Source organism: Nocardia sp. NBC_00416 (assembly GCF_036032445.1).
GTDB lineage: Bacteria > Actinomycetota > Actinomycetes > Mycobacteriales > Mycobacteriaceae > Nocardia.
Genome location: NZ_CP107932.1, coordinates 4550243 through 4665585, shown reverse-complemented (window position 1 = coordinate 4665585; position 115343 = coordinate 4550243). Strand labels below are relative to the sequence as shown.

The window sequence follows — 115343 nt, the reverse complement described above, 5'->3', positions numbered from 1 at the left end:
ACCGGGATCGACCCGGACCGCCGCATCGGGTACGCCTGTCTCGTCTTCGTTCATTTGTCCCCCAGGGATTCCCGCCCGTTGTACTGCGGCCGAGCCTAACAAACGGGTGCGTTTCCCGAGGTGGGCTCGGACCTGGAGTGATCGGCGGCCGCGGTGCGTTGTCCGGGTTGTCGACGGCTCGTCCGGTGCCCGGCGGGGGATGGACTTCGGTCGGTCGCTCCCATTAAGTTGAGGGGGACGAGTGGATTGGTACATATGAACCGGTGCGTCTCTATACTCGCCGGTGGACGAAGAGAGAGGTCGGCATATGCGCGCAGCTCAGGTCAGCAAACTCGACGGACCGGAAGCCATCGAGATCGTCGATATCCCGGAACCCCGACCGTTGCCGGGCGGGGTCGTGATCGATGTGCACGCGGCCGGGGTGGCCTTCCCGGACGTGTTGATGACGCGTGGGCTGTACCAGATGAAACCCGAGATGCCGTTCGTGGTCGGCGGCGAGATCGCGGGCGTCGTGCGTGAAGCCCCCGAGGGCGCATCCGTGCGGCCGGGCGATCGGGTGTGTGCGCTGACCATGCTCGGCAATGCGATGGCCGAAGTGGCGACGACCTCCGCCGAGATGGTGTTCGGACTACCGGACAACATCTCGTTCGAAGCCGGCGCCGGGATCCTCTTCAACGATCTCACCGTGCACTTCTGCCTGCGCAACCGCGGCCGACTGGCCCCGGGGGAGACCGTGCTGGTGCACGGCGCCGCCGGCGGTATCGGAACCTCGACCCTGCGGATGGCGCGGGCACTGGGCGCCGGCCGGGTGATCGCCGTGGTCAGCACGGAGGAGAAGGCCGAGACCGCTCGCGCTCACGGCGCCGACGATGTGGTGCTCACCGACGGCTGGCTGGGCCGGGTCAAGGAACTCACCGATAACCGCGGCGTGGACATCGTGCTCGACCCGGTGGGCGGCGACCGGTTCACCGACAGCATTCGCTCGCTCGCCCGCGGGGGCCGTCTCCTGGTGGTGGGTTTCACCGGCGGCGATATCCCGACTGTGAAGGTGAACCGGTTGCTGTTGAAGAACGTCGAGGTGGTCGGCGCGGGCTGGGGTGAATGGATGCTGTCGAATCCCGGCTATCTGAGCGAACAGTGGGCCGAGGTGGCGCCGTTGCTGGAGAGCGGTGCGATCGCCGCCCCGCAACCGGTGTTGTTCGAACTGGAGCAGGCCGCGGCCGCCGTGGCGTCACTGGAGAACCGGGCCGCCGCGGGCAAGGTCGTAGTGAAAATTCGCTGAAGCCGACCACCCACGACCCGCGGTACGGGTCGTGGGCGGTCGGGGTGTTGTGACAGGCCGTTTCAGCCGGCCCGGAAGAAGAACCGCGTGATCACTCGAGCCGCAAAGTGGTCGGACCGTTCATATTGTGCTGATCATGCGGGTAGCACGCGTAATCACCACGCACGTCCGGTGCTGATTCCAGCTGTTAATTGCCTCTCCGGCATCGTGATTCATCGACTGCCCGCGCCTCTTCGCGCCTGGTTTCCCGGACGGTGGGCTCCGGGGGAGCAATCCCCTCGAATGGGCCTCGGCAGCACGCTGTCCGCGCGCGGCGGTACACCCCGCCGCCGAGACCGTCACCACGACAATGTCGCGACGCATCCGGGCGCGGTGATCGGCTGTCGTTCGGGTTCCCGCCAGTGATTCCCTCCCCGGAGCGGACGCCACCCGCGCGCTGAACACTCGTCGACGACAAAACCCCAAATAAGTTGGACGCAAAGATGTTCGGGTGCGAATCGCCCGGTGGTGCAGGCCGATGAAGGCCCGCAACCGATGCGGTTCGGTGCGCCGCGGTGCCCGGCGGCGGGTCTCCTCGCTGCGTGCGGATGGGCGGGGTGCGTCGTCGCGGTGCGCGTAGTGCCCGCGATCCGCGGGGTGCTGGTGACCGGTCCTGTCGGTAGAGTTCGCCGTATGCGGATGAAGTCGGCCATGGTCGCGGGCGGGTTGGCGCTGACCATGCTCATGGGCTGCTCGTCTTCCGACTCCGGCGACTCCGATTCCCCCAAGGGGGCCCCGCCGAAGGTCGCTGCTCTGGGGCCGTTCGTCGGCGAGTGCGGTCACGTCACCGACAAGGAGGTTTCCGAGATCCTCGGCGGTGCGGTGTGGATGACCTATAAGAACTCCACCGGCTGCCGTTGGGAGGGCAGTGGAAGCATGACCTTCGCGAGCTACCGGGGCAGTCCGATCGGGCGGGAGCGGGCGTGGGTGTCGACCGCGGGGCGCGCACCGGAATCGATCGAGGTCGGGGGCCGTCCGGGATTTCAAGGGAGCTGGGGGACGATCTGTGATCTGGCGGTGCAGCTGGACGACGACTTCTTCGAATGGTCCCACCAGGCCGGCACCCTGGAGCCGCCCTGCGAGGCTTCGCGCAAGCTGGCCGAGCTGACCCTGCAGCGGTTGAAGTGAGTCGCGCGATGGGGAGCGCGCGGCGGGCACTGACGAGCCTGTCGGTCCTGTTCGGCTGTGTACTGGTGCTGATGTCGACCGGCTGCGGCAGCACGATCGACGGGTCGGCGGTTCCGGCGGGCGGCTCCGAACAGTTGGACGTGAACTTCGACAAGTTGCTGCGCGAATGCGAGGTCGTGGACCGGGTCACCATCGGTGAGGCGGTCGGCGGCCAGATCGCGTCCGGCGAATTCAACGGCGCCGTGTGCATGTGGCTGGTTCCCGACGCGCCGGGCGGCAACGCGATGGTTACGCTGAACTGGTACGAGAACGGCACCCTGAGCAACGAGAAGACCACCTACGGCGAACTCGGGTACACCTCCCAGATCATCGAGGTGGAGAGCTCCCAGGGTTTGGCGATCCGGCGGCCGGGTGATCCCGATTCGTGCGGGATCACCGCGAGTGCCCCGGACGCCGGGGTGGTCGGGTGGTGGGTGAACTACCATCAGGGTTCGGCACATCAGGATCCGTGTGAGCCGGTGAAGAAGCTCATGACGTTGACATTGAACCGAGCGCGGTGAGATCCGCCGGTTCCCCGCGCCGCGGCCGGTCGGTGTCCGACTGGAGTCGGCTCTGGTGATCGTGCGCTGAACGGGCCCTGTTTTGACCCTGTCAGCTACGCCCGAGTACAGTGGACGGCTGTGCCCGGAAGGATGCGGGCAAGTTCGAGCGCAGACGTAGGCCAGCGAGAGCGGCTGACGATTCCAGCGTGCCTCTGAATCGGGCCCTGAACTGCGCGCGACACGCCCGACCTCGGGACGCGAGAAACGTGGTTGGACGTGCGGGTGAAAGCTCGATGAACAGACCTGACACCGCCATAACCGATAAAAGGAAAGCCGGTCTATGCCAACCATCAACCAGCTGGTCCGTAAGGGTCGCCGAGACAAGGTCGCCAAGACCAAGACCGCGGCCCTCAAGGGGAGCCCGCAGCGGCGTGGTGTGTGCACCCGCGTGTACACCACCACCCCGAAGAAGCCGAACTCCGCGCTGCGGAAGGTCGCGCGTGTGAAGCTGACCAGCGCGGTCGAGGTCACGGCCTACATCCCCGGCGAAGGCCACAACCTGCAGGAGCACTCGATGGTGCTCGTGCGCGGCGGTCGTGTGAAGGACCTCCCCGGTGTGCGTTACAAGATCATCCGCGGCTCGCTCGACACCCAGGGTGTGAAGAACCGCAAGCAGGCCCGCAGCCGTTACGGCGCCAAGAAGGAGAAGAGCTGATATGCCTCGCAAGGGCCCCGCTCCCAAGCGTCCGCTGATCAACGACCCGGTCTACGGGTCGCCGCTGGTGACGCAACTGGTCAACAAGATCCTTCTCGACGGCAAGAAGTCCACTGCCGAGCGCATCGTGTACGGCGCGCTGGAGCAGGCGCGCGATAAGACCGGCACCGATCCGGTCGTCACCCTCAAGCGCGCGCTGGACAACGTCAAGCCGGCCCTCGAGGTCAAGCCGCGCCGCGTCGGTGGCGCCACCTACCAGGTTCCGGTCGAGGTCCGTCCCGGCCGCTCCAACACTCTCGCGCTGCGCTGGCTGGTCAACTACTCGCGGGCACGCCGCGAGAAGACCATGATCGAGCGTCTGGCCAACGAACTGCTCGACGCCAGCAACGGCCTCGGTGCTTCGGTCAAGCGTCGCGAGGACACCCACAAGATGGCCGAGTCGAACCGGGCCTTCGCGCACTACCGCTGGTGATGTCTGCCCGGCCCATCGCTCCTGGGCCGGGAGGCTTACGGAAGCGCCGCTTCCGCTTTGACAGATATGACGGCCACACGGTCGTCGGCGAAAATCCCAACTAGCTACGAGCGGGGAAGATTTCCGTGGCACAGGACGTGCTCACCGACCTGAACAAGGTCCGCAACATCGGCATCATGGCCCACATCGATGCGGGCAAGACCACTACGACCGAACGCATCCTCTTCTACACCGGTGTGAACTACAAGATCGGCGAAACCCATGACGGGGCGTCGACCACCGACTGGATGGAGCAGGAGCAGGAGCGCGGCATCACCATCACCTCCGCGGCGGTGACCTGCTTCTGGAACCAGAACCAGATCAACATCATCGACACCCCCGGCCACGTCGACTTCACCGTCGAGGTGGAGCGCAGCCTGCGTGTGCTCGATGGCGCTGTCGCCGTCTTCGACGGCAAAGAGGGCGTGGAGCCGCAGTCCGAGCAGGTGTGGCGGCAGGCCGACAAGTACGACGTGCCCCGGATCTGCTTCGTCAACAAGATGGACAAGCTCGGTGCGGATTTCTACTTCACCGTGCAGACCATCAAGGACCGTCTCGGCGCCAAGCCGCTGGTCGTCCAGTTGCCGATCGGTGCCGAGGATTCCTTCGAGGGCATCGTCGACCTGGTCGAGATGAAGGCCAAGGTCTGGACGGGCGAGACCAAGCTCGGCGAGAAGTACGAGGTCCAGGACATCCCTGCCGACCTGGTCGAGAAGGCCGAGCAGTACCGGCAGGAACTGCTGGAGACCGTCGCCGAGTCCGACGAGGCGCTGCTGGACAAGTTCTTCGGCGGCGGCGAGCTCTCGATCGACGAGATCAAGGGCGCCATCCGCAAGATGACGGTCAACTCCGAGCTCTACCCGGTGCTGTGCGGTTCGGCGTTCAAGAACAAGGGCGTGCAGCCCATGCTCGACGCCGTGATCGACTACCTGCCCTCGCCGCTGGACGTCGAGTCCGTGCAGGGTCACGCGCCGAACAAAGAGGACGAGGTTCTCACCCGTAAGCCGAGCGCCGACGAGCCGTTCGCGGCGCTGGCGTTCAAGATCGCGGTGCACCCGTTCTTCGGCAAGCTGACCTACGTCCGCGTCTACTCGGGCAAGGTCGACTCCGGTGCTCAGGTCATCAACGCGACCAAGGGCAAGAAGGAGCGCCTGGGCAAGCTGTTCCAGATGCACTCCAACAAGGAGAACCCGGTCCCCTCGGCCAGCGTCGGCCATATCTACGCGGTCATCGGCCTGAAGGACACCACCACCGGCGACACCCTGTGCGATCCGAACAACCAGATCGTGCTGGAGTCCATGACCTTCCCGGACCCGGTCATCGAGGTCTCCATCGAGCCCAAGACCAAGTCCGACCAGGAGAAGCTGGGCACCGCGATCCAGAAGCTCGCCGAGGAGGATCCGACCTTCACGGTGAAGCTGGACCAGGAGACCGGCCAGACCGTCATCGGCGGTATGGGCGAGCTCCACCTGGACATCCTGGTCGACCGGATGAAGCGCGAATTCAAGGTCGAGGCGAACGTCGGCAAGCCGCAGGTGGCCTACCGCGAGACCATCACCAAGAAGGTCGAGAAGCTCGAGTACACCCATAAGAAGCAGACGGGTGGTTCGGGTCAGTTCGCCAAGGTCATCATCGCGCTCGAGCCGTTCGTCGGCGAAGACGGCGCCACCTACGAGTTCGAGAACAAGGTCACCGGTGGCCGTGTGCCGAGGGAATACATCCCTTCGGTCGACGCGGGCGCACAGGACGCCATGCAGTACGGTGTGCTCGCCGGTTACCCGCTGGTCAACCTGAAGGTATCCCTGCTCGACGGTGCGTACCACGACGTCGACTCCTCGGAGATGGCGTTCAAGATCGCCGGCGTGCAGGCCCTCAAGGAAGCGGCCCGTAAGGCCGGTCCGGTGATCCTCGAACCGCTGATGGCGGTCGAGGTCACCACGCCCGAGGACTACATGGGCGATGTGATCGGCGACCTCAACTCCCGCCGTGGCCAGATCCAGGCCATGGAGGAACGCAGTGGTGCCCGTGTCGTCAAGGCGCTGGTTCCGCTCTCGGAGATGTTCGGCTATATCGGTGATCTGCGGTCGAGGACCCAGGGCCGGGCCAACTACTCCATGGTGTTCGACTCGTACGCGGAGGTTCCGGCCAACGTGTCGAAGGAGATCATCGCCAAGGCGACCGGCGAGTAAGTACCCCTCCGGGGCGGGTAGCTCGCCTGCCCCGGATCTCCCGGGAGTTTGTACAACCGTTATTTTCCCCGCGTAAGTGGGGATGACCCCCGCACTGCTGCAACTGCAAGCACCAACAAGTCCAGGAGGACCACACAGTGGCGAAGGCGAAGTTCGAGCGGACAAAGCCGCACGTCAACATCGGCACCATCGGTCACGTCGACCACGGCAAGACCACGCTTACCGCAGCGATCACCAAGGTGCTGGCGGAGAAGTTTCCGGATCTGAACGAGAGCTTTGCCTTCGATCAGATCGACAAGGCGCCGGAGGAGAAGGCTCGTGGTATCACGATCAACATCTCCCACGTCGAATACCAGACCGAGAAGCGCCACTACGCCCACGTAGACGCCCCCGGTCACGCCGACTACATCAAGAACATGATCACCGGTGCGGCGCAGATGGACGGCGCCATCCTGGTGGTCGCGGCCACCGACGGCCCGATGCCGCAGACCCGTGAGCACGTGCTGCTCGCCCGTCAGGTCGGCGTGCCCTACATCCTGGTCGCGCTGAACAAGTCGGACATGGTCGACGACGAGGAAATCCTCGAGCTCGTCGAGATGGAGGTCCGCGAGCTGCTGGCTTCGCAGGAGTTCGACGAGGATGCCCCCGTCGTGCGCGTCTCCGGCCTGAAGGCGCTCGAGGGCGACGCCAAGTGGAGCGAATCCATCATCGAGCTGATGAACGCGGTCGACGAGTCGATCCCGGACCCGGTCCGCGAGACCGAGCTGCCGTTCCTGATGCCGATCGAGGACGTCTTCACCATCACCGGTCGTGGCACCGTCGTCACCGGCCGTGTCGAGCGTGGCGTGATCAACCTCAACGCCGAGGTCGAGATCGTCGGCATCCGTCCGGAGAAGACCAAGACCACCATCACCGGTATCGAGATGTTCCGGAAGATGCTGGACTCCGCGCAGGCGGGCGACAACGCGGGTCTGCTGATCCGTGGCATCAAGCGCGAGGACGTGGAGCGCGGCCAGGTCGTGGTCAAGCCGGGCACCACCACCCCGCACACCGAGTTCGAGGGTCAGGCCTACATCCTGTCGAAGGACGAGGGCGGCCGCCACACCCCGTTCTTCAACAACTACCGTCCGCAGTTCTACTTCCGTACGACTGACGTGACGGGCGTTGTGACCCTGCCCGAGGGCACCGAAATGGTTATGCCCGGCGACAACACCGAGATGCTGGTCAAGCTGATCCAGCCGGTCGCCATGGACGAGGGCCTGCGTTTCGCGATCCGTGAAGGTGGCCGCACCGTCGGCGCCGGTCGGGTCACGAAGATCATCAACTGATTCTCTGAATCGCTGGAAACGGCGCCGCTCCTCAGGGGGCGGCGCCGTTTGCATTTCGGCTGCCGGCTTCAACACCGCGATCGTAGGCATCCCTGCCTTGTGTACACACTTGGGTTCACTATTGATATGTTGATCGAAACCCTGTCGGTACGTGAGGCGCGAGCAGCTATCCGGAGTGCTGGAGCGGTTTCGTCGCGGCGATCGCACCCCGGTAGGCGTCGGTTCACACCGCAGAACTGAAGCAGTTGTAGTGCCCGTCGAAGTATTCGAAGAACTGACGGCCGAACGTGCTCAATCGATACGTCGAGCAGCGGCTTCGATACGGGCCGAGGGCCTTTCGCCCAGTTCGGATGCCGACGCGATTCTTCGACAGTGGGCTCAGAGTGAGATCGGCACGGTCGAGATCCGCGAGCGTGTCCAGCGCTTGCACGGGTTGCTGTGACTGCGGATCCCTACCTGGACGCCCGCTCCGGCGTGCTGCGCAACCGTCTTGGAATTCTCGATACGGAGGTGCTGCGTCAGGTCGAATCGGACCTGAGCCTTGCCGCCCTGGCGGACCTCGGAACCCGGATTGTGCCGGGACCCTACGATCTCGCTCATCTACGGGCCTTCCACCGGGAGATCTTCGCCGATCTATACCCAAGGGCAGGTGAGGTCCGGATGGTGGGAGTCGCATAGTCCGATCCGTTTTGCCTCCCCCAGCACATCGAGCCGTATTCGGCAGATGTATTCGGCGGACTTGCGAAGGAACGGTATCTACGAGGATCGGCGCGTGCTGAGTTCATCGAACGGCTGATCCACTACTTCGCGGAAGTAAATGCCATACATCCTTTTCGAGAGGGCAACGGGCGTACACAGCGAGCTTTCTTCCGGCAGCTTTGCCATGAGGCACGGTGGGATATCGACTGGACCACACTCGATCGCGACGAAAATATGCGAGCCTCTAGCGCTTCGCTGCGTGGTGACAACACTCGCGCTCTGCGACCTTCTCGACACATTGATCGCACCAGCCTGAGCGAGAGCGATTGTCTCCGGGACATGGGTGAGCAGGCGATGTTCCGCAAGATGCTGGACTCCGCTCAGGCCGGTGACTACGCGGGTCTGCTGATCCGTGGCATCGAACGCGATGCCCTCCCAGTAACCGCGTCGATCGTTGGCGATGATCAAGCCTCGCGCTTGCAATCGCGCGATGGTTCGATGCGTCCGCCATCTGGTGAATCCGGTGTGCCGCCGGAGCTGAGCGGCGGTGAGAGGCCCGCCAGGACCACGCTCTCCCAGGCCGTCATACCCGCGTGTCGCTACGGTGCCCCCTGGGATTGGCATTCGCGGGCCGCTACTTCGGTGGACTGCGAAAGAGTGTTACCTAAGAGGACTTTCGCGGGATGAGCCCGTTGAGCGGCTGCCCGGTACTTCGCGGAAGTGAACGCCATCCATCTCCGGCGGCCACCGGGGCAGGTCGGTGAACTGAGCAACTCATGCGCCCCCGCGGGCTCGGCCTCGGCGTCATGAGCAGATGAGGTTCTCAGGTGCTGTCATCGAGGCATCGAGGTCGTCGACAGCTGCGGCCGTCGAGACCGCGGCCGGGGAGTGCAGCAGCCCGTAGCGTGACAGCGGGCAGTGAAATCGTGCGTGCCAGGTGCTTGTTCCGACTCCCCACGACGGTGACCTGCTGTTCGTGCGCCAGGGTGGCGAGTGTTGTTGCGGAACAATCTTCGCCGGTAGGAAACCGTTCGAGGCTGGGGTGCGTCAGTAGGTGTGTCGGCGCAGTTCGGACGTGATCGCCTCACTCCTCCTGGTAGGGAGGGGCCGGCAACGGCGATCACTCGGGGTTGCTTGTGATCAGAAGGGGTTTTGTTGCGATGTTCATAGAAGGCATAGGCGGTGGCGGGGAGATTCTGGCGACACGGCACGATCGGAGATCGCTGTGCGAATCGAACTGATTCTAGGGTTCCTCACCCAAGGCGGTGGCAGCTCGTAGAGGGGATTCTTACGATTTTTATGATCAACCCGATTCGGGCTGATATGGATGACAAAGAAACGGGTACGAACATGAACAAGGTCAAACTAATTATTGCTGCATCCGGCATTTTGAGTGCATCTTTTCTACCAATTCTGACTGCAACACCAGCGGCCACCGCCGACCCGGTTCCCACGCCGCTCAGCTGCAAAGGAAACCCCACCGGAGCGAAGTCCATGGAGGTGCGTTGTTTCAACTTGAGTGCGACGAATCACTATCGAGTTAGGGTTTCGATCGATTGCGGGTTCTGGCCCGATCCCGATACTACCTTCTATATTCCTCCGAACGACGATCGGCGAGAGACGCTGGAATGCGGCCCAACTGGCGATGCGCGGGGGACCTTCAAATGGGAGGTAATTCAATGATTGCTCCTAGATTTTCCGCCGGAAAGCGGATGTGAATGATGCGCAGATTATTTTCATTGATTACCCTGCTGTTCGTGGCAATTCTGATCCCCGCACTTTTCGGTGGGTATTCCAGTGCTGCACCGGCTGCGGAAAGTCCTCGATTCGAGCAGGTTGACGGATACTATCCGATTGGGCTCGGGTATTATCGTGGAGGTCCCAGCCTGGAACCCAGGCCGAATGAAGTAAAGATACGAGATGGGCTGGTCCAGACAACTCACGGGGTCTCTGTGCACCGGAATGCGGCGAAGGTAGAGCGCTTCGGAGGGGCTTATGCAATAATGAGCATTCCTGAAAGCCTGAAGGTCATCCAGCGGGGCAACGATCAAGCGCACTTCGAGATCGTCCCAGCACAACCCATGCCCATGGATGCCTATGCAACCGCGCTCCAGCAGGTGGATCTCAGACTTGCCCAGAGAGTAGAATGAATGCACATGGAATATAATGTTCGATTTCCTGAAGGCTACAGTGAACGGGAAGAATGGGAAGCCTCCGTCAAAGGCTGGGTCCAGGTGGTCGTTACCCTTTCCGATGGTCGAGGATTCCAGTTGTCGTTCTACGATCCCGTCCGACTGTCGCAGACCCTCGACGATGAGATGGCTGCTGGTAGGCCCTACGTCACTGAGCCCAATCTCGTTGTTCTAGAGGAAGTCAGCACCGCGAACATACACTCGGCGATTGCGGACATGGTCGAGCAGCAATTTTTCGAATCAGCGCTGCCGGGATGTTCCTTTTCCTGACCCGTGTGCATCGCAGCCCCGGCACGATTTGTGCCGGGGCTGCGCCCGTACCTGGATAATCGCTACCTGATGCCTGTACTGGTATCGGCCGCCTGCTGTGGGATGTCCGAGATGATCACTGTGCCAATCTCTGCCAAATAGCTCCCCGTGTCTGTGGCCCCCGGCCCAACCACGCAGTCGATCCGACAACAAGTGCGGCTATCGAGATGATCCATTGGGGCAGTGGCGTAGTGAAGCCGCGCATGTCTGTCCACGTTCCCGGAATCGAGGTGAACCACCAAGGGAGGGTCTGGATCGACCACGACACAAGTAGGCAGGTTGCCAGGGCCGCCATCCTGGGCAGGTAAGCGCCGAGCAGGAGTGCGATTCCAAAGAAGAGCCCGCAGTCACAGCCAACGCGGATCAGCCCGCCGAGCGGTACTCCTGCCACCGACATCGCGGCCGTGATCGCGACAGCGACGCATACCGCAAGGGCAACAAGCTGAGCCCTTTCACTCGCCGGTCTTCTGGAAAGCATTGCTTCTTCGTACGTTTCGCCCAGGCGTGAGCCTGTCGCCGCGATCAGGGCACAGGCCAGGAGAACAGGCACCAGACGGGCCGGGCTGATCCCCACACCTGATTCGAGCCCGTACAACCTTGGGATCTGCTGTTTTGCCAGTAGGGCCAGGGGAATGCAGACCGCTACGAACGGGATGGCATCCACGGCCGTACGCATGCGCAGGTACTGGACGGCCGCCCTCAACGAGCGCCGACCTTCGCTAGGAGGGCCGACACGGGCTCGTCGGTGCACTCGGTGACCGTGCGATATACCTGGGACATATACGAGAACTGAGCCTCGGGGGCCCATTCCGACACGGTTTCGACCGCCCGCAGTTCGGTGGTGGGAGAGCCGTCGCTCTCTGTCATACGGATACTCTCCTTGCCGAGTGCGTAGTTCCCGAGCCAGCTCATATAGACCTGCGTGAGACTCAAAAAATCCGTTCGTAACTCGGCGTCGCCGACGCAGGCGACAGGCCGATCCGATTGATGGCAGGACGGGCTGCCGACAGGCGCCCTGCCGAGGATGTTGAGGACACCGTCTTCAGGTGCGCGGAACGGGCAGATCACGCTTTCCGCAGGCGTGGTCGACGTGGAAACACTGAGCCTGCCTGGTACCGGGTAACCGGTGTTGCGCATGGCTTCGGCCAGCCGTGGCAGAACGGGCGCGAGCATGGCCAGCCGCTGTTCGTCCTCCGGCCAGGAACACACTTGCAACTGCTCCCCGCGGGTGCATACGGGTGCGGCGGCCGCGGCCCGTGGTTCGAGCCATGGCGCTCCGCCGGAAACCGCCGAGGCGAGAACGGGAACCAGCGCTGTCAGGGCGACCAGGGTAGTAGTCACTGGCCGGGTGCGCCGCATCGTGACTACCGCGATGGTCGCGGTGACCAGCAAGAGTGTGGTGACGATGCCGACAGCCAGGATTGCAGCATTCGGTGACAGTTCGACCGCATACGAACGCAACGCGGGAAGCTGTCGGGCGGCGAGCAATGGAAACAGTCGGTGGCCGTCATTCGCCATGACCGAGGCCGCCGAGAGCAGAAGTGCCGCGGCCGCGGCCGCGAAGACCGCCGCTGCTCGCCGCAGCAGAGACCCGATGGCCCAGCCCACCGTAACGGCAAACAGAAGCCACACCAGGGAGTTCACGAGGACGGCGTATTTGGGGTGCCCCGCGCCACGGTCGGCATAGCGGTAGCCGACCACTATCAGAAGGTCGATGATGAAGACGGCAAGCACTACCGAGTACATGCGAGTCACATCGCGGACGGCGATCGCCCATCCGCTTCGTGACGAAACACTCGTGCGAAGCCTTACCGGCCAGCGCTGCGAAACCCAGGCCGATATGGCTGATGCCCCTCCCCCCAGCAGCAAAGTGCAGGTCGCAACGAACACATCGACACCGGGCCAGTAGCCGCTGATCTGGCCTTTCAAATCGGAGAGCTGCAGATACGCCAACGAGAACAAGAACAGCACGGCAACGGCAGATTTGGGAAGCGGCGGACCCGCGCTCAGATAAGCGATGACGTTCTTCATGCCGAGGTGGCTTCCGCGGGCTCATCATCGACCAGATCGACATACGCTTGCGAGATCGAACCGAACTCGACTTGCAGCCGTTCCGGGGAATCATTCGCAACCAACTGGCCGTTGCTGATGATCCCGATTCTGTCGGCTGATTCGGCGTCCTCCGAGATATGCGTAGCCAATACAACGGTGACGTCGTCCGCGCCTAGTTCCTTGATCAGGGTGTTCAGTGAACGTCGCTGCCGGGGATCGAGCCCAACGGTCGGCTCATCCAAAACGAGCAGCGATGGGGAGTGCACAATTCCGGCGGCAATCAGCGCCCGCCGCTGCATCCCGCCCGACAATGTACGAATGCGATCTCGTTGGCGTGAAGTGAGGCCGACCCGCTCGAGCGCCACGTGTGCGGCCGTGCCGGCATCGCGAGTCGACAGTCCACGTAGCCAGCCACTGTACGAGACGAAATCGTGGACACGCATCGCTCTATCGACGTCTATCGACTGCGGCACCCAGCCGATACTGCGACGTATCGCCCGTAAATCGCTTGGGGCGGTCCAGGAAAGCCCGCCCATGGTGATGCTTCCGCCGGTCAACCCGAGCTGGGTGGCAATCAGGCCCAGGAGTGTCGATTTCCCGGATCCGTTGGGACCCAGCAGTACCGTGACTCCCTGACCTAATTCCCATGTGATGCCCCGCAATACCGGCCGTGCTGCATAGGAGAAGCTGACATTACTGACCATCAGGCTCACGACATCACGTCCGCTCTCTGAATCCCCGCCGTCTATCAGTTGCAGGCTAGCCGACGTACCGCACCTGCTGCTCCGCCCTGTGCATGATCTCCGTGATCAGCCCGCCGTCGACGAGTCATCGTATGGGCGTGTGCTGGACAATGCTCGACCCGCGCCACGGTTGTGGATTGCCAGTATGGGTCGCGGTCGAGGCGTCGGACCAGTTCTGATGCCGACGCGATTCTTCGACAGTGGGCTCAGGGTGAGATCGGCACGGTCGAGATCCGCGAGCGTGTCCAGCGCTTGCACGGGTTGCTGTGACTGCGGATCCCTACCTGGATGCCCGCTCCGGCGTGCTGTGCAATCGTCTGGGAGTTGCCTGATCGACGTGGAATGGTCGACCGACTCCGAGCAGCGGCTTCGACCAGCGCAGCGGGTTGACGATCCTCACCATGACTTCGGGGTGCTGATCACGTCGTTCGGCGAGGGAACCCGACCCGATAGCCGTCGTATCCGAGCTGGACGGCACTAGAAGCTCGTGCGTTGGGTGGTGCATGGCGAGGGAAGATCAATGGAGTATCAATTCTGCTCTCCGAGTTCGATGTGCGTCGAGGCGGGATGGTTACTGTGACAGGTCAGGTGACGAGTGCGATCGAATCTCGGTTGTACAGCGTCGAACTGTCACCGCCGAGATGGTATGCCGGACAACCGGATACGCGGTTTCGCGGCGGGCCGCGTAGCCGGACCGGGCCCATTGCGGTTCCAGCGTCGGCGGTCCGGGTCCGAAGAAGGCAGGACGAGATAGATGACGAACCCGCAACATCCCGATGCCGGCAATCAGCCCGGCGGATTTCCGCCCCAACCTCCCGGGGTGCCGCCTTCGCAGCCGCTCGGTGCGCAACCGCAGCCCGGGCCGTACGGGCCTGGGCAGCAGCAACCGTATGCCCCGGGCCCGCAGCATATGCAGCCTGCGTACGGGCAGCCGCCGTACGCACCGCAGCCCGGGGAACCGTACCCGCCGCAGCCCGGGGGGCCGTACGTATCGCAACCCGGGGGGCCGTACCCGCCGCAGCCCGGGGGGCCGTACCCGCCGCGATCCGGCAAGAGTCGCGGGACCGCGGTCATTGTGACGCTCGTGGTGGTCGTGCTGGTCATCGGCTTCGGTGTCGGAGGGTATTTCCTGCTGTCCGGTGGCGGCGGAACTGGTGATCCGCGCGCTGTCGCCCAGCAATTCGTGGACGGCGGAGGCGAGAACGAGGAGCTGATCTGCGCATCGGATCTCGCGAAGATCGAAGAAGCCGGAACGTCGGCGCCCCTGCCCACCGAACCCGTGACGATGCCGGACGACACCGCCGCGACGAGCGAGCTGGTCAGTGTCGATGTGCCCGAGGGCAGCGATCGAGGGACCTTCACCGTCAAGACAGACGTGACAATCGGTACGCAGAGCCACAGTCGGACCGTGGAGTACGACCTCGTCGAAGAAGACGGCGACTGGAAGGTCTGCGGCATTCTGGAGGCATCGGATCCCGGGAGCAGCGACTCCGAGGAACCGGGGAGCACCACCGACACCGACAGCAACAGCACCGGCGGCAGCGACTCCGGCGCCGCGCGTGCTGTCGCCCAGCAGTTCGTGGACAGCGACGGCACCGACAAAGCCCTGATCTGCAAAGCGGATGTGACGACGCTCGAACTGGCCGAGAAGTCGGGGTCCGGACCGGTCGAACTGCCGGATTCCCAGTATGGGACAAGGAAGATCACGAACGTCGAGGTGCCCGAAGGCAGCGATGAAGGGAGCTTCACCCTCGAACTGTTCGTGAAGGGGGGCACCTCGACGCCCTTCAAATCCCTCGACTACGACCTCGTCGAGGAAAACGGCGCCTGGAAAGTGTGCGGCGTCCTGAAGGCGTGGCTCGGTTGATGTGATCGTCCGGCGCCAACGCTGGTTGCGCACCACGCATCGGGACCGACGTGGCAGGCGGCGGTGTCCCCGATCTGTCCCTGACGGGTGTTGAGCCCCTGGCCGAGGTCACCCAGCTGTCTCGTCGAGGTCGGTGAAGCCGGCGCCCGCTCGTTCCATGGCGAGGAGCATCGCCCTCTTCAGGTCGGGGGAGGCGTGATCGGGGGTCGATGTGATCCGGTGCACCGCGGTTGCGCCGACCGCGCCGCAGGTCGCGCCCAGATGAGAGGCGACGAGCTCGGATCCCGCCGCTTCGGGAAACCGGCTGTACAGCGCGTCGAGAAGTCGTTTCTGCAGAGCCGCGAGGCGAGCGGCGAGTGACGCGGGCAGTCCGCGACTGTCCCGCATCAACTGCACCCGCAGCGGCGCGAGTGTGTCGACCCCACCTCCTGGAGCGTCGTACAGCTCGATCATTGCCCGTACCGCATCGTTGACTCCCTCCCGCGGTGTCGCATCGGGGCTGAGCTGGGCGATCGCTTCGACAGCGGCGTCACCGTAGCGTTCCAGGTAGTGGAAAAGTACGTCCTCCTTGGAGGCGAAGTGCAGGAAAAAGGTGCGCGGTGCCGCATCAGCTGCCGCCGCGATATCCGCGATCGTCGTCCGGGCGAGGCCGTCGCGAAGGAAGAGCTGGGTCGCCGCTGCGATGAGCGCTTGTCGCGTGGCCTGCTTCTTTCGTTCGCGCAGACCGCCGGCCGATGCGAGGTTTTCAGTATGCTGCATTTATGCATTATTGCAGTAATGCACTTAGTCTCATCGCATCAGGAGTGTCATGCATCTTCACGACAGGCGCACGTACGTCGTCACCGGGGCCGATAGTGGAATCGGCGCTCTGACTGCCGACCTTCTGCAACGTCGCGGCGCCCGGGTGATCCGGTGCGGCCTGGCCGACGACGCCGACGTCCGAGCCGATCTCGGGGACCGCGCGGGACGTACGGCGCTTGTGCAGGAGGTGGCTCGGCTGGCGCCCAGCGGTATCGATGGGCTCGCCCTCGTCGCCGGCATCGGCGCACCTGCCACGGCCACGGTGCGGGTCAACTATTTCGGAACCTTGGCTGTGCTGACCGGCCTGCGCCCGCTGCTACTGAGGTCCGATGCGCCGCGAGCGACGCTGATCTCCTCGGCGTCGTCACTGTCGGCGGGAGATGCCGATATCGTGACGGCCGCGCTACGCGGCGACGAGAACTCGGCGATCGCGGCCGCGGAACGCGCGATCGCGCGCGGTCGGGGCGGGGTGATCTACCGGTCGACGAAGATCGCCCTGAATCGATGGGTGCGCCGCCATGCTGGAGGTGCGGAGTGGGCGGGCAGCGGCATCCCGCTCAATGTCATCGCGCCCGGCATCGTCGACACCGAAACAGTGCGCGAGACGATGCTCGCGGAATCGGCGCAGGCCAAGATCCTCGCCGAGGCCCTGCCGCAGCCGCTCGGATTCCCGGGTCCGGTCGAGGCCGTCGCAGAGGCCGTCACCTGGACGCTTGCGCCTGCCAACTCGTTCATGGCCGGACAGATCATCTTCGTCGATGGCGGTGCCGACACCATCCTCCGCGCCGACCAGCCTTACGCAACGGGCGTGCGCTACGGGCCGCTTGCGATGGCCCGCATGATCTACTGGACCCTGCGCGCCCGCGCGCGAGCCCGGAGGGTGTCGAAGGTGACCGGCGGAGCGAGGGGACAGTAGCGACCGCCGCGGTGACTCTGCCTGAGGGCATCGAATAGTGGTGCCCGGCGAGAACACCGAGATACCGGTCGAGCTGATCCAGTCGGCCGCCATGGGCGAGGGTTCGCGCGCCGCGAGGTTGCCACACCGTTCGGGACCGGTATCGTCCGGGCAACCGGCTCAGCAAGGGCGGAAGGGGGGAGTCGGTGACGAGTCCGTTGCAGGTCGATATCGATGTATTGACGAAAACCGTTACTGCACTGAGGAATTCGCAGCAGGTTCTCGAGGACGCGCTGAAGGCGATGGCTGATGTGGGAGCCGCCAGCATCGGCACCCAGACACTCGATGACGCAGCCGACAGTTTTCAGCGGCGCGCGTGGGTCGGGCTGAAGGGAGTGGACGATCTCGGCCGAATGGGGGAATGCTGCACACCTGGACGGTCAGCGCACACGACCCGGGCCTGGTAGCCGATCTCGCGAGCAAGCAGCTCGATTCGGCACTCGGCGCCGTGGCGGCGAGCGGACCGGTCACCAAGATCGTCGGAGCGGGGACGGAAATCGCGGGATTGGTATCCGGCACAACCAATGTCGTCTCCAGCACCACTCATCGAATACTGCAGGCGGCCGATCTGTCCGGCACCCACGGTGTTCCCAGCTCCGCGCCGGCCATCGCGATCCTGACCAGGGCCAGTTCGTCTGTGCAGAAGCTGGCCGGTCTCGGGGCGGAGGACTAGCGAGCGAAATGCCGGACGACAAGCTACGCCCCGCGCCGACCCTCGGTATCGATATTCCGCCCGGATACAACGAAATCCCGCTCGGCGACCTCGACACTCTCCTGGAGTCCGCCCGAGTAATGCTCGCCGACGCCGTTCCCGCCGCTATGCGTGACGATGTGCCGAATGTGCTCGGCGCGCTGCATTTCATGCCAGCCTCGCTGGCCGCGAACAATGCTCTGTACTGCGGTTTCGGTACGCACCTCACTGCGGATGCCGAGCGGGTCGCCGTCTCGTGGCTGACTGTCTCCTCGTTCGAGTACGGCGAGGAACGGAACCCGAGGCTGGTACTCGGTGACCTCGTTACTGCCAAAGCCGACCGGAAAGCGCAGGGGTATCTGACGATTGTGGAGACACCGGCTGTTCCGGTCCTCTATTTCGAGTGGAGCGAAAAGCATCCGGTACCGGATATCGCGAGCTATCCGGTACCGGGGCCTCGTCGGAGGTATTCCAGATCGAAGTGACAATACCTTCCGGGGACGGTACTTCGATCGCCGTGGTGGAACTGTCTACTGCCGATCCCGAAGCCGGGCCGCAGTACCGCGGGATGGTTTTCGATATGGCGGCATCGGTGGTGTTCGCGCCGCCGCCACCGGATAGGGAGAGTTCGAGTCTTGCGCTCTGACGAACGTGCGGCGATCGATGCCATCCTCCAACACTGGCCCTTGCGCTCGTACAAGTACAAGTACGGCCATTGGGTGTACGAAGAGCGAATACCGTTGTGGTACTGGTCGGTAGCTCTGCTCACCGATATCGCGGTGACGCGGAAATCGTGGAAGCGCTCCTATACGACCGTTGCGATTTGCGATCCGGCGACCGGCGCCCCGCTCGGAGTATTGGACTGGCGGTTGTCCGCCGGTCCGGGCCGACGGCTCTTGGCGGCACATGACGGGGAGGTCGAATTCGCCGGGGACCCGTACCGCTTCAAGCACGGAGCCTGGGTCCGGCGGCCCCGCCGACGGCCGTCCCGGCGAAGCGGCGAACACTACGAATGGGTGACTTCGTATGACACTCCGCTCCACTTGAGCAGCAGGTACGGCGATATCGCTGGTGAAGTGGCGACGCCGCTCGACCACTCGTTCACCGGATGGGTTCTGTTCGCGGGCGACCCCCGCCTCATCGGTGTCTGCCGTGACCCCCGGGACAAGAAGCACCGCGTATGGTTCACCCACTCCACAGATCTCACCAGGGAAGACGCGGTTCGCCTCGGGCTCTCGCTCACCGCGAGCTCGCCGCTCCCCAGCTCTCCGGAACCGCACTCCAGCGCAACACGTTGGATCGCCGACTATACGGCGGAGGACAACTCCGTCGACTGGCAGTCGACACGTTCACGGCGTGCCCTGGGCAAGATCAACGCGGCCATGGCCGCACGGGTCCCCGACCATACCCACGTGCAATGGTGGGACCGGTCCCGCCGCCGGACGAGGGTCTGGGATCTGGTGGGAAACAACAGCGGATCTTCCTGAACAGGCCACGCGCGACTCGCGGGCGGCCTGCGGCAAGGCGTTCGCGAACTTCACCATCTCGGCCGGTCCGCTCACTGGTCAGAGGCGGATGTTCTCCAGGTCATGGAGAAGGCTGGGGTGTTGGGGTTTCCAGCCGAGCGACTGCTGGGTGTGGGTGCTGGATGCGGGTTGGTCGGTGGCGAAGATGGGGCCGAGGGGGCCATAGGTTTCTTCCGGTACCGACTCGACCGGTACGCCCAGTCGGCGGCCGATGACCTCTGCGATGTCGCGCACCCTGTCTCCCTCGTCGGCTACGGCGTGCCAGGAGGTGCCGGGTTCGGCCTGTTCCAGGGCGAGCCGGAAGAGGACGGCCGCGTCGAGGGCGTGGACGGCCGGCCAGCGCTGGGTGCCGTCGCCCGGATAGCCGGATACGCCGGTTCGGCGGGCGATACCGGTCAACATGCCGGCGAAACCGCCGTCGCCGTGGTTGTGGACGGTGCGTGGCATGCGGACGGCGGTGCTCCGGACCCCGCGCGAGGCCAGGCCCAGGATTGCCGTAACCGCCCGACTACGGCCGCCGACCGGTCCGTCGGTCGGTATCGGGTCGGCCTCGGTGGAGGCTCGGCCCTCCACACGGGGGGTGCCCGCGACGGTGACCAAGGGGCGGTCGCTGCCGACGAGTGCCTCGCCGAGCGCCGCGAGGGCGGCGCTTTCCTCGGCGACCGCCGCCGCCAGGGCGTCGGGGCTGCTGAAATCGTTGCCGAAGGCCAGGTGGATGACCCCGTCGGCGCGGGCGGCGCCGGTGCGGAGGGCGTCCAGATCGGCGAGCGAGCCGCGCAGCGGTTCGGCGCCGGCGGCCTCGGCAGCCTGTGCCGAGGTGGCGGAGCGGGTGAGCGCGAGGACGGTGTGACCTCTGCCGAGCAGTTCGGCGACGACTGCGGATCCGATGAGGCCGGTGCCGCCGGTGACGAATACGTGCATGGACCTTCCCTTCAATGTGATGGGACTTCTATCCCATCACTGTAGCGCCGTGACGGGACAATGGTGCCGTCACCTAGTATGGACCCATGGCTCGATGGCAACCCGGAGCGCGCGAACGGCTTGTCGTGGCGGCCGTCGACCTGTTCATCGGGCAGGGATACGACGCTACGACGGTCGCGCAGATCGCCGAGCGCGCCGGGGTCACCAAAAGCACCTTCTTCCGGCACTTCCCCGATAAGCGTGAGCTGCTGGTAGCGGGCCAGGAAACGTTGAGCCGGTTGTTGGCCGAGGGGATCGCCGCGGCGCCCGGTGCCGCCAGTCCACTCGAGGCGGTCGCCGCCGGTCTCGAACGCGCCTCGACTGCGATGGGACCCGGGAGCCGCGAACTCGCCCCGCGCCTGCGGGCGGCTGTCGCCGCCAGCACGGAGCTGCAGGAGCGGGAGGCCCTCAAGAGCGTCGGTCTCGCGGCTGCCATGACCACCGCCCTGGTCGCCCGCGGTGTCCCCGATCCGACCGCGGCCCTCGGGAGTGAGCTGGGCGTTCTCGCTTTCAAGCGCGGGTACGCCCAATGGTCCGAGGACGATGATGATGCGGAAGACGGGCTCGCCGGACACATCCTGCGGGCCCTGGACGAGTTACGTGCGGCGAGCGCCTCTCTGGGCTGACCGGTGGCCCCGGGGGACTCTCGTGCGAAACCTGTTCCCACCGCGCCGGCCGTTGCCATTGCCCTGGGCGAAGAGTCCTTTCGGCGTCGCCCGGAAAATCGGTCGACGGGGGCTCTGCCGGTGGGGTAGACATACCGGCATGGTTCTGGAGCATCCGCAGCGGCGGTAGGTGGCGTGGGAGAGCGCAGGCCTGTCGCCTGACGCTCGTGCCGGACGCGGAACGCATCGATGGCGAGTGTCGCCCTGTTGGCGAATCACATTGATGAAAAGAGAAAGTCATGCGAAAGCGCGACGAGCCGGCCCGGGTCCGCAATATCGGAATCATGGCGCACATCGATGCCGGTAAGACCACCGTCACCGAGCGAATACTTTTTTACACGGGCGTCACCCATAAACTCGGCGAAGTACACGATGGCAGTGCGGTGATGGATTCGACGGCGCAGGAGCGGGAACGCGGTATCACCATTTCCGCCGCGGCCACCACCTGCACCTGGAACGAGCATCGCATCACGATTCTGGATACGCCGGGCCATGTCGATTTCACCGCCGAGGTGGAGCGGTCGCTGCGGATACTGGACGGGGCGATAGCGGTTTTCGACGCCAAAGAGGGCGTGGAACCGCAGTCGGAACAGGTATGGCGGCAGGCCGACCGGTACGGTGTCCCGCGAATCTGTTTCGTCAACAAGATGGACAAGGTCGGCGCCGATTTCGAAGCCACCGTGCGCAGTATCGGCGAACGCCTCGGAGCGAGGGCGCCGGTACTGCAACTGCCGATCGGAAGCGAGGGCGGGTTCACGGGCGTCGTGGATCTCGTCGGCATGCGGGCGATGATCTGGAGCGACGCCGATACGCACGGTGCGACCTACGCCGAACGCGATATTCCGGCCGGCCTGACGGATATCGCAGCCCGCTATCGGCGCGAGCTTCTGGAGACCATTGCCGAATCCGACGAGTTTCTGCTGGAGAAATTCGTTGCGGGAGAGGAATTCACCGTGCCCGAGATCAAGGACGCGGTGCGGCGAATGACACTGCGCGGGGAGTTCTGTCCCGTGCTGTGTGGTTCCGCACTCGGGAACATCGGGGTGCAACCGCTGCTGGACGCTGTGGTCGACTACCTGCCGTCACCGGCCGACGCCGAAGCAGTGACCGGCTGGTCACCCGACGCCGGTGGGCAATCGGTGCGGCGATACGCCGACAGCGCCGAGCCGTTCTCCGCCTTGGCCTTCAAGGTCTCCGCGCATCCGTTCTTCGGCAAGCTGACCTACATCCGGGTGTATTCCGGTTGCCTGGAAACCGGCGTGGTGGTGCTCAACTCGACCAGCGGGAGAAAGGAGCGGGTGAACAAGCTGTTCCGGATGCACGCCGATGCCGAGCAGCCACTGGACCGAGCCGGTGCCGGCGAAATCTGCGCGGTGATCGGCCTGAAGGACACCACCACCGGTGACACCCTGTGCGATCCGAACAACCGGATCGTGCTGGGCTCGATCGTGTTTCCCGAACCCGTCGTGGCGGTCGCGGTGCAGGCGCAGACCCGGCAGGACCAGCAGCGGCTGAGTGCAGCAGTGCAGACACTGGGCGCCGAGGACCCGAGCCTTACCGTGCGGATCGATCCGGAGACGGGGCAGACCGTGCTCGGCGGTATGGGTGAGTTGCACCTCGAAGTCGTGGCGCAGCGATTGCGGACCGAGTTCGGGCTCGCGGTGGCACTGGGCGAACCGCGTGTCGCATACCGCGAAACCATCTCTCGCGGCTGCCGGGTGGAACACACCCACCGGAAGCAGAACGGCGGGTCGGGGCAGTACGCCAAGGTGGTGTTGGCGGTGGAGCCGCTGATGGCGGGCGCGGACGTGACCTACGAATTCGAATCCCGGGTGATCGGCGGCCGGGTGCCGAAGGAGTACCTGCCGGCGGTCGATGCCGGCGCCCAGGACGCGCTCGACTGCGGTGTGGTGGCCGGATACCCGGTGCAGGGCGTGCGGGTGGTGTTGCTCGACGGTGCCGTCCACAGTCGGGATTCGTCCGATCTCGCCTTCCGCATCGCGGCCGCCGACGCGGTCCGTCAGGCGTTGACGCAGGCGGAACCGATGCTGCTGGAACCGGTGATGCGCGCCGAGGTCAGTACGCCCGCCGAGTACCTGGGCGCGGTACTTGCCGACCTGAACTCGCGGCGGGGCCGGATTCGGTCGACGGCCGAACGGAGCGGTTCGACGGTGGTCGAAGCGCTGATCCCGCTGGCGGAGACGTTCGGCTATATCGGTGTGCTGCGGTCGAAGACCAAGGGGCGGGCGAGTTTCGCCATGGTCTTCGACCGCTATGAGCCGGTTCCGAAGTCCGTGATGGATCGGCGGCCGGGTATCGGTTGATCGAGTGCGGTAGCGCCGTCGTCGTCTGTGGCGGCGCTACCGCTCACGGGAGACCAGCCGACCCCGCGGTGAACGGCCGCGCCATCATCGCGCGCCGGACCCGCAGGGGTTCCGCGCCGGCGCGCGGCTCGGTATCAGGACTCGCGGGCGGCCTGCAGCAGGGCGTTCGCGAACTTCACCATCTGGGCCGGTCCGCCGTACCAGGCGGAAACCGCTGAGAGTACGGCGGCCCGGGCATCACGTGCCGCGCGCGCGACCTCGGCGGCCGATACCTCGCCCGCTTCGGCTTGGCCGGCCAGGACCTCGAGATCGTCACTCGCGGTCAGCAAACGCATGATGAGGTGGATGTCTATATCGGCGCCTTCCTCGGTGCGGCTGTGCCGGGACGCGGTGTCGGGCGCGGGAGCCGGGGGCCTGGCCCCGGTCAGTTCCGCCGGGGCCGCTGTGGTCGCGGCGGCCTCGGGCAGTTCCGGTTCCGGCCGGTCCGGCAGTGGGGTCTGCGCGGCCTCGGCGGCCTCCCGTGCGCGCCGGGAGCGGCGCGTTTCCAGCGGCGGACGGGAATCGCCCTCGTGCTCGTCGGACGCGATCTCGGTGGTCTCGTCCGGTACCAGTGCGAGTGGCGCCACCTCCGCCGGCCGGTACGTCGCGGGAGACTCGACGGCCGCCTCCGGCTCGGCCGGATCGGCCGGTTCTTCGGATCCGGCATGCCGGGACGGACCGGATTCCTGCTCGGATTCCAGGATCCGGGTGAGTATCTCGGCCACCGGAGCGGTACCGGATTCGTCGCCGGGATCGATACCGTGCGCGGGTTCGGGATCGAGCAGCCGGTCGAGTATCGGAGTGCTGTCCGCCGGTGGCGCCAGGCGCGGCGGCGCGAGGGTCTCCGCGTCCACGGCCGGTGCGGCCTCGTCCAGCGGGCCGACTATTCGCAACGACGCGGCTTCGTGGGATCGACCACCGGAACCGGAGGTCTCGTCGTCGGTGGTGTAGCGGGCGACGGACCGAGGCAACCGGCGCGGAGCCGCGAGCTCGTGATCTCCCTCCGAACCATCCGGACCGGCGGCGGTTTCGATCGGGTAGGCCGGTTCCGGTTCCACGGGAGCGCTCCGGGTCAGCGGATCGTGGGCGGTCGCGGGCCCCGGATCCGGCTCGTCGGCTGGGGCGGGGGCGTGCCGGGCCGCGGACCGGGGCAGGCGGCGGGCGGTGCCCGGGGCAGCCGCCGGTTCATCCTCGGTGCCCGGCGCGGAAGTACCGCGCGCACGTGGACTGCGGGTGGGCAGCCCACGTGACGGCAACTCCGGGCGTGGAGCGGGATCGGCTTCGAAGGAGTCGGCCGCATGACCGCTCGGAATTCGCGGCAGCTCATGGGAGTCGGTCGTCTCGGACGCGGAACTCTGCTCGTATCCGGGAGTGTGCTGATCCTCGAACGGGTTGAATGCTTCGGCGGGCTCGGCGGATTCGGTCAGATCGAGTTTGCGGCGACGGCCCCCGGTTTCCAGCTGCTGCGGTACCGGTTCCTCGCCGATCGAACTGAGCCAGCTCGGCAGCGAACCGGTGTCCGGGGACGACCCGTTGAACGAATCGGCCTCCGGCGCCGCCGCGTGATAGGACGGTGAACTCCCGGTTTCGGGCGCGGGCGGGTAGCCGTACGCCGCCGCTTCCGGTGTGCCGGCCGCCGGCAGCTGGGTCGTCGCGACGCCGGACAGTGAATCGGGTGCCGGTAGACCGTGTCCGCCCGACGGAACCGTCGGGTCGGTGGCGGGCAGCGGTTCCGCGGAGTGCGCCGCGCCCGGTTGCGAGATACGCGGCATCGCCGCGGAATCGGCCTGTCCGTGGGCTCCGCTCGGGGAGCCGTGCCGGGTGGACAGGGCGGCCGTATCGAGGCCGTTGGGGTCGTCGGGAGGTGCGGGGAAGGGGGACGGGTCCGACGGCGAGGTGCTGAAACGGGAATCCGGGTCCTGACTGTCCGACGTCATGACCTGGACGGCGGCGTCACCGATGACACCGGAGGTGTTCCAGGCGGCGAACGGGTCCATTGCCGCCGATCCGCCTGTGCTGTGCTGGTTCTGTGTCGGGGTGGACGGCGGTGCGGGGGTCCACGTGTAACCGTGATCCGGGATGGAATCGGAGCGGTGCGTGGCGCCGTTCGAGCCATTCGCCGCTTCGAATCCGTTCGATCCGAAGCCGGCGAAGCCCCTCGACTCGGAGTTCACTTGCGCGCGACCGTACTCCTCCGGGCGGCCGCGACGTTCGTCTCCGAGGCTGGCATTTTCGGCATCCATGGGCCCATTCTTACCCGCCGGGGTGGTTTTCGTTCTAGTGTGCGAAGCTCTCCACCGCTGCCCGAGCCGCCCGGGGTGACCAGTATTACACCTGCCCCGAAGCCTTCGGATGCGCGTATCCGGGTCCGGGCCATCCGTATTCGGACCGTTGACGTGCCCGGACGGTGAGATGTGCGGAAATCGGCACAGATCGGCTCACTGGGCCGTCCGCTGCCGGGGGGCCTGTCGGGTCCCCTCGAAATTTTCCCGGTGGTGTCGATGGCGCAAATGCGTCCCCCCGCCGGCTTTCGCCGGCGGGTCGGGGTCCGGCTCCGTCAGTGGTGCGGCGCGGCGCGATGCATCCGGCCGGCGACCGCGGGCAGTGCCGCCACCGCGAGTACGACGGTGACGAGACCGACCACCCATGAGGTCCACGACGCGCCGTTGTAGGCGGTGTAGTCCATAGCCCAGGGCGCGATGAACAGCAGCGCGCCGAACAGGGCCATGGCGTAGTCGGCCGCCGCCATGGCGGGACGGTACATCTGGGTGAGTCCGGTGAGCGCGATGAGCGCCCCGAGCACGATCATCGTCCATACTGCCCGGTCGTTGGTCGCCACCCAGATGGGTGAGAGGGCGGTGAAGACGCCGAGTACCACGGCCAGGAAATCCTGGGTCCGGCTTTCGGTGAACATAGTGCCTCCTGAGACTGGAAACAGGTCCGTACACAGGGCCTGACCTCGGTATAGCGTCCCGGGGGCGGGTGGGTCGATATCGCGATGGACACGATTGCGCGGCGAAACGATGCGCAACGGACGCGCTTCCGCCGCGTGGCCGCGCAAGTTAGGGTGGGCTACACCATATTTCTATAACCTGTTCCAGGCGCGGTGCCAGCTGCCGCGGGGAGGGAGTTCGGATGACCGCGCCGATCGTGATCGCAGGTGCCGGCCTGGCCGGGCTGCGTACCGCCGAGGAGTTGCGCCGTGCCGGGTACGAGGGCGAACTGGTGATGCTGGGCGACGAGGTGCACGCGCCCTACGATCGCCCCCCGCTGTCCAAACAGTTCGTACGCGGCGAAACCACCGCGACCCCGCTGCGCCCGGACGACTTCTACCGCGAGAAGAAGATCGATCTGCGGCTGAACAACGCCGCGGTCGCGGTGGATACCTCCGCCGGACAGGTACGGCTCGCCGACGGTTCCGCGGTGGACTACGAGCAGCTCGTCATCGCCACCGGATTGCGGCCCCGCCTCCTGCCCGGCGCCGAGGAGTTCACCGGGGTGCACGTACTGCGCAGCCACGACGACGCGGTCGCGATTCGGGACGGACTGCGCGGCGCCACCCGGGCCCTGGTGATCGGCGCCGGTTTCATCGGCTGTGAGCTGGCCGCGAGTCTGCGGGCAAAGAACGTGCCCGTGGTGCTGGTGGAGCCGCAGACCGCTCCACTGGCCGGCGTGCTCGGCGCGGAACTGGGCGAGTTGGTGGCGCGGCTGCACCGGGCCGAAGGTGTCGATCTGCGCTGCGGAATCGGCGTCGGCACGCTGCTCGCCGACCCGGCGGGCCGGGTGCGGGGCGCGCTGCTCGCCGACGGTTCGGAGGTGGACGCGGACCTGGTGGTCTCCGGGATCGGCTCCCGGCCGGTGACCGATTGGCTGGTGGGGTCGGGGATCGAATTGGCCGAACCGGCGGCCGGCGGCGGCGTTTTCGCCGACGAGGCCGGGCGGACCAGTGCCCCCGGGGTCTGGGCGGTCGGCGATGTGGCGGCCTGGCGGACCCCGACCGGTGAACATCGCCGGATCGAGCACTGGACCAATGCCGGCGAACAGGCCAAGCTCCTGACCTGCGCGCTGCTGGGAGTCGAGGCGCCGAGTATCCCGCAGGTGCCCTATTTCTGGAGCGACCAGTACGACCTGAAACTCCAGGCGCTCGGCACCCCCCGCGCGACCGACGATATCCGGATCCTCGCCGACGACGGCCGCAAGTTCCTCGCGTATTACTTCCGTGAGGGCAAGCTGACCGGGGTGGTGGGCGCCGGGATGACCGGCCAGGTGATGAAGATGCGCGCCAAGATCGCCGCGGCCGCCCCGGTGGAGGAGTTGCTCGGCGCGACTCAATAACCTGTGGGGTGTGATCGTCGCGCTCATCGATTCGGGTTTCGGGCTGTTGCCGACCGCGGCGTGGCTGCGCAAGCTGCGTCCCGATGTGGATCTGCTGCTCCAGTTGGATCCCGAGGGCGCGCCGTGGGGTCCCAAACCGCAGGACTGGATGGTCGACCGAGTGGTTTCGGCCGGCCGTGCCGCCCGTGATCTGGGTGCCGAAGTGGTCGTCCTGCCCTGCAACACCGCCAGCGTGACCGCGCTCGAGCACGTGCGCGCCGAACTGGGCGCCGGGGTACCCGTGGTGGGCACGGTGCCGGCGATCAAACCGGCGGCGGCGGTGTGCCGGTCGGTCGCGGTCTGGGCGACCGCGGCGACCACGGCCAGCCCCTACCAGGCGGATCTGATCGCGCGGTTCGGCGGGGACGCGAAGGTGACCGGTATCGCCTGCCACGGTTTGGCCGAGGCGGTGGATCGCGGCGATCTGGCGGCGGTTCGCGCGGCGGTGGCGGACGCCGCGGCCAGTACCCCGGCCGATGTCGAGGGCGTGGTGCTGGGCTGTACCCACTACCCGCTGATCGTGGACACGATCGTCGCCGCGCTCCCCGATGGGGTCCGGTTGTTCGACAGTGCGCAGGCCGTCGCCGCGCAGACGGTGCGGCGGATGGACGGTCTGGATGGTCCGGCCACCGGCGACGGGACCGTGCGGGTCTATCTGAGCGGCCGCCTCGGAGAACTGCCGCCCGGCGCCGCCGCCTATGAGCCCGGACGCATTCTGGGCGCCGGTCGATCCGACGTCCGGGAGAGTTGACGCGGTAACCCGGGTCCGCGCAGACCCGGCCGCGACCTGGTGCCCCACTTCCATCAGCTGCTCCAGCGGAGATGCTGCAACTGGTCGCCGACGCCGCCGAGTCCGGCCCATGGCGACTGTCGCCACCGGCGAGCACTGGCTACCGGGGGATTCACCACTCGGCCGCGCTCGTCCACCAGTGCGCGGGATCGAACGTGATTCCAGGGATCAGTCGATGCCGAAGGCGGCCACGATGGCGTCCGTGACCGCGGTGACGGTGCCGCGGGCGACGGCCTGCCGCGCGATCCAGGTCTGCATGGTGATCGGTGGATCGACCAGGCGCCGCCATTCCCATCCGGGCAGCAGCCGTCCCGCGGTGGTGCGGCTGAGGATGGCCCCTTCCGCGCCGGTGGCGCGCAGACAGGCTCGGGCGTTCTCGGTGTAGTTGGCGAAATGCCATCGCGGCCTGATACCGGCGACATGCGCCGCGGAAACGAGCCGGTCGTGTCCGATGGGGACCTGATCGCGGGCGTGCGCGAGGATGTCCATTCCGTCGAGGTTGCGCAGCGGGCAGGTGGTGCCGGTGAATTCGGCCGCCGACCTCGGATCCACGACTAGTCCCAACGGCTCCTCCAGCACCCGATGGCGGACCAGATCCGCCGCCGGAGATTCATGCACAAACGCTATATCCAACCGGCCGGCGCGCAGGTCCTGGAGCTGGACGGTGCTTATCGCGTCGTTCAGCGAAAGGTATGCCTGCGGTACGGCCGCGCGTACGGTGTCGATCAGCTGCTCGAGCCAGGTGGGCGGCAGGCCGGGCGCCAGGCCGACCTGTACGATCTCGCGCACCGGGCCCGCGTCGCGGGCGGCGTCCTTGGCGGTGTCCGCATAGCGGAGTAGGCCGAGTACGTGCTGGTAGAAGGCGGTTCCGGCGGAGGTGGGTACAACGCCGGCCGGTACTCGCTCGAAGAGCGGAACACCGCATTCGCGTTCGAGCTGCTGAATCTGGCGGGTCAGGGCCGGTTGGGAGACCAGCAGCGCCTTCGCCGCCGAGGACAGTGAGCCGCGATCGAAGACCTCGACGAAATAGCGCAGCTGTCGCAGCTCCACGAAAGCCCTCGATCCTTCATGCCCACCGGTCTGCCATAACTTCAGAACATACCCGGGCCATCCAAGCGGCATTGGATCATGGACCGCTCGCGCGGTTGCATTGTGGTGGGCACCACAGTCACCGCGCACTGCGGGCGCCGGCGCCCCAGCTTCGCTCGAAAGGACCTTCGGTGACCGAGACATCCACCCCGACACCCGACACCCGATATCGCTGGGTGGTGCTGCTGCTGTGCTGGGCCGCCTTCACGATGACCTCGGTGGACCGGGCCACCTGGGGTCCGGCGGCGGGTTCGGTCGGTGCGGACCTCGGGGTGGCGGTCGCCGGCCTCGGTATCTTCGCCACCACCTACTACATCGGGTACGTCGTCTCCAACGCGATCGGCGGTTTCATCGCCGACTGGATCGGCGCCCGGATGACGGTCGGAGTGAGCATCCTGCTCTCCGGCGGTTTCATGCTCGCGTTCGGTGAGGTCGACAGCCACGCGATGGGGCTGCTCTTCCAGGCGTGTATCGGATTGTGCGCGGGCGCCGAGGTGGGCGGCGGCGTCAAACTCATCACCAGCTGGTTCACCCCGCAACGGCGTGGTTTCGCGATGGGCGTCTTCATGACCGCGACCTCGCTCGGCCTGGTCGTCGCGAACGCCGTCGTTCCGCGACTGATCGAATCGCACAGCTGGCGCGCCTCCTACCACCTGTTCGGGTTCACTTCGATCGTGGTCGGCGCCCTCTGCCTGATCCTGCTGCGCCCCGGACCGCTCGTCGTACCTTCCGCGGACAGCGGCGGTCGGCCGAATCCGCGACCGCTGCTGGCCAACCGCGGCCTCCTGCTGCTCGCGCTCGCCGGGTTCGGCGCGCTGTGGGGCACCTACGGATTCATCACCTGGTCGAATCTGCTGATGGTCAAGGGCATCGGCATCGACCCGGTGCGGGCCGGCACCGTCGTCGTCATCTTCGGCGCCGTCGCGGTGTTCTCCAAACCGCTGATCGGCCTGATCGGCGATGCACTCGGACTGAGCCGCCGGCGCCTGACCATCGCGATCCTGGCGGCCTTCGCGACCTGCCTGATCGCGTTCAGTTTCGCCACCACCGCGACCCAGTTCCTCTGGATCGCCCCGGTCCTCGGCATCACCGCCTACATCTACAGCCCGGTGATGATGGCGATGATCCCCACCTTGTCCGGTGCCGAACTCGCCGGGACGGCCACCGGCGGTGTGAACGCCTTCTGGCAGCTGGGCAGCACCATCGTGCCGGCGGTCGTCGGGCTGGTGTTCGCCGCGACCGGATCGTTCCAGCTCGTCTTCCTCGTCCTGGCCGCGGGCCCCTGTCTGGCGATCGTCCCCATGTACTTCATCAGGCACGCCGACGACCGCGAATCCCGCTCCGACGCCGTCACCGGGCGGCACCACGACACCTCGCTGATCCTCGCCACCAACGGAAAGGGCTGATCCCCGCATGACCCCGAGCAGCACCCACTACGACGTCATCGTCGCGGGCGGCGGATCAGCCGGTATCGCGGCGGCCGTCGGCGCCGCCCGGACAGGCGCCCGCACTCTGCTGATCGAACGCGGCCCGTGCCTGGGCGGCGCGGCGACCCTGCGCAACGTCGTCACCTACTGCGGCCTGTACACCCGCGAGGACCAGCGACAGGTCGTCTTCGGAATCGCCGACGAGGTCGTATCCGAGCTGAAGGCCCGCGGCGCGGTGAGCGAGCCGCGCCGGTTCAACGCCGTCACCGTGGTCTTCGATCCGGAGAGCGTGAAAATCGTCCTCGACGGGCTCTGCCGCGACGCGGGCGTCGATATCCGCCTGCACAGCCTGCTCATCGGCGCGCGCACCGAGGGAGACCGCATCACCGCTGTCGAGGTGGCCGATCACGAGGGAGTGCACCGGTTCACCGCCGCGGCGTTCGTCGACGCCACCGGCGACGCCGATCTCGCGCACCACGCGGCCGCCGAAGTCCGCTACGGCACCGACGGATGGGTGCAGAACGGCAGCCTCGGTGTCCGCTTCGGCGGTATCGAACCCGGTGCCGACGTCACCGTGCGCACCGTCGGGGAGGCCGTCCGCAGCGCCAAAGCGGCGGGTGTGGACGGGCTGCTGGCCGAAACGGGGCTGGTCGCGCGGATGCCGGTTTCCGGCGATGTCATCGCCTACCTGGTGGATCAGGGTTACGACGCCCGATCCGCCGCCGATACCAGCCGCGCCGAGATCAGCGCCCGCGCGCAGGCTCAGGCATACCTGGGGGTCATCCGCACGATCCCGGGCGCCGAACAGGCCTATATCGTCACCACCGGCCCCGAACTCGGTACCCGCGAATCCCGCCACATCATCACCCGGCATCGCCTCCGCGAGGTGGATATCCTGCGCCCGCGTACCGCCGAGAGCGCCGTCGCGATCGGCGCCTGGCCGATGGAGTACCACCCGGGCCCGGGTATCCCGTCGACCTGGAAATTCATCGGCGATCCGGGCTTCTACCCGATCCCGCTCGACTGTCTGCGCAGTATCGGCACGGACAATCTGTTCGCCGCCGGGCGCACCCTCGACGGCGACCGGCAGGCCGGCGCGTCCCTGCGCGTCATGGGCACCGCGTTCGCCACCGGCCAGGCTGCCGGGGTCGCGGCCGCCCAGCAGGCCCGGCTCGGCGCGGCCACTACCGCGACTGTGCGCGACGAACTGCAACGTCAGGGGGCTCGCCTGCCCGAGCCGGTGCCTGTTTGAGCGACGGGGCCCGCCGACTACTCGGCGACGAACCGGCACGTCGAGGTCTCGCTCATCCGAGCGGACACCCGCCGCGGTAGGCGGGTGGGTGGCGGGATCGGTCGACCTCGCATGCCACGTACCCCGGCCGCTCGCCGCCTCGGCCGGGCTGTGGAGACTCGCTCGGCCGAGCGGCCCCGGCGGGCCGTCAGAACTGGATACGCAGGTGGTCGGTGACCGGGCGGGCCTGGCAGCCCAGGATGTAACCGCTCTCGATGTCCTCGGGGTCGAGGATTTCGGAATTCGCCATTTCGACCTTGCCCTCCAGCACCGTGCAGGCGCAGGAGCCGCATTCGCCTTCCTGGCACGAGTAGGGCACGTCGATGCCCTTGTCCAGCATGATGTCGACCAGGGTCTGTTTGCGCGGCCAGCTCAGGTTGTGGGTCTCGCCGTCCAGTTCCACCTCTACGGTGGCCGCGTCCGCGGCGTCCTCGGCGGAGATCTCGGTCGGCGCGGTCTGGGCGAACGGGTCTCCCGCGAGCGAGTTGAAGACCTCGGCGTGGGTGCGGTTGCGCGGGACCCCCAGCTGACCCAGCGCGTCGTGCACGCCGTCCATGAAGGGTTTGGGGCCGCACATGAACGCCGCGTACTCGGTGTAGGGCCGGAACAGCTCGGCCAGCGCCGCGACCGTCGGCAGGCCCTGCAGGGTTTCCAGCCAGTGCACCACCGCGAGCCGCTGCGGGTTCTTCTCGGCCAGTTCGCGCAGTTCGGTAGCGAAGATCACCGATTCGGCGTCGCGGTTGGCGTAGAGCAGCACGATCTTGCCGGTGCCCCGGTGCAGGGCCGATTTGAGAATCGACATGACCGGGGTGATGCCGCTGCCGGCCGCGCAGAGCAGCAGGTCGTCGTCGAGGTCGCCGGGGGTGAACACACCGGAGGGCGGCAGCACTTCGAGCTGATCGCCGGGTTTGACGTTATCGCAGAGCCAGTTGGAGCCGTAGCCGTCCCGGGTGCGCTTCACCGTGACCTTGGGCTGATCGTCGGTGAAGGGGGAGCTGGCCAGCGAATAGCAGCGCGCCACCGATCCGGTGCGATCACTGGGGATGCGCAGGGTGAGGAACTGGCCGGGCCGGTACGCGAACTTCTCCCGCGCCTGCTCGGGGACCTCGAAGACCAGCGAGCTCGCGTCGGTGGTTTCCGCGATGACCTGGGCGACCCGTAGAACGACGGATCGCGAGCCATGGGGCACTTCGACGGTGGTCATCTCGTCCTCTCGACACTGGTAGCCGGTAGGTCGAGCCTACGGCAAAACTAGAACGTGTTTCAATTTTAGCCTATGTCGGCCGATTGTTGGCGCGCCAGCTGGCCCTCGAGGCCGGCGACCAGTACGCCCACCCCGAAATCGTAGGAATACTTTCCGCGCAGATCCGGCAGGTATTCCATTGCGCGGGCAACTCGCTCCGGCATCACCACATCGGGCGGGGTGTCGAGGTTGCGCGGGTTCACCCGGCGCCGCCCGAAAAGGTAGGTGTGGATGGTGGCGTAACCGGCCAGGACATTGCGGTCCTCGAAACCGGCTTCGTACAAGATCTCCATGATCGCGGCGATCAGATCGAGCTGCTTGCCGAGCATCTGCTCGATCAGGACGTCGCCCAGCCCGGGATGCCGGCGCAGGCGTTCGTCGATCTGGGCGAGCAGATCGACCAGCCGGTCCTGCCACGGGCCCGATTCCGGCGGCGGCTTGCGTACCCCGGTCAGCGCGGCCGTGGCCACCAGGTCGAGCAGCTCCCGTTTATCGGCGACGTAGTAGTACGGCGCCATCGGGGAGACGCCGAGTTCGCGCGAGAGCCGGCGCATGGATAACTTCTCCACCCCGTCGGCTCGTACGACACGAAGTGCCGCCTCGACGATCTCGGTCTCCGAGAGGGTACTGCCGTTACCGCCCCCACCCCCGCTCGTCTGCATCCGCACGACTCCCATTGCCACCTCTACACGTCGAGCGGCGACCGCCCGTCACGTTCTGTTCAGCTGCTTTGCCCCCGCAGTCTAGAGGTCGCGTGACGGCCCGAGCGCGGACATTACCCGAAAACTGTTCCATTTTGTCAGTGGATGACGTTATGGTGTGACGGCAGTCGCATCGTGCGACCGCGGCGCCGGCACTGTGCCGGGGGCCACCGGCGGTACCTCCAGCGGTACCGCGGAGATGGTCCGGACAGGCATACGGCCGGCGCAGGCACCAAATCTGTGGAGGTAGCCATGGCGGACAACCGTTCCTTCGGACAAGCCGAAACCGATCACCGCGGCCCGATCGGTTCCGTTGACACGCACGCGGCCGAAGAGGCGCCCGTGATCGAGGAATCACTGATCGAAGAGGTGTCCATCGACGGTATGTGCGGCGTCTACTGACCGGCGGGAGCCAAACGATGCTCGATCTGGAAACGCGCTGGCAGTTGCACCCCCGAGTGGCGCTGCGCCCGGAACCCTTCGGGGCGCTGCTGTACCACTTCGGGACCCGCAAACTGTCGTTCCTGAAGAATCCGCGGATCGTCGAGATCGTGCGCTCACTGCCGGGGCACGCCTCGGCCCGCGCGGCCATCCGGGCCGCCGGGATCGGTGACTCGGCCGCCGATCCGTATGTGAAGGCGCTCGCCGATCTGGCCGATTCGGACATGATCCGGCCCGCGCCGACCACCGCGGCGCTCAGCGAGCCCGCGCCCTTCACCGGGGTGGGTCCGGCCGACCCCGCGGTGCGGCTCGTGGACCGCTTCGAATCCGGGCTGGCGGCTCCGATTTGCCTCACCTGGGAACTCACCTACGCGTGCAATCTCTCGTGTGTGCACTGCCTGTCCTCGTCCGGGCGACGCGATCCCGGGGAGCTCAGCACCGAACAGTGCAAGGCGCTCATCGACGAATTCCAGCGGATGCAGGTGTTCTACGTGAACATCGGCGGTGGCGAACCCACCGTGCGTCCGGATTTCTGGGAACTCGTCGATTACGCGACCTCGCACCAGGTCGGCGTGAAGTTCTCCACGAACGGCGTGCGGATAACCCCCGAAATCGCGCAGCGGCTCGCCGCCAGTGATTATGTCGACGTCCAGATTTCGCTCGACGGCGCCGACGCGGAGGTCAACGACGCGGTGCGCGGTCCGGGCTCCTACGATACGGCGATCCGGGCGCTGGAGAATCTCGCGAACGCCGGTTTCCGGGACGCGAAATTGTCCGTCGTGGCCACCCGGCACAATATCGACCAGCTCGATCAATTCCGGGAGATCGCCGATCGTTACGGCGCCACCCTGCGGCTCACCCGGCTCCGGCCGTCGGGCCGCGGCGCGGACGTCTGGGACGAACTGCATCCACTGCCGGAACAGCAGCGCACGCTCTACGACTGGTTGGTCCGCAACGGTGAAGGGGTCCTCACCGGGGATTCGTTCTTCCATCTCTCCGCCTACGGCCAGGCCCTGCCGGGTCTGAACATGTGCGGGGCCGGGCGGGTGGTCTGCCTGGTCGATCCGTTGGGCGACGTGTACGCCTGCCCGTTCGCGATCCACGACAAGTTCCATGCCGGAAACGTGGTCACCGACGGCGGTTTCGAGACGGTATGGCGGGAATCGGCGCTGTTCGAGGAACTGCGGGAGCCCAGCGGCGGCGGGGCCTGCACCTCGTGCGCGCACTACGACTCCTGCCGCGGCGGGTGCATGGCGGCGAAGTTCTTCACCGGACTGCCCGCCGACGGGCCGGACCCCGAATGCGTTCAGGGCTACGGGGAAGCGGCGCTGGCCGCCACCGGACGGGTGATCCCGCGTCCGGCGGTGGATCATTCCCGCAAGAGCGCCCCGCGTCGCGCGCGTTCCGGCGGCCCGATTCCGCTGACCCTGCTGCCGCCCGCGCGGCCCCCGGCGCGCGCGTGCGACGAGAGTCCGCTCGGCTGAGAATTGTTGGACGCGACCGCCCGGAGTAACGGTAGCCAGCCCGTTGCTCCGGGCGGTTTTTCATGCTCGTGCAACCGGGCCGGTGACCTATTTCATGCCCGTACTCAGGGCGGTTCCGGGAATTTCTCCGGATCGGAGCACTTTTTCCCGGACTGCTGATGTCTTGTATCGAATCGGCAGTTACCATCCGTGGAATGCGCAATGATCGCCTGCCCGATGGATTCGGGGTGCGGATCGACCCACGGGTACGCGCATACTCGGGGGGTCGCATCCTGATCGGAGGTTCACCCGCCCGTTTGCTACGACTGGCCCCGGAGGCCGCCGAAATGATCGGCGACGGCTATCTCGAGGTGAACAGTCCGCAATCGGCGGTGGTTGCCAGACGACTACTCGATTCCGGGGTGGCCAACCCGCGGCCGCGGTTGCTGCCGTCGCCGGAAGACGTGACGATCATCGTCCCGCTGCACAACAATCCCGGCGGGCTGGACCGGCTGCTGGCCGCATTGCGCGGCCATACCGTGATCGTCGTCGACGACGGATCCGACGAACAGGTCCGGATCGCCGACGAGCACGCCGACCGCTGCCGGGTGAAGGTGCTGCGCCATGAACGAAGTCGCGGCCCGGCCGCCGCCCGCAATACCGGGCTGCGGGCCGCGACAACCCAGTTCGTGGCCTTCCTCGACTCGGATGTGGTGCCGCGCAGCGGCTGGCTCGAAGTGATGCTCGGACATTTCAGCGATCCGCAGGTCGCCCTGGTCGCGCCGCGGATCGTGGCGCTGGACCCGGAATCCAATACGCTGGCCCGCTACGAGCACGCGCGATCCTCGCTGGATCTGGGCCGGCGCGAATCGGCGGTGCAATCGCGTGGGGTCGTGTCGTATGTGCCCAGTGCGGCACTGCTGGTGCGGCGCTCGGTGATCGAAGCCGAGGGCGGTTTCGACGAGACCATGCAGGTCGCCGAGGACGTCGACCTGTGCTGGCGGCTCGAGCGCGCGGGCTGGCGGGCCCGGTACGAACCGGCCGCGCATGTCGCGCACGATCATCGGGTGTCGTTCCGGGACTGGTTCCGGCGCAAATTGTTCTACGGCACCGGCGCCGCCCCGCTCAGCGACCGGCACGCGGGCATGGTGTCGCCGCTACAGGTGCCGAAATGGACCGCGGTCGCCGCGCTGTTCCTGGCAACCCGTACCCGCTGGGGCGTGTTGGGCGCGGTACTCACCCTGCTGCTGCCGCTGCGCCGATTGCGGCGCGCGTTCGCCGGGGTCGACAATCCGACCGGTGTCGCGGCGATCTACGTGGCCCGCGGCTTCTTCGCGGGTCTGTGGCGGATCTCCTCGGCCATGTGCCGGCACTACTGGCCGATAACCCTCGCGGCCATGGTCTTCTCACGCCGGATCCGGCAGATCGCGGTCACGCTGGCCACGGCCGAGGGCGTGGTCGACTGGTACACCCACCGGGAGCCGGGCGGGCTGGATCCGCTGCGCTATATCGCGTTCCGGCGGGTCGACGATATCGGGTACGGCACCGGCCTGTGGCTGGGCGCGCTGCGGGCGGGCAGCCCGGCGGCGTTGAAACCGACCGCCCCTCCCCAGTAGCCGGATCGGCTACCCGTGGTCGACACGCTGATCATCGGTGGCGGGACCGCCGGCTGTGTGCTGGCGGCCCGGCTGAGCGAGGACCCGGATCACCGGGTCCGGGTCGTGGAAGCGGGTGGGTTCTGGGCCTCGGCCGCCGAATTCCCACCGGAGTTGGCCGATAGCGGGGCACTGCCGCTCGACGACCGGGCGCCGTGGCTGTGGCGGTATCCGGTGGCGCTGACGCCGGACCGGCCGGGGCAGATCGTGCGTGGTCGCGGCATCGGCGGCTCCGGTTCGGTGAACGGCTGCTACTTCATCCGCGCCGCGGCCCGGGATTTCGCGGCCTGGAGCGCGGAGGTGGACGCACGATCCTGGGATTTCGCGGAACTGCTGCCCTACTTCCGGTCCCTGGAGAACGACCACGACTACGGGGACCACCCCGGCCACGGCCGGGCCGGCCCGGTGTCGGTGCGTCGGATAGCGCGGCCCACCCGGCTGGTGGAGGAGTTCGGGGCGGCCTGCGGGGAACTCGGGTTCGGCGAGGTCGCGGACTGGAATTCGCTGCCCGGTGGTCCCGAATCGGGAGTCGGTCCGGTGCCGTGCACGGTCGGGCCGCCCGATGGATCCGGGCGGCACCGGCGGATCGGGCCCGCCCACTCCTATCTGCTGCCCGCGCTGTCGCGTCCCAATCTGAGCGTGCTGGGCGACACTCGGGTGACCCGGTTGCGCTTTCGGGGCACCCGGGTCGTCGGCGCCGATTGCCTGTACGGGGGCCGGCCGGAGACGATCTGGGCCGATCGCGTGGTGCTGTGCGCGGGCGCGATCGAATCGGCGGCGCTGCTGCTGCGTTCCGGTATCGGGCCGGCCGAGCAGGCCGCGGCACTGGGCATTCCGCTGGTGGCCGCGGCGCCCGTCGGCGAGTGGGTCACCGACCATCCGGAGATCGGGATCGACTATCTGCATCCGGCCGCGTCGGGCCGGGCGGTACCGCTGGAATACGTCCTGGAGCTCGACGATATCGAGATCCGGCCCTATACGGTCGCCTTCGCGCCCGGAGTGCATCGGATGGGTGTATCGCTGATGCGGCCCACCAGTTCGGGGCGCCTCCGGCTGGCCACGGCCGACCCGCTGACCCCGCCCCGTATCGAGTACGGCTATCTCGCGACGGATGCCGATCGGACCCGGCTGCGCGCGGCCGTGGAACTCACCGGGCAGATCCTCGAGACGATGTCGGCCGAATCCGTCGGCGGACCGGGGGAGATCTCGGACCGGTGGCTGCACGATCGGCTCGGCACGTCGCAGCATCTGTCGGGGACCTGCCGGATGGGTCGTGCCGACGATCCTCGCGCGGTGGTCGACGACCGGTGCCGCGTGCACGGGGTGGACGGTCTGTCGGTGGTGGATCTGTCGGTGGTGCCGGTGCCGCTGAGCCGTGGTCCCCAGGCCACGGTGATGCTGTTGGCCGAACGCGCCACCGTGGATCTGCGCTGAACCGGATCCGAGAGCGGTCCGGCGCGCCGGAAGTCCTGAGGCGAAACATTATTCGATACATGGGCCAGTCGCTGTCGCGCTAATAGGTGGCGAACCGTTCGCGGGCCGCGGACCGGGTGTTGCGTGCGGGCCTCGAATTCGGGCTGGCGCGGCTGTGGTCGGTTGGGGTACTTTCCTCCGGTGCGATTCGCCGGCCGGGTGTGCCGTCGGCCCGAGTGGGCAGGTCGGATACGGTCCGCCGCCCGATTGCGAATCGCCTGCTCTGAGGTATAGCCGATCCCTATCGGTTCGCCCCAGCCGCCTGCGCCGGGCCAACCGGTGTGGTAGGTGAGCTGTATCGGTCGGGGATACAGCTCACCGGGGCCCTCTCGTCGAAATAGCAAGCGGCGCCGCGCAATATTGCATCTCCATTTTCGACACCCCGGCCCGATCTCCCGGCTATCGCGCCGCGAGCAAGTACTCTGGTCCCTCGGGTGGCCCGCTGCGGCAACGTGATACGGCCACCCGGGAATCCGCACCCGGCGCCGGACTCGGGGAAGGTACGGCGCCGGTGCGGAAGACTCAGCGAACTTTCCGCGACCTCGCGATTCTCGGGTGCGGCCTGGCGGCTGTCCGGTGAGGATTCTCGGGCGCAGAGTGCTGGCTCTCGTGCGAGGGGCGAGCGCGTCAAAGATGCTCATCTCCACGCGAAAGCACCTCGTCGGGACCCCGGGCGAGGTCGGCGTGCGCGTATTCCTGACCGGGTGGCGATGACCAGTCCGGATTCTCCGGGCTCGTAACCGGGGATCTGCGTAGCGGACTTCTGCAATACCGAAAGGTCGTGGTCGTCGAACGGGTTTCGAGCCGTTTGTCGGATCCCACGAAACATACGTGGCGGGCTATCGGTCTGCCGCTACCTGCTGCGCGAACCTGTGTAGGTGAGATCTACGCAGATAGTGTCTACCTGACCGGCGCACTGTGGTCGGAATGGATTCGTACCGACGCTCGGTATTCGAGTTCCTGGTGGTCGGAGGTTTCGTCCACCACGGCGGGCTCAGATGAGGCGCTTCTGTTTCGTGATGCGGCGGCGGACATCGGCCATCAGGGCGTGGCTGCCGCCGTGCCGGACGAAGCGAGGGATAAAGCGGTTGACGAAGCCCACGAACAGGAAGAGGTGTTCGAAGCGGCGCTGATCGGCGGCACTCCACTCGACCCTCATCTGCTCCCGGAAATGCGGGGCGAGGAAGCCGATGGTCAGAAATCTCAGCAGGCCGCGGAAAGGAATGCGTAGATACCAGTGGATCATCCGGAGGTCGAGTAGGTCGTTCAGGTAGGCGCGGACGTAGTCGTCGAGTACCGCGTCCGCGCAGGCATGCGTCCAGTATTCGTCGAATGCGGCGCGGGTGACGGGCCACATGTCCGCGGTGACCTGCAGGGTGGTCCCGAGAGACGACGAGGAACGGTAGAAGTCCTCGGCCTGCTCGGGATTCATCTTCCCGGACAACAGTTGGTAGGTGTCCTCGAAGCCGATGTAGAGGCAGGCCGCCACCCAGAGTTGGAGATCACGGTCGAAGGCGTTGTATTTCACCGCCGCGCCGGGTTCCGAGCGCACCTGCCGGTGTGCCCCGTTCACTGCCTCCCGGAATGCCTTCTTCTCCTCCTCGGCGCCCAGAATGGCCACGGCCAGATACTGGGTTGTGGTGCGGGCGCGTTTCCACGGGCGTTTCATGAGCGAGCCCGATTCGACCCTGCTCTCCGCGACGCCGTAACCCACCCCGGGATTCGCCATCTGCATGATCACATTCGCCGCCGCGCCGGCGAACTGCCAGAAATCCAGGGCGTCGGTGAGGGCGAGGGGGCGTTCGGTGAACGGGCGGTGGGTGGTGCTGATCGGAATGCGGGTGCGCCCGAGGGGCGGGGGCTGCGGCACATCGGGTTGCTGGGAGTGTGCGACGGCGGTCATGAGGGTCCTTTCCCCGGGGAGCGTTGCCGGATAAGTTACTACCGATTCTGGTAGCCGATGCTGAAATTCTCGGAACTGACGCTAACTTACCTGGCTGCTGTCGAGGACCGTGGATGCCATCCTGAACAGCCGACTAGAGCGGATATTCGCGCCGAAAATCTTGGCGAAAACGGCACGAGTGACCCGGAATCGTGCGTAACATTCGCGTCCAGTCGGACCGTCTGAGACGTTGCCCCCGCGGCGGCGTGACGGACCGGCGCAGGAAGGAACGCCACATGCTCGCACGGCTGGATCGACTGTTCAGCTATGAGATGAAGGTGTCCGAGTTCCTCGGCACTGTCATCATCCTCGGCGTGCCCTACGGGCTCGTCGGGACTGTCTGGACTCTGACACATACCTCGCATCTGCGTGAGATGCACGGCTCGGACGTGATCATCTCGTTTCTCGGCTCCATCGTGTGCTGGCCCGTCCTCACCTTCGCGAATGTGTGCATGACCTGATGATGGCTCTGGTGTGGCTCATCGACGTCATGGTGATCGTCGTCAAGATCCTCGGTGGGCGAACGACGGTGAATCCCGTGCTCCGGCTGGGCCTCTGGGTCGCGCTGAGCTGCGTGCTCACCGCCGGATTCGCGGTGGTGGGCGTGGGACTGATGCTGGTCGAGCAGTACCTGAGCGGCGATATCGATACGAATGGTCTGGAACTGCCATGGTGACTACCGATGCCGGTGCGACACCGGAGAAGCGCACCGACCTCGAACAGGCGGTCGACGATCTGAAAGGGCTGTGGCGACGGCATCCGCAGCGCTCGCTGGAAACTCTGGGCCGCCAGGTCACCCTGGGCCGCGAGGCCGTGGTGGAAATCGTCAGATCCGTGGCCGCCCGCCGCTTTCCGTTCGGCGAGTTCGTCAAACAGTGCGGGTTCATGGCGAATGTGTCCGCCGCACCCACCATCTTCGTCGCCGTGCCGATCGCGGTGGTGGTGTCGATCCAGATCGGCGCCCTGGTCAACCAGGTCGGCGCGACCACGTTCATCGGCGCCGTCGCCGGCCTGGGCATCATCCGGCAGGGGGCGCCGCTGGTGACCTCGCTGATGATCGCCGGGGCGGTGGGTTCGGCCATCTGCGCCGACCTCGGCTCCCGGACCATCCGGGAGGAGATCGACGCGATGATGGTGATGGGCGTGAACCCGGTACGAAGGCTCGTCGCGCCCCGGCTCGCGGCCGCCGTACTGGTGAGCATGCTGCTGTGCGGGTTCATCGTGTTCGTCGGCTTCGCCACCGCCTACATGTTCAACGTCTACGCCCAGGCCGGGACTCCGGGCTCGTTCATCAGTTCCTTCGCGTCGTTCGCGGTGGCCAACGATATGGCGGTCGCACTGGTCAAATCAGCGATCTTCGGAATCCTGACCGCGATCATCGCCTGCGATATCGGGTTACACGCTCAGGGCGGTCCCGGCGGGGTGGCCAACGCGGTGAACTCGGCGGTGGTGTCCTCCGCGCTCATGCTGTTCGCCACGAACATCATCATCACCCAGCTCTACAACACTCTCTTCCCGACGAAGGTGATCTGACGTGGCCGCTTCGTACACACCGCCGGCGCTCAAACCGGTGCGGTTCGTCGCCGTGGCCGCCGCGAAACCGATCGACGCCAATCGCAAGCTCGGCCACCAGGCGATCATCTTCGTGCGGGGCCTGGCCGCGGTTCCGTTCGTGCTCACCCACTATCGCAAGGAGGTGCTGCGCCTGACCGCCGACGTGGGCTGGGGCAACGGCTCGCTGATCGTGGGCGGCGGCACCGTCGGCGTGGTGATCATCCTGTGCGGGTTCGGCGGGATCACGGTCGGCATGGAATCGTTCACCGCGCTGAATCTGCTGACGATGGGGCCTCTCACGGGCGCCATTTCCGGCTTCGCGACCACTCGGGAGTTAGCGCCGATTCTGGCGACTCTGGCCTTCGCGATCCAAGCTGGCTGCCGGTTCACCGCACAGCTGGGATCGATGCGTATCGCGGAGGAGATCGACGCGCTGGAGTCCATCGCCATCCGGCCGTTGCCCTATCTGGTGACCACGCGGATGATCGCCGCCACGGTCACGATCATCCCGCTCTACAGCGTCGGGCTGGCGGTGGCCTACCTCGCGACGAAGCTGTCGGTGCTGCTGTTGGGCGGCACCTCGGCGGGGACCTACGACCACTACTTCTTCCAGTTCCTCGTCGGGCCCGACCTCTTCTACTCACTGCTCAAAGTCGTGGTGTTCGTCCTGCTCGCCACTTTCATCCAGTGCTATTACGGGTTCTTCGCCGTCGGCGGACCCGAAGGAGTGGGCGTCGCCGCCGGTCAGGCCATCAAGATGGTGATCGTCGTGATGGTCTTCGCGAATCTGTTCCTCACCCTGGCGATCTGGGGCATCGACCCCGGTTTCCGGATCTCGGGGTAGCCGCCGATGTTCATCGATCACAGCGGCCGCGGGCCGCGACCCTGGCATACGACCGTGGCGGGACTGGCGATGATCCTGCTGCTGGCCGTTCTGCTCACCCTGCTCGGGTTGCGCTACACCGGGCGTTTCGCGGACCGGGTCCCGGTCCGGGCCACCCTCACCAGCACCGGCGACGGGCTGCCGGCGCGCGCCGATGTGAAGTTCCGCGGCATGGTGGTGGGCGCCGTCGCCGCGGTCGAGGTGGCCGCCGCGGGTAAGCAGCAGCGGGTCGACATCGATCTGGACCCCGCCGTCGCGCCGACGGTCCCGGACAATGTCACCGCGCGGGTGGTGCCCAACAACCTGTTCGGTGTCAGCGGGATCGAACTCGTCGACAACGGGCCCGCCCCGGGTCGGCTCGGCGCCGGCGCGGAGATCGCCGAGGACACCAGTGCCGGCACCGTCCAATTGCAGTCCACGCTCACTGTGCTGCGCGATGTGCTGGACAATATCCAGCCCGAGAAGCTGGGCCGGGTGCTCGCCACTTTCGCCGCGGCGCTCGACCCCGCAGCCCGCGCGCCCGGATCCACGGTGGCGCGACTCGACAGCTGGGTCACCGAGGTACGCGGGGTCGACGGAATGGGGGAGCTGCTCGGCGATCTGGGGCGCGCGACCATGGCCTTGAGCCGGTCGGCGCCGGAACTGGTGGGGGTGCTGTCGGAATCGGTGACGACGGCGCGCACCCTCACCGAACGCCGGGACAATCTGGTCGCCATGCTCAGCAGTGCCGGTGGTGCGGTGGATTCGGTGAACGGACTGTTCGCCCGGAACCCGGACGCGGCCAAGGAACTGGTTCCGGGCCTGGACGGTCTGTTCGGTTCGCTGGCGCAGGACCCGGAGGCGATCCCCACCGCGGTGGCAAATCTCAATATCGCCCTGCAACGGTTGTCGCCGTCGTTCAGCTGGGGTCCGCGCAAACAGATGCGCTGGCAGCTGGATGTGTCGTTCACGCCGTTCGAGCAGTACACGGCGAAGGACTGCCCGCGTTACGGCCAGATGTACGGGCCGCGGTGCGGCGGTGCGACGGTTCCGCAGGCGGCGCCGCCGCAGCAGTACCCGCCGAACCTGCTGCCGGGTTGGCTCGCGGGCGCGGGACCGAAACCCGCGCCGCCGATTCCGGGTCTGCCGCCCGCGCCCGCCGGCGCACCGGCCCCGCCCACTCAGCTGTTTCCGCAGCTACCCGGGCTACCGGCGATCCCGGGCCTCACCGCGCCGTTGTTCCCGAGTGCTCCGGCGGCGCCGGTTCCGTCGGGGATATCGACCCCGTCCGGTGCTCCGGCCCCGGCGGCCGCACTCGACCCGGGCACCCCCTCCGGTGCGCCGATCGCGCAACTGCGCGGACGGGCCGCCGTCGCCGCGCTGCTCGGCCGGGAACCGTCCACGGTCGAAGTGCTGTTGCTGACCTCGGTGCTGGCGGGCGGAACCATCACTGTCTATGCCGAGGAGAACGCCTGATGCGCACCGCGCGAACACTCGCCGGATTCAGCCTCTTCGCGGTGCTGGCGATCGTGCTGACCTACACGATCTGGTCGACACTGCAGCGGTCGGTGCCCGGTGCGACCGAAACCTATTCGGCCACCTTCACCGATGTGATGGGTGTCCGGATCGGTGACGATGTGCGGATGGCCGGCGTGCGGGTCGGCCGGGTCGACGCGATCGAATTCGAACCGGATTACCAGGCCCGCCTGGTGCTGCGGATCGAACAGCGGCAGCGGCTCACCGACACCACGAAGGCGCTGGTCCGGTACCAGAACTTGATCGGCCAGCGGTATATCGCGCTGCTGCCGGGTGATCAGCCGGGCACCCGGATGCCGCCGGGAGCACATATCCCGGTGGAACGCACCGAACCGTCCTTCGATGTCTCGGCGCTGCTGTCCGGATTCGAACCGCTGTTCAGCGTGCTGCAACCCGACCAGGTGAACTCGTTGTCCGACACGCTGATCCAGGCACTACAGGGCGACGGGGTCTCGTTGAGCGCGCTCATCACCCAGGCCGCCGAACTGGCCGACACCTTCGGACAGCGCGACGAGATCCTGGGCGCGGTGATCACCAACCTGAGCAGCGTCCTCTCCGGTCTGGCGAACCGCAGCCAGGAGTTGGAGACCTTGATAACCCAGACGAGAAGCCTCATGGACGCGCTCTACGCCGAAGGGGAGACGCTGAAGACTTCGGTGGATCAGGTGGCGCGCTCCACCGATTCACTCACCACCCTGGTGACCAGGGTGAAACCCGAGATCGTGCGCGCGCAGGGCGAGGCGACCAGCGCGGTGGAACTACTGCTGGTCAACGGCGCCGCACTGGACCAGGCGGCGGTGGAACTCCCGAACGTGCTCAACGGCCTCGCCCGGTTCACCAGCTACGGCGCCTACGGGAACGCCTATCTGTGCAGCCTGGACGTCTCGCTGTGGGGTGTGCTGCTCCCGCCCGGTCTGTTCACGCAGATCGGTGGCGATGCCCACTCGGAGGTGTGCCGCTGATGGCGCGATTCGATCGGACCGCACTGCTGCGGAAGCTCCCGCGGTATTCGAAGAACCGGTACCTGTGGCAAGGGGTGCTCGCCGCCGGCGCGGTGGCGGTGCTGCTGCTCGGGTCCAGTGCGGTGTCACAACTGCGGGTCGCCGATAAGACGGTGACCGCGGAATTCGCCCAGGCCGCGGGACTGCGGGCGGGCGCGACGGTGGATGTGTCCGGCATCGAGGTCGGCGAAGTCCGGACCGTGCGCCTGGCCGGGGACAGGGTCGAGGTGGATATGAAGATCAGCCGCGATATCCGGATCGCCGAAGACGCCCGGGCGGCGATCAAGATGTCGACGATCCTCGGTCGGCTGCATATCGAACTGATACCGGGAACGGGCCCGGAATCGGCCGACGGCCGTATCCCGCTGGCCGATACGGCGGTGCCGTACAACCTGGCGAAAGTGATCCAGGACCCGACCTACACCTCGTCGTTCGAACGAATCGAGCGGATCGACCCGGTCAAGCTCCGCCAGGCCCTCGACGCTTTCGCCCAGCAGATGGGGGACTCCCCGGATCTCGCGGTGACCGCGCTGGATTCGATCGGCGCGCTCGCCCGGGTCATCAACGCGCGACGGGACGAGGTGGACACACTGCTGCAGAGCATGGACCAGGTATCGCACCTGGTCTCCGACAATCAGAACAGCGTGCTGCTGCTGCTGACCCGCGGTGAGGCGATCGGCAACGCGGTGGCGATGCGGCAGGACTCGCTGCGCCGGTTGCTCGACAATGTGGCCGCGCTGTCCGGGCTGCTGCGGGATATGGGGGTGGAGAACAACGGCCAGCTCGGGCCGCTGATCCAGAACCTGAACACCATGACCGAGGGCTTGCAGAAGAACAAGGACAACCTGGACCGGATCTATCAGATCACTCCGGTCACGATGCGCCAGTTCAACAATGTGCTGGGCAACGGACCCTACGCGGAAGTGTGGGCGCCGTGGTTCTTCCCGGACAACTGGTTGTGCTTCGCCCAGGTAGTCGAGGGGTGCGGGAAATGAGACTGCGGACGATCATCCGAATTGTGGCGGCTGGTATCGCCGGACTCTGCGCGGCGGGCTGTTCGGTGCTGCCGGACAGCATCGCCGGGCTGCCGGACCAGTATCTCGGTGAACACATCAGAGTCACCGCCGATTTCGAGAATGTGGCCGGACTGTACGCCGGTAACGAAGTCGCGGTGCTGGGCGTACCGGTGGGCCGGGTGGAAACGGTGACCCCGCGGGGCCGGTACGTCGAAGTCGGGATGGCTCTCGATCGTGAGGTGCGGGTGCCCGCCGACGCCATGGCCGCGCTGATCTCCCCGCAGCTCATCACCAACCGGCATGTCGAACTCGCCCCCGCCTACACCGGCGCGGGACCGGTGCTCACCGACGGCGCCCACATCCCGCTGGAACGCACTCGCGTTCCCGTGGAGCTGGACCGGATCCTGGAGAATTTCGACCAGCTCGGCGCGGCGCTCAAAGGCGACAATCAGGCGGGCCCGCTGGCCAGCCGGGTGCTGTTCCCGCTGCTCGACGGCAACGGTGACCGACTGCGCGAAACCCTCGACGATCTGTCCGCGGCCTTCGAAGTGGCCTTCGCCGACAAAGACCAGATCGCGAATACGATCATCCAGCTCAACACGGTCACCCAGGTGATCGCGCAGAACGATCGGACCGTCCGGGATTTCAGCGCCCGCCTCACCGAGATGGTGCAGTTGATGGGCGAACAATCGCCCGGGTTGCAGGCAGTGCTCGCCCAGCTGAACGATTTCGTGAACAACACCTCGACGCTGGTCGGGCAGAACAGGGATCAGCTGGCCGGCGCCCTGCAGCGGTTCGTCGACATCACCGCCCAGATGCGCACCAATGCGCGGGGCCTCACCGAACTGATGGATGTGGGTCCGCTGCTGTTCCAGAACCTGGCGAACAGCGTCAGCCACGAACACCAGGCCTTCCGGGTGCACGCGCTGCTGGACAAGACACTGCTCGACAACGAAGTGCTGTCCACCTTCTGCGAACGGATCCAGCTGCGCGCCGACGGCTGCCGCACCGGCCGGGTCCAGGACTTCGGACCCGATTTCGGGCTCACCGCCGCACTACTGGGGATGACGCGATGACGGACGCGACGCGGATATCGCGGAGAATCCTGGCGGTCGTGGCGAGCGCCGCCGTGCTGGCGGCGCCGGGGTGCACCGCGGTGACCGTGGAGAACGTACCGATGCCCGAGCCGGGGATCGGGGGGCCCGGGTACACCGTGCGCGCCCGCTTCGAAGACGCCCTCAACCTGCCCGACCGCGCGCACGTGAAGATCGGCGGCACCGATATCGGAGTCGTGACCGGTATCTCCACCACCGATTTCGTCGCCGATGTGGACATGCTGATCCGCGCCGACATCCAGCTGCCACGTGGCACCACCGTCGAACTCCGGCAGGGCACACCGCTGGGCGACATCTTCGTCGCCATGACCCTGCCGCGCGCCGAACCGGACGCACAGCTGCTCGGCGACGGCGATGTCATCGACACCGACCACACCGGCGCGGGCGCGTCGGTGGAAGAACTCATGCTCTCGGTCTCGCTGTTGCTCAACGGCGGCGGACTGAACCAGGCGGCGCGGATCACCGCCGAAATGAACTCCATGTTCGCCGGGCGCGCCCCCCAACTGGCCCATCTGCTCACCGAGATGACCCAGGTGCTGACCGCATTGAACGCCCGCACCGCCGATATAGACCAGGTGCTGCAGGGAGTGAACGTGCTCACCGGCGAACTCGCGGCCCGGAAACAGGAACTCGGGCAGGCCGCGGACACCTTCCCCGACCTGCTGGGCGTGGTCGCGGCGAACAACCGCGATATCACCGGACTCATCCAGAAGATCTCGGTGACCATGGCCGCGCTGGGCGATTTCACCGATACCACCAGCCCCGAATTCATCGGACTGTTCGACAGCATCCGGCGGCTGATGGGTGGATTCACCGCGATGGGCGACGATCTGCGGCAGACCCTGAACGGTCTGCACACGCTGTATCCCTCGCTGGAACAGTCGTTCGAAGGTCCCGCGCTGGCCGTCGCCGGGTCGGTGTCGTATCTGAGCATCGGCGCGCTGACCGATCCGAGCAAGAGTCGCTGGCCGCAGGGTTCGGACGTGCCGGCTTTCATCGGCAGCCTCGCTCAGGTGATCGAGAAGATCCAGGGCCGACTGGGCAGTCCGCCGCAACCGGCCCCCGCACCGCAGGCCCCGCAGGGAGGCGCCCGGTGAACATTCCACTCTGGAACTGGCTGGTGCGGCATCGGATCGGGGTCGCGAATATCGGCCTGGTCGTCGTCCTGGTCGTCGGCTGCGGATATCTCGGCGCCGAGGTGCTGCGGCTCAACCTGCTGCCCGACGCCACCTACCGGGTGACCGTGGAACTGCGCGGGTCGGGCGGGTTGCTCGCGCACAACGATGTCACCTTCCGCGGCACCCGCGTGGGCCGGGTCGCCGAGGTGCGCGTCTCCGATACCGGGATCGATGCGGTCGCCGAGATCGACTCCGATATCCGGATCCCGGTCGGCGGCACCGTCGCCGTCGGCCGGCTCTCGGCGGTCGGCGAGCAATATCTGGACTTCCGCCCCGACAGCGAATCCGGGCCGTACCTGCGCGACGGCGATCGGGTCGAGGCAGAGCGAACCCGGATTCCGGTGACCACACAATCACTGCTGTCGAATATGAGCGCCATGATCGACGGGCTCAACCCGGATCGGCTCACCGTGATCGTGGACGAACTGGACAGAGCACTGGCCGGGGGCCCGGACCGGTTGCGCGATATGGTCTCCGGAATCAGCCGGGCCATGGCCGGTCTCGAACAGCTGCTGCCGCAGACCCGGCAACTCCTGGAGAACCTCACCGTCATCGCCGACACCACCCAGTACGCACAACCGGACCTCGGCACGCTCACCGGCAGCGCGGGGGTGCTGTTCGGGCAGCTCACCGCCGCCGACCAGGAAGTGCGCCGCCTACTGGATCTCGCCCCCGGCCAACTGGCCACCGTGGGCGGATTCATCGATGAGACCCAGGACCCGATCACCAATTTGGTGACCAATTTCCTGGCCATCACCCGCGCCGCGAAACTACGGCAGCCCGCGATCGCCGCGCTGTTCCCGGGCCTGCGGGTGGGCACCGAGGCGCTCGGCATCCCGGTGCGGAACGGTGTGTTCAACACCCTGGTGGATATCTGGCCGCGCCCCACCTGCGACTACGAGACAGTCCCGGTCGTCCCCACCGAGCGGGCCGATACCCGGGTGCGGCTCTACAACTACTGCGTCACCGACGACCCCGCGTTGCAGGTCCGCGGCTCCGCCAACGCGCCCCGGCCCGATGTGCCCGACACGACGGCCGGGCCGCCGCCGGGGGTCAGCGGTGACGAATTGTCCCTTCCCGTTCCCGGTCGTTAGGAGCAGTCGAGAATGAGTGGAACACCGCCGGAAACCCCTTCCGGGAAAGCGGAACTCGCTGGTCCGGCCGAATCAGGGAGCGGTAGTGCCGAAGTCGCGGGCGATGCCGTGCCGAGCGCGCACCGGGCAGCGGAAGCCGCCGTCTCGGTGGAACCCACCGAACCGGAGCCCGGCGGTGTCGGGGGAGCTGATGCAGCGTCCGAAACAATGAAATCCGGTGTCGAACCGGATGCCGGCGAGACGGCGAGCAACCGGACGAAACCGGTGGACCGCGGAATATCCGGTCGCGTCCTGCTCCCCAGCCTCGTGGCCGCGGTTGTCCTGTTGATCGCCGCGATCGGTGTCGCGGGGTACCTGTTCGTGCAGGAGCGCGATAAAGACAACCTGCTGACCACCCAGGAAGAAGCGCGTCGCGCCGCCTGCCGCTACGCGCCCGTCCTGGCCAACTACGACGCCGCGAACCTGGACCCCTACTTCGCCGCGGTCCTCGACGGCGCTACCGGTGCTTGGAAAAAGGAGTTCGAATCCACGACGGGCGAACTCCGCGAGGCATTGGCCGCCGGTGAAGTGGTGTCGACGGCGGGTGACATCCAATGCGCGGTCAAATCCGCGGACGCCACCTCGGCCGAGGCGGTCGTGGTGATCGGCCAGACCATCACCAGCCTCGGCACCCGGGGAAAACCCACACCGGGCCAACTGGCCATGGTGATGCGGATGGAGAAAACCGACGGCCGGTGGCTGGTCGACCAGATGAACACGACGCTGTGACTCGAGCGGCGCCCGGACCGCCTCGGTCTCGAGCTATGTCCGGCGGCCTACGTTCTCGCCGAACTGCCCTTGGAAGTTCCCCGGCGGGCTGTAGCGAGCCACGACGAATACGCTGGGTGAGGGGAAGATGCTGCCTGCCGGGCAGCTGACGACGGCCGCGGTGACCTGCGTGGTGGACTTCCACACCACCTGGGTGAAGTGGCCGGTCGCGCTGGAGAAGACCGGGTTGGCGTAGTCGTACTCGGCGGCCTCCGCCATCCAGGCCGCGACCGCGTCCTTGACGGCGGTGCCGGTATCGGTGCCGCCGAAGGCGTAGAGGTTCTCGCCGTATTTCCCCCCGGGCTGGGAGTGCTGGAACTTGCATTGAGTCGCCCACTCGAGGGTGGCCGGGTACAGCGAATCGCTCCAGGTCAGGGGCCGCGCCCCGTACTGGGCCCGCGCCTGGTTGTGTTCCGCCACAACCTCGTCACGAAAGGCCTGCGTAGCAGGATCCGCCTGCGCTGGAACGGCATTCGTGAGCGACCCGCCGACAACCGCGGCCACAGCGAGAGCAATCGCGGCGCAGGAATTCCGCAACGGAGTCGCACGTCCGCGCAGTCCCAGCCGAACTCGCGTCGGCGAAGGCGGGGAGGAAGACACGAGTTCGCGCATGCACACTCCAATTCATCGGGTCCAGAACTGCATCGGCTCACTTCCGAACTCGGAGTGAGTCTGCGAGCAGCACCCCTTCATTCGTTGCGTACGTACCAATGGATCGCAACGGCCCGACCATTTTCCGAACCGCGCTCGATTCCAGGCGATCCGCCTACGGATCCACGGTCGTGCGCGGCGCCGGAAGCAGCGGCAACGCGGCCACCGGGTACCCGAGCCGGTCGCCGCGCGGCGGCCGGCCCGGCCCTGATGATCACCGGCCGTTCAGCACTGTGCGCATGAGCAGGGCCACGCGTTCCTCGGACGCCGCCGCGACCGTGCCGAAGGCCCGGCCCAGGTCGACCACCAATGCGAATGCGGCGTGTACGAGGAAGCGGGCCTGCGGGCCCGACAGTTCGGGGCGGACCTGCCGGACCAGGCGAGCCCATTCCTCCACGCTCAGCCGCTGCACATTGCGCAGCGCGGCCCGTTCTTCGATGGGGACATGCTGGAACTCGGTGTAGTAGACGAAGGTGAGTTCCCTTTCCGCGAAGGAACCCTCGACGTACTGGCGAATCAGCGAGTCCAGCGCGTCCCGAGGTCCAGAAGCCGCCGCTACGGCGGGACCGATGGCGCTCGACACCCGTTCGGCGGCGCGCCGGAAAGCGGCGGCGAGCAGATCGCTCTTCCCACGATAGAAGCGGTACACCGCCGACGCCGCGGAAAGCCCTGCCGCAGTGGCGATATCCTCCACGCTCACATTCGGGTAGCCACGAGCGTGGAACAGTTCGACGCCCTTGCGCAGCAGCAGTTCGTGTTTGAACGAATCCGGAATCTCCACCGGCGGCGCGGGTTCGATATCGGCGGGCGGCGGGAGCGCGACTCCCGCCAGTTCCACACAGGTGGAAACCAGCAGCCCGGCAAGCGATTTCGCGGGGAGGGTCGCATGATGGTCGGCGATGCTGGTGATGACGGACAGGATGGCGACCACCAGGACGGCGCGGTCGCCGCCGCTGGTTCCGGGACGATAGGCGGCGACCCGGGTATCGAGGGCATCCAGTACCGCGGCCTGCTGCCCGGCCCGGATCTCCCGGTCGGCAGGCTCGAGGTACCGGCCTTCCCAGCGCACCAGCGCGACGCTGGCCCGGTTGGCGACGGTTACCGTGCTCAACGCAGTCAGCACCTCGCGCAGGAGTTGTTCGGGCGGCCGGTCCGCGGTGTCGGACGGCAGCCGGACCGATTCGGCCATCGCCTGGCCGACCCGCAGCGATTCCTCCTGGAACAGCGCGTACTTGCTGGGGTAGTGCCGATACAGCGCCGCGGAGCTGATGCCGAGCCCGCCGGCGATATCCTCCATGCTCACGCTGTGGTAGCCCTGCGAGCCGAAGGCGCTGGCCGCGGCCGCGGCGATCTGGGCCCGCCGGTTCTTGGGCCGCCGCCGGACCGGACGTGCCACCGCGTCGCTCTCCGTTTCCGGGACGCGGGCCGCACCGGCGCCGCGCTCGTCACGCCCGTTCGCCCCCGCTGACGGCGAGGACGACCGGGCCCGGCGATTGTCGACGCTCATCCCGCAATCCTAACGTCGGCTCACCAGCGACAACGCCGCGCACCCCGGTCAGGTGTAGTTTTCTGCGGTCGGCGCCCGCGCTACTAGGGCACGATCACCGCACGTCCCCGCAGCGTTCCTGCCGCGAGCCGCCGATACGCCTCGGGGCCCTCGTCGAGGCTGAACCGCTCGACCGCGATATCGAGCACCCCGGCGTGCGCGAGGTCGATCAATTCGATGAGTTCGGCGCGCGCCCCCCAGTACGGCGAGGTCGCGGTCGCTTCGTACGGGCTGACACCGAACCCGACGCGCGCCGCCGACTTGCCGTCACCGATCCCGACGATCGTGACATCGGAGTCCACCCCGGCGACCGCCATGGCGGTGTCGATGGTCGGCTGGTAGCCGACGAAGTCGAGGACCAGGCTCGCACCGCCCGGGCCGGTGATCTTGCGGACGTTGCCGGCGGCCTTCTCATCGGAGAGCACGACCTCGTGCGCGCCCACCGAACGGGCGAAATCGAGTTTCTCGTCGTTGACGTCCAACGCGATGACACGGGTCGGGGACAGGTGCCGCAGCAGCTGGATCGCGACATGACCGAGCCCGCCGCTGCCGATCACCACCGTCCAGGAGCCCGCGCGCAACTTGTCCAGCGAGCGTTTGATCGCGTGGTAAGGGGTGAGGCCGGCATCGGTGAGGGGCACGGTGGCCACCGGGTCGAGGTCGCCGATCGGGACCAGATGGCGGGCGGAATCGACGATCAGATACTCCGCTATGGCGCCCGGAGCGCCGAGCCCGGGCGGGAAGATGCCCAGCTCAGCGGCTCGCGAACAGTAGTTCTCCAAGCCCTGCGCGCAGAACCAGCAGTTCCCGCAGCCCCACGGGCCGTAGACCACGACATCGGTGCCGATATCGATCCCCCGGACCCCGTCGCCGAGGGCGGCGACCCGGCCCGCGCCCTCGTGACCGAGGGTCAGCGGCAGTTCGATGCCGAACATCTCCGGCGGGTTGTTCATGACGTAATCGTCGGAATGACACACTCCGGCGGCGGTCACCTGGAGCAGAACCTCACCGGGACCGGGTTCGGGGGTGGGGATCTCGCGAACTTCCGGTTCCGCACCGACGGTCACATACTGGAGTGCCTTCATAGCGCCTGTCCTCTCTGAGCCGAGCGACTGGGTGCGTGCAGGTGTAACGGCAGTGACCAGGCTAGTTCGGGAGTCACCGCGCCGTGGGTATTCGAGGGCACGATCCGGTAGCGGCGTCGCGGGGCGGTCCGGCGCCGCCGCCTCGCTTCAGCGGCTACCGGGCGGGCGGATACCGGTGTACCAATCGAGCAGATCGGGGTCGTCCACAGCGCTGCGCTCCACCACACGGGCCGGGTCGGCGCCCTGGAACAGGCGTTTGATCGGGACCTCGAGTTTCTTGCCCGTGCGAGTGTGCGGAACGGCCGGTGCGGCGAGGATCTCGTCGGGAACATGCCGGGGCGAGACCTCGGTGCGGATGACCTCGTTGATCCGGCCGCGCAGGTCGTCGGTGAGTTCGGCACCCGGGGCCAAGACGACGAACAGCGGCATCCAGTAGCCGCCGTCGGGCTGCTCCGCGCCGATGACCAGAGCTTCGGCGATTTCGGGGAGGCGCTCGACCGCCTGATAGATATCGGCGCTACCCATCCGGATGCCGTGCCGGTTGAGCGTGGAATCGGAACGTCCGTGGACCACGACGCTGCCGCGGCCGGTAAGAGTGATCCAGTCGCCGTGCCGCCATACGCCGGGATAGGAGTCGAAGTAGGCGTCGTGGTAGCGCTCGCCGTCGGGATCGTGCCAGAACCGGACCGGCATGGAGGGCATGGGCGAGGTGACCACCAGTTCGCCGACCTCACCGCGGACGGGTTGCCCGACCTCGTCGTAGGCGTCCAGCGCGACACCCAGATAAGGCGCCGACAACTCACCCGGCCAGACCGGCACCGTGCGCACACCCCCGGCGAACGCCGAGACCACATCCGTGCCGCCGCTGATGGACGCCACCGGGATATCGCCGGCGTTGTCGCGCAGCCACAGCGCGGACGCGGGCGGCAGCGAGGAACCGGTGATACCGACGAGCCGGAGGGCGGACAGGTCGTGATCGGAGCGCGGGACCGACCCCGCCTTCATACAGCCGAGCACGTAACCCGGGCTGGTGCCCAGAACGGTGGCGCCGGTGCGGGCGGTGATCTCCCACAGGGCGTCCGGCCGGGGATGGGCGGGGCTGCCGTCGTAGCAGACGATGGTCGCCCCGGCGAGCAGCCCGGCGACCTGGAAGTTCCACATCATCCAGCTGGGGCTGGTGTACCAGAAGAAGGTGTCGTCGGGGCCGATATCCGACTGCAGGGAAACGGCTTTGAGGTGCTCGAGCACCACCCCGCCGTGTCCGTGCACGATGCCCTTGGGCAGGCCGGTGGTGCCGGAGGAGAAGACGATCCACAGCGGATGGGCGAAATCGACGGTCTCGGTCTCGGGAATCGGTGTGCCGCCGGAAGGATCTGCGGCAGCCGACCACGGCGTGCTGTCGGGGATATCGAGGCCCAGCCGGGAGACCACGACGGTCGCGCGCACACTGTCCAGCCCGGCGCGCAGCGCGGCGATATCCGCGCTCTTGTCATGCGTTTTCCCGCCGTACCGATAGCCGTCCGCCGTGACCAGGACGACCGGTTCGAGCTGGCCCAGCCGATCCAGAGCGGCCCTGGCCGAATAGTCCTGACCGCACGCGCTCCACACCGCGCCGATCGTCGCGGTGCCCAGGAAAGCCACCACCGTCTCGGTGATATTCGGCAGATAGCCGACCACCCGGTCACCGGGGCGCACCCCGAGCTCGCGCAGCGTCCGGGCGAAAGCGGCCACCTGCCCCAGCAGCCCCGCCCACGAGGTGGCGACCACCTCGTCGGTACCCTCGGTGACCTGCAAAACGGCGGGCCGGTCGGTACGCGCCTGACCGACGACCCGGTCCACATAGTTCACCGTGGTACCCGGGAACCACCGTGTCCCGGGCATCTCCGGGCACGGCAACACCTCCCCGGCGATCGCCCCGAGCTCGAAATACTCCCAGACCGCCAACCAGAATTCGGGCAGGTTGTCCACCGACCAGCGCCACAGAGCGTGGTAATCCGGCAGCTCCGCACCGGACCGCGTAGCGACGAAGCGGGCGAAGTCGGTGACCCGGGCGTCGGCGATATCCCGCTCGGTCGGTACCCACTGTGGTTCCACCGGTAAGACCCTCCTGTATCTATTGCGGCGCCTCCGGCGCCGCGGGTCGGGGCCCTCGTTAACCCCGGTTCTTCACTCCGCCGCTCAGTCGCTGCGCTCCTTCGCTCTGTCGCTCCAGAACCGGGGCGGGCCCCGACCGTATCTATTGCGGCGCCTCCGGCGCCGCGGGTCGGGGCCCTCGTTAACCCCGGTTCTTCACTCCGCCGCTCAGTCGCTGCGCTCCTTCGCTCTGTCGCTCCAGAACCGGGGCGGGCCCCGACCGTATCTATTGCGGCGCCTCCGGCGCCGCGGGTCGGGGCCCTTGTCAACCCCGGTTCTTCACTCCGCCGCTCAGTCGCTGCGCTCCTTCGCTCTGTCGCTCCAGAACCGGGGCGGGCCCCGACCGTATCTATTGCGGCGCCTCCGGCGCCGCGGGTCGGGGCCCTTGTCAACCCCGGTTCTTCACTCCGCCGCTCAGTCGCTGCGCTCCTTCGCTCTGTCGCTCCAGAACCGGGGCGGGCCCCGACCGTATCTATTGCGGCGCCTCCGGCGCCGCGGGTCGGGGCCCTTGTCAACCCCGGTTCTTCACTCCGCCGCTCAGTCGCTGCGCTCCTTCGCTCTGTCGCTCCAGAACCGGGGCGGGCCCCGACCGTATCTATTGCGGCGCCTCCGGCGCCGCGGGTCGGGGCCCTTGTCAACCCCGGTTCTTCACTCCGCCGCTCAGTCGCTGCGCTCCTTCGCTCTGTCGCTCCAGAACCGGGGCGGGCCCCGACCGTATCTATTGCGGCGCCTCCGGCGCCGCGGGTCGGGGCCCTTGTCAACCCCGGTTCTTCACTCCGCCGCTCAGTCGCTGCGCTCCTTCGCTCTGTCGCTCCAGAACCGGGGCGGGCCCCGACCGTGTTTGTTTGCCCCGCTGTCGGTGTTGCGGGTCGGGGCCTTCGTGACCCCGTTTCTTCATTCCGGCACTCGGTTGCTGCGCTCCTTCGCTCTGTCGCTCCAGAACCGGGGCGGGCCCCGACCGTGTTTGTTTGCCCCGCTGTCGGTGTTGCGGGTCGGGGCCTTCGTGACCCCGTTTCTTCATTCCGGCACTCGGTTGCTGCGCTCCTTCGCTCTGTCGCTCCAGAACCGGGGCGGGCCCCGACTGTGTTTGTTTGTCCCGCCTGCGGCGGGGCCCTTGTCAAACCCGGTTCTTCACTCCGGCGCTCAGTCGCTGCGCTCCTTCACTCTGTCGCTCCAGAACCGGGGCGGGCCCCGACCATGGCGGTGACAGAACCCCGGGTGTGCGCCGAGGTGGCAGACCTTGGGGGCGGGGCTCCGATCGTGGTGTGGTGTGGCCTGGGATGATGCGGGGGCAACGGTTCCGGGCCTGATTCTTTTCTAGTGCATTCGGTTGTCGTGCTGCTTCGTTCGGACCGGACTGGCCCGCACCGCGGCGGTGGTGTCACGGAACCGGGTTCTCGGACTCCGGGATCATCCTTACCTGTTCTTGTCGCTCTGTCAGTACGAATTCGGGATGGTCTTGTTTCACAGTGCCGATTCCGGTGCGACCGGACGCCGGATCTGTGTGCTGTCAGTCCGGATCCGGGGTGGATCCAGACCCTGCCGGTGCAGCGGTAGCGTCGGCGCGCTGCAGGATCTGTTCGGCATGGCGGAGCAGCGGGGCGTCCACCATCCGGCCCTCGTAGGCGAAGACGCCCCGATGGTTCGGGGCGGCGGCCAGGACACCCCGGGCCCAGTCGAGATCCGCGGCCGACGGCGCGTACGCGGCCCGGATGACCGCGATCTGCGTGGGATGAACGGCGACTTTGATCTCGAAGCCCACCGCCACCGCGTCCTCGGCCTCGGTACGCAACCCGTCCAGATCACGGATGTTCAGGTACACCATGTCCAGGGCGAGCCGCTGGTGCGCTTTGGCGGCGAGCAGGCCGTGACTGCGCAGATGCAGGGCCACGTCGCGGTAGCTGCCGTCGGAGCGCCGGGTTCCGGTGCCGCCCATGGCGGCCACCAGGTCCTCCACTCCGCACATCACGCCGCGGGTATTGGGAGCGGCCGCGATCTGCTGGATCTCCAGCGCCCCGAGCGGGGTTTCGATCAGCGCGAAGACCTGGTACCCGGACAGTCCCGTGACCTGGTGGATGGATTCGGTTTTCGGCAGCATGACCAGCTGGTAGGCGGTGTCGCGGAGCGCCAGCAGGTCCAGTTCGTGGTCGGGGGTGCCCGCCGGGTTGACCCGTACGACCGTGGTCGCGGGGTCGAGCGGGGTGTCGACGAGGGCTTTGCGGGCGGCGGGCTTATCGGCGGGGGCCACGCCGTCTTCCAGGTCGAGGATCACCACATCGGCTGTGGCGGCCGCTTTCCGGTACCGCTCGGGGCGATCGGCGGGACAGAACAGCCACGCCGGGCCCGCGGACTTCCAGGGATCGGGGAAACCGCCGGTGGTCACTGCGCCACCTCCGCCGGGCGCAGCCGGATCATGGCGTGCCGGGTCGCGATCGCGACCACCGCGCCGTGCTGGTTGCGGCCCACGTGCCGGAAGGTGACGACGCCTTCGCCCGGCCTGCTCTTGGATTCGCGTTTGTTCAGCACCACGGTCTCGGCGTAGACGGTGTCGCCGTGGAACAGCGGCGCCGGGAACTTCACGTCCTCGAAGCCGAGGTTGGCCACCGTGGTGCCCTGGGTCAGATGGGCGACCGACAGCCCGACCAGGGTGCCCAGGGTGAACAGCGAGTTCACCAGGCGCTCGTGGAACGGCTCCTGCGCGTCGCTGTAGGCCTTGTCGATGTGCAGGCCCTGCGTATTCATGGTGAGCGTGCTGAACAGCACATTGTCGGTTTCGGTCATGGTGCGGCCGGGGCGGTGCTCGTAGAGCACCCCGGTCTCGAGTTCCTCGAACCACAGGCCGGTCTGCACGACCCGACGCAGGCCGGTGGTGTCGTACTCGACTTCCTTGGTGATCTTCTTCTCGCCGCTCACAGGCCGAGCTCCCGTCCGATCAGCATGAGTTGTACCTCCGTGGTGCCCTCGCCGATTTCGAGGATCTTGCTGTCCCGGTAGTGGCGGGCCACGGGGTATTCGTTCATGAACCCGTAGCCGCCGAAGATCTGGGTGGCGTCCCGGGCGTTGTCCATCGCGGCTTCGCTGGCCACCAGTTTCGCGATGGAGGCTTCCTTCTTGAAGGGTTTCCCGGACAGCATGAGTGCGGCGGCGTCGTAGTAGGCGGTGCGGGCGGTATGTGCGCGCACCTCCATCCGGGCGATCTTGAACGCGATCGCCTGGTTGCTGCCGATCGTCCGCCCGAATGCCTCCCGTTCCCCGGCGTAGCGCACGCATTCGTCCACACACCCTTGCGCGGCCCCGGTGGACAGCGCGGCGATGGCGATCCGCCCTTCGTCGAGGATGCGCAGGAAGTTGGCGTAGCCGCGGCCGCGTTCGCCGAGCAGGTTCTCCTTCGGCACCCGCACCTCGGTGAAGCTGAGCGGATGGGTGTCCGAGGCGTTCCAGCCGACCTTGTTGTAAGCGGGTTCGGCGAGGAAGCCGGGAGTGTCGGCGGGCACCAGGATGGTGGAGATCTCCTTCTTCTCCGCCGTCTGTCCGGTGACCGCCGTGACCGTCACCAGCGCGGTGATATCGGTGCCCGAGTTGGTGATGAACTGCTTGCTGCCGTTGATGACCCAGCTGTCGCCGTCCTCGACCGCGGTGGTGCGGGTACCCCCGGCGTCGCTGCCCGCGCCCGGTTCGGTGAGTCCGAACGCACCCAGGTTCGCGCCACTGGCGAGCCGGGGCAGCCATTCCTGCTTCTGCTTCTCGTCGCCGAACCGGTACACCGGCATGGCGCCCAGGGAAACCCCGGCCTCCAGGGTGATGGCGACGCTCTGGTCCACCTTGCCGAGTTCCTCGAGGGCGAGACAGAGGGCGAAATAGTCGCCGCCCATCCCGCCGTACTCCTCCGGGAACGGCAACCCGAACAGGCCCATCTTCGCCATACCCGCGACGACCTCGTACGGAAAACTGTGCTCGGCGTCGTGTTTCGCCGCCACGGGGGCGACCACCTGGTTCGCGAAATCCCGTACGGTCAGCGCCAGGTCGCGGTAGTGCTCGGGCAGTGTGCCGGTGGAGAGGAAATCGGTCACCGGTGCCTCATTTCGTTCTCGGTGGGTGGATTCGCCGGTTCGCGCGGTGCATCGCGGATCAACTCGGCGCGGGTTCGGCGGCGGGCGGCCGTTCGACGGTGGCCGGGTCGGCGCCGGGCGCCGGATCGGGGTGCACCCGGGCGAGTACCTCGTCCAGCCGCACCGAAGCGCCTGCCGCGACCAGGATCTCGACCGTGCCGGCCAGGGGCGCGGTGAGTGAATGCTCCATTTTCATGGCCTCGACGACCAGAATCGGTGCGCCCGCGGCCACCGGGCTTCCGGATTCGGTCGTCACGGTCAGCACCGTCCCCGGCATCGGACTGCGGATCTCCGCGTCCTGCGCGGCCGCATCGCCGGCCCGCACGGATTCCTCGGCCAGCTCCCGCACCAGAGCGACCCCGGACGCCCCGGCGACCCAGATCTGGGAATCGGATTCGGCGACCCGGTAGGTGCGGCGGATCCCGTCGAGGGTGAGCGACACCGTGTGGACGATCGCGCCGCCGGGCAGCCCGGCGGTGTTGTCCGGGCCGAGTGCGGCCGCGGCCGTGGCGGGGTCGCCGTCCTCGACGCGCAATTGCGCTGCGTCGGGCGTGCCGGTCAGGCTGACGTGCACGACCCGGTCCGCGCCCGCCAGCCGGATCCGGGTCGGCGCGTGCACGCCGACCCGCCAGCCGGTCGGGCGGCTCCACGGGTCCGCCGGACCCGTGGGCCAGCGCCGCAGCCACCGGTACACGGCCGCCGCGGCGAAGATGTCGTCGGCGATCGGCGCCGCCCGGTACTCGCCGGCGCGCCGGTCCAGCAGTGCGGTGTCCAGGCGTCCCGCGACCACATCGGGATCGGCGAGCAGGAACCGCAGGAAGTCGATATTGGTCCGGACGCCGAGCAGCGCCGTATCGGCCAGCGCCTGGTCCAGTGTGGCCAGCGCCGCGGCCCGGTCCGGACCGTGCGCGACGACCTTCGCCAGCATCGGGTCGTAGTCGCTGCCCACCACCGTGCCCACCGCGAGCCCGGAATCCACTCGGACACCCGGGCCGCCCGGTTCCACCAGGTCCACGACGGTCCCGCCGGTCGGCAGGAAGTCGCGGGCGGGGTCCTCGGCGTACACCCGGGCCTCGACGGCATGGCCGTGCAGCCGGATATCGTCCTGTTCCAGCCGGATCCGCTGGCCCGCCGCGATCCGGACCTGGCATTCCACCAGGTCGAATCCGGTGACCATTTCGGTGACCGGGTGTTCCACCTGAAGGCGGGTGTTCATCTCCATGAAGAAGAATTCGTCCGGCCGGTCGGCCGAGACGATGAACTCCACGGTCCCCGCGCCCTCGTAGTCGACGCTGCGCGCGGTGGCGCAGGCGGCCGCGCCGATCCGGGCCCGGGTCGCGGCGTCCAGCAGCGGTGAGGGCGCTTCCTCGATCACCTTCTGGTGGCGGCGTTGCAGACTGCATTCCCGTTCGCCCAGATGCAGGACGGCGCCGTGGGCATCGGCCAGGATCTGCACCTCGATATGACGCGGCCGGGTGACGAACCGTTCCAGGAAGAGGGTGTCGTCACCGAAGGCGGCCGCGGCTTCCCGGCGGGCGCTGACCAGCGCGGCGGGCAGATCGGCGGGATCGTCGACCCGCCGCATACCCTTGCCGCCGCCACCGGCGGACGGTTTCACCAGCACGGGAAAGCCGATATCGGCGGCCGCCGCGACGAGTTCGGCGTCACCCAGGCCGGGTTCGGCGATACCCGGCACCACCGGGACGCCCGAGGCGGCGACCGTGGTCTTCGCGGTGATCTTGTCGCCCATGATCTCGATCGCCTTGACCGGTGGCCCCAGGAAGACGATTCCGGCGGCCTCCAGCGCGGCGGCGAAAGCGGCGTTCTCCGAAAGGAACCCGTACCCGGGATGGACGGCCTGCGCTCCGGTGCGGCGCGCGGCGTCCACGATCCTGTCGATGTTCAGGTAGCTGTCCCGGGCGGCGGCCGGACCCAGCCGCACCGCGGTATCGGCGGCCCGGACGTGCGCGGCGCCGGCGTCGGCGTCGCTGTACACCGCGACCGATCGCAGGCCCATGGTTCGCAGGGTGCGCAGGACCCGCACCGCGATCTCACCGCGATTGGCCACCAGCACCGTGTCGAACGGGAGGGGATGATTCGAATTCAGCATGGTGATCACATCCGGAAGACGCCGTAGGAGACCGGGTCCAGCGGCGCCTGCGCGCACACCGTGAGCGCCAGCCCGAGCACGGTCCGGGTGTCGGCGGGGTCGATGACGCCGTCGTCCCACAGCCTGGCCGTCGAATAGTAGGGGTTGCCCTGGGCCTCGTACTGGCGGCGGATCGGGTCCTTGAACGCCTCCTGATCGGCTTCGCTCCACGGTCGCCCGTTGCCGTCGAGTTGATCCCCGCGCACGGTGGCCAGCACCGCCGCCGCCTGTTCCCCGCCCATCACCGAGATGCGGGCGTTCGGCCACATCCAGAGGAAGCGCGGCGAGTAGGCGCGTCCGCACATCGAATAGTTCCCGGCGCCATAGGAACCGCCGATCACGACCGTCAGTTTGGGGACGCGCGCGCACGCCACGGCGGTCACCATCTTCGCCCCGTGTTTGGCGATACCCCCGGCCTCGTAGTCGCGGCCGACCATGAACCCGGTGATGTTCTGCAGGAACAGCAGCGGAATCCGGCGTTTGTCGCACAGTTCGATGAAATGCGCGCCCTTCATCGCGGATTCGCTGAACAGCACGCCGTTGTTGGCGACGATCCCCACCGGATGCCCGTGGATATGGGCGAACCCGGTGACCAGCGTGGTGCCGTATTCGGCCTTGAACTCGTGGAATCCGGCGGTGCCGTCGGCATCGGCGTCGACGATGCGGGCGATCACCTCGCGCACGTCGTAGGGGGTGCGCAGATCCGCCGGAACGATGTCGTAGATCTCTTCGACCGGCGCGGCCGGGTCGCGGCCGGCCCGCACCTCCCATGCGGGTTCCGGGCGCGGACCCAGGGTGCCGACGATCCGGCGGACCACCCGCAGGGCGTCGCGGTCGTCGTCGGCCAGATGATCGGTGACACCGGAGGTGCGCGAATGCAGTGCGCCGCCGCCCAATTCCTCCGCGGTCACCACTTCACCGGTGGCCGCCTTCACCAGCGGCGGCCCGCCGAGGAAGATCGTGCCCTGGTCGCGCACGATGACCGCTTCGTCGCTCATCGCCGGAACGTAGGCCCCGCCCGCGGTGCACGACCCCATGACGGCGGCGATCTGCGCGATCCCGCGGGCGCTCATGGTGGCCTGGTTGTAGAAGATCCGGCCGAAGTGCTCGCGGTCGGGGAACACCTCGTCCTGTTCGGGCAGGTAGGCGCCGCCGGAGTCCACCAGGTACACGCACGGGAGGTTGTTGTGCAGCGCGACCTCCTGGGCGCGCAGATGCTTCTTCACCGTGATCGGGTAGTAGGTGCCGCCCTTGACAGTGGCGTCGTTGGCCACGATCACGCATTCGCGACCCGATACCCGTCCGATTCCGGTGATGATCCCGGCGCCGGGTGAGTCGCCGTCGTACATGCCGTCGGCCGCCAGCGGGGACAGTTCCAGGAACGGGCTGCCGGGATCGAGGAGCTGGTCCACCCGGTCGCGGGGCAGGAGTTTGCCGCGGCCGATATGGCGCTGCCGGGCTTTCTCCGGGCCGCCGCGGGCCGTGTCGGCGAGCCGTTGGCGCAACTGGTCGACCAAGGCGAGGTTCGTGGTCCGGTTAGCGGATCCGGACCGGGTGGCGGGTGCTGGGCTCGCGGTGCGGGTCATCGCGTCATCCTGTCGTCCAGTTAATCGCTGATAACTGGAATTGAGGTTAATCTTGACTAACCGAGTTGTCCAGGGCATGTGGAAGGAGTGCGGGTGACCAGTGCGGATTCTGCCACCCCGACCCGCCGCGAACTGCTGAAACAGCAGCGGCGCGGCCAGTTGCTCGCGGCCGGGGCCCGGCTCATCGCCGAACGCGGATACCTCGGCATGCGATTGGACGATCTGGGCGCCGCGGTCGGGATCAGCGGCCCCGCGGTCTACCGGCACTTCCCCAACAAGGAGGCACTCCTGGTGGAGTTGCTGGTGGGGATCAGCCGCCGCCTGCTCGACGGCGGCAGCGCCGTCGCCGCCGACGCGACACGACCGCGGGAGGCATTGGCGGGCCTCGTCGACTTCCACCTCGACTTCGCGCTCGGCGAACCCGAACTCATCCGCATCCAGGACCGCGACCTCGACAATGTGCCGCCGCCGGCCCGCCGCGAGATCCGGCGCACCCAGCGCCGCTATGTGGAGATCTGGGTGGGCGTTCTGTGTGAACTGACCCCCGGGCTGGACGAGGACACCGCCCGCGTACAGGCCCACGCAGTGTTCGGGCTGCTCAACTCCACCCCGCACAGTGCCGGACCGGTCCGTGGACGCACCCGGTCGGTCCTACGCTCGATGGCCCTGGCCGCGCTGACCGGGCCGGTACCGGGCTGAGGTCGGGCCGACCGGCACTGTTGCTTCTTACGCGACCCCTCGCGGCATCCCAATTTGGATTGCACCTATATAGCTGTGCAGTCGTCCCTGTTCGATGCGATCGAAGCGGGAGTGCAGTCGACTCGATGTGCCGTCGAGAAACAGAACTTCCTCTTCGTCGGGGTCGACCGACCACTGTTTGATGGGCTTACCGCTGAAAGACGCCAAGGCTATGTGCACGTTGCCCTTTTTGAGTGCGTATGGCCGGGTGGAGGTACTCATGAAGCCCAATTCGGTGAATACTGCGCCCTTTTTGTACTGGGGCAGCATTTCTTCCGGAACGTCGATATGCCGATATACGGTGCCCTCGTAATCCGGTATCTTGTGAAGGGCAGACCGGAGATCTGCGATATCGTGCTGGAAGTCCAGGCCCCGCCCTTCGCGAAGGGCTCTGTTGACTTCCGGAGAGCCGGTTCCGGTGTAAGTCTCGAGCGCCATGATCTCCCGTGGGGTCAGCTGCGGATCCAGCGATATCGATCGCCCACCGGATCCGATGGGAAGCGCAGGGGCGTCGGCTCCTCCGGGGGCGAATTCGAGGTTGCTTCCGTCAGCTGCGGCGGCCACGGTTTTCGCTCCGTCCGGGCTCTCCCGAGCCACTGTCCGCAGGGTCGCGGCCCCTGTGGCGGCCAAGGAGTCGAGTGTCTGCTGGAGCTGCTCGGTCAGATATTTCATGAGGTCGACTGGTAACTGGGAGGGCCCGGTCGATCGCATGTCTCATGGTTCCATGAGAGGCACCGTAAGAACAAAATATCCATCCCAGGCTCGGCAGCCATCTAATCAGGCGCTCTGCGAACAGGATTCGGTGCCGGAGCGGGGGCGGCGGGATCCCGTGCTGTAGGAACGCCCGCGTCTGATCGATGTAGTAGTGGCCGGCCATACCGGCACGCCAGCTGGTAGCGGGCTTCCTCCGATGACACGTGCGAGTGCGACAGCGCTGGGGACGCCGCTCAGTCGCTCGATTTCGAGTTCGAAGGGCGTTACCGCTCGACACGCTCGGATTGCGGACGAGGTTACCGATTCGATGTGATCAGCCGACACTCCACCTACCGCTGCAATCCTGTCGATCGTGAGAGACAAACTTTCTGGTGGTGTCCGGTCATAGAAGGGGAAATCGATTAACTCTTGACACTTCTCGACCAGAGCGTGCAGCTCCGACGATTCCTCGAATGTCAGGAACCAGTAGTAGACCAGGGGCCCGAGTGGGCGCGTCCAATGATTCCTTAGCCGTTGCACGCTCCCGGCCCCCGTTCTGGAAATGGTGTCGTCCGTTCCGGTCATCACTGGTCCATGAGATTCGACAGGGTATCGCGAACATATAGCGGCATATCGGGAGCGTATCTTTTGCTGGCAGCGGGGAGAGCAACAACCGCTGACGCAATGCCTCATCCAGCGATGGGGATCACCAGGACCCGGATTTCGTAGCGGCACTGCCCCTTGTTGTGTGAGCGGTGCACGCAGGCGGCGGTCGCGACAGGTTGCTGAATCTGTTCGCGGGCAACGTGTTCGAGACGGCAGTCGCAGCGGGGCGTTACGATGCCTTCCGTACGGCGGGCGAGTCGGTTGTGGGGCTCCTCGTAGGTTCTGGGTTATTTTCCGGAAGCGGCGTGAAAAAGGGGGCTGTTGTGCAGTGCTCGTGCCGTGCTTCGTTGCGTCAACGCGTGTGGGGTCTCGGGATCCGTTCGAACTGGTGGTGTCGTCATGGCATTCGGTAATGAACTCAGGGCTGCGCGGCGTGGGCGAGGGTGGTCGTATGGTCGGCTTATCTGGGCGTTGAAAGAGGAGGCGCAACGCCAGGGCATCGGGATCATGAGTGATCGAAGCTTGACGACGGCGCTGTCACGCTGGGAGAACAACCACAACACACCGGATCAGTTCTACCGCAGGCTACTCGGAGTTGTGCTCGGTCTGCCTGTGGCCGAGGATGTCGCTGTTCGGACAGGTACCTATGAGCAGGATATCGATCGCGCGATCGAGGTCTTGGATGTGTTGACCCGATGGGATCACGAGGAAAGACCGATCTTCACCTCGACCGTCGGCCTCGTCGACAGCGACCGAGTGATCTCGGGGTATCTGTTCGCGCGATCCCATGCGGTCGATGATCCGGCCATCCCGCCTATCTCGACTGCGATGGAGCCGGATTCGGTTGCCGGCCGAATCCGAGCCGCAGCATCGGCACTGATGAGTGTCGATTTCGAGCAGGGCGGTGGTCGTATCCGAGCCGCGCTGACCCACTACTTCCAGAACAGCGTTACGCCCGAGCTTCGAGCTGAGCGTGCTGGTGACAGTCGTCGTGCGGTGTACGGGGCCGCGGCCGAGGTAGCGCAGTTACTGGGATGGTCGGCCTACGACGCGGGACACCAGTCGGTCGCGGCACGATATTTCACCCTCGGTCTCCGACTCGCGGACGAGGCCGCGGACCAGCTGATGGGCGCGCGACTGTTGGCCAATTTGTCGCATCAGTACAACGCCATCGGCAAATATCCACAAGCACTGACCATGGCCCGCGCTGCACAAGCGGCCCTTCGCGGTCGTGGCACCGCGAGTGTGGAAACCATGTGCGTGATGATGGAAGCCCGTGCGCTGGCCAACCTGCGGGACGAGCGGGCAGCGGTGCGGGCCATCGGCCACGCGGAGCGCTTGTTCGATCGGCGAACCGGTGACGAACCAGATTGGATCGGCTACTACGACGCCGCTGAACTCTGCGGCGATATTGCGCATGCGTTTCGCGACCTGGGCGTTGCGGCCCGGAGCCGGGAATTCACACAGCGGGCATTGACACCCACGACACCACGGCGGACACGCGTGTTCATCCAACTCGTCAACGCGGACGTTGCCCTGAAGTGCGGCGAAATAGAGGAAGCCGCGTATTTGGCGACGGGTGCGCTGCACAGCGGCGGTGCCTTACAGTCACAGCGGTACCTGCGCTACTTACAAGAATTCGCTCGCAGTGTCCCGGATCTGGGGGATCCGGCCATGGTGGAGTTCACCGAGATCCTCGGCGATCGCTATCCGAAACTTCTGCGAACCGAGCGGGTACGTCGAACCTAGAATCCGCTCCAGTTCTCTGTGAATCCCTCACGGAGGGTGAGCATTCGCTTGCGGTATTCAGCTGCAGTCGCCTCCGTATGTCCGAAGTTCTGTGCCAGCCATGTGATCATCCGCAGCTGCATGACCGAACATACCGTGGGGAACCCATCCCACCGCACGAGGTCGTAGCCATATGCGGCAGTGAACTGTGTGTAGGCGTTCTGGGGGAGCATCCCCATCGCGGCCTCTGTGGCTGTCTTCGCGAGATCCCATTCGTGATGAGCTACATTCACGGCCTCGAAATCGATCAGCGTGCCGGTGCCGTCCGGCGCGATGATCACGTTCTTGATATGGGCGTCACCATGGTTTACGCCTACCGGTAGTACATAGGTCAGATCACCGACTTCCGAATCCAGTCGCGTTTTCACCCGTAACAGGAGCTCCTTGTCTTGTTCGGGGATCGGTGCGCGGCGAAGTCGGCGTTCCACCCGATCCAAGGGGCGGAACTCCGGAATGTCGATGCCTACGGGGTATGAAAGCTGGTGGAGTCCACGAAGAAGGCCCCCGGCGGCCGCCGCCTCGTCGCCTGTGGCGGTGCGGCCCGGCAGATAATGCCAGAAGGTCACCGGGTGGTCTCCAGCGGAGATCGGTTGTTCGCATCCGATGTCGAATACGCGGGCTGCGGGTACTTCTTCGCCGGCCAGCCACGCTGCTACTGCGACCTCTTTGACCGCATCAGCGTGGTAGCTCGAATCGCGCGCAATCCGTACGACAACCGCATGGCCGGGCACGTGGTACAGGATGTTCTGACCGAGCCGAAGGAACTGAATGTCCGCACCGGAAAATCCAGCCCGACGGCAGGCCGCTCTGGCGACCGCTTCCATTGTTTCAGGGACGAAGGCCAGTGCGCGATCGGACACGACCCCAGGTTAACGACCGGCGTTTCGGTGGCTGGTCGGGCCGGTTCGGTAGCCGATGCCAATGGCTGCCAACTTCCGCGGCTCCCGTGCGGTCGGTTTCATCGAGTCATGCCTCACGCCGAACACTCCATTCGAACCGGCCCCGGGATGCCGGTCGGTGTGGACACCAGCCGCATGAGTATCACGCGTGTCCATCACGACTGCCCGAGCGGTCAGGAGACACCGGCGCCGCCGGTCAGAGCTCCGCACAATCTCGCGATGGCCGCCACACTCCGACTCTGGCAAGCAGGTAAAAGGTGGGTCACCGACGACCCGGCGGTGTTGCGGCAGCTCGCCGACGGGCTCCGGACGTTACCCGCCGACTATCCCACCACGCATTGTCGATCGCAGGACCCGATTCGCGGGTACGCGCACGCCCACCAGGTGATGGACGTCCACGCCGCGCATCGCTGCCCGCGCTACGAAGCGGCGGCAGAGTTTGCGTCGGAGGCGCAGTGGTGACTACTTCGAGGCGGGCGATCGTCCTCTGTCGGACCGGCTGCGACAGTGGGGAGATCGAGCGGTTGTCGCGGGTGCACGGTCTTCGCGTGGTGTACACGGTCTACACGGACACCGGGCCGGAACTCGCGGCGCGGATCGCCGTACAGCACGCGCTCGAGCATGCGGTCGAGGTCGTGGTGATCCCGTACCTGACCGAGCACGAGGTGCGGGAAACGCGCGCGTGGCAGGCGGTCACCTGGTTCGTGGCCCTGGTGACCGCGACGGGATTCCTCGAGCGTGGGTCCTGAAACCGCGAGGTGTGTCCGGTGTCGACGACGGAGGTCGAGACGGAACCCGGCTACGCGGCGGCCTCGAATCGGAGGTGGGCTTCGATTTCGGCGGGTGAGCCGGTGTAGTGGAGAGCACGCAGGCCGAGCTGGGCGGCGGCTCGGCAGTTGTCGGCCCGGTCATCGACGAACAGGACACGGCCCGGGTCGCTGACACCGGTCGCGGCGAGTGCGTTCCGGTAGGTGTCGGGGTGGGGTTTGTTCAGGCCGAGCCGGGCCGAGTAGAGGGCGTCGGCCATCAGCGTGCGCCAGTCGGAGTCGTCGAGCGCGTCGCTCACCGGATGGGGTGCGTTGGAGAGCAGCACCATCGGGAGCCCCGACCGCCGGAACCGTTGGAGGAGCGCGACCACGCGGTCGTCGGTACGGGTCCACATCGCGGTGTCGACGGCACGCAAGCGGGCGAGTGATTCCGGATCCGGGCGGTCGCCCAGCACGGCGGTCCAGAAGTCCGCGTCGTCGAGTTCGCCGGAATCGTAGGGTTCGCGCGCGCTCCAGAACGTGTCCTGGAAGAGCTCGAGCCGGTCTGCCTGCCATCCGGCGACTTCGGCGAGCCCGCTCCAGGCCGCGACGGTGGGCTGCAGGCCGATGACGCCGTTGTAGTCGAAGATGATCGCGGCCGGTTGCGGGGGCTGCTGGGGGAGTAGGGCTACCACTGGTTCTCCAAGGCTCGATGGGACAGTACGGCCACGCCCGCGGCGAGCAGGGCGGGCAGCATGAGGGCGACCGGCAGGGACGTGATCGCCGCCAGTGCGCCGATGAGCGCGGGCCCCGCCAGCAGACCCAGATAGCCGGTCACGGTCACGGTGGCGATGCCGCGCGGACCACCGGCCCCGGCCGCGCTGATCAGGGAAGGGATCGTGACGGACAGGCCGAGACCGAACGCGGCCCAGCCGGCGAGCGCGAACGGCACGTCGGCCACCGCCGAGCCCGTGATGAGGCCGATCGAGGACAGGATCGCGCCCGCCCGAACTACTTTCGCCGCACCGAAGCGCGCGGTGAGCCGATCGCCGACGAGACGGCCGGCGGCCATGGCCGCGCTGTATCCGGCGAACGCCGCGGCGCTGATCGCGGCGGATCCGCCCAGCGCGGTGAGATGGACTGCCGACCAATCCGCGGCGGTGCCCTCACCCAGCAGACATCCCGCGGCCAGTAAGCCCAACAGCCAGATCCGGGCCCGCGACAGCTCGGGCCGTCGCTCGCCCGCCGTCGTTTCCCCGGGGTCAGGGCCGGTCGCCGGTGATCCGACACAGCGGGTGGCCGGCGCCACCGCGACCACCGCCACAATGACCACGGCCGCGGTGACACCGAAGACGTAGGTGTGCGAGTAGTGCGCCGCGACAGCGGCGAGTACCGCCCCGCCCAGCGCGCCGAGACTGTAGGCCGCATGCAGGCCCGACATGATCGGGCGACCGTACGCCTGCTGGCACCGGACCGCCGCGACATTCGCCCCCACGTCGAGCACACCGTGCGCGGCTCCGAAAAGCAGTGCTGCAGTAGCGAGTAGGAGCGCAGACCGGCAGGTGCCGACCAGAGCGAGGCTCACGGCGAGACAGAATCCGCCGCCGGTCAGCAGTTGGGGCAGCCGGGCGGGTTCGGCGAGCCGACCACCCACCCGGAGACCGGCGACCATGCCGACCGCGGCCGCCAGAAGCACCGCGGCCAGCCCGGCGGTGCCGAGTCCGGCGGTCTCCTGGACGGCCGGGATCCGGGTCCCCCACACGGCCATGACAACACCGAGCCCGGCAAAGTATCCAATCAGTAAACTCCGACTCCGCACGACGGCGTCGGATATCTCTCGGGTGCGTTCCGAAATCGGTGGCGCGCTCGTATGCGTCATGAAAACTCCATGTGTGCCGTCGCCGAATTCGCGGTCGAAGGCGACCGCGAAATCAGCTGCGGAGTATGACAATTCCGGTCTCTTTCCACGACGAAAGAGACCGGTGAAGAATGGATCGGCAGAATGTTCTGCTAGTCGGAATTCGAATGATGCGACGCTGCACGAACAAGCCGAAACATATCAGTGGCCATGGTTCCGTACCACCCGGAGAGCGGCTCAGTGATCTGCTCCACACAAAGCCGCCCGAAGGTCTGAATGGCACCGTCGCCGGAACAGCCCGCCGCGGCCGCGTCGGGTGGCGTCGGACGCCGAACACGTCCTCGGCCAGGCTGTTCCAGCGTCCGGCCTATCTGCCGCCTTCGTTTCGGTCGTGGTGACCGCGCTCGCCACTTACCACGTGTGCTCCCGGAGTGTGTTGCTCGTGCATTCACGGAAGTTGGACGCCGACCCCAGATCGGGCGAATCGGTCGAATCGCCGAGAAGATAGGCGGATCGGTCGAATTATCGGGAAGACAATGGGTCCGCTCGTTCGTCGCGCACGGTGCGGGCCGCATCGGCGCGATCGATATCGGCCAGATCGAAGCCTTTTGTCTCCCGCGCGAACGCCACCGCGACCGCGGTCACCGCGGCCGCCGCCGCCAGATACACCGCGATCGGCACCGGCGAGTCGAAGGTTTCCAGCAGTTTCACCGCGATCACCGGAGCCAGCGAACCGGCCACGATCGAGGTCACCTGATAGCCCAGCGAAACTCCCGAATACCGCATCCGGGTCGGGAACATCTCCGCCATGATCGCCGGCTGCGGCGCGTACATTCCGGCGTGCGCGATCAGGCCGAGCATGATGGCGGCGGTGATGATCCACCCGTTGCCGGTGTCCATCATCGGGAAGGCGAAGAAACCCCATGTGCCCGCCGTGACGGTACCGGCCAGATAGACCGGCCGCCGCCCGATCCGGTCGGCCAGCGCACCGGCCAGCGGGATCGCGGCGAAATGGACGGCGTGCGCGGCGAGCAGCCACCACAGGATGTCGTCGGTCGCCATGTCCTGCCGCACCTTCAGGTATGTGATGGTGAACGTGACGACCAGGTAGTACATGATGTTCTCGCCGAAACGCAGCCCCATCGCGGTGAACACGCCCCGCGGATAGCGTTTCAGCACTTCGACTGCGCTGAACGACGACGACCGCACCCGCTCGGCCTCCTGCCGCGCGGCGGTGAAGATCGGTGCGTCGCTCACCTTGGTGCGCACGTAGTAGCCGATCAGCACGACCACCGCCGAGAGCCAGAACGCCACCCGCCACCCCCAGGCGAGGAAGGCGTCTTCGGAAAGAGTCGCGGTCAACGCCAGCAGGACGAGGGTCGCGAGCAGATTCCCCCCGGGCACCCCGGCCTGCGGCCAGCTCGCCCAGAAACCGCGACTCCGGTCCGGACTGTGCTCGGCCACCAGCAGGACCGCGCCACCCCATTCGCCGCCGACCGCGAAGCCCTGCAGGAATCGCAACAGCACCAGCAGCACCGGAGCCGCGTAACCGATCTGGCCGTAGGTGGGCAGACAACCCATCAGGAAGGTGGCCGCACCCACCAGGATCAGGCTGAACTGGAGCAGCCGTTTACGACCGTAGCGATCTCCGAAGTGCCCGAACACTATTCCGCCGACCGGACGGGCCGCGAAACCCACGGCGTAGGTGAGGAAGGCTTTCAGGATCGCGTCGAGCTCGCTGTCGGAGGCGGGGAAGAAGATCTTGCTGAACACCAGCGTCGCCGCGGTGCCGTACAGGAAGAACTCGTACCACTCCACCACGGTCCCCGCCATGGAGGCGGCGACCACCCGGCGTAAACCGGACCGTTCCGAAGGAGAGGTCGGCCCGGTCTGCTTCGACCCGTCCACCACACTCATCGCCAGCTCCTCACACACCACGGCCCCCGGCGTCGGGGCCACTCGGAGTATCACCCGGGGCGGGTCGCGGTACCGGCGATTCCGCCGGGTTGATACGTCCGCGGTCCGGTCAGCGGGAGCTGTTGTCCGCGGCGGCCTATCGCGCCCGCCGCGGAGTTGTCCTTCGGCGCCGGGATATGCGTCAGCGCCGTCCACGTTCACGCCGCCGGAGACCGGTAAGCAGGTGTGCCCCTGAATGCCCGGGCTCGTCGCAAACCAGCTCACCGGAATCCGCGTTCACGAGGCGGCCCACGGCCTACATCGATTGCCCGTCATCCATGGAGAGCAGTCAGCACGGTTTCGCCAGGACGGGGGTCGGGCAGCTCGGTCCATGAGGCTGGTGGTCGGCTACCGCCGTCGAGCTGTCAGCACCAGGGCAGGCGCAGCGCTTCGAGCTCCGGCGCCGCCCGGAGCGCCTCGATCAGCTCGGTCGGGCCGACCACCTTGGTGCCGCAGAGGTCCCAATCGGACCAGGTGATCCAGGATCGGTCGGCGGCCCACAGATTCGAGGGTGAGCCGACGCCGCTCGGATGGTCGTACAGGACCGCGGCGCCGCCGAGGGGGCCCGAGACCGTGACGCCGGTGTCGAACTCGTCGTTGACCGCCGGGCCGAAGTACGCCACGCACGGGGTGTCGGCGCCGCCCGGGGACCACGCGATCAGAACGTCGATCAGCGTCTGCCACGACTCTCGATCGAGGGAGCCTTCGGCGGGCGGGCGGATACTCACCGGCCAACTCCCGCTCGAGTGTGCGCCGGACAGGCTGCGGAAACTGGGGTACTGGCCCTCGACGACCGCCGACTCGCCCAGCCGAGCCGCGAGTTCGGTCCAGCGCAGTCTGTTCCAGCCTGGTCCGGGATGCTCGGAGCGGCCCAGGTCGTTGCCGATCACGACCGACTCGGCATCGAGGTCGAAGCCGGCGATCACCATCGGCTGCTCGAGTCCGGCAGACAGCCGCTGCCGCCGCTCCTCGTCGTAGGTGAGTTCCGCGGAGCCCGACTCGTGCTCGTACATCGCATTCAGCAGCCACACCGCGTCCGGTCGCGAATCGATCTTGTACCCACACCATCCGAGATCAGTTTCGGGTGTACCGAGCCACGAAACCAGCTCTCGATCCGCGACGTGCCAGTCCACGTGGGCGAGCGTACCCAACCCCGTTCCCGCCTCCACTATGCGCAGAGCCCGACGGCCGGCGGGGCCACATTGCGTGCCTGCGCGTAGTACTTGTTCGAGTACTCGTCGCTGATTGCCGGAAGAACCGGTGCGGTGCCGTCCGTGCCGCTGCTCCGGACGCCCGAGCGCGTTCACCCCAGCCCGGTGAACCTACCCAGCGGCCGTGAAGCCGGCTGGAGTCGACGAGGCTGCGCGCGCGTTGTCGGTGTCGGCGATGGTCGATTTGAACTGGGGGCATTCGACCAAGGGTTCGTGGGTGCAGGTCGCTGCGTGGTGCAGACTGTCGCGCATGCGGGTCAGCCGGGCTATGTCGTGGTCGAGTTGGCTCGCTCGTCGCGCGAGGTGTGCGCGTAATTCGGTGTCGTCCGGCGTCGCGGTCAGGAACCGCTGGATCTGGGCCAGGGTGAAACCTGCTCCACGTGCACAATCTATGAGCATCAGCCGATCGAGTACGGCGGGCTCGAACGTGCGGCGCAGTCCGTTGCGGCCGGCCGAGTCGATGAGGCCGCGCCGTTCGTAGAACCGCAGGGCCGACGGTGCCAACCCGGACCGGACGGCCACCTCGGCGATATCGAGTAATTCCACGCCAACACTCCTTGACTTGAACCATGCTTCAAGTTGCAGGATAGCTGCATGAGCACAGCGAATACACCCACAACGGGGTTGCATCCTCAGGTTCAGGCCTATCTGGAACGGATCTCGCGCGCAGGCTTCGCGGAACTGCACACCTTCACGCCCGAGCAGGCACGCGAGGGACTGCGACGCCAGATCCCGCTGCTCGGTGAACCGGAACCGGTCGCCGCGATCGAGGACCGTGTCATCTCGTTGGCGGGCCACCAGGTCCCGATCCGGATCTACACACCGGCCGGCGTGGCACCGCTGCCGGTTCTGGTGTTCTTCCACGGGGGCGGGTTCGTCGTCGGTGATCTCGACACCCATGACGGCCTGTGCCGTAGCCTCGCCAACGGCGCCGCCGCCATCGTCGTCTCGGTCGGCTATCCCTTGGCGCCGGAGCACAAATTTCCCGCTGCAGTGGACGTGTGTTTCGCCGCTACGCAGTGGGTCGCCGGACACGCCGATGGTTTCGGCGCCGACGGGAACAAGATCGCGGTCGCCGGTGACAGCGCCGGGGGCAACCTCGCCGCGGTCGTTACGCATATGGCCCGCGATCTGGGGGGACCACCGCTGGCCTTCCAGTTGCTCATCTATCCCGATACGGATTTCCGGCGCAGCAATGTCAGCATCCGGGAGTTCGCCGGAAGGTACGGAAACATCACGCGCGCGGGCCAGCACTGGTTCATGGACAACTATCTGCGCGGCGACGAGGAAAAGCTCGATCCGCGTGTCTCGCCGCTGCTGGCGACCGACCACTCCGGCTTGCCGCCGGCGCTGGTCATCACCGCCGAATACGACGCGCTGCGGGACGAGGGCGAAGAATACGCCGCCGCACTGGACCGCGCCGGGGTGCCGGTCGAGGTCCGCCGCTACCCGGGAATGATCCACGAGTTCATGCGCCATCCGTTCGAAGTCAGCGCCGCGGCGCGATCCGAAGCCGCCGCCGCATTACGCAAGGCATTCGCCGAGGTTTCCGAAAAGTAGCGATGGTTTGCCGACCTCTCGTCCGGTGTTGGAGCGTGGCCGGCCCGAGTGCGAGGGGTGCGACGGCGGTGAGGGTGAGCGTGATGCCTTGGTGTCGTGGTCCGGCCCAGAAGATACCGCGGCCGGATACTTACTCGGATTCGCCGGACAGCAAGGAGAACTGTCCGGATTTCAAGAGACGGGCAACGGCGTTCACTTTCGTGTCGGGGCAGGCATAGTCCGGATGAACGCGGAGCACCGCCGCGGCGTCGTGCAGCGCGATCATCTGCTGTTCGGCTTCCGCGGCGCTGCGGCCTCCGCTGGTGACGGGGTGGGTGGCCAGTTCCGGCTGCCGCTGATCTATTCGCCCGGTGGACACGGCGTGGGCGATACGCCGCGAACACCGACACCGGGCCTGCTCGTTCGCGTGGCCGCAGGTCGAGGTCAAGAATGCGCGCAGGCGCTTCCGGGTCCGTTCGAGACGTTTTCGGTAGGTGGCGGGTGTGAGGTCCAGAATCCAGGCAGCGTCGGCGGATCCGACACCGAACACGTCGTCGAGAACGAACGCGATCCGTTCCTCACGGGTCAGGCACTGCAACATCGCTTGGCTGCACTGGAGGCGGACTTCGGTGGCGAGTAGCTCCGCATCGGGTTCCCGATGGTCGGCTGCCCATCCCTCGGCCAGCGCGTCACCGAAGGCGTCGAGACTGAGCTGCGCCGCTTCCTGTAGCGACTGCCTTCGTAGATTGAGCAGGTGGTTGACGCCGATGCGGTACGCCCAGGTGAGCAGTTTCGCCTCGCCGCGCCACGTGGCGAGCCGGGTGAACACACGCAGCAGAATCTCCTGTGTGGCGTCCTCGGCGTCGGCGCGCCGGCCGGTCATCCGAAGCGCCAGCCGGTAGATCGGATCCTGCAGTCTGCGCATCACCTCGGCGGCCGCGCCGGCGTCGCCGGCGATGGCTTCGGCTACGAGCGCGACCTCGCCCGGGTCGACTGAGCTGAGGCCGGTCGGCGCGTCGTCGGTCATCGATAGATCGTCTACCTGCGGCGGGCTGGGCGCAACGATGGTCATCGGTGCTGTGTTCCGGTGAGGGCGTGACGTTGCAACCATCGGTCGATCGTGGTGCCGATCTCGTCGGGTCGGTCCTCGGCGGCGTGATGTCCGGCCCGGCCGCAAGCGACGACATCCAGTGCCGCGATGTGGTGTCGGCACCAGTCGGCCACCGCTTCGTCGATGAGCAGCGTGGGGGACCCTTCGAATGTCATCAGCAGCTTCGGTGTGCCGGTGCTGGTCGCCAGCCACCGGTCGTAGGCCTCGATGCGAGCGACGAGCTCGGCGGGATCACCGCCGAGCGGTATCTGTCGCGCCCAGGCGAGGATGGGCCGGCGACTCTCCCGGGTCGGGTAAGGCGCGAGGTAGGCCTGTAGATCCGCCTCGTCGACGGGATCGAGGACGCCCCCGGTGAAGGCTTGGCGAATGAACAGGTCCTGCTCGAGCACCATCTCCTCGCCGATGCCCGGGGTCCGGATGGATTCGGACCGGGTGCGTGCTTGCGGGGAGAGCTCCTCCCATGCCATCGGTTTGATGATGCTTTCGAAGAAGGCCAGTCCGCTCACCCTTTCCGGGTGACGGGCGGCCCAGTCGCAGGCGAGCGCGCCGCCCCAGTCGTGGCCGATGAGGACGACGCGGTCGAGGTCGAGGGTGTCGAACCAGGCGTCGAGGTAGCGGGCGTGGTCGGCGAAGGTGTAGCCGATGTCGGGTTTACCGGATGTGCCCATGCCGACGAGGTCCGGCGCAAGCAGCCGCCCCTCGGAGATGTGGGGCAGGATGTTGCGCCACGCATGCGAGGAGCTCGGGTTGCCGTGCAGGAACACGAGCGGGTTGCCCTCGCCGATTTCGGTGTAGGACATGTGCGAGTCGAGAACTTCTGCGGTATTCACTATCTGGCCTTTCTTGTCGGGCGACCCGCATCCGCAGGAGGCGAGGGCGATCCCCGCGGCGATCCCCCGGAGCAGTGCCCGTCGAGATACCGGCCGACCGGGATGGGGCGTGTCCGAGCGAAGGTGCCTGCGCATACCGATCCCTTCGCGCCCTTTGCGGTGGGCGGGTGTCGATGACTGATACACCTCTTTCGACACCGGCAGTCGGCAGCCGTGACACAACCGGATAGTGATCTGCCTCACCCGGTGACTCGACACGGTGGACAGTGAGCAGCACCGGCCCACTCACGGGAGTGCCGCAAGATCGCAACCCCGGGGATATCTCTCACCACTGAGCGGACGAGGAAGGGCCATCTCGGAAGCCGAGCGAGGCTTCGAGCGAGTGGGTCGGTCGAGAAGACGATCTGGCGGCGAGCGTCGGACAGTGGGTCAGGCTTTGACCGATCCGGCGATGTTGGTGTTGTGCACCGAACAGGCCCACCATGTCTCGTTGCGCTTGAGTAGGACCCAGGTGCCTCGGTTGGTGACGGAGAATTCGGCGGTGTGCAGTGTTTGCTCGACGTTGACGACTGCGTGTTCGGGTGTCAGGAGACGCAGGGCGAGCAGCTCGAAGTGGGCTCGCGCGTCTGGGCTGTCGCCCAGGCGTTTGCGATGGTAGCCGTGCAGTTCGTCCCAGCCGCGGAAGATCGCGCCCGCCGGCGTTATGAAAACGACGTCTTCGGTGAATGGCTGGTCGAAGGCTGCTGCGTCCTTGGCCTCCAACGCGGATTCCAGTGTCCGGAACAGGGCTTCGATCTCAACCGTCGTGGCCGTGTCGGCGTCGGAGATCGCGGCTGTGGGGCGGGCGCTGGACGGGGCGTGCTCGGGAGAAACCACTGGCCGCACGCTACGCCGCCGCATTCTCATCGTCAGCGTTCGGGCAACCCCGCGGTGGTTGTGCCAGCGAATTCCGACGTCGTTCGTCGGCGAATTCCGATACCGCGTCGGGTCCATACGAGGTGAGTCGTGACGGTGAAATTTGACGTCACCAGCACCTGGTTACGGACTGCCGCAGATCGCCGAGAGCCACGATCTAGGCTCCGCATCATGATCGGTGATCTCGGATTCCGCTGTTCGCGCTGTTCGACCTTCGCTATCTGCTCATGAGTGCCGCGCGAGTGCCACTGCCCCCTCGAACGCCGGAAAGCCTGAGCCGCCGGGCCCGGTACTTCGTCGAAACGCACGGGATGCGTCTTCCCTGCCGGGATATCCGCCCCTATCGCAACGTATGGCTCGACCACGGGATACCCGCTGCGGAGATCGACCGGGCCGTGGCCTTCCAAGAAGTCCCGCGCCGCTTCGACGTCAAAGCCCTCGAACAGCTCAGCCACGAGTGGGGCGTGTCGATCAAATCGCTGGTCTACCGCTCCCGCGAAACCGGCGCCATCTCCGATGCTGTGGCCCGCCGCGCTCAGCGCCTGCACCACCTCTACGAGATCGGCATGCTCGGCGCCGACCCCGTCACCTACCATCCCGGCGAAATCCCGACCCTGCTCGCCAAGGCGTTCGAGATCGCCGAAACCCAAGGCGCCCTCACCCTCACCGGCCTCGCCCGTGAACTGCGCTGGCGCCCCAAGCGCCTTCGTGAACTCCTCGGTCAGCCCGATCAACGCTCCGTCCTCCGCTTGATCACCACGTCAGGGCAGCTCAATCCGAGCGCTCGCCGCCGTGCGGTCCTTGGGCTGCGACGTTTTCACTACTCGGCTGTCGTAGTGAACGAGGCCGATCTCGAAGCGGAGGCGGCCGCTCGGGACATCCCGCTCAAATAGTGGAAGGCCGACCCTGTATGGACCGGCCTTCTAGCAGGAAAAGAGGGGCTTTACTCGTTAAGCTACACCGACTACGCAGTGTCGTGCTGGGGCTTGCACCCAGGACTTCCTGCTCCACTTCTCACGATAGCAGAGCCCTGACTACTCAGGCATCCCAAATCATCGAGGGGTCGGTGTAGGCAGACAGCGCTTCCGACTGCTTCTTCGGCCTGGAGCGCTCGGCGAGGTATGCAGGAGGCGGTCCTTACTGGCCGGGGTCCTTGCGCATGTGGTCGGGAATGCCGGGGGTATCGGGGTCGTACTCGGTTCCGGCGAGGTCATCGGAAAACTTTCCCCCGACCGCGGCGGGGCCGGGGCCGGCTTTGGAGCGAACGTTCTTGTCCCAGTCTTCGAACTGAGCTATGGCGGCGTCCCGTTCCTCCTCGGTCAGCGGTTTCCCGCCGGAGGCGATCACTTCTTCCCTGCTTCGGAATATCTTTCCGGCGATGCGTTCGGCCATTTGCGATACCTCCTATTGCTCGACCATACGGATCACGGTCCGTCCGGTCACTGGATCGGTGAAGCGCTGCACCACCTCGAACGGGGTGCCGGACTGGAACAGCACTTCCAGTTCCTCCGGGCTCTTGGACAAGCCGGAGACGTCCTTGCCTGTTTTGGAAATGATCTGCATCTCGACGTTGCTTACGCCCTTGAACAGCTCGCTGGCGCCGGCCGGGTTCTGAGATGTCGAGGTGAACGCGGTTTCGGTGATCTCTTCACCTACCCGATACCGGGCCAGTACATCGTCGGGAAGGTACGTGTGGCGGACTACCTGCCCCTCGTAGTTCGGCAGTTTGCCCAGGGCCTGGTTGAGCGCGTCGATACGGGCTTGGGCGTAGGTGTCGGGGTCGGCGAGCGGGTTTCGCAGCGCCTCGTTGATCCACTGGTAGTCCTGCCCTGTATACGCGTTGATTGCCATCTCATCGTCGGGGGAGAGGCTCGGCCGGCCTGGTGTGGTCGATGGTTTTCCGCCTGGCTTCTCGGTTCCGGCCCTCTTCGGTTTGAGGGAAGCCAGCTGCTTCAGTGTCGGGGTGTGACTGGCGGCGTTGTGGGTGGTCTTCACCCCTTTCGCCATCTTCAGCGATTTGAACGTGACCACCAGGGCGCGGATTGGACCGGCGAACTTCTTGACCGCGGCCGCGCCGCGAGCGGTCGCCAGCGCGGCACCGAACCCGGCGGTGACCACCGACAGGCCGATGCCGATCAGGACTTCGGTGGCGATCTCCTTACCGAGCTCGACGAGCTGGTCTTTCAGCTTGTTACGCAGGTCTTGCAGCCCGGTGAGGTGATCGCCTACCGCGGTGGCGATCTCGCCGACCATGCCGGCCACGTCGGTGGCCGCGGCCGCCATCGCGCGCAGGTCCTCGTCCACGAACACCGCTTCGCTGGTGGTCACGGTGGCGAACAGGTCGGCGATACGGTTCAGCTCGGCGGCAAAGCCCGCGACCGCTTGGTCGGCGGCGATGCCCGACCACAACCGTTGCGCGTCACCGAGCTTGCCGGTGTTGCCGTCGGGGACGACGACCCCGATCTCGTCGAGCAGATCGACCGCACCGGACAGTCCTTCGGCCACCAGGCCGTTGCCCGGCCCGCCGGCCGACGGCAGATCCGGCCGGTTGACCATCGAGATCCAGTCGGGATCCGGGATCCGGGCCGGTTCCGGGGCGGTGTTGCCGATCACGCTGGCCCAGTCGGCCATCGCATGGTTGTAGCCCATCTCGCCGAGCAGGATGGCGTAGCCGCGGGCGGCCTCGGCCAGCAGCATCGCGGTATCGACGGCTTCGTTGCAACGCGCGTCGTAGTCGGTGGCCCACGCCTTCGCGGCGTCGTAGGAGCCGGCCATCTCCTCGCAATCTGCCAGCGCCGACCACCGGTTATCGACAGCGCGACCGAATCCCAGTGCTGCGGCACCCAGCGCAGTAGCGGCGTCGTAGTAGACCGGGGGATCGACGTCGACAGTAGTCGGGCTCACTGCCCGCTTTCCGGCGCAGCGCCCCGGCCCAGCATCGCCACGTTCGTGGTCATGGCGTTGGTGTAGTTGGTGTGCGCGGTGCGGGCAGCCTACGCATCCGCAACAACCCGTCTTTCATGTCCCCCACGCCGTCGAGCCACTCGGCGTGCGCGTCGTCGTAGGCGGTCGCGGCCTCGCCGGACCAGCCCTGCCGCAGCACACCCACCCGTTGCTCGATCCGATCGAGCGAGTCCTCCAAGAACCCGATGAGATTACCCAGCCGAGCCGCGGCCGGTGAATCGAAATCGGTGCTGGCTGCCGAGTTCGGCGTCACCCGCCAAACCATCTACAACTACCTGCGCACATCGGCCTGACCGCCGAATCCGCCATGTAAGTGGGTCTTACCGGCGGTCAGACGCTCGATTTCGACAGTTCAGAGTTCTGGTAGAACTCGCAGTCGGATCACCACGTGAGAGTCGGGCTGTCGTAGTGATCGACTTTGTCGGGGCCTCCGTCGACCTTCCAGCGCACCTCCAGCTCGGCGTGGTATCTGCGGCCCTTGGTCGGATCGGCCAGGGATCTCGGGTAATACGACTGGACCCCCGGCTTACACGGTTCTTCCCAAGACAAGGTCGGTCCAGTGTGGGTGCTGACGTCGTCGTACAGCTCCATCATGATGTAGCAGTTTTCCGAGGTGTTCGTGCCGGCCCAATATTCGAGATATTCGTACTCGCCGGTAGTGCTCTTCTTCACGCAGATCCACGCATTATCCGAACCGTCGCACGGGTTCCGTCCAGGGGGCGGGGTCGGCGAGACCGGGGATGCGGGGGGTGAGTTCAGGAGGGTCGCGATCACAGCACCTGACACCCCCGACAGCAGCGCCAGCACTACCCCACCCGCGACCAGCGCACGCTTATTGCGCTGCCGCACCGGGGGTTTCTCCGGCCCCGTCATCTCCGGCGGCTGAGTCTCCGAGGCGGCGTGCGCCGCCTTGTGGTCTTGGGCGTCGTTCTCGGTTGCTGGTTCGGGGGTGTGGCCTTGAGTAGCATGCGCACGGTTCCACCGCTTCTTCCACGAGTCTTGCTCGTGGGCGGGGCGCCCGGCGTTCTCCAGGCAGGTCGATATGATCGACCTACTGAGACTGCCCCAGCGTGCCAGTGGGTATTTGTCCCCGGTCGCCTTGCTTAAGCTGCTTTCGGTTGTCCCTGCTCGACGTGCCAACTCTCCCTTGGTGCACTTGCCACCACGAGCGGCGGAGTCGACGAGCTCTCTGAGTGATTCTTTGAATTTGCCCACCGATTCTTCCGGTGGCAACGGCGCGGTCACCGCCGACGCCTGGATGTGGATGCCACCAGCCGGGTAGCGATCTCGGCGGCCGCCAGGCCGGCCGCACCGATTGTCGCGACCGCGGTTCCCGGTTCGACCCCGTAGACGACCAACGTGACCGTGGCGGCGACGAGTGCTACCAGAATTGCCACCTGCAGTCCCAACATCCACGGCTGCAGCGACTTCCGTGGATGTGGCGTGCGTACAGCATTAGTCACCACTCCCACCTCCTTTTTCGATTGTTCCCTTGACCCGGACGAATTGGATGACTGACTTGACGCCACATGTCGGACTCGACGCGATAACCGACTGCCTGCAAGCAGTCCGTGCGAGTTCGACCAGCAGCACCGAATCTCAGAGTTGCACTCGAATCCTGTACTGCCAAGGGGATGTTCGTTCCAGATCGGGCATCCCGATTTTCCGCAGTACCCCCAACCGGATTTCCGCAAAGGGATCGCCGACGCAGCCCCTCAGAAACGGCTCACAGCAGCAGATACTCTGACACGTTTCCGACCCCTAGGGGTCGACTCAGGGTCTATCTCAGGGTTATCGCAGGTCACAGCATTGGAAATTTTTTCCGAGGCTCAGGGAAAAATTTCCGACCACGGGAGTGCTCTAGACGCGGCAACACACGGAACCGACACTGTGTAAGGGCGGCTCGATAGCTACATCGGTGAACATCCGACAACGCCCGCCCCCGGCCCGCTCCCTCTATTCCCTAGACCCGGACGAGCCGACACTGTGAGGTGAGTGGGTCCATCGCTGCAACGATGGACCCACTCACCAACTACCCGGACACTCCTCGATTTGGTTCGGCGCCTGTCGTCTGGGGGGGCGTGCTGTTGACAATTGAGCCGCCCGGTCTCGGGAGGCACTGTCGAGATTGGCCACCACCTTGAAGAAACTCGGTACGACGTTGATCGTGATCGGCATCATCAGCCTCATCGCCGGCTTCGGCACCCTGATCGGCGGGACGATCTTCACCGTCGAGGGCTTCCAGCGCTGCGATGTGCCGGGCACTGCGGACCTGATGCTGTCCCAGCCCGGTCGGTACCGGATCTATGCGGAGCACCACGACTCGATGCACACCGACATCACCCAGGTGACAGTCACCGATCCCAGCGGCACACCACTCGCTGTGGAAACCGACACGTCGACGAGCTTCTCCATAAACGGTCGCAGTTGGGAGTCCGTGCGGAGTTTCGCGGCACCCGAAGCTGGAACCTATCGAATCGATAGCCGGGGCACAGCCGGCGGCAGGCTGGCCATCGGCCGTGAGACGCACGAAGAGCTCTACGCACTAGTCGGTGTGGGAGCCGGTTTCGTCCTACTGATTCTCGGCAGTTTTATCAGCCCAACTGCTCGCAGCCGCTGGTCGGCCGCCGGAAGCGGGTCCGGTGGCGGAGGGGGAGGGTGCGGCGGAGGGGGTTGCGGCGGGGGGTGAGATTCCGGAATGGGGCTACGGCTGTCTCGCTCCCAGGGGTTCCGGTAGTAGTCGCCGAAAAAACAACGGATATGGGCTTGGCCCAGATAACGGGGCCGCTTCGCGCACGGGTGGGGCGCTATCGCCGCAGGTCGGTAGATGCACCACCCCAGAAACCGGGCTGTTATCCCGGGTCTGCCTCGGTGATGACCGCAGTTCCCTGACCAGGGGCTGTATCCATATCCGCCCAATTTTCGGCGGTTACTACCGGAACCCCGTAGCCCAGGGCGTGTCTTTCGCGCTGGTGCAGGGGCGTAGTGCCGCGATTCCCTCTATCAACTGTCAGGATTTCCTGACATCGTTTCGTCCGGGGTAAATGCCGATTTCTGGCCGCCGATAAGTGACCCTCATCGGTCGCTGGCGTGGACGCAGGGACCGAGTTCGGGTTCTGCTCAGAGTCGACCCAGGGCTTCGAGCCCCCATCTCTACGTGCATCGGTTGCTCCGCGGCGGCGCTCAGACTGCCGCCGATACCGTTCGCGTCGATGGTCCGAAAAGGCGTCGGCGGCGTGATCTGTTGCGGCCCTGCGTAGTTGGCGCAGAATACGTGGTGTGACGGTAGGTGACGAGCAGCACACGATCGAAGATCCGGGCGAGGCAGCCTCCCCGGAATCGGGCGAGAGCAGGGACGGGGAGACAACTCCAGCCCCGGCCGGCCAGCCACCCGCATCGTCCGGAGCACCGCCGGACGTAGAGCCCGAAGGCGCTCCATCTGCTCCGACGCCGCAACCGGAAGTGGCCCGACCGCGGGATCCGGCGGGCTCGACGTGGGCGAAGGTAGCCGCGATAGCGACCGCCGCCGGCACCTTGATGACCGCGCTCGCCGCGGTAGGAGCGCTCTACTTCACCAACAGCACCCTGAGCGCAACCAACGAACAACTCGGCCTGACACGCCGGACCGCGCAGTCCGAGCAGATCAAATCAGCGGCAGAACAACTCGACTCGGACAAGACAAGTGTCCGCCTCAGCGGTATCTACCTACTCGAACGCCTCACTCAGGACTCCGAACCCGACCGCCCCGCCCTCCGTCGACTCCTCGAAGCATTCATACGCACCGAAGCTCCCTCCGAAACCCCCTCCAGTTCCTTTACTTGTGGACCTCACAACCGGGAATTGCCAGCCGATATTCAAGCCGCCCTGGCCGTCATCGTGAAGTACAGCGCTTTACCACTGCCCACCCCAGGAGTCGACCTCCACATGTCCTGCCTTACGGGGGCAGAGCTGTCCGGCGCGGACCTCACCGAGGCAGGGCTGTTCGAAGCGGACCTCACCGGGGCACGGCTGGACGACGCGAACCTCACCGAGGTCCAGCTGTTCGACACGGACCTCACCGAAGCAACGCTGTACCGCGCGAACCTCACCAGGGCCAGGCTGGACCGCGCGAACCTCACTGGGGCACTGCTGTCCGGCGCGAACCTCACCAGGGCCACACTGTTCGAAGCGGACCTCACCGGGGCACAGCTGCCCGACGCGGACCTCACCGGGGCACAGCTGCCCGACGCGAACCTCACCGGGGCACGGCTGGACGACGCGAACCTCACCGGGGCCACACTGTTCGGCGCGGACCTCACCGGGGCCATACTGGACGGCGCGGACCTCACCGGGGCCATACTGGACGGCGCGGACCTCACCGAGATTGCTTACGACGACAGCACTGTATGGCCAGAGGGGTTTACTCCACCGGCTTCTGCGTAGTTCTGAGGGTTGCTGACTGGAAGTCCGTGTCCGGCACGGTGGCCAGCCTGCAGGCAGCGAATCATCTCCTGGGAATTTCTTCGAGTACTGACCGGCCGCGCATGGCGAGTTCGGGCACATGCTTGTACAAGGTGGTGCGCGAGATTCCGAGTAGCCGCGCGATCGAGGACACCGACTCATCCGGCCGGGTCAGCAGCGCCCGGGCCTGGCGGACCTGTTCGTCGCTCATGGCCGGTGGCCGGCCGAGCCGCTGCCCGCGGGCCCTGGCCGCGGCGAGGCCTTCGTGGGTGCCGTCGACGATCAGCTCACGGATGAACTCGGCCAGGGCGGCGAATACATGGAACACCAGGCGTCCGCCGGGGGTGGTGGTGTCGAGGGCTTCGTGCAGGGACCGGAACCCGATACCGCGGCGGCGGAGGTCGGCCACGATCGAAATCAGGTCCTGCAGGCTGCGGCCGAGCCGGTCCAAGGAGGCGACCACGAGGGTGTCGCCGGTGCGCATGTAGTCCAGGCACGCCGCCAGCTGCTCGCGCTCGACATCCTTGCCGGACTTCTTGTCGGAGAACACCTTCTTGCACCCGGCCCCCTTCAGCGCGCGAGTCTGGCGGTCCAGATTCTGGTCGCGGGTCGAGACGCGGGCGTACCCGATCAGCGCTCCTCCCCCGCCGATCGGGTCCAGGGCATCGCCGTCGAGCGAGAGTGGTTCGAGCGCATCGGTGTCAGTCACCCGTCAATCGTACATAAAAGGGTGATATGAAGTTGTTGAACATTCCGACTTTACGACACGTTTTTTGAACAGTTGCCGTTTTCGGACGACCTGGGCATTCGTTCGCCGGAGTCCGTTTCGGCCGGGCTGTTCAAGAAACGATCGATTGATGAACAAAGCTGCGGCGGTCGCGACGACCTACCTCGCCGAGATGGTTCAGGGCCAGCGGAAGTCGTGGGGTCGATCGGTCCAGATTTCCGACCAGTCCCACAGCGGCTGAAGGGCTTCTCCGAGACGGACCCCGGCGATGGTCAGTTCGTAAGAACCTTTCGGGCCGTGCTTCTCCAGCAGCCCGGCTGCCTGAAGCTGCTGGAGTCGATTCGACAACATGCTCGACGAGCAGTTGCCCATCCGCCGGCGCAGTTCCAGGAACCCCAGCGGTCCGGGTTCGAGCTCCCACACCACCCGCAGCATCCATCGCTGCCCCAGTAGGTCGATCGCCGCCAGAACCGGTGCGTTGCTGGGTTCATCGGCCGACCCGGCCGGGCCGCGATCATTTGCGCTTCTCATTTCGAAGCACCATAGTTGCTTCTCAATCAGAAGCACCGGGCCGAGCGAGGAGAACACTTGATGGACCGATCGGAACCGTCCCCGCGCCGAATCGTGCTGGTGACAGGCGCCTCCCGTGGTATCGGCGCCGCCACCGCCCAGCAGTTGGCAGGCCCGGACACCCACGTCCTGGTCAACTACCGGGAGAAGATCAAACGAGCGCAGATGGTGGTCGACACGATCACCGACGTCGGCGGCAGCGCCTCGACGCTCGGGGCGGACCTGTCCGACGACACCGCGGTCACCGAGATGATCGACCACATCCGCGGCCAGTACGGCCGGCTCGATGCGCTCGTGCTGAACGCATCAGGCGGACTTGAGCGCGGCGCTGACCCCGGCTACGCCCTGCGCCTCAACCGCGATGCCCAGGTCCGGCTCGCCACCCTCGCCCTGCCCCTCATACCGCCCGGCGGCCGGATTGTTTTCGTCACCAGCCACCAGGCGCACTTTCACGCCGACGGCGGTCCGCTGCCCGACGGGTACGGGCCGATCGCCGCGAGCAAACGCGCCGGCGAGGACGCCCTACGCGCCCTCATTCCCGAATTCACCGACCGCGGTGTCGGGTTCGTCGTGGTCTCCGGTGACATGATCGACGGGACGATCATCATCCGGCTGCTGGAACGCCGGGATCCCGACGCGGTCGCTGCCCGCCGAACTCACGGGCCCCTACCCACTGTCGACGATTTCGCTGCGGCCATCGTCGCCGCGATCGACGCCCCCGCCGTCAACGGGCGCACCTTCCTCGTCGGCGGGCATGACTACCTCACCACCACGATGCGCTGAACCGCCGACCCATGCAGCTGTGTCCACAAATGGGCGCTTGATGGACAAGCGTTCCAGAAGAATCATCGTTGACCAGCGATGATCTGGCGTATCAGCGTCCAGGAATGTATCGGTTGATGAACAGGTCTTCGGTCAGGCCGGGCGGGGTGCGTACATGATGATCGCGACGCCGATGAGGCAGATGACTGCTCCGGTGACGTCCCAGCGGTCGGGGCGGAATCCGTCGAGGGCCATGCCCCACTCGCGAACCGCAATGGCGGCGATGGCCAGGGCAGCGATCGGGTCGGCCCACGACCAGCCGAACAGGCTGTTGAGCAGCAGTCCCACCAGCAGAACCGCCGAGAGGTACGTGCACAGCAGGGTCTGTTTCGAATCGGCGACCGCGGAGGTGGATCCGAGTTCGCGCCCAGCCCGGCGCTGCGCGGCCGAGAGCACCGGCATGATCACCAGGCTCAGCGCGGCCAGCCCGATACCGATGCCCGAGTGCTGGGCCTCACCGAGCCCGAACAACGCCCGGATCGAGTCGACAATGACATACAGGGCGAGGGCGAAGAACGAGAACGCGATGACCCGCAGCGCGACCTTCTCCCGCGCCTCGGGATCGCGGCCGGCGAATTGCCACGCCACCGCGGCCGCCGAGGACACCTCGATCACCGAATCCAGGCCGAACCCGATCAACGCGGTCGAGGAGACCCGCGTCCCCTCGGTGAGCGCGATGATCGCCTCGATCACGTTGTAGGTGATGGTCGCGGCCACGAACCAGCGGATCTGCCTCGCCAGCACTGTCTTCCGCACCGGACCGGGACCGACGAACACCGCCGACGGCAGGGCGGGCATGCCGAGTGGCGCCGACATCAGCAGCAGCCCTCGGCCTCGGCATCCGGGCAGCACGCCGGATCCACCGCCAGCACCAACCCCAGCAGATCACCCAGTGCCGCGGCGATCCGGGCGTCGGCGAGCTCGTAGCGGCTGCGCCGGCCTTCCGGGACAGCGACCACCAGTCCGCACCCACGCAGACACGCAAGGTGATTGGACAGGATCTGCCGGGTCACCCCGATCTGTTCGGCCAGCTCCGAGGGATATCCCGGTTCTTTCCGCAGGCTCAACAGAATCCGGGTCCGCGTCGGGTCGGATAGTGCGTGCCCGAAGCGGGCGAGTGCGTCGGTGTGGGCAGCAGTCTCCATACTCAGAACAATACATAAGAAACTGTATTCAGAAAATTATGAACCTTTAGACCCGCTGAGGCGGACGCGCACCTTGTCCGAGGCCAGCTGTTCTGCGGCTGACTGGAACAGCTCGGACTGCTCGGTCCGACGCGTCGGACCGAGCCGGTCATCGGATGTACTCAACGTGCTGTTCGAGAAGTCGAGCGCCCCCACCGCGGCGAACGCGGCTATCGAAGTGCTGGCAGCGCTCGCTACCGTTGCTGCCTTCGCCCACGTCGGTCCGGGTGCGGCGTCACGGGGTCTTCGAGCCCACCACTGCACATGTTCGCGCCCGGTGCCGAGGCACCGGGCGCGGGGGCTTGCTGTTCGGCTCAGCGGGCCAGGTGCAACGCCAGGGTCGCGACTACGGGAGCCAGGTACAGGAGCGGGAACACGGCGGTGTCGTACGAGCGTGCCCGCAGCGCTGTCGCGGTGGCGCCGAGGAAGTAGACGATCAGACCGATCGCCGCCGCGATGCCGACGGGCGGCAGTGCGAAACCGGCGAGCAGTCCCAGCGCGCCCGCGGTCTTGGCTGATGCCAGCCAGTTCCACCACGAGCGCGGCACCCCGTACTTCTCCAGCGGTTCGACCACGAACTGCTGTTTCGTGAACAGCGAGTAGCCCGAGAACCCGACCCACAGGGCGGTGAGGACTCCGACGACGTAGTACGCGACGTTCATGAGAAAGCCGTTTCTCTTCGACCGGTAGGTGTCCGGCGGTTACTACCTCGACGACGTGGGCCGCCGAGGTGTGACATCGTCGTGCGGGCCGGGCGCGGGTTCGGATGCGCGAGAGCGCTTCAGTGAAGTTCGGGGTCGCTGATCAATTCGATGACCAGAACGACGTCTCCGTGTGCATCGCGTTCGGGACGCAGCGGGTCGGGTGTGGGCTCGGGCGGGTCGGCCGGGGCGTCGGTGGCGGGAGGGGCGACGAGTCGGTCTTCGGTGATGCCGGGCCGGAACGGCCAGGAGGCCTGCGCCATGTTTCTTCCTTCTCGCGTTTCGTCGGGACGGAACCGACCACGTACTCGCGGAGCCGCCCGAGCCAGAACGGAAAATCAGTTGGTTTAACAAGCTTTGCACAAACTTACGGTCTGTTTCGGCCCATGCGGGGCCCGAGTTGACGGCTGCTGCCGCGCGCCGATCCTGCATGCGGTTGCATGTGAACTACTCGGCGGTCTGGTTTCGCGTCGCAATTGGCTCTCGGCTGCTCGAATGCCGCGCTAAGTTATTGGCTGTTCGCTGATGTCGGGAGGATTTATGGCATCCGGTGCCATATAAAATAAATTTCTGAAACGAGTTCCAAACTTGCCGGTAACCCGGGGTTTGGAACATGGGAGCCGTGGTGTTATCACCGAACGATCACGTGCTCTATGGTCCAGCTGCCGTGTCTCGGCGCGGTCGGTGACCGAACGGGTCGCTTAGGTAAAGATAACTTTAGTCGGCCACGGGACGTGACGACCTCGAGTGGCACCGAACCACTGTGAACTGCCAGGGGCAGGAGCAACTTCACCGCAGCCCGTATCTCGGATAGCTGCGAGGCGCGGCGACGGATCGATACTTTATGGTTCAAGTGGTCGGACCACTGAAAAGCGAGGCCGGAGAGCGGTGGGGCAGGTATCGATAGGGAGGCTTGTGGCCGAAGGTACGGCCGGGTTGCGCTCTCGGTCGGGCCCGGAACCCTGGTAGTGCTGTTGTAGCAGTGTATCGACGGATCCTTGCGAGGCATTCCGCGTCGGCCGAGTCGGGGAACGCCCTTTCGGTGTGCGGTGTCCGTCTTGTCGGCACGCCGGGCTCGGACGACGGTTCGGTATTGCGTGCGAATAATCGCACCGGCTTGCCTGTCGAGGTTTTCAACGGAACTGTATGGATTGTCATTGTGCGACTATTTCTGCTGATTGAAATCAGACGGCAAATGATCGGCAATCTACATCATGATTCGAAATGTCGGTGACGAGGAGCTCGGACGGCATCGTTTCCGATGCATATTCAATGGGCTCCGACCATTGAAAGAAATGCGGATTGTCGGCGACTGTTACTGCCCTGGATGGAATCGGACGACGAGCACGATTCGGACGTGGTCGTTGCTTCGGCAAATAATGCGATAGCGAGGCATGAGGTCAATTCTCGGCAGGCATGGGTGGTGGTGTTCGGGGTGACGCCGGACCGGCGGCGCCGGTCGGGTCTGTGGGTGGAACTAGATCACCTCCGCCGGTGCCGGACTGCACGAGTCACGTGGTGTCGTGCGCCGAGGGGTCCGTGATCGGGAACGGCCGGTCGGGTCGGTGTCGAATTCGCGACGTGGGGCTCCGCCGCCGTCGCCGGGTGCATCGCCGGGAGCGATACCGGCTTGTCGGCGGCATGTGAACGGGGAACTGCGGCACCCGATGGTATTGAAAGTGTGAACAGTGTTGCGCTTCTCTCCAATGGAACTATCAGCAGGTGCGCAGGTGCTACGGTGCTGTGGTCCATCTGTTTCGTCGGTTGCTGAAGTGGTCATGTTGTTTCTGGACCCTTTCGGCTCCTGCGGCGGCCGATAGTCGACAAAACCACCTAGGAGAACCTGTGCCACATCCATCGTTGTGTTCGTGTCGAAGCATCTTCTGATGGGTACGGCTACTCCCGCACTCTCTCCCCGATAGGAGCTGCTATGGCAAATACCGCAAAGAGCAGAACATCGAGTACGCAAGACGCCGTTCCGGCGAACACCACCTTCAGTCTTCGGTTGCGGCCGAAGGATTACCGGACCTTGATGAGCTACGCGAACCTGCGCAAGATCTCCATTGCCGAGCTCGCGCGCGAGTTCATTCTCGAAGGGCTCAAGAACGCCCTCGACCCCGTCGAGATCGAACGGCAAATGGAGGAGGAGAAGCAGCGCCTGCTCGCTTACGCCAAAGAACTACGCGAGGCCGCTGCGGAGCAATCCGACGATGAGTGACGTCCCGGCAGGTATGCCGCCGGGGAACCGTGGACCGGCACCGCCTCGTTGTGGCGATGTGTAGCTCGGTGTTTGTTTCATAGAACCTCAGGTGCGATAGTCTCGCGGTGTGCACGAAGCCGAGCAGGAGCTCTGCGGGCCGGCGCCCGAACGGGAAGGATCCGTTCCGCAGCGATGACGACGACGGCAAATGGCCAGGAGGCCGACCCCGGCGCTCCGGGGCCCGGCAGTGGTGGTGCAGGGCTGATGAGCCCCAAAGGTTTCGGGTGGGGCGTGATCGCGGTGGTGGCCGGGTTGGTGTACGGCAATGTCACTCGCGCCGCCGGGTGCCCGATGCCGAGTGCGGCCGGCGCCGGAGTGGCCGCGGGGCTCGCGGTGCTGTACTGGCTCGACAGGTTCGACTGGCACGATCTCTTCACCACACGTCGCGGCTGGATCCTCCTCGCCGGCTCCGGGGTCTGTGCGGTCGTCGCGGTGTGCATACCCCTTTTCACGATCGCCGGGGACAATATCTGGATGAAAGTCCTGGGCCTGATCACCGCCGCGGCGATCGGATTCGGTGGTGCGCTGGGTGCCGCCGACCACTTCGTCCACCACTGACGGGCCGCCGGATTCCAACACCTGTGCCGGACCCGGGAAAGAGCGGCCCCCGGGCGATCCGGTGAATTCGGTCTTCGCACTCCGTCCCGCGCACGGGTGACCTCGGCCCGCGTACCCGGATCGGCCGACCGGAGGTCGGGCGGTCCCACGATGGGCCGCCCGACGCGCCGCGGAACTCCCCGGGCGCGTGGCGGAGCCGCCCTACGCTGGGCGGTATGGCCTCACTTTCCGATCCCCAGGTGCGTGAATTCCTCAGCCACGGAACCCGTACCGCCAAGGTGGCTTTCACGGCCGCTGACGGTCGCCCGGTGGTAACTCCCGTCTGGTTCCTGCTCGACGGCGACGAAATCGTGTTCAACACCGGTAAGAACACCGCGAAAGGCAAAGCATTGCAGCGGGATCCGCGGATCGCGCTGGTGGTGGACCTGGAGGAGCCGCCGTACGGGGCGGTGCAGGTGCAGGGCACGGTCACGCTGTCCGAGGATCCGGCCGAATTGTTGCGCACCGCCACCGCGATCGGCGGCCGGTACATGGGGACCGCTCGCGCCGAGGAATTCGGACGCCGCAACGGGGTGCCCGGGGAACTGCTGGTGCGCGTGAAGCCGGTGAAGGTGGTCGCGTTCTTCGACGCCGTCGGCTGATCGCCGTGCGGCCGCCGCACGGCCGGGCGGGTGCGAATGCCTAGACTCGCGGCATGACGGTGCACTTCATCGGCGCCGGGCCCGGCGCCGCCGACCTGCTCACCGTGCGCGCGGTCCAACTCCTGGGCAGGTGCCCGGTGATCCTGTACCCGGGCACCTACCTGGATCCGGAGATCCTCGGACACTGCGCGCCGGACGCGGAGCTGATCGACACTCAGCGACTCGACCTCGACCAGATCACCGAGCACCTGGTCACGGCCCATCGCGCGGACCGGGCGGTGGCGCGGCTGTGCTCGGGCGATCCTTCGCTCTACTCCGCGCTCACCGAGCAGACCCGCCGCCTCGACGCCGCGGGAGTGCCCTGGGACATCACCCCGGGCGTCCCCGCCTACGCCGCCGCGGCCGCGCTGCTCGGCGCGGAACTCACCGTGCCGGAGGTCGCGCAGTCGGTGGTGCTGACCCGCACCCGCGCCCGGTCCACCGCGATGCCCGAATCCGAGGCGCTGGCGGAGTTCGCCCGGACCCGCGCCACCCTGGTATTGCATCTCGCTATCACTCGGACCCGGGAGCTGGCCGCCGAACTGGCCGGACACTACGGATCGGACTGCCCGGTCGCGGTGGTGTACCGCGCGAGCCGGCCGGACCAGGTGGTGCTGCGCGGCACGCTGGCCGATATCGCCGACCGGGTCGAATCGGCGGGCTTGCGGCAGGCCGCGGTGATCATGGTCGGCTGGGCGCTCGCGCCCGGTGTGGACTGTGCGCAATCCCATCTGTACGACCCGGCACGGGACCGCGCACATCTGGGCCACTAGGGCTCTGACCAGTAATGTCGCGGGTCGGAGTGCTGGGCGAGGGCGGCCGGGTTCGGCGGCCTGCGCGGTGGGGGTTCGTGCGATCCGCCAGGGGTAGCGGTGCGTCCTGTGGGCCGCTCGGTCCGGACGCTGCCGGCGGCGGGCGGGCGGGTCGAGCTCGATCGGCGACCGTGATGTCGGGCGCGGGATCGGCGTCGCCGGGAACACCGGCGGCGGGTTCCGGTGTGCGGACGGTTTGCCGGGCCGGGTCCGACCGCCGGGCGCCGTCGTAGAGGCCGGTTGGTGCCCCGGCGGAGCGACGGTAGATTGGATCGGTGGTCAGGAGTTCGGTTCCCGGGTGTGTCGGCACGCCGTCCGGTACGGGGCAGCCGATGTAACACCTCTGGCCCGACAATCGGATAAGTCTGATGGACATTTTTGCCTGATCGATACGGAAATGCTCCCGGAATCGCAGACGCCATGGTATTAGCGTGCGCGTCGCATCCGGGTGTCGTCGGGGGAGCGCGCCTGCGCGTTCCGGAAGCGAGGGTTGACGGTTGGACCGGCTGGACAACGGCGGGAACGGTACGGAGCGCGGTGCGGCCGCCACCGAAGGGAGCCTGTTCCCCCTGTCGCCCGCGCAGCTGGGTATCTGGTACGCGCAGCACGTGGACCCGCAGGTACCGGTCACCATCGCTCAGTACGTGGAGCTGCACGGCGAACTGGACGTCGACACCCTGACCAGGGCGAGTCGGGACACCTCCCATGAACTGGGGTCCGGTTTCCTGCGGATCGTGGAACGCGACGGCGAACCGCTGCAGTACATCGATCACGCCATCGCCGAGTACGACCGGGTCCACTACGTCGACCTGCGCGATACCGAGGATCCGGCGGCGTCCGCCCGGGAGTGGATGCGCGCCGAGTACAGCCGTCCGCTCGACCTGACCGAGGACCGGCTCCTCGCCTCCACCGCGCTGCACCTGGCCGACGACCACTGGTACTGGTATTCGCGGGCCCACCACATCGCGCTCGACGGCTACGGCGCGATGAACAATATGAACCGGGTCGCCGAGCTGTACACGGCCTATATATCCGGCGACGAACCGGCGCCGAGCAAGGCCGCGGAGCTGCGGGCGCTGTACGACCAGGAGATCGCCTACCGCGACAGCACCCGGTTCGAATCCGATAAGCAGTACTGGGCCGATCGGGTGGCCGGCCTCGAAGAGGGCACCAGCCTGGCGGGGCGTTCGGCCGCCCCCGCCGCCGGCAACGGTGTGTCCAACGCCGCATTGAGCGACGCGCAGAACGCGCTGCTCACCGAATGTGCGCAGCGTTACGGCTCCTCACCCGCCCAGGAATTGCTGGCGGCGTTCGGCGCGTACCTGGCGCAGTGGAACGGCGTCTCCGATGTGATCCTGAGCCTGCCGGTCACCGCCCGCACCACCGCGATCATGCGGCGCTCCGGCGGCGCGACCTCCAACATCGTGCCGTTGCGGCTGCACATCGGCCCCGAGACCACCATTGCCGAACTGCGCAAACAGGTTCAGCTGGAGGTGTCGGGCGCGCTGCGCCATCAGCGCTACCGCCACGAGGACATCCGCCGCGACGCCGCCGGCGACGGTGTGGTGACCACGGAGTTCTTCGGTCCGTGGGTGAACATCATGCTGTTCCAGGACGAGATCCGGCTCGGTGAGATGGTCGGCAGCATCCAGGTGCTGTCCACCGGCAGCATCGAGGATCTGGGCGTCAACTTCTATCAATCGGTCGGCGGCACCCGGTCGCATATCGACTTCGAGACCAACCCGAACCTCTACACCGCCGACGAGGCCCGCCGCCACCACCTGCGGTTCCTGGAGTTCTTCGATCGATTCGTCGGCGCCGACGCCGACGAGCGGCTGTGGCGGCTGGACATCACCTCCGCCGCCGAACTGGAGCTGACCACCCGGGAGTGGAACGACGGCGCGCACGATGTGCCGGTCACCACCCTGCCGGAGCTGCTGGACGCCCAGCGGGCACGCACGCCCGGCCACACCGCCCTCACCTACGAGGGGACAAGTCTGTCCTACGCCGAGTTCGGCGCCCGCGTGAACCGGCTCGCGCGCCGGCTGATCGCGGCCGGGGTGGGCCCCGAATCACTGGTCGCGCTGGGTATCCGGCGGTCGACCGAGCTGGTCGTGGCCATGCACGCCGTCCTGCACGCGGGCGGCGCGTACGTGCCGATCGACCCCGACCATCCCGCCGAACGCACCGCCTACATCCTGGACAGCGCCGACCCGGTCTGCGTACTCACGGTCGCCGCGGACGAATTCGAGCTCCCGGAAACGGTCCGGGTGCTGGAACTGGACACCCTCGATCTCGCCGAGTTCTCCGATGCCCCGGTCACCGACGCCGACCGGCTCGCGCCGCTGCGCCCGGAGCACTGCGCCTACGTCATCTACACCTCCGGCTCCACCGGCCGGCCCAAGGGTGTCGCGGTCACCCATCACGCCATCGTCAACCAGCAGCTGTGGATGCTGGACGAATACGGTTTCACCGCCGACGACATCTACCTGCAGAAGACCGCGACCACCTTCGACGTATCGCTGTGGGGCTACTTCCTGCCGCTGCTGTCCGGCGGCAGCCTGATCCTGGCGACGCCCGACGGGCACCGGGACCCGGTCTACGTCGCGGAGACCATTGCCGCGCACCGGGTCACGATCACCGACTTCGTGCCGTCCATGCTGACGGTCTTCGCCGGTCACGCCACGCCCGAACAGTGCGAATCGCTGCGCGAGATCTTCGTGATCGGCGAGGCCCTGCCGCCGGAGACCGTGGTCGCGCTGAAGGCGATCAGTCCCGCCGGCCTGCACAACCTCTACGGCCCGACCGAGGCCGCCGTATCGGTGACCTACTGGGAGGCGACCGGCGCCGAGACGACCTCGGTGCCCATCGGCATCCCGGAGTGGAACGTCGGGGTCCAGGTGCTCGACGCCCGGTTGCGGCCCGCCGCCGTCGGCGCCCCGGGTGAGCTGTATCTGTCGGGCCGGCAACTGGCCCGCGGATACGTCGGCCGTGCCGACCTGACCGCCGACCGCTTCGTCGCCGACCCGTCCGGTACGTCGGGCGAGCGTATGTACCGCACCGGTGACCTGGTGCGCTGGCGGGCCGACGGGATCCTCGAGTACATCGGCCGCACCGACTTCCAGGTGAAGTTCCGTGGCCAGCGCATCGAACTCGGTGAGATCGAAACCGATCTGCTGGCGCATCGCGCGGTGAACCAGGCCGTGGTCCTGGTGGTGGACACCGCCACCGGTCAGCAGTTGGCCGGTTATGTGGTGCCCGCGCCCGGGCACACCGTCGAACCGGTCGAACTCACCCGGTACCTCGCCGAGAAACTGCCCGCCTATATGGTTCCGGCCTCGCTCGTGGTGCTGGCGGAGTTCCCGCTCAACACCAGCGGCAAACTGGACCGTAAGGCGTTGCCCGAGCCGGTGTTCGCCGCCGACGCGGCCGGTTACCGGGCGCCGCGCACCCAGGCCGAACAGGTCGTGGCCGCGATCTTCGCCGATGTCCTGGGGCAGTCGCAGGTCGGTGTCGACGACAATTTCTTCGATCTGGGCGGTAACTCGCTGGTCGCCACCCAGGTGGTGTCGCGGATCAGCAGCGCGTTCGGGATCCGGCTCGGTGTCCGGGCACTGTTCGAGACCCCGACGGTCGCCGGGCTCGCCGTGCGCGCCGAGAACGCCGAAGCCGGTGGCGCCGCTACCTCGCGCCCGCCGTTGGTGGCGCAGCAGCTGCCCGACCGGATGCCGCTGTCGCTGGCGCAGCAGCGGATGTGGTTCATCAACCAGTTCGATCCGAGCGCGCCCACCTACAACCTGCCGTTCGTCATCCGGCTGCGTGGGCGCGTGGAGGTGGACGCGCTGACCGTGGCGCTCACCGATGTGATGGAACGGCAGCAGTCGCTGCGCACCGTCTTCCCGGAATCCGGGGACGGCGGATTCCAGTCGGTGCTGCCCATGGACCAGGTCGATCTGGGTATCCGGGTCCGGACCATCGATGAAGCCGAACTCCCGTCCGTACTAGGCGAATTCGCGGCGACCGGTTTCGACGTGACCCGGGAACTGCCGATCCGGGTCCGCGTCTACGAAGTGGTCGGCGGTCACACCAACGGCACTCCCGAATACGCGGTCGCGTTCGTGGTGCACCATATTTCGGCCGACGGCTTCTCCTTCGGCCCGCTGGCCCGCGATGTCGCCGCGGCATACGTGGCGCGGGCCGCCGGTTCGGCGCCGAGCTGGCCGCCGCTGCCGGTGCAGTACCACGACTACAGCCTCTGGCAGCGTGAACTGCTCGGCTCCGAGGACGATCCGCAGTCCATCGCCGCCCGCCAGATCGACTACTGGCGCGATACGCTGGCCGGGCTCCCGGACCAGCTGGATCTCCCGTCGGACCGTCCGCGTCCGGCCGTGCAGAGTTATCGCGGTGCGCAGCAACAGTTCAGCATCGATGCCGAACTGCACGCGGCGCTGTCCGCGCTGGCGCGGCAAAACGGTTCGACGCTGTTCATGGTGCTGCACGCCGCGCTCGCGGTGCTGCTGTCCCGGTTGTCGGGCACCGGCGATATCGCCATCGGCACACCGGTGGCCGGCCGCGGTGAGCAGGCGCTCGACGATCTGATCGGGATGTTCGTCAACACCCTGGTCCTGCGGTCGGAGGTGGACGGTGCGACCCCGTTCACCGAATTCCTCAGCGGTACCCGGGAAACCGATCTCTCCTCGTTCGCGCACGGCGATGTGCCGTTCGAGCGCTTGGTGGAGGTGCTGAACCCGGCCCGCTCACAGGCCCGGCACCCGCTGTTCCAGGTGATGCTGTCGTTCCAGGAAATGGCGCACGCCGCCCTGGAACTGCCGGGGTTGTCGGTGACCGCCGACGAGCTCGAGGTGCCGATCGCCAAGTTCGACCTGCAGTGGACCCTCACCGAGCAGCGCGATACCGCCGGTGCGCCCGCGGGGGTCGCGGCGGTGATCTCCTTCGCCACCGATCTGTTCGACCCGGCGACCGCCGCCCAGTTCGGGCGCAGGTATCTGCGCGTGCTCGAATCGGTGGTCGCCGAACCGCAGCGCCCGATCGGCGATATCGACCTGTTCGACGTGGCCGAACGCGCACTGGTGCTCGACAACTGGAACGCCACCACCCGCGAATCCGCCACCACGGCGACGCTGGCTTCGATGTTCGACGCGCAGGTGGCGCGCACTCCGGACGCGGACGCGCTGACCTTCGAGGGGACAACTCTGTCCTACGCGGAGTTCGCGGCGCGGGTGTACCGCCTGGCCCGGTACCTGATCGAACTCGGGGTCGGGCCGGATTCCGCGGTGGCGCTGGATATGCGGCGCTCCTTCGACCTGGTCGTCGGCATGTACGCCGTGACGGTGGCCGGTGGCGCCTATGTACCGCTGGATCCGGACCATCCGGCCGACCGCACCCGCTACGTGCTCGACACCGCCGCGCCGGTGTGTGTGCTGACGACCGCGGAGGACGCCGAATTCGTCCAGGGCCTGACCGCCGACGACCCCGCCGACGGCGTCGTGCGAATCGACGAACTGGACCTGACGGGCTACTCCGCGCAGCCGGTGACCGACGCGGACCGGATCGCCCCACTGCGTGCCTCGAATATCGCGTACGTGATCTTCACCTCGGGTTCGACCGGCCGCCCGAAGGGGGTGGCGGTCGCGCATGCGGCGATCGTCAACCGCCTGGTGTGGATGCAGGACGAATACGGTCTGGACGCCGGCGATGCGGTGGTGCAGAAGACCCCGGCCACCTTCGATGTGTCGGTCTGGGAGTTCTTCTGGCCGTTGCACACCGGCGCGCGCCTGGTCGTGGCGAAGCCGGACGGACATCGCGACCCGGACTATCTGGTGCAGCTGATCTCCGAGGAGCAGGTCACCACGGCGCATTTCGTGCCCTCGATGCTCTCGGCGTTCGTCGCCGAACTGCAGACCTACGGCATGCCGGACGGCGAGGTGTGCCCGAGCCTGCGCCGGGTCTTCGCCTCGGGTGAGGCGCTGCCCCCGGCCACGGCCCGCCGGTTGCTCGCCCTGACCGGCGCCCGGCTGCACAATCTGTACGGCCCGACCGAGGCCGCCGTCGACGTCACCTATCACGAGGTCACCGACCGCGATGTGGTGTCGGTGCCGATCGGCGCACCGGTCGCCAATACGCGGGTGTACGTCCTCGACAGCCGGCTGCGGCCGGTCCCGGTGGGCGTCGCGGGTGAGCTGTACCTGGCGGGCGAGCAGCTGGCCCGCGGGTACGCGGCCCGGCCGGATCTGACCGCGGACCGGTTCGTCGCCGATCCCTTCGGCGCGGGCGAGCGGATGTACCGCACCGGCGACCTGGTCAAGTGGACCGTCGCGGGCGAACTCGACTACCTCGGCCGCACCGACTTCCAGGTCAAGCTGCGCGGCCTCCGGATCGAGCTCGGCGAGATCGAAGCCGTGCTCACCGCCATGGAGTCCGTTGCGCAAGCGGTGGTCGTCGTGCGTTCGGACCACCGGCTCGGCGATCAGCTCGTCGGATATCTGGTCGCGACCGGGGAATCCGTCGACGTGGCGGAAGTGCGTGCCGAAATGGCCGATGCGCTGCCCGCGTACATGGTGCCGTCGGCGATCGTGGTGCTCGACGAGTTTCCGGTCAACGCGTCCGGCAAACTGGACCGCCGGGCGCTGCCGGCACCGGTGTTCGAGGTACGCGAGTTCCGCGCGCCGACCACACCGATCGAAGAGATCGTGGCCGCGACCTTCTCCGAGGTGCTCGGGGTGGCCCGGGTCGGCATGGACGACGATTTCTTCGAACTCGGCGGCAACTCGCTGATCGCGACCCAGGTCGCGTCCCGCCTGGGCACCGCGCTGGACACCCGGGTGCCGGTGCGGACGCTGTTCGACGCGTCGACGGTCGCGACGCTCGCGGCGCGACTGGAATCGCATGCGGGCACCGGCACCCACCAGGCGCTGGTGGCTCAGAGCCGCCCGGAGGAGATTCCGCTGTCGCTGGCGCAGCAGCGGATGTGGTTCCTGAACCGCTACGACACCGAATCGGCCGTCAACAACATTCCGGCCGTGATCCGGCTCTCCGGTGAACTCGATGTGGCGGCGCTGCAGGTCGCCGTGATCGATGTGATCGACCGGCACGAATCGCTGCGCACCGTGTTCCCCGAGACCGGGCGCGCCCCGGTGCAGGTGATCCTGGACGCGGCGCAGATCGTCCCCGACCTGACCCCGGTTCCGGTGACCGAGCACAACCTGCTCGACCACCTCATCGAACTGGCCACGATGGCCTTCGACGTGACCACCGAGGTCCCGCTGCACGCGCGGCTGTTCGAGATCAGCGAAACCGAGTACGTGCTCGGCATGGTGGTGCACCACATCTCCGCGGACGGCTGGTCGATGGGCCCGCTGGCGCGCGATGTGATGGTGGCGTATGCCGCCCGAACCAGCTGGGAGCAGCCCGCCTGGGCCGAGCTGCCGGTCCAGTACGCCGATTACGCGCTGTGGCAGCGCGAAGTGCTGGGGTCGGAGGACGATCCGAATTCGCTGATCGCCAAACAGATCCGGTATTGGCAGCGCGAGCTGGCCGATCTGCCCGATGAACTGATGCTGCCGGCGGACCGGCCGCGTCCGGCCGTGGCCTCCTACCGCGGTGGGACGCACACGTTCGTGATCGCGCCCGAGATCCAGGGACGCCTGGTGGAACTGGGCCGTGAGTACAACGCGTCGCCGTTCATGGTGCTGCACAGCGCCTTGGCCGTACTGCTGGCCCGGATCTCCGGGATGTCCGATATCGCCATCGGCACCCCGGTGGCCGGTCGTGGCGAGGCCGCGCTCGACGATCTGATCGGCATGTTCGTCAACACCCTGGTGCTGCGCACCCAGGTCGAGGGCGCCACATCCTTCGCCGAACTGCTCGGCCAGGCCCGCAACGCCGACCTACAGGCCTTCGCGCATGCCGACGTACCGTTCGAGCGGCTCGTCGAGGTGCTGAATCCGGCCCGGTCGCAGGCCCGGCATCCGCTGTTCCAGGTGGCGCTGTCGTTCGAGAACCTCCCGGACCGCACCTTCGAACTGCCGGGACTGCGGGTGGCGCCGGTCGATTTCGATATCGATCTGGCGAAATTCGACCTCGCTCTCACCCTGCGCGACGTCGGGGGCTCTCTCGACTCCGGGATGCTGGGCGAGTTCTCCTTCGCCCGCGACCTCTTCGAAGACGACACGATCCAGTCGTTGGCCGAGCGGTTCATCCGGCTGCTGGAGGAGATCACCGAGAACCCGCTGCGGCCGGTCGGCCGGCTCGAACTGCTGGCCACGCCGGAACGCGCGGAACTGCTGAGCCGCAACGGTGGTCCCGCGGAGCCGTCGCGCACGCTGCCCGCACTGCTGGACGCCGCCGTCCGCGCCAACCCCTACGGTCAGGCTGTCGTCTTCGGCGACCGCTCGCTCACCTATGAGCAACTGGACGCCGCCGCCGCCCGGCTGGCCCGGGTGCTGATCGCGCGGGGCGCGGGCCCGGAGACCCTGGTAGCCGTGGCGGTGCCGCGGTCGATCGAATCGGTGCTCGCGGTCTGGGCCGTCGCCCGGACCGGTGCCGCGTTCCTCCCGGTGGACCCCGCCTACCCGGCGGACCGGATCGCCCATATGGTCACCGATTCCGGTGCGCGCCTGGGTATCACCCTCACTGCCGAGGCGGCCGCGCTGCCGCCGATCACCGGCGGGGACTGGCTGCAACTCGACGATCCGGCGCTGGCCGCCGAGATCGCCGCGGCCGCACCGCAACCGGTCACCGACGCCGAGCGGCTCGCTCCGCTGCGCGTCGAGCAGATCGCGTACGTCATCTATACGTCGGGTTCCACCGGTCTGCCCAAGGGCGTGGCGGTCACCCACAGCGGTCTGGCCAACTTCAGCGCCGAGCAGGTGCAACGCTACGGCCTCACCACCGATTCACGGGCGCTGGCCTTCGCCTCCCCGTCCTTCGACGCCTCGGTGCTGGAACTGCTGCTCGCGATCGGCAGCGCCGGTGCGCTGGTGGTGGTACCGCCGGGCACCTACGGCGGTGAGGAACTCGGTCTGCTGATCGCACGGGAGCGGGTCACCGTCGGGCTGATCACCCCGTCGGTCCTGGCGTCGCTGGATGCGACGGACCTGGCCGGAATGCGCGTCATCATCGCCGGCGGCGAGGCCGTCTCGGCGGAACTGGTCGCGAAATGGTCGGTCGCGCCGAACCCCGCGGTCGGCCGTCGCTTCCACAACGCCTACGGACCCACCGAGGCGACTGTCGCCACCAATATCAGTGATCGGCTGCTGGCCGGTGATCCCGTCACCATCGGCGGCCCGGTGCGCGGTATGCGCGCGCTGGTGCTCGACGATCGGCTGAACCCGGTACCCGAGGGCGTGGCCGGCGAACTGTACGTCGGCGGAATCCAGCTGGCTCGCGGTTATCTCGCCCGGCCGGGGCTGACAGCGTCCCGTTTCGTCGCCGACCCCCACGGCACGGCCGGTGCGCGGCTGTACCGTACCGGCGACGTGGTCCGCTGGCGTCGCGACGACGACGACCGGCCCGTGGTGGAATACATGGGCCGCAACGACTTCCAGGTCAAGATCCGTGGTTTCCGGATCGAACTCGGCGAGATCGACGCGACCCTGGGCGCCCACCCGGATATCGATTTCGCGGTGACCGTCGGACATCGGCTCGAAACCGGGACCACCGTCCTGGTCTCCTACGTCCGGCCCGTTCCCGACCGGTCCGTCGACACCGCCGCGGTCACCGCCCACGCCGCCGAGCGGCTGCCCGGATACATGGTGCCGACCGCCATCATGGTGCTGGCCGAGATCCCGCTCACCCCGGCCGGCAAACTCGACCGTCGCGCCCTGCCCGAACCCGAACTGGTCGCCCGCACGTTCCGCGCCCCGCAGACTCCGGTCGAAGAACTGGTCGCCGGTATCTACGGTGAACTCCTCGGGGCGGAGCGCGTCGGCGCCGACGACGACTTCTTCGAACTCGGCGGCAACTCGCTGATCGCCACCCAGGTCACCGCCCGGCTCGGGGCCGCGCTCGACGCCGAGATCGGCGTACGGATCCTGTTCGAGGCCCCGACGGTGGCCGGCCTGGCCGCCCGCGTCGGCTCGCATACCGGCACCGCCCTGCGTCCGTCGCTGAGCACGCGCCCGCGGCCGCAGCGGCCGCCGCTGTCGCTGGCCCAGCAGCGGATGTGGTTCCTGAACCGCTTCGACATGGGGTCGGCCGCGAACAACATCCCGGCCGCGGTCCAGCTGCGCGGGGATCTCGACCTCACCGCGCTGCGCGGCGCGGTCGCCGATGTGGTGGCGCGGCACGAATCGCTGCGCACCGTGTACCCCTCCTACGACGGTGTCGGTTACCAGCAGGTGCTGCCCGTCGGCCAGGCCCTGCCCGAGATCGACGTGGTCGACGTCGGCGGGCCCGGCGCCGAGATCGACGTCGCGGCCTCCACCGACGAGCTGATCGCCGCGATCGTCGAATTCGCCGCCGGCGGTTTCGATGTGACCGCCGCGCCGCCGGTGCGGATGCGGGTGTTCCGGCGCGGGCCGCGTGAGCATGTGCTGGTCGTGGTGGCGCACCATATCGCCGCCGACGGCTTCTCCATGCGGCCGCTGGTGCGTGACCTGGTCACCGCGTACATAGCCCGGACGGCCGGTGAGGTTCCGGCCTGGGTACCGCTGTCGGTGCAGTACGTGGACTACGCGCTCTGGCAGCGGGAAACCCTCGGCGCCGAGGAGGATCCCCGCTCGCTGATCTCTCAGGAGCTGGAGTACTGGCAGACCGAGCTGGCGGGTCTGCCCGAGGAACTGCGGCTGACTCCCGCGCCGCGTCCCGCCGTGCCGACCTATCGCGCCGGCACCCACCGGTTCCAGCTGCCCGGACACCTGGTGGACTCGCTGAACGAGGTGGCGCGCGCCAACGGCACCACATTGTTCATGGTGGTGCACGGGGCATTCGCGGCGCTGCTCTCGCGGCTGTCGGGTACCGACGACATCGCCGTCGGCATCCCGGTCGCCGGTCGTGGCGAGCAGGCCCTCGACGATCTCGTCGGCATGGTGGTCAACACCCTGGTGCTGCGTGCGCAGGTGGATCCGGCGATGACCTTCGCCGAACTGCTGACCCAGGTCCGCGAACACGATCTCGCCGCGTTCGCGCACGCGGGAGTTCCCTTCGAGCGGCTGGTCGAGGTGCTCAACCCGGTCCGGTCGCAGGCGCGGCATCCGCTGTTCCAGGTGATGCTGTCGTTCCAGAACCTGGGCCGCACGTCGCTGGAGCTGCCGGGCCTGACGGTCGACGAACTCGCGATCGATTCCCCGACCGCGAAATTCGATCTGCAACTCACCCTCAGTGAGCACGCGGACCCGTCGGCCGATATGGACGCCGAACTCGTCTACTCCACCGATCTGTTCGACGCGGAGTTCGCGCGTGCCTTCGCGCTGCGTTTCGGCCGGATGCTGCGCGCGGTCACCGCCGCCCCGCATCGGCCGGTCGGCGATATCGAACTGCTCGAGCAGACCGAGCGCCTGCGCATCCTGGATCGCTGGAACGCCACCGAGTTCCCGGTCGACGCCGCGCTCACCACCCCCGCCGGCGACGCCGCCGCCACTCTCGTCGCGGTATTCGAGGCGCAGGCCGCGCGCACCCCCGATTCCGTCGCGGTGACCTTCGAGGGGACGAGTCTGTCCTATGCCGAGTTCGCCGACCGGGTGCACCGGCTGGCGCGCTGGCTCGTGCAGGCCGGAGTCGGCCCGGAATCGTATGTGGCGCTGGGGATGCGGCGTTCGATCGATCTGGTCGTCGCCATGTACGCGGTACAGGCCGCGGGCGGCGCCTATGTTCCGCTCGATCCCGATCATCCGGCCGAGCGCATCGACCACATCCTGGAGACCGCACGTCCGGTGTGCGTGCTCACCGCGGGCGACGACCTGGACACCACCCGGGCGCGGCAGGTGCGGATCGACGCACTGGACCTGTCCGATCATTCCGCCGAACCGTTGACCGACGCGGACCGGTTCCGCCCGCTGCGCTCGGAGAACACCGCCTACGTCATCTTCACCTCCGGCTCGACCGGTCGCCCGAAGGGTGTGGCGGTCTCGCACGCCGCGATCGTGAACCGGCTCGTGTGGATGCACGCCGAATACGGTCTGGCCGCCGATGACGTGGTGCTGCAGAAGACCCCGGCGACGTTCGACGTGTCGGTATGGGAGTTCTTCTGGCCGTTGCAGGTCGGCGCCCGCCTGGTGGTGGCCCGGCCCGATGGTCATCGGGATCCGCTGTACCTGGCCCGGGTCATCGACGCCGAACAGGTCACCACGGTCCACTTCGTGCCGTCCATGCTCTCGGTGTTCGTCGGCGCGATCGCCGGATCATCGGAGAACGGCGAACCCGTCTGCGCGAGCCTGCGCAATGTCTTCGCCTCCGGCGAAGCGCTGCCCGCGGCGACCGCGCAGCGGATACGCGAACTGACCGGCGCCCGGCTGCACAACCTGTACGGTCCGACCGAGGCCGCGGTCGACGTCACCTTCCACGAGGTCACCGCCGCCGACACCGCGTCGGTGCCGATCGGCGCCCCGGTGTTCAACACCCAGCTCTACGTGCTGGATTCGCGGCTGCGGCCGGTTCCGGTCGGCGTCCCGGGTGAGCTGTACCTGGCCGGCGCCCAGCTGGCGCACGGGTATGTGGCCCGCCCCGACCTCACCACCGAGCGGTTCGTCGCCGATCCGTTCGGCGCCGGCGGCCGCATGTACCGCACCGGCGACCTGGTCGCCTGGAACGCCGGCGGCGAACTGGATTATCTGGGCCGCACCGATTTCCAGGTGAAGGTGCGCGGTCTGCGTATCGAACTCGGTGAGATCGAGGCCCAGCTGACCGCGCTGGACACGATCGCGCAGGCGGTCGTGGTGGTGCACACCGACGCGCGCACCGGAGAGGCGCTGGTCGCGTACCTGGTGGCCGAGCCGGGCCGCACCGTCGACACCGCCGCGCTGCAGCTCGAACTGGGCCGGTCGCTGCCCGCCTATATGGTGCCGGCCGCCTACCTCGTGCTGGACGCCTTCCCGCTCAACGCGTCCGGCAAGCTCGACCGCCGGGCCCTGCCGGAACCCACCTTCACCGCCGCGGTGTTCCGTGCTCCGACGACCCCGATCGAGCAGATCGTCGCCGCGACCTACGCGGATGTGCTGGGTACCCAGCGGATCGGCCTGGACGACGACTTCTTCGGGCTCGGCGGCAACTCGCTGGTCGCGACGCAGGTCGCGGCCCGGCTGGGCGCCGCCCTGGACACCGAGGTCGCGGTCCGCGCGCTGTTCGAGGCGCCGACCGTCGCCGCCCTGGCGGCCCGGCTGGAAAGCTCGGCGGGCTCGGGCGCCCGCGCGCCGCTGGTCGCCCAGCAGCGCGGTGAACTGGTGCCGCTGTCGCCGGCCCAGCAGCGGATGTGGTTCCTGAACCGTTTCGACAACCGCACCGCGGTGAACAACATCCCCGTCGCGGTGCGCCTCACGGGCACACTGGACCTCGGCGCGTTGCAGGCGGCGCTGGCCGATGTGGTGGAGCGGCACGAGGCACTGCGCACCGTGTACCCCGACGTCGACGGAACAGGGCAGCAGCGGGTGCTGCCGCTCGGCGAGGTGGATCTCGACCTCACCGCGGAAACGGTCGCCGAATCCGCGGTGCCGGGCCGGATCCTGGAACTGGCCGGAGTGTTCTTCGACGTCACCGCCGCACCGCCGTTCCGGGCGAGTCTGCTGCGGGTGGACGAGCGGACCCATATCGTCGTCCTGGTCGCGCACCACATCAGCGCCGACGGTTTCTCGCTGCGGCCATTGCTGCGCGATCTGGTCGTCGCCTACACCGACCGCGGCCGCGGCATCGCCCCCGCCTGGGAACCACTGGTGGTGCAGTACGCCGACTACACGCTGTGGCAGCGCGCGGTCATGGGGTCGGAGGACGATCCGGAATCGGTGGCCGCCAAGCAGGTCGGCTACTGGACCGACCGGCTGCGGGACCTGCCCGATCAGCTGGAGCTCCCGGCCGACCGCCCGCGTCCGGAGGTCGCCTCCACGCGCGGCGCGACCCACGAGTTCACTGTGGACGCCACGCTGCGCGCCGCCTTGGAGGAACTGGCCCTCGCGCACGGAACCACGCTGTTCATGGTCGTGCACGCGGCCCTGGCGACCTGGGCGGCGCGGCTGTCCAACAGCACCGATATCGCCATCGGCACCCCGATCGCCGGCCGCGGTGAGCAGGCGCTCGACGATATCGTCGGCATGTTCGTCAACACCCTGGTGTTGCGCACCGAGGTCGATCCGGCCGGTCCGTTCGCCGATCTGCTGGCCCAGGCCCGCCGTACCGATCTGGCGGCCTTCGCGCACGCCGACATCCCGTTCGAGCGGCTCGTCGACATCCTCAGCCCGGTCCGTTCGCAGGCGCACCACCCGCTGTTCCAGGTCGCGTTGACCTTCGAGGCGGCCGCGGCCGCCGATATCGGCACCGTGGCACTGCCGGGGGTCGAGCTGTCGGTGGTGGACTTCGATCCGGGTACCGCGAAGTTCGATCTCCAGCTGACCGTCGGCACCGTCGGCGAGGCCGGCGGTGGCCTGCGCATGCAGTGGGCCTACGCCACCGATCTGTTCGACCCGGAAACCGTCGCGTCCTTCGCCGACCGGTTGCTGCGGATCCTGCGCAGCATCGTCGAGGAACCCGGGGTGGCGGTCGGCGATATCGACCTGCTCGGCGAGTCCGAGCGGCTGGATGTGGCGCAGCGCTGGGTGAGCTCCGGCGCGGAGACGGCCCCCGGTGTCTTCACCGCCGACGGCGTCGCCGCCGACCGGCCCGAAACCGCCACTCTGGCAAGTCTTTTCGAGGCAGCGGTCGCCGAGTATCCGCATCGCGTCGCCGCGCGGTTCGGGCCCGACCAGCTCAGCTACACCGACCTCGACCGCCGCGCGAATGTCCTGGCGCGCCGCCTGATCGAGGACGGCGCCGGCCCGGAGACCCTCGTCGCGGTGCTGCTGCCGCGTTCCCTGGACCTGGTGGTCGCGCTGCTCGCGGTGGTCAAATCCGGTGCGGGCTACGTACCGGTGGATCCGACCTATCCGCCCGAACGCATCGCCTACGTGCTGGAGGACGCACGCCCGGCCGCCGTCGTACTGGACTCCAGCGTGCAGATGACCCTGCCCGCCGGCCTGTCGCGGGTGGTCGTGGACGGTTTCGCCGTCGAGGCCGGCGATATCGAGGACGCCGACGACGGCCCGGTCACCGACGCCGACCGCACCGCCCCGCTGCGCCCCGACAACACCGCCTACGTCATCTACACCTCGGGCTCCACCGGTCGCCCCAAGGGCGTGGCCGTGGCGCATCGCAATGTGGTGCGGCTGTTCGCCAATACCGATCGCGATTTCGGATTCGGCCCCGAAGACGTGTGGACCCTGTTCCACTCCTACGCCTTCGACTTCTCGGTCTGGGAACTGTGGGGACCGCTGCTGTTCGGCGGCAGCCTCGTGGTGGTCGACTACTACACCTCCCGCTCGCCCGAACAGTTCCTCGAACTGCTGCGCACCGAACGGGTCACCGTCCTCAACCAGACTCCGTCGGCGTTCTACCAGCTGGCCGAGGCCGATCGCACCGCCCAGGCCGACCGTCCGCTGGCACTGCGCTATGTGGTGTTCGGCGGCGAGGCACTGGAACTGCGCCGGCTCGCCGACTGGGTCGGCCGGCACGGCGACGGCAGCACCGGCCGCACCCGGGCGATCGGCGACCGCGAGACCGCGTCGCCGCGACTGGTGAACATGTACGGCATCACCGAGACCACGGTGCACGTGTCGTACCGCGCGCTGGACGCCGCGACCATCGCGAGCGCCGCGGGCAGCGTGGTCGGCCGGGCGCTGGCCGGGCTGAAGGTGTACGTGCTGGACAACCGGCTGCGCCCGGTGCCGGTGGGTGTCGCGGGCGAACTGTACGTGGCCGGCGGGCAGCTCTCGCGCGGCTATCTGGGCCGCCCCGATCTCACCGCCGCGCGGTTCGTGGCCGATCCGCTCGCCGAACCCGGCAACCCCGGCGCCCGGCTCTACCGCTCCGGCGACCTGGCGCGCTGGAACCGATTCGGCGAACTCGAATACCTGGGCCGCGCCGACGATCAGGTCAAGGTGCGCGGTTTCCGCATCGAACTCGGTGAGATCGAGGCGGCCGTACTCGCGCAGCCGGGCATCGCCCAGGCGTCGGTGATCGTGCGTGAGGACGCCCCGGGCGATCAGCGCATCGTCGCCTACGTCGTCGCCGACACCGAATCCGCTCCGGACCTGGACGCCGTCCGTGACGGGGCCGCCGAACAGTTGCCGTCCTATATGGTCCCGGCGGCGTTCGTGCAGTTGGACGCCGTCCCGCTGACCGTCAACGGCAAGCTGGACCGCCGTGCCCTCCCCGCACCGGCGGCTCGCACCCGCGGCTTCCGCGCCCCGGCCACCCCGGTGCAGGAAGCGGTCGCCGGAGTCTTCGCCGACGTGCTCGGGATCGAGCGGGTCGGGATGGACGACGATTTCTTCGACCTCGGCGGCAACTCGCTGATCGCCACCCGGGTCGCGGCACGGATCGGCGCGGCCCTGGGCACCGAGGTGCCCGTGCGCGCGCTGTTCGAGGCGCCCACCGTGGAGGCGCTCGCCGCGCGGGTCGAAACGCGCACCGGCGCCGCCGCGCGCGCCGCGCTCGTGCCGCGGCAGCGAGCCGCCGACGAACTGGTTCCACTGTCCTACGCGCAGCAGCGGATGTGGTTCCTCAACCAGTACGACACCGCCTCCGGGGCCTACAACCTGCCGATGGCCATCCGCCTGGCGGGCCTGCTCGATCTCGACACGTTGCGCCTGGCGGTAGCTGATGTGGTGCGCCGCCACGAATCGCTGCGGACTCGCTACCCCGAGCACGGCGGCGTCCCGATGCAGCAGGTCGTACCGGCCGAACAGGTGGACCCGGACCTGCGCCTGGTGGGCGTACCGGCCGACGAACTGGTTACCGCGGTCACCGGGTTCGCGAGCGCCGGATTCGATGTGGCGCACGAGGTTCCGCTGCGCTTCCGGCTGTTCACCACGGGCCCGGACGAATTCGTCCTGGTCGTGGTCGTGCACCATATCGCCGGTGACGGTTTCTCCGCCGCGCCGCTGACCCGCGACGTGATGCTGGCCTACACCGCGCGGACCCAGGGCGCGGCGCCGGGCTGGCAGCCGCTGGCCGTGCAGTACGCCGATTTCGCAGTCTGGCAGCGTGAGGTGCTCGGCGGCGAGGACGATCCCGAATCGCCGATGGCCCGGCAGGTCGCCTACTGGCGGGACGCGCTCGATGATCTCCCCGACGAGATCACCCTGCCGATGGACCGGCCGCGCCCGTCGGTGGCCTCGTTGCACGGTGCCACCGTGCGGTCCGGGCTGCCGACCGAACTGGTCGCCCGGCTCGACGAACTGGCCCGGCAGCGGGGAGCCTCGCTGTTCATGGTGCTGCACGCGGCGCTGGCCGCCCTGCTGGCGCGGCTGTCGGGCAGCGCGGATATCGCGGTCGGCACTCCGATCGCGGGCCGTGGCGAACAGGCGCTCGACGATCTGGTGGGCATGTTCGTCAACACCCTGGTGCTGCGGACCGCCGTACCGTCGGGTGACACGTTCAGCGCACTGCTGGATCGGGCCAAGCACACCGATCTGGATGCCTTCGGCAATTCCGACGTACCGTTCGAACGCCTGGTGGAGTTGCTGTCGCCGGAGCGGTCGCAGGCCCGCAATCCGCTGTTCCAGGTGGCGCTGTCGTTGCAGAACAACGAGCGCCCCACCCTGGAACTCGCCGGACTCGGCGTCTCGGTGCTCGACCTCGAGGAGAACGTCTCCCGGTTCGATCTGCAGTTCACCCTGGCCGAGAATGCTTCGGCGGGTATGGATCTGGCGCTCACCTACGCCACCGAGCGGTTCGACGAGGCCACCGCGCGATCCTTCGTCGTCCGCTGGCAGCGGCTGCTGGCCGCGGTCGCGGCCGACCCCGACGCCGTCCTCGGCGAGATCGAGATCCTCGACTCCGCCGAACGGGCCGGGATCGTGGACCGCACCGGCGGACCGGGCCTGCCCGGACGGACGCTGCCCGAACTCATCGCCGAAGCCGTCGCCGCGGACCCGTCCGCACCGGCCGCGGTGTTCCGCGGTGAGCGGCTGAGCTACGGCGAGCTCGACGAACGCTCGAACCGCCTGGCGCGCCTGCTGATCGAACGCGGACTGGGCGCCGAGGATCTGGTGGCGATCGCGGTCCCGCGGTCGATGGATTCCTATTTCGCCGAGTGGGGTGTCACCAAATCCGGCGCCGCGTTCGTGCCGATCGACCCCACCTACCCGGCCGACCGTATCGCCCATATGCTCACCGACTCCGGTGCGCCCGTGGGGCTCACCGTGTCCTCGGTGCGCGACCAGTTGCCGGACACGGTGGACTGGGTGGTGCTCGACGATACGGATCTGGGCGCCTACGCCGCGGACCCGGTCGGCGACGCGGACCGGGTGCGCCCGCTGCGTCCGTCGAACACGGCCTACATCATCTACACCTCCGGTTCCACCGGTCTGCCCAAGGGCGTGGCGGTACCGCACGCCGGTCTGGCCAACTTCGCGGCCGAACAGGTGCATCGGTACCGGATGGACTCCGATTCGCGCACCCTGCACTTCTCCTCGCCCAGCTTCGACGCCTCGCTGATGGAGCTGCTGCTCGCGATCGGCCCCGGCGGCACGCTGGTGATCGTGCCGCCGGGCGTCTACGGCGGTGAGGAACTCTACGAACTCATCCGCGAAGAACAGGTCACCCATCTGTTCATCACCCCGGCCGCGCTGGCCACCCTCGACCCGGCCGGGCTGGACAGCCTGCGGGTGCTGGCGGTGGGCGGCGAGGCGTATTCGCCGGAACTGCTGGCGAAATGGGCCATCCCGCTGGGTGATCCGGCCCGGACGGACCGGCCGATCCGGTCCTTCCACAACATCTACGGCCCGACCGAGACCACCATCGTGGTCAATATCGGCGAACCGCTGCTGCCGGGGGACGCGCTCACCATGGGCGGCCCGAACCGCGGTATCCGTTCGCTCGTGCTCGACGACCGGCTGCGGCCGGTGCCCGACGGTGTGGCCGGTGAACTCTATGTCTCCGGTATCCAGGTGACCCGTGGTTATCTGGATCGCCCCGGGCTCACCGCGGACCGTTTCGTCGCCAACCCGTACGAGCCGGGGGAGCGGATGTACCGCACCGGCGACGTGGTGCGCTGGACCGCCCGGGAGCTGGACGGCACGACCGAGCACCGCCTCGAATACGTGGGCCGCTCCGACTTCCAGGTGAAGGTCCGCGGTTTCCGTATCGAACTCGGCGAGATCGACAACGCGCTGACCGCCCATGACACCGTCGATTTCGCGGTCACCGTGGGCCATACCAGCGCCGCGGGTGCGGTCTCGCTGGTGTCCTATGTCGTCGCGGGACCCGATCAGACGATCGATATCGCGGCGCTGACCGCGAATCTCGAGGATCGGCTCCCGGCCTACATGGTGCCGTCGTCGATCATGGTGCTGGACCGGATTCCGCTCACCCCGGTCGGCAAGCTCGACCGGCGGGCGTTGCCGGAGCCCGTGTTCGCGACCGATACCGCGTTCCGCGCACCGCGCACCCCGCTGGAGCAGACCATCGCCGATGTCTTCGCCGAGGTGCTCGGCGTGGACCGGGTGGGTGTGGACGATTCGTTCTTCGCCCTGGGCGGCGACAGCATCGTCTCGATCCAGTTGGTGTCCCGGGCGAAGGCACGCGGTGTGGTTTTCACGCCGCGGCATGTATTCGAGCAGCGCACCGTGGCCGGGCTGGCGGCGGTGGCCGAAACCGCGGATTC

General features: G+C 67.2%; 93 protein-coding genes and 2 pseudogenes (2 of these 95 running past the window's edge). 53 read left to right on the top strand and 42 right to left on the bottom strand.

The features are described from left to right. Positions 1 to 54, bottom strand: the 5' end (the start) of a protein-coding gene (locus tag OG804_RS19875; protein ID WP_328388664.1) for an ESX-1 secretion-associated protein. 270 nt of this gene lie to the left of the window's left edge; 54 of the gene's 324 nt are visible here — the first part of the coding sequence; its start codon is at positions 52 to 54; its stop codon lies off the left edge, out of view. Between the two features lie 253 nt (positions 55 to 307). Here OG804_RS19875 and OG804_RS19870 point away from each other — a divergent pair, with 253 nt between their 5' ends. From OG804_RS19870 to OG804_RS32390, 9 genes and pseudogenes are all read left to right on the top strand, one after another. Continuing rightward, the gene (locus OG804_RS19870) at positions 308 to 1282 is read left to right on the top strand and encodes an NADPH:quinone oxidoreductase family protein (protein WP_328388662.1); all 975 of its coding nucleotides are present in this window, start codon (positions 308 to 310) and stop codon (positions 1280 to 1282) included. Positions 1283 to 1954: 672 nt separating this feature from the next. Continuing rightward, positions 1955 to 2449, top strand: coding sequence for a DUF3558 domain-containing protein (locus tag OG804_RS19865; RefSeq protein WP_328388660.1), 495 nt, complete (start codon positions 1955 to 1957; stop codon positions 2447 to 2449). Between the two features lie 8 nt (positions 2450 to 2457). Continuing rightward, positions 2458 to 3009: a DUF3558 domain-containing protein gene (locus OG804_RS19860; protein WP_328388658.1), complete on the top strand. Its 552-nt coding sequence runs from the start codon at positions 2458 to 2460 to the stop codon at positions 3007 to 3009. A gap of 322 nt (positions 3010 to 3331) precedes the next feature. Next, positions 3332 to 3706 carry a 30S ribosomal protein S12 gene (rpsL, locus tag OG804_RS19855; RefSeq protein WP_030525247.1) on the top strand — a complete coding sequence of 125 codons (375 nt, stop codon included), beginning with the start codon at positions 3332 to 3334 and terminating at the stop codon, positions 3704 to 3706. Between the two features lies 1 nt (position 3707). After that, positions 3708 to 4178: a 30S ribosomal protein S7 gene (rpsG, locus tag OG804_RS19850; protein ID WP_063000274.1), complete on the top strand. Its 471-nt coding sequence runs from the start codon at positions 3708 to 3710 to the stop codon at positions 4176 to 4178. Between the two features lie 125 nt (positions 4179 to 4303). Continuing rightward, positions 4304 to 6406 (top strand): elongation factor G, encoded by a 2103-nt coding sequence (gene fusA, locus OG804_RS19845; protein ID WP_328388648.1) that lies wholly within the window; start codon positions 4304 to 4306, stop codon positions 6404 to 6406. 137 nt (positions 6407 to 6543) lie between these two features. Beyond that, positions 6544 to 7734 (top strand): elongation factor Tu, encoded by a 1191-nt coding sequence (tuf, locus tag OG804_RS19840; RefSeq protein WP_328388646.1) that lies wholly within the window; start codon positions 6544 to 6546, stop codon positions 7732 to 7734. A gap of 438 nt (positions 7735 to 8172) precedes the next feature. Further along, positions 8173 to 8412 carry a hypothetical protein gene (locus OG804_RS19835; protein WP_328388644.1) on the top strand — a complete coding sequence of 80 codons (240 nt, stop codon included), beginning with the start codon at positions 8173 to 8175 and terminating at the stop codon, positions 8410 to 8412. Positions 8413 to 8439: 27 nt separating this feature from the next. Continuing rightward, positions 8440 to 8553: pseudogene (locus tag OG804_RS32390) on the top strand (hypothetical protein); the annotation flags it as partial. Between the two features lie 351 nt (positions 8554 to 8904). Here the strand turns inward: OG804_RS32390 and OG804_RS32385 are convergent. Next, positions 8905 to 9057, bottom strand: a pseudogene (locus OG804_RS32385) (hypothetical protein); the annotation flags it as partial. 675 nt (positions 9058 to 9732) lie between these two features. Between OG804_RS32385 and OG804_RS19825 the strand changes: the two are divergent. The 3 genes from OG804_RS19825 to OG804_RS19815 all read left to right on the top strand — a co-directional run bounded on the left by OG804_RS19825 (position 9733) and on the right by OG804_RS19815 (position 10895). After that, a complete protein-coding gene (locus tag OG804_RS19825) occupies positions 9733 to 10116 on the top strand; it encodes a hypothetical protein (protein ID WP_328388642.1) in 384 nt (127 codons plus the stop codon). A gap of 74 nt (positions 10117 to 10190) precedes the next feature. After that, a complete protein-coding gene (locus OG804_RS19820; protein ID WP_328388640.1) occupies positions 10191 to 10583 on the top strand; it encodes a hypothetical protein in 393 nt (130 codons plus the stop codon). A 6-nt stretch (positions 10584 to 10589) separates the two neighbouring features. After that, on the top strand, positions 10590 to 10895 hold the full coding sequence (locus tag OG804_RS19815) for a hypothetical protein (protein WP_328388638.1): 306 nt from the start codon (positions 10590 to 10592) through the stop codon (positions 10893 to 10895). A 738-nt stretch (positions 10896 to 11633) separates the two neighbouring features. Here the strand turns inward: OG804_RS19815 and OG804_RS19810 are convergent. Continuing rightward, positions 11634 to 12965: a hypothetical protein gene (locus OG804_RS19810; RefSeq protein WP_328388636.1), complete on the bottom strand. Its 1332-nt coding sequence runs from the start codon at positions 12963 to 12965 to the stop codon at positions 11634 to 11636. After that, positions 12962 to 13690: an ABC transporter ATP-binding protein gene (locus OG804_RS19805; protein WP_328398543.1), complete on the bottom strand. Its 729-nt coding sequence runs from the start codon at positions 13688 to 13690 to the stop codon at positions 12962 to 12964. The genes OG804_RS19810 and OG804_RS19805 overlap by 4 nt, the downstream gene beginning before the upstream one ends. Positions 13691 to 14813: 1123 nt before the next feature. Here OG804_RS19805 and OG804_RS19800 point away from each other — a divergent pair. Further along, positions 14814 to 15596, top strand: a complete 783-nt coding sequence (locus OG804_RS19800; RefSeq protein ID WP_328388634.1) for a hypothetical protein — start codon at positions 14814 to 14816, stop codon at positions 15594 to 15596. A 108-nt stretch (positions 15597 to 15704) separates the two neighbouring features. Here OG804_RS19800 and OG804_RS19795 read toward each other — a convergent pair whose 3' ends face one another. Next, on the bottom strand, positions 15705 to 16355 hold the full coding sequence (locus tag OG804_RS19795; protein ID WP_328388632.1) for a TetR/AcrR family transcriptional regulator: 651 nt from the start codon (positions 16353 to 16355) through the stop codon (positions 15705 to 15707). Positions 16356 to 16404: 49 nt separating this feature from the next. Here OG804_RS19795 and OG804_RS19790 point away from each other — a divergent pair, with 49 nt between their 5' ends. From OG804_RS19790 to OG804_RS19775, 4 genes are all read left to right on the top strand, one after another. Beyond that, entirely contained in the window at positions 16405 to 17313 is a 909-nt protein-coding gene (locus tag OG804_RS19790; protein ID WP_328388630.1) for an SDR family oxidoreductase, read from the top strand. Between the two features lie 400 nt (positions 17314 to 17713). Then, positions 17714 to 18025, top strand: a complete 312-nt coding sequence (locus OG804_RS19785; protein ID WP_328388628.1) for a hypothetical protein — start codon at positions 17714 to 17716, stop codon at positions 18023 to 18025. Positions 18026 to 18033: 8 nt separating this feature from the next. Next, a complete protein-coding gene (locus tag OG804_RS19780; RefSeq protein WP_328388626.1) occupies positions 18034 to 18528 on the top strand; it encodes a hypothetical protein in 495 nt (164 codons plus the stop codon). Between the two features lie 150 nt (positions 18529 to 18678). Continuing rightward, the gene (locus tag OG804_RS19775) at positions 18679 to 19530 is read left to right on the top strand and encodes a hypothetical protein (protein WP_328388624.1); all 852 of its coding nucleotides are present in this window, start codon (positions 18679 to 18681) and stop codon (positions 19528 to 19530) included. Positions 19531 to 19608: 78 nt separating this feature from the next. On the opposite strand, the gene OG804_RS19770 is transcribed toward OG804_RS19775, so the two are convergent. Next, on the bottom strand, positions 19609 to 20490 hold the full coding sequence (locus tag OG804_RS19770) for an SDR family oxidoreductase (protein WP_328388622.1): 882 nt from the start codon (positions 20488 to 20490) through the stop codon (positions 19609 to 19611). Between the two features lie 86 nt (positions 20491 to 20576). Between OG804_RS19770 and OG804_RS19765 the strand changes: the two genes are divergently transcribed. After that, on the top strand, positions 20577 to 21155 hold the full coding sequence (locus tag OG804_RS19765) for a TetR/AcrR family transcriptional regulator (RefSeq protein ID WP_328388619.1): 579 nt from the start codon (positions 20577 to 20579) through the stop codon (positions 21153 to 21155). A gap of 278 nt (positions 21156 to 21433) precedes the next feature. Then, positions 21434 to 23518, top strand: a complete 2085-nt coding sequence (gene fusA, locus OG804_RS19760) for an elongation factor G (RefSeq protein ID WP_328388617.1) — start codon at positions 21434 to 21436, stop codon at positions 23516 to 23518. A 134-nt stretch (positions 23519 to 23652) separates the two neighbouring features. Here the strand turns inward: fusA (OG804_RS19760) and OG804_RS19755 are convergent, their stop codons facing one another. Both OG804_RS19755 and OG804_RS19750 read right to left on the bottom strand, forming a co-directional pair. After that, complete coding sequence (locus OG804_RS19755) at positions 23653 to 25800, bottom strand: hypothetical protein (RefSeq protein WP_328388615.1); 2148 nt, start codon at positions 25798 to 25800, stop codon at positions 23653 to 23655. Between the two features lie 314 nt (positions 25801 to 26114). Continuing rightward, on the bottom strand, positions 26115 to 26471 hold the full coding sequence (locus OG804_RS19750) for an SPW repeat domain-containing protein (RefSeq protein ID WP_328388613.1): 357 nt from the start codon (positions 26469 to 26471) through the stop codon (positions 26115 to 26117). 221 nt (positions 26472 to 26692) lie between these two features. Between OG804_RS19750 and OG804_RS19745 the strand changes: the two genes are divergently transcribed. Next, positions 26693 to 27892 (top strand): NAD(P)/FAD-dependent oxidoreductase, encoded by a 1200-nt coding sequence (locus OG804_RS19745; protein WP_328388611.1) that lies wholly within the window; start codon positions 26693 to 26695, stop codon positions 27890 to 27892. Between the two features lie 10 nt (positions 27893 to 27902). Then, on the top strand, positions 27903 to 28682 hold the full coding sequence (locus tag OG804_RS19740; protein ID WP_328388609.1) for a glutamate racemase: 780 nt from the start codon (positions 27903 to 27905) through the stop codon (positions 28680 to 28682). Between the two features lie 207 nt (positions 28683 to 28889). Here OG804_RS19740 and OG804_RS19735 read toward each other — a convergent pair whose 3' ends face one another. Next, entirely contained in the window at positions 28890 to 29771 is an 882-nt protein-coding gene (locus tag OG804_RS19735) for a LysR family transcriptional regulator (protein ID WP_328388607.1), read from the bottom strand. A gap of 170 nt (positions 29772 to 29941) precedes the next feature. On the opposite strand from OG804_RS19735, the gene OG804_RS19730 reads away from it, so the two are divergent. Together OG804_RS19730 and OG804_RS19725 are read left to right on the top strand one after the other, a co-directional pair. Then, positions 29942 to 31216 (top strand): MFS transporter, encoded by a 1275-nt coding sequence (locus OG804_RS19730; RefSeq protein ID WP_328388605.1) that lies wholly within the window; start codon positions 29942 to 29944, stop codon positions 31214 to 31216. Between the two features lie 7 nt (positions 31217 to 31223). Next, positions 31224 to 32489: an FAD-dependent oxidoreductase gene (locus tag OG804_RS19725; RefSeq protein ID WP_328388603.1), complete on the top strand. Its 1266-nt coding sequence runs from the start codon at positions 31224 to 31226 to the stop codon at positions 32487 to 32489. 187 nt (positions 32490 to 32676) lie between these two features. On the opposite strand, the gene OG804_RS19720 is transcribed toward OG804_RS19725, so the two are convergent. Together OG804_RS19720 and mftR2 are read right to left on the bottom strand one after the other, a co-directional pair. After that, positions 32677 to 33732: a ferredoxin--NADP reductase gene (locus OG804_RS19720; protein WP_328388601.1), complete on the bottom strand. Its 1056-nt coding sequence runs from the start codon at positions 33730 to 33732 to the stop codon at positions 32677 to 32679. Positions 33733 to 33797: 65 nt separating this feature from the next. Then, on the bottom strand, positions 33798 to 34448 hold the full coding sequence (gene mftR2 / locus OG804_RS19715) for a mycofactocin system transcriptional regulator MftR2 (RefSeq protein ID WP_328398541.1): 651 nt from the start codon (positions 34446 to 34448) through the stop codon (positions 33798 to 33800). A 327-nt stretch (positions 34449 to 34775) separates the two neighbouring features. On the opposite strand from mftR2, the gene mftA reads away from it, so the two are divergent. The 4 genes from mftA (at position 34776) to mftG (ending at position 39465) form a co-directional block, all read left to right on the top strand. Then, complete coding sequence (gene mftA / locus OG804_RS19710; RefSeq protein WP_328398539.1) at positions 34776 to 34874, top strand: mycofactocin precursor MftA; 99 nt, start codon at positions 34776 to 34778, stop codon at positions 34872 to 34874. Positions 34875 to 34891: 17 nt separating this feature from the next. After that, a complete protein-coding gene (gene mftC, locus OG804_RS19705; RefSeq protein WP_328388599.1) occupies positions 34892 to 36397 on the top strand; it encodes a mycofactocin radical SAM maturase in 1506 nt (501 codons plus the stop codon). A 194-nt stretch (positions 36398 to 36591) separates the two neighbouring features. Continuing rightward, positions 36592 to 37992, top strand: a complete 1401-nt coding sequence (gene mftF, locus OG804_RS19700) for a mycofactocin biosynthesis glycosyltransferase MftF (protein ID WP_328388597.1) — start codon at positions 36592 to 36594, stop codon at positions 37990 to 37992. Positions 37993 to 38007: 15 nt separating this feature from the next. After that, positions 38008 to 39465, top strand: coding sequence for a mycofactocin dehydrogenase MftG (gene mftG / locus OG804_RS19695; protein ID WP_328388595.1), 1458 nt, complete (start codon positions 38008 to 38010; stop codon positions 39463 to 39465). A 1033-nt stretch (positions 39466 to 40498) separates the two neighbouring features. Here the strand turns inward: mftG and OG804_RS19690 are convergent. Continuing rightward, positions 40499 to 41407 carry an oxygenase MpaB family protein gene (locus OG804_RS19690; RefSeq protein WP_328388593.1) on the bottom strand — a complete coding sequence of 303 codons (909 nt, stop codon included), beginning with the start codon at positions 41405 to 41407 and terminating at the stop codon, positions 40499 to 40501. 275 nt (positions 41408 to 41682) lie between these two features. On the opposite strand from OG804_RS19690, the gene OG804_RS19685 reads away from it, so the two are divergent. The 11 genes from OG804_RS19685 to OG804_RS19635 are packed head-to-tail and all read left to right on the top strand — an operon-like array spanning position 41683 to position 51570. Beyond that, positions 41683 to 41907, top strand: a complete 225-nt coding sequence (locus OG804_RS19685) for a hypothetical protein (RefSeq protein WP_328388591.1) — start codon at positions 41683 to 41685, stop codon at positions 41905 to 41907. Further along, positions 41907 to 42122, top strand: coding sequence for a hypothetical protein (locus OG804_RS19680; RefSeq protein WP_328388589.1), 216 nt, complete (start codon positions 41907 to 41909; stop codon positions 42120 to 42122). Before OG804_RS19685 ends, OG804_RS19680 begins: the two co-directional genes overlap by 1 nt. Further along, positions 42116 to 42979, top strand: a complete 864-nt coding sequence (locus OG804_RS19675) for an MlaE family ABC transporter permease (RefSeq protein ID WP_328388587.1) — start codon at positions 42116 to 42118, stop codon at positions 42977 to 42979. Before OG804_RS19680 ends, OG804_RS19675 begins: the two co-directional genes overlap by 7 nt. A gap of 1 nt (position 42980) precedes the next feature. Then, a complete protein-coding gene (locus OG804_RS19670) occupies positions 42981 to 43844 on the top strand; it encodes an ABC transporter permease (RefSeq protein ID WP_328388585.1) in 864 nt (287 codons plus the stop codon). 6 nt (positions 43845 to 43850) lie between these two features. Continuing rightward, the gene (locus OG804_RS19665; protein WP_328388583.1) at positions 43851 to 45338 is read left to right on the top strand and encodes an MlaD family protein; all 1488 of its coding nucleotides are present in this window, start codon (positions 43851 to 43853) and stop codon (positions 45336 to 45338) included. Continuing rightward, positions 45338 to 46360, top strand: coding sequence for an MlaD family protein (locus OG804_RS19660; RefSeq protein WP_328388581.1), 1023 nt, complete (start codon positions 45338 to 45340; stop codon positions 46358 to 46360). The genes OG804_RS19665 and OG804_RS19660 overlap by 1 nt, the downstream gene beginning before the upstream one ends. Beyond that, entirely contained in the window at positions 46360 to 47394 is a 1035-nt protein-coding gene (locus tag OG804_RS19655) for an MCE family protein (protein WP_328388579.1), read from the top strand. Before OG804_RS19660 ends, OG804_RS19655 begins: the two co-directional genes overlap by 1 nt. Further along, positions 47391 to 48491, top strand: a complete 1101-nt coding sequence (locus tag OG804_RS19650) for an MCE family protein (RefSeq protein ID WP_328388577.1) — start codon at positions 47391 to 47393, stop codon at positions 48489 to 48491. Before OG804_RS19655 ends, OG804_RS19650 begins: the two co-directional genes overlap by 4 nt. Further along, the gene (locus OG804_RS19645; protein ID WP_328388575.1) at positions 48488 to 49627 is read left to right on the top strand and encodes an MCE family protein; all 1140 of its coding nucleotides are present in this window, start codon (positions 48488 to 48490) and stop codon (positions 49625 to 49627) included. Before OG804_RS19650 ends, OG804_RS19645 begins: the two co-directional genes overlap by 4 nt. Then, positions 49624 to 50802: an MCE family protein gene (locus OG804_RS19640; RefSeq protein WP_328388573.1), complete on the top strand. Its 1179-nt coding sequence runs from the start codon at positions 49624 to 49626 to the stop codon at positions 50800 to 50802. The genes OG804_RS19645 and OG804_RS19640 overlap by 4 nt, the downstream gene beginning before the upstream one ends. A 12-nt stretch (positions 50803 to 50814) precedes the next feature. Further along, a complete protein-coding gene (locus OG804_RS19635; RefSeq protein ID WP_328388571.1) occupies positions 50815 to 51570 on the top strand; it encodes a hypothetical protein in 756 nt (251 codons plus the stop codon). A gap of 33 nt (positions 51571 to 51603) precedes the next feature. Here OG804_RS19635 and OG804_RS19630 read toward each other — a convergent pair whose 3' ends face one another. From OG804_RS19630 to OG804_RS19590, 9 genes are all read right to left on the bottom strand, one after another. Beyond that, positions 51604 to 52029, bottom strand: coding sequence for a CAP domain-containing protein (locus OG804_RS19630; protein WP_328388569.1), 426 nt, complete (start codon positions 52027 to 52029; stop codon positions 51604 to 51606). Between the two features lie 445 nt (positions 52030 to 52474). Beyond that, positions 52475 to 53767 (bottom strand): TetR/AcrR family transcriptional regulator, encoded by a 1293-nt coding sequence (locus OG804_RS19625; protein WP_328388568.1) that lies wholly within the window; start codon positions 53765 to 53767, stop codon positions 52475 to 52477. 83 nt (positions 53768 to 53850) lie between these two features. Continuing rightward, positions 53851 to 54891, bottom strand: coding sequence for an NAD(P)-dependent alcohol dehydrogenase (locus OG804_RS19620; RefSeq protein ID WP_328388567.1), 1041 nt, complete (start codon positions 54889 to 54891; stop codon positions 53851 to 53853). 147 nt (positions 54892 to 55038) lie between these two features. Then, entirely contained in the window at positions 55039 to 56985 is a 1947-nt protein-coding gene (locus tag OG804_RS19615) for an acetoacetate--CoA ligase (RefSeq protein WP_328388566.1), read from the bottom strand. 1549 nt (positions 56986 to 58534) lie between these two features. After that, positions 58535 to 59407 carry an HpcH/HpaI aldolase/citrate lyase family protein gene (locus tag OG804_RS19610; protein WP_328388564.1) on the bottom strand — a complete coding sequence of 291 codons (873 nt, stop codon included), beginning with the start codon at positions 59405 to 59407 and terminating at the stop codon, positions 58535 to 58537. Beyond that, positions 59404 to 59937: a MaoC family dehydratase gene (locus tag OG804_RS19605; RefSeq protein ID WP_328388562.1), complete on the bottom strand. Its 534-nt coding sequence runs from the start codon at positions 59935 to 59937 to the stop codon at positions 59404 to 59406. The genes OG804_RS19610 and OG804_RS19605 overlap by 4 nt, the downstream gene beginning before the upstream one ends. Next, complete coding sequence (locus tag OG804_RS19600) at positions 59934 to 61094, bottom strand: acyl-CoA dehydrogenase family protein (protein WP_328388560.1); 1161 nt, start codon at positions 61092 to 61094, stop codon at positions 59934 to 59936. Before OG804_RS19600 ends, OG804_RS19605 begins: the two co-directional genes overlap by 4 nt. A gap of 58 nt (positions 61095 to 61152) precedes the next feature. Beyond that, positions 61153 to 63243 carry an ATP-binding protein gene (locus OG804_RS19595; RefSeq protein ID WP_328388558.1) on the bottom strand — a complete coding sequence of 697 codons (2091 nt, stop codon included), beginning with the start codon at positions 63241 to 63243 and terminating at the stop codon, positions 61153 to 61155. A gap of 5 nt (positions 63244 to 63248) precedes the next feature. Next, positions 63249 to 64868, bottom strand: coding sequence for a carboxyl transferase domain-containing protein (locus OG804_RS19590; protein ID WP_328388556.1), 1620 nt, complete (start codon positions 64866 to 64868; stop codon positions 63249 to 63251). Between the two features lie 93 nt (positions 64869 to 64961). Between OG804_RS19590 and OG804_RS19585 the strand changes: the two genes are divergently transcribed. Then, positions 64962 to 65567 (top strand): SACE_7040 family transcriptional regulator, encoded by a 606-nt coding sequence (locus tag OG804_RS19585; RefSeq protein ID WP_328388554.1) that lies wholly within the window; start codon positions 64962 to 64964, stop codon positions 65565 to 65567. Between the two features lie 27 nt (positions 65568 to 65594). On the opposite strand, the gene OG804_RS19580 is transcribed toward OG804_RS19585, so the two are convergent. After that, on the bottom strand, positions 65595 to 66278 hold the full coding sequence (locus OG804_RS19580) for an ADP-ribosyltransferase (RefSeq protein WP_328388552.1): 684 nt from the start codon (positions 66276 to 66278) through the stop codon (positions 65595 to 65597). Positions 66279 to 67412: 1134 nt separating this feature from the next. Here OG804_RS19580 and OG804_RS19575 point away from each other — a divergent pair. After that, a complete protein-coding gene (locus tag OG804_RS19575; protein ID WP_328388550.1) occupies positions 67413 to 68654 on the top strand; it encodes a hypothetical protein in 1242 nt (413 codons plus the stop codon). On the opposite strand, the gene OG804_RS19570 is transcribed toward OG804_RS19575, so the two are convergent. Beyond that, the gene (locus OG804_RS19570) at positions 68651 to 69553 is read right to left on the bottom strand and encodes a phosphotransferase enzyme family protein (RefSeq protein WP_328388548.1); all 903 of its coding nucleotides are present in this window, start codon (positions 69551 to 69553) and stop codon (positions 68651 to 68653) included. The two genes, OG804_RS19575 and OG804_RS19570, sit on opposite strands and share 4 nt — an antisense overlap. Before the next feature lie 258 nt (positions 69554 to 69811). Between OG804_RS19570 and OG804_RS19565 the strand changes: the two genes are divergently transcribed. After that, entirely contained in the window at positions 69812 to 70054 is a 243-nt protein-coding gene (locus OG804_RS19565; protein WP_328388546.1) for a hypothetical protein, read from the top strand. Further along, entirely contained in the window at positions 70051 to 70341 is a 291-nt protein-coding gene (locus tag OG804_RS19560; protein ID WP_328388544.1) for a hypothetical protein, read from the top strand. Before OG804_RS19565 ends, OG804_RS19560 begins: the two co-directional genes overlap by 4 nt. A gap of 50 nt (positions 70342 to 70391) precedes the next feature. On the opposite strand, the gene OG804_RS19555 is transcribed toward OG804_RS19560, so the two are convergent. The 5 genes from OG804_RS19555 to OG804_RS19535 all read right to left on the bottom strand — a co-directional run bounded on the left by OG804_RS19555 (position 70392) and on the right by OG804_RS19535 (position 75909). Continuing rightward, complete coding sequence (locus OG804_RS19555; RefSeq protein ID WP_328388543.1) at positions 70392 to 71033, bottom strand: HAD family hydrolase; 642 nt, start codon at positions 71031 to 71033, stop codon at positions 70392 to 70394. Beyond that, a complete protein-coding gene (locus OG804_RS19550; protein WP_328388541.1) occupies positions 71027 to 72106 on the bottom strand; it encodes an MFS transporter in 1080 nt (359 codons plus the stop codon). Before OG804_RS19550 ends, OG804_RS19555 begins: the two co-directional genes overlap by 7 nt. Positions 72107 to 72718: 612 nt before the next feature. Further along, the gene (locus OG804_RS19545; protein ID WP_328388539.1) at positions 72719 to 74113 is read right to left on the bottom strand and encodes an MFS transporter; all 1395 of its coding nucleotides are present in this window, start codon (positions 74111 to 74113) and stop codon (positions 72719 to 72721) included. A 404-nt stretch (positions 74114 to 74517) separates the two neighbouring features. After that, positions 74518 to 75285, bottom strand: a complete 768-nt coding sequence (locus OG804_RS19540; RefSeq protein WP_328388538.1) for a hypothetical protein — start codon at positions 75283 to 75285, stop codon at positions 74518 to 74520. A 189-nt stretch (positions 75286 to 75474) separates the two neighbouring features. After that, on the bottom strand, positions 75475 to 75909 hold the full coding sequence (locus OG804_RS19535; RefSeq protein ID WP_328388536.1) for a MerR family transcriptional regulator: 435 nt from the start codon (positions 75907 to 75909) through the stop codon (positions 75475 to 75477). A gap of 48 nt (positions 75910 to 75957) precedes the next feature. On the opposite strand from OG804_RS19535, the gene OG804_RS19530 reads away from it, so the two are divergent. Continuing rightward, positions 75958 to 76923 carry an alpha/beta hydrolase gene (locus OG804_RS19530; protein ID WP_328388534.1) on the top strand — a complete coding sequence of 322 codons (966 nt, stop codon included), beginning with the start codon at positions 75958 to 75960 and terminating at the stop codon, positions 76921 to 76923. Between the two features lie 130 nt (positions 76924 to 77053). On the opposite strand, the gene OG804_RS19525 is transcribed toward OG804_RS19530, so the two are convergent. The 3 genes from OG804_RS19525 to OG804_RS19515 form a co-directional block, all read right to left on the bottom strand. Further along, positions 77054 to 77974, bottom strand: coding sequence for an RNA polymerase sigma factor (locus OG804_RS19525; RefSeq protein ID WP_328388532.1), 921 nt, complete (start codon positions 77972 to 77974; stop codon positions 77054 to 77056). Further along, positions 77971 to 78843 (bottom strand): haloalkane dehalogenase, encoded by an 873-nt coding sequence (locus OG804_RS19520; protein WP_328388530.1) that lies wholly within the window; start codon positions 78841 to 78843, stop codon positions 77971 to 77973. Before OG804_RS19520 ends, OG804_RS19525 begins: the two co-directional genes overlap by 4 nt. A gap of 429 nt (positions 78844 to 79272) precedes the next feature. Continuing rightward, entirely contained in the window at positions 79273 to 79719 is a 447-nt protein-coding gene (locus tag OG804_RS19515) for a YybH family protein (RefSeq protein WP_328388528.1), read from the bottom strand. 266 nt (positions 79720 to 79985) lie between these two features. Here OG804_RS19515 and OG804_RS19510 point away from each other — a divergent pair, with 266 nt between their 5' ends. Continuing rightward, the gene (locus OG804_RS19510; protein WP_328388526.1) at positions 79986 to 80651 is read left to right on the top strand and encodes an ImmA/IrrE family metallo-endopeptidase; all 666 of its coding nucleotides are present in this window, start codon (positions 79986 to 79988) and stop codon (positions 80649 to 80651) included. A 244-nt stretch (positions 80652 to 80895) separates the two neighbouring features. Here OG804_RS19510 and OG804_RS19505 read toward each other — a convergent pair whose 3' ends face one another. From OG804_RS19505 to OG804_RS19495, 3 genes are read right to left on the bottom strand one after another with little or no spacing between them, the layout of a single operon-like run. Next, positions 80896 to 81150 carry a hypothetical protein gene (locus OG804_RS19505; RefSeq protein ID WP_328388524.1) on the bottom strand — a complete coding sequence of 85 codons (255 nt, stop codon included), beginning with the start codon at positions 81148 to 81150 and terminating at the stop codon, positions 80896 to 80898. Positions 81151 to 81162: 12 nt separating this feature from the next. Continuing rightward, the gene (locus OG804_RS19500) at positions 81163 to 82662 is read right to left on the bottom strand and encodes an ADP-ribosyltransferase (RefSeq protein WP_328388523.1); all 1500 of its coding nucleotides are present in this window, start codon (positions 82660 to 82662) and stop codon (positions 81163 to 81165) included. A gap of 49 nt (positions 82663 to 82711) precedes the next feature. Continuing rightward, entirely contained in the window at positions 82712 to 82900 is a 189-nt protein-coding gene (locus tag OG804_RS19495) for a WXG100 family type VII secretion target (protein WP_442941580.1), read from the bottom strand. A 7-nt stretch (positions 82901 to 82907) separates the two neighbouring features. Between OG804_RS19495 and OG804_RS32380 the strand changes: the two genes are divergently transcribed. Further along, positions 82908 to 83015, top strand: a complete 108-nt coding sequence (locus OG804_RS32380; protein ID WP_442941579.1) for a helix-turn-helix domain-containing protein — start codon at positions 82908 to 82910, stop codon at positions 83013 to 83015. An 88-nt stretch (positions 83016 to 83103) separates the two neighbouring features. Here the strand turns inward: OG804_RS32380 and OG804_RS19490 are convergent, their stop codons facing one another. Continuing rightward, the gene (locus OG804_RS19490; protein WP_328388519.1) at positions 83104 to 83967 is read right to left on the bottom strand and encodes a hypothetical protein; all 864 of its coding nucleotides are present in this window, start codon (positions 83965 to 83967) and stop codon (positions 83104 to 83106) included. Continuing rightward, positions 83964 to 84119, bottom strand: a complete 156-nt coding sequence (locus OG804_RS19485; protein WP_328388517.1) for a hypothetical protein — start codon at positions 84117 to 84119, stop codon at positions 83964 to 83966. Before OG804_RS19485 ends, OG804_RS19490 begins: the two co-directional genes overlap by 4 nt. A gap of 770 nt (positions 84120 to 84889) precedes the next feature. On the opposite strand from OG804_RS19485, the gene OG804_RS19480 reads away from it, so the two are divergent. Both OG804_RS19480 and OG804_RS19475 read left to right on the top strand, forming a co-directional pair. Continuing rightward, positions 84890 to 85411: a hypothetical protein gene (locus tag OG804_RS19480; RefSeq protein WP_328388514.1), complete on the top strand. Its 522-nt coding sequence runs from the start codon at positions 84890 to 84892 to the stop codon at positions 85409 to 85411. A 773-nt stretch (positions 85412 to 86184) separates the two neighbouring features. Further along, positions 86185 to 87144: a pentapeptide repeat-containing protein gene (locus tag OG804_RS19475; protein ID WP_328388512.1), complete on the top strand. Its 960-nt coding sequence runs from the start codon at positions 86185 to 86187 to the stop codon at positions 87142 to 87144. A gap of 61 nt (positions 87145 to 87205) precedes the next feature. Here OG804_RS19475 and OG804_RS19470 read toward each other — a convergent pair whose 3' ends face one another. Together OG804_RS19470 and OG804_RS19465 are read right to left on the bottom strand one after the other, a co-directional pair. After that, complete coding sequence (locus OG804_RS19470; protein ID WP_328388510.1) at positions 87206 to 87871, bottom strand: recombinase family protein; 666 nt, start codon at positions 87869 to 87871, stop codon at positions 87206 to 87208. Between the two features lie 195 nt (positions 87872 to 88066). After that, positions 88067 to 88420, bottom strand: coding sequence for a winged helix-turn-helix transcriptional regulator (locus OG804_RS19465; protein ID WP_328388508.1), 354 nt, complete (start codon positions 88418 to 88420; stop codon positions 88067 to 88069). 60 nt (positions 88421 to 88480) lie between these two features. Between OG804_RS19465 and OG804_RS19460 the strand changes: the two genes are divergently transcribed. Continuing rightward, positions 88481 to 89242: an SDR family oxidoreductase gene (locus OG804_RS19460; RefSeq protein ID WP_328388506.1), complete on the top strand. Its 762-nt coding sequence runs from the start codon at positions 88481 to 88483 to the stop codon at positions 89240 to 89242. Between the two features lie 132 nt (positions 89243 to 89374). Here the strand turns inward: OG804_RS19460 and OG804_RS19455 are convergent, their stop codons facing one another. The 4 genes from OG804_RS19455 to OG804_RS19440 form a co-directional block, all read right to left on the bottom strand. Next, complete coding sequence (locus tag OG804_RS19455; protein WP_328388502.1) at positions 89375 to 90097, bottom strand: cation transporter; 723 nt, start codon at positions 90095 to 90097, stop codon at positions 89375 to 89377. Continuing rightward, the gene (locus OG804_RS19450; protein ID WP_328388500.1) at positions 90097 to 90426 is read right to left on the bottom strand and encodes an ArsR/SmtB family transcription factor; all 330 of its coding nucleotides are present in this window, start codon (positions 90424 to 90426) and stop codon (positions 90097 to 90099) included. The genes OG804_RS19455 and OG804_RS19450 overlap by 1 nt, the downstream gene beginning before the upstream one ends. 353 nt (positions 90427 to 90779) lie before the next feature. Then, entirely contained in the window at positions 90780 to 91127 is a 348-nt protein-coding gene (locus OG804_RS19445) for a DoxX family protein (protein WP_328388498.1), read from the bottom strand. 119 nt (positions 91128 to 91246) lie between these two features. After that, positions 91247 to 91429, bottom strand: coding sequence for a hypothetical protein (locus OG804_RS19440; protein ID WP_328388496.1), 183 nt, complete (start codon positions 91427 to 91429; stop codon positions 91247 to 91249). A 1667-nt stretch (positions 91430 to 93096) separates the two neighbouring features. On the opposite strand from OG804_RS19440, the gene OG804_RS19435 reads away from it, so the two are divergent. The 5 genes from OG804_RS19435 to OG804_RS19415 all read left to right on the top strand — a co-directional run. Continuing rightward, positions 93097 to 93384, top strand: a complete 288-nt coding sequence (locus OG804_RS19435; RefSeq protein ID WP_328388494.1) for a DUF6290 family protein — start codon at positions 93097 to 93099, stop codon at positions 93382 to 93384. Between the two features lie 174 nt (positions 93385 to 93558). Continuing rightward, positions 93559 to 93984, top strand: a complete 426-nt coding sequence (locus OG804_RS19430; protein ID WP_328388493.1) for a hypothetical protein — start codon at positions 93559 to 93561, stop codon at positions 93982 to 93984. Between the two features lie 215 nt (positions 93985 to 94199). Then, the gene (locus OG804_RS19425; protein ID WP_328388491.1) at positions 94200 to 94625 is read left to right on the top strand and encodes a PPOX class F420-dependent oxidoreductase; all 426 of its coding nucleotides are present in this window, start codon (positions 94200 to 94202) and stop codon (positions 94623 to 94625) included. A gap of 53 nt (positions 94626 to 94678) precedes the next feature. Beyond that, complete coding sequence (gene cobM / locus OG804_RS19420; RefSeq protein ID WP_328388489.1) at positions 94679 to 95437, top strand: precorrin-4 C(11)-methyltransferase; 759 nt, start codon at positions 94679 to 94681, stop codon at positions 95435 to 95437. A 536-nt stretch (positions 95438 to 95973) separates the two neighbouring features. Continuing rightward, positions 95974 to 115343, top strand: the beginning of a protein-coding gene (locus OG804_RS19415; protein ID WP_328388487.1) for a non-ribosomal peptide synthase/polyketide synthase. 34984 nt of this gene lie beyond the right edge of the window; the window shows 19370 of its 54354 coding nt (coding positions 1-19370); the start codon lies at positions 95974 to 95976; its stop codon lies off the right edge, out of view.

What these genes read in the sequence shown, in the direction of transcription:
- OG804_RS19815 (WP_328388638.1), top strand. Translation starts at nt 10,590, where the DNA reads ATGGAATATAATGTTCGATTTCCTGAAGGCTACAGTGAACGGGAAGAA.
- OG804_RS19870 (WP_328388662.1), top strand. Translation starts at nt 308, where the DNA reads ATGCGCGCAGCTCAGGTCAGCAAACTCGACGGACCGGAAGCCATCGAG.
- rpsG (WP_063000274.1), top strand. Translation starts at nt 3,708, where the DNA reads ATGCCTCGCAAGGGCCCCGCTCCCAAGCGTCCGCTGATCAACGACCCG.
- OG804_RS19650 (WP_328388577.1), top strand. Translation starts at nt 47,391, where the DNA reads ATGAGACTGCGGACGATCATCCGAATTGTGGCGGCTGGTATCGCCGGA.
- OG804_RS19595 (WP_328388558.1), bottom strand. Translation starts at nt 63,243, where the DNA reads ATGCTGAATTCGAATCATCCCCTCCCGTTCGACACGGTGCTGGTGGCC.
- OG804_RS19430 (WP_328388493.1), top strand. Translation starts at nt 93,559, where the DNA reads ATGACGACGACGGCAAATGGCCAGGAGGCCGACCCCGGCGCTCCGGGG.
- OG804_RS19510 (WP_328388526.1), top strand. Translation starts at nt 79,986, where the DNA reads ATGAGTGCCGCGCGAGTGCCACTGCCCCCTCGAACGCCGGAAAGCCTG.
- OG804_RS19805 (WP_328398543.1), bottom strand. Translation starts at nt 13,690, where the DNA reads ATGGTCAGTAATGTCAGCTTCTCCTATGCAGCACGGCCGGTATTGCGG.
- OG804_RS19440 (WP_328388496.1), bottom strand. Translation starts at nt 91,429, where the DNA reads ATGGCGCAGGCCTCCTGGCCGTTCCGGCCCGGCATCACCGAAGACCGA.
- OG804_RS19465 (WP_328388508.1), bottom strand. Translation starts at nt 88,420, where the DNA reads ATGAGAAGCGCAAATGATCGCGGCCCGGCCGGGTCGGCCGATGAACCC.
- mftC (WP_328388599.1), top strand. Translation starts at nt 34,892, where the DNA reads ATGCTCGATCTGGAAACGCGCTGGCAGTTGCACCCCCGAGTGGCGCTG.
- mftR2 (WP_328398541.1), bottom strand. Translation starts at nt 34,448, where the DNA reads ATGGGAGTCGTGCGGATGCAGACGAGCGGGGGTGGGGGCGGTAACGGC.
- OG804_RS19445 (WP_328388498.1), bottom strand. Translation starts at nt 91,127, where the DNA reads ATGAACGTCGCGTACTACGTCGTCGGAGTCCTCACCGCCCTGTGGGTC.
- OG804_RS19590 (WP_328388556.1), bottom strand. Translation starts at nt 64,868, where the DNA reads ATGACCCGCACCGCGAGCCCAGCACCCGCCACCCGGTCCGGATCCGCT.
- OG804_RS19825 (WP_328388642.1), top strand. Translation starts at nt 9,733, where the DNA reads ATGATCAACCCGATTCGGGCTGATATGGATGACAAAGAAACGGGTACG.
- OG804_RS19530 (WP_328388534.1), top strand. Translation starts at nt 75,958, where the DNA reads ATGAGCACAGCGAATACACCCACAACGGGGTTGCATCCTCAGGTTCAG.
- OG804_RS19680 (WP_328388589.1), top strand. Translation starts at nt 41,907, where the DNA reads ATGATGGCTCTGGTGTGGCTCATCGACGTCATGGTGATCGTCGTCAAG.
- OG804_RS19860 (WP_328388658.1), top strand. Translation starts at nt 2,458, where the DNA reads ATGGGGAGCGCGCGGCGGGCACTGACGAGCCTGTCGGTCCTGTTCGGC.
- OG804_RS19435 (WP_328388494.1), top strand. Translation starts at nt 93,097, where the DNA reads ATGGCAAATACCGCAAAGAGCAGAACATCGAGTACGCAAGACGCCGTT.
- cobM (WP_328388489.1), top strand. Translation starts at nt 94,679, where the DNA reads ATGACGGTGCACTTCATCGGCGCCGGGCCCGGCGCCGCCGACCTGCTC.
- OG804_RS19745 (WP_328388611.1), top strand. Translation starts at nt 26,693, where the DNA reads ATGACCGCGCCGATCGTGATCGCAGGTGCCGGCCTGGCCGGGCTGCGT.
- OG804_RS32380 (WP_442941579.1), top strand. Translation starts at nt 82,908, where the DNA reads ATGAGATTACCCAGCCGAGCCGCGGCCGGTGAATCGAAATCGGTGCTG.
- OG804_RS19665 (WP_328388583.1), top strand. Translation starts at nt 43,851, where the DNA reads ATGTTCATCGATCACAGCGGCCGCGGGCCGCGACCCTGGCATACGACC.
- OG804_RS19450 (WP_328388500.1), bottom strand. Translation starts at nt 90,426, where the DNA reads ATGGAGACTGCTGCCCACACCGACGCACTCGCCCGCTTCGGGCACGCA.
- OG804_RS19545 (WP_328388539.1), bottom strand. Translation starts at nt 74,113, where the DNA reads ATGAGTGTGGTGGACGGGTCGAAGCAGACCGGGCCGACCTCTCCTTCG.
- OG804_RS19660 (WP_328388581.1), top strand. Translation starts at nt 45,338, where the DNA reads ATGCGCACCGCGCGAACACTCGCCGGATTCAGCCTCTTCGCGGTGCTG.
- OG804_RS19810 (WP_328388636.1), bottom strand. Translation starts at nt 12,965, where the DNA reads ATGAAGAACGTCATCGCTTATCTGAGCGCGGGTCCGCCGCTTCCCAAA.
- OG804_RS19675 (WP_328388587.1), top strand. Translation starts at nt 42,116, where the DNA reads ATGGTGACTACCGATGCCGGTGCGACACCGGAGAAGCGCACCGACCTC.
- OG804_RS19655 (WP_328388579.1), top strand. Translation starts at nt 46,360, where the DNA reads ATGGCGCGATTCGATCGGACCGCACTGCTGCGGAAGCTCCCGCGGTAT.
- rpsL (WP_030525247.1), top strand. Translation starts at nt 3,332, where the DNA reads ATGCCAACCATCAACCAGCTGGTCCGTAAGGGTCGCCGAGACAAGGTC.
- OG804_RS19785 (WP_328388628.1), top strand. Translation starts at nt 17,714, where the DNA reads ATGCTGCACACCTGGACGGTCAGCGCACACGACCCGGGCCTGGTAGCC.
- OG804_RS19635 (WP_328388571.1), top strand. Translation starts at nt 50,815, where the DNA reads ATGAGTGGAACACCGCCGGAAACCCCTTCCGGGAAAGCGGAACTCGCT.
- OG804_RS19580 (WP_328388552.1), bottom strand. Translation starts at nt 66,278, where the DNA reads ATGAAATATCTGACCGAGCAGCTCCAGCAGACACTCGACTCCTTGGCC.
- OG804_RS19750 (WP_328388613.1), bottom strand. Translation starts at nt 26,471, where the DNA reads ATGTTCACCGAAAGCCGGACCCAGGATTTCCTGGCCGTGGTACTCGGC.
- OG804_RS19455 (WP_328388502.1), bottom strand. Translation starts at nt 90,097, where the DNA reads ATGTCGGCGCCACTCGGCATGCCCGCCCTGCCGTCGGCGGTGTTCGTC.
- OG804_RS19505 (WP_328388524.1), bottom strand. Translation starts at nt 81,150, where the DNA reads ATGGCCGAACGCATCGCCGGAAAGATATTCCGAAGCAGGGAAGAAGTG.
- OG804_RS19575 (WP_328388550.1), top strand. Translation starts at nt 67,413, where the DNA reads ATGAGTGATCGAAGCTTGACGACGGCGCTGTCACGCTGGGAGAACAAC.
- OG804_RS19525 (WP_328388532.1), bottom strand. Translation starts at nt 77,974, where the DNA reads ATGACCATCGTTGCGCCCAGCCCGCCGCAGGTAGACGATCTATCGATG.
- OG804_RS19645 (WP_328388575.1), top strand. Translation starts at nt 48,488, where the DNA reads ATGACGGACGCGACGCGGATATCGCGGAGAATCCTGGCGGTCGTGGCG.
- OG804_RS19865 (WP_328388660.1), top strand. Translation starts at nt 1,955, where the DNA reads ATGCGGATGAAGTCGGCCATGGTCGCGGGCGGGTTGGCGCTGACCATG.
- OG804_RS19690 (WP_328388593.1), bottom strand. Translation starts at nt 41,407, where the DNA reads ATGACCGCCGTCGCACACTCCCAGCAACCCGATGTGCCGCAGCCCCCG.
- fusA (WP_328388617.1), top strand. Translation starts at nt 21,434, where the DNA reads ATGCGAAAGCGCGACGAGCCGGCCCGGGTCCGCAATATCGGAATCATG.
- OG804_RS19795 (WP_328388632.1), bottom strand. Translation starts at nt 16,355, where the DNA reads ATGCAGCATACTGAAAACCTCGCATCGGCCGGCGGTCTGCGCGAACGA.
- OG804_RS19755 (WP_328388615.1), bottom strand. Translation starts at nt 25,800, where the DNA reads ATGGATGCCGAAAATGCCAGCCTCGGAGACGAACGTCGCGGCCGCCCG.
- OG804_RS19765 (WP_328388619.1), top strand. Translation starts at nt 20,577, where the DNA reads ATGGCTCGATGGCAACCCGGAGCGCGCGAACGGCTTGTCGTGGCGGCC.
- OG804_RS19780 (WP_328388626.1), top strand. Translation starts at nt 18,034, where the DNA reads ATGCCGGACGACAAGCTACGCCCCGCGCCGACCCTCGGTATCGATATT.
- OG804_RS19625 (WP_328388568.1), bottom strand. Translation starts at nt 53,767, where the DNA reads ATGAGCGTCGACAATCGCCGGGCCCGGTCGTCCTCGCCGTCAGCGGGG.
- OG804_RS19685 (WP_328388591.1), top strand. Translation starts at nt 41,683, where the DNA reads ATGCTCGCACGGCTGGATCGACTGTTCAGCTATGAGATGAAGGTGTCC.
- OG804_RS19725 (WP_328388603.1), top strand. Translation starts at nt 31,224, where the DNA reads ATGACCCCGAGCAGCACCCACTACGACGTCATCGTCGCGGGCGGCGGA.
- mftF (WP_328388597.1), top strand. Translation starts at nt 36,592, where the DNA reads ATGCGCAATGATCGCCTGCCCGATGGATTCGGGGTGCGGATCGACCCA.
- OG804_RS19620 (WP_328388567.1), bottom strand. Translation starts at nt 54,891, where the DNA reads ATGAAGGCACTCCAGTATGTGACCGTCGGTGCGGAACCGGAAGTTCGC.
- OG804_RS19770 (WP_328388622.1), bottom strand. Translation starts at nt 20,490, where the DNA reads ATGCACGTATTCGTCACCGGCGGCACCGGCCTCATCGGATCCGCAGTC.
- OG804_RS19565 (WP_328388546.1), top strand. Translation starts at nt 69,812, where the DNA reads ATGGCCGCCACACTCCGACTCTGGCAAGCAGGTAAAAGGTGGGTCACC.
- OG804_RS19460 (WP_328388506.1), top strand. Translation starts at nt 88,481, where the DNA reads ATGGACCGATCGGAACCGTCCCCGCGCCGAATCGTGCTGGTGACAGGC.
- OG804_RS19550 (WP_328388541.1), bottom strand. Translation starts at nt 72,106, where the DNA reads ATGGCCGTGTGGGGGACCCGGATCCCGGCCGTCCAGGAGACCGCCGGA.
- OG804_RS19790 (WP_328388630.1), top strand. Translation starts at nt 16,405, where the DNA reads ATGCATCTTCACGACAGGCGCACGTACGTCGTCACCGGGGCCGATAGT.
- OG804_RS19425 (WP_328388491.1), top strand. Translation starts at nt 94,200, where the DNA reads ATGGCCTCACTTTCCGATCCCCAGGTGCGTGAATTCCTCAGCCACGGA.
- OG804_RS19720 (WP_328388601.1), bottom strand. Translation starts at nt 33,732, where the DNA reads ATGACCACCGTCGAAGTGCCCCATGGCTCGCGATCCGTCGTTCTACGG.